This window comes from Haloferax gibbonsii ATCC 33959 (assembly GCF_000336775.1).
GTDB classification, from domain to species: domain Archaea; phylum Halobacteriota; class Halobacteria; order Halobacteriales; family Haloferacaceae; genus Haloferax; species Haloferax gibbonsii.
On record NZ_AOLJ01000022.1, the window covers coordinates 56024 to 168510 of the forward strand.

A 112487-nucleotide genomic window follows, 5' to 3' on the forward strand; every position below is an offset into this window, starting at 1 on the left:
CCGCGAGCAGTGGGAGGAGGCCATCGACAAGGCCCGCCCCATGTTCGAGCGACAGGCGGCGTGCTACCGCGAGGAGATTCGGCCGGCGCTCGCCGACGCGGGAATCCGCGTCTGCGACTACGACGAGCTGACGCCCGACCAGCGGGCGGAGATGCGCGACTACTTCGAACTCTCGGTGTTGCCGACGCTCACCCCGCTGTCGTTCGACCCGGCGCACCCCTTCCCGTTCATCTCGAACCTCTCGCTTTCGCTCGCGGTCGTCACCCGCGACGACGACGGCGACCAGACGTTCACGCGCGTGAAGATTCCGCAGAACCGCCCGCGACTCGTCGAAGTCGAGACCGACGGCGACGAGCTTCGGTACGTCCTCTTAGAGGAGGTCATCCGCGCCAACCTCGACCTCCTGTTCCCGAACGTCGAGGTCGTCGACACCGCGGTGTTCAAGCTGACCCGGAACGCCGAGGTTCGCCGGAACGAGGAGGTCGCGGAGGATCTCATCGACATGATTGAGGAGGTGCTCGAACAGCGCCGCTTCGCCACCGTCGTCCGCCTCGAAATCGAGGCCGACGCGCCCGAGGCGGCGCGGGACCTCCTCGTCGAGCAGTTGGACCTCGCCGACCGCGAGGTGTTCGAACTCCGCGGACCGCTCGACTACCGCGAGCTGATGGACCTCACGGACCTCGACCGGCCGGACCTCTCGCTGGAGTCGTGGACGCCGCAGCCGCACCCGCGGTTTTCGGACCTCGACGCGACCGACGCGGGCATCGGCTCGGGCGCGTCTCCCCCCGAGACAGCCGCCGAGGACGGCGACACCATCTTCGACGAGATTCGCCGTAAGGACGTGCTGTTGCACCACCCGTACCACTCGTTCGGCGACACCGTCCAGGAGTTCCTCGACGAGGCCGCCAACGACCCCAACGTGCTGGCCATCAAGGCCGCCATCTACCGGACGGCGTCGGACTCGAAAATCATCGAGGCGCTCATCGACGCCGCCGACAACGGCAAGCAGGTCGCGGCGATGGTCGAACTCAAAGCGCGGTTCGACGAGCAGAACAACCTCGAATGGGTCCGCCGCCTCGAAGAGGAAGGCATCCACGTCGCCTACGGCACCATCGGGCTGAAGACGCACACGAAGACCGCGCTCGTCGTCCGCGAGGAGGAAGACGGCGTCCGCCTCTACTCCCACGTCGCCACGGGGAACTACCACTCCGGGACCGCGAAGGGCTACGTCGACCTCGGCGTCCTCACCGCCGACCGCGACATCGGGCAGGACCTCGTGAAGGTGTTCAACTTCTTCACCGGCCCCTCGCTGGACGAGGAGTTCCGGAAGCTCCTCATCGCGCCCGTGACGATGCGAAACGAGTTCACGAAGTGCATCCGCCGGGAGGCCGAACACGCCCGCGCCGGCCGCGACGCCCGCATCGTCGCCAAGATGAACGCGCTCGAAGACCCCGGTATCGTCGAGGAACTGTACGAGGCCTCGATGGCCGGCGTCGACATCGACCTGCTCGTCCGCGACATCTGTCGGCTCCGCCCCGGTCTGGAGGGCGTCTCGGAGACCGTCACGGTCCGGAGCGTCGTCGACCGCTTTCTCGAACACTCCCGCATCTTCTACTTCGAGAACGCGGGCGACCCCGACTACTACATCGGCTCCGCGGACTGGATGACCCGCAACCTCGACAAGCGCGTCGAGGCCGTCGCGCCCGTCGAGGACACCGACATCCGCGAACAGTTGCGGTTCATCCTCGAACTCGGTTTCGCGGACAACCGGAAGGCGTGGGAGATGAACGCCGACGGCACCTACGACCAGCGCGACCCGGGCGACGGCCACGAGATTAGCATGCAGCGAATCCTGATGGAACAGACGCTCGGCGGGTCGAACACTCCCGGCGTCCACCGGGGTATCTCGGCGTCGCACCCCGACGTGCCCGAGACGCTCCTCGTGGAGTCCGACCCGTCCGTGATGGCTCCCCGAGACGGCGCGGCGACTGCGGATGCGGACGAGGGCGAGGATAAGGCCGAAGCCGGGGACGAGAGCGACATCGAAGCCGTCGCCGGCGCCGCCACCGAATCCGCAACCGAACCCACCGTTGAGGCGGGCACGGGCGCGCCGAAGAACGGCGACCCGCAGCACGTCCTCGACGACTTCCCCGAGAAGTGGTACGTGCCGAGCAGTCGGCACTACGAGTACGCGGTTCGGACGCCGGACGGCGACCGCGACTACCGGAAGACGGCCGAGGCGGCCGCGCGACTGGTCGAAAAGTACTACGGCGAGGAATAATCGCACCGCCCTCGCGGGCGAAGCGGTGTCCTGTTTTCGCGGCCCTGCGAGTCGCGCCGATTAGAACGTGCTGAGTTCGCCTTCGATGGTCCGACGGGTGATGTCGGTCACGTTCGCGAGTTCGCGGTCGACGATTGCGACGACCTCGTCTTCGATGTCGGCGACGGTGACGCCCTCGTCCGTGATGACTTTCGCGTCGGCGACGTGCGGCTCGTCGATGGGGCGGCCGATCTGCGAGAGCAGGCGGACCTGCAGGTCGCGGATGCCGTCGACCTCGGCGACGACCGTCTCGGCGATGTGGGTCGAAAGCAGGTTGTAAATCTTCCCGATGTGGTTGACGGGGTTCTTGCCGGAGGTCGCCTCCATGCTCATCGGGCGGTTCGGCGTGATGAGGCCGTTGGCGCGGTTGCCGCGGCCGACGGAGCCGTCGTCGCCCTGCTCGGCGGACGTGCCGGTCGTGGTGAGGTAGATGGAGCCCTCCTCGTAGTCGTCGGCGGTGTTGACCTCGACGTTGACCTCGCGGTCGGTGTAGTCGGTGGCGAGCTCGGAGACGAACTCGCGGACGTCGTCGACGGCGGCGACGTAGTCGTCGATGTCCTCGATGTGTTTGTCGACCATGGCGGCGGCGACGGTCACGTCGATGACGTCGCCCTCGCGCTTGCCCATGAGCTTGATGTCCTGTCCGAGTTCGGGGTGGTCGTCGCCGTAGGCCGCGCCGTTGAGGGCGCGCTCGGCTTCGAGGACGATCTGTTCCGTCTCGGTCAGGGGGGCGTGGCCGACGCCGAAGCTCGTGTCGTTCGCCATCGGGACCTGCTGGGTCTCCTCGCCGAACACGTCCTGGAGGTCGCCGGAGCCCTCGCCGAGCTTCACGTCGACGATGATGTCCGTGCCCACGTCGAGCCCGGGGATGTTCTCGTTGAGGTACTCGCGGGCGGCCCGGAGCGCCGTCGAATCCACGGGAATCTTCTCGCCGTCGTACTCCTTCGTGGCGCGGCCGACGATGAGGAGATAGATGGGTTCGATGACCTCGCCGCCGCCGAAGGCGGGCGCGGCCGTGCCGGCGACGAGCTGGGTCTCGTCGGTGTTGTAGTGAAGCACCTTGCCGACGCGGTCGAGATAGAGGTTCGAGAGGGCGCGGGAGACGCTCTCGGCGATACCGTCGGAGATGGAGTCAGGGTGCCCGATGCCCTTTCGCTCGACGATTTCGACCTCCTGGTCCTCGACCGCGCGCTTGTCGGCGGATTCGAGGCGGATATTTCGGTCGCTCATTGGCGGGACGTACCCGGCGGGCGGTTCTATAACTTGCGGAAACCTTTGGCCACACTCGTATTACCTGAGAGTATGCTCGGGCAGTATCTGCCGAGAGAACGGACGCCTGCGGGAGCCGACGACCCGACTACTCCTCGGGCGCGCCCAGCAGCATCCCGAGGTAGGAGGTCCGAATCTGGTCGTCGGGGTCGAGACCGAGGTCGCGGAGGACGGCGAACGCCCCCTCGCGGGCGTCGTCGACGCCGGACTCGACCTCGACTTCGACCTCCACGAACTCGCCGAGTCCCGCCACCGAATCGAGCGAGACGGTGTAGCCGTCGAGGGCGAACCGCTCGCGGTCCTTCTCGACGGTCGCGGCGGAGTCGAAACCGACGGCCTCGCAGATGGCGTCCATCGTCTCGCCGTCCTCGACGCCCGTCTCGTACTCCCGGCGGGTCTTCGACGACTCGTCGACGAGCGGTCCCTTGTAGGTGACGACGGTCTCCTCGTCGGCGAGGTCGCCGCCCTCGTAGCGCGACTCGCGCCGGAGTCGAAGCGCCTCGTCGGTCTCGGCGAAGTCCCTGTGCGGGGCGTCGTAGTAGGTGTCCGTCTGGGCGACGCGGTTGACCTGCTCGGCTTCGGTCGCGTCGAGTCGCTCCCGAACCGCGTCGTGGTCCGCGCGCACCTTGACCTCGACTTCGTACATGCTTCGACCGGCGCGTCCGGGGGGCAAAAACCTCGGTGACTCGCGCCGGCGACCCCTCAGTATCGAGGTATTTGTTACCTTTTATCATGCAAGACCGCGTAGTACGACGGGAGTATGAGCCAAGAGACGCCGAACCCGGCCACCGCAGTAGAACAGCGCGTCGGCGAGGCCGCCGACTACGAAATCACGGGTCGCGTCATCCTCACCGCGATGGCGAGCGGGTTCGTCGGGACGGTGTTGATGCTCCCCGTCCTCGTCGGCATCCCCGAACTCCTCGGCCTCTTCACGACCGGGCCGATTACGCGATTCGCCGGGATGGCGGCGTTCTTCGGCTACGAACCGACGCTCGCCCTCGGTGCGTTCCTCTTCGGCATCGGCGGGGTCATCGTCCTCCCGGTGACGTTCGTCGTCGTCGGGGCGTTCCTCCCGCCGGAGTCGCCGGAGTACCTCCGCGGCGTGTCGTTCGCGACGCTCTACTGGGTCGGGTTCGTGCCGGCGTTCTGGCCGCAGGCCGACGCGTTCGTCATCCTCTCGTTCCTCGTGTTCTCGCTTCTGGCCCACTGGGTGTACGGCCTCTCGCTCGGCTACCTGCTCGACCTGTTCGCGGGCATCCCGCAACACGAGGTCTGACCGGGCGTCGCCGGCGGTCGGGCTCTCCGTCGTCCACCGTCGCCCGCGACCCCGACCGCCGTCCGTTCTGTTCTCTTCTTTCGCCGAGCGACCGGAAACGTCCGTTCGAGGCCGGTCACCACCGACTTCTCCGAAACAATAATCATCACGAACGTTAATTATACTATTTGGGTGGTGTTATCAATGGTCACGGAACTCGTACCGGCGGCCGCGTTCCCGCTCCAGTCGGGGTTGGTCCCGCGAGGGACGCGCACGTTCGTCTTCGAAAGCATCTTCGAGGTGTTCCTGCTCTTGGGGACGCTCGTCGGGGTCGTCGTCGTGGGGTACATGCTCTACAACGCGTACAAGTATCGCTCCGGCTCCGGAAACGGTCACATCGACGACGAGGACCGCCTCGTCCTCGGGGAACTCCCGTCGGGGAGCGGCGGCGGGCGAAAGCTGTTCACTTCGTTTTTCATGAGCATGATAATCGTCGTCTCGCTGGTCTCGTGGACGTACCTGACGCTCCTGTACGTCGAGGAGGGCCCCTCCGACGCCGAGTCGCTCGACGTCGAGGTCGAGGGCTACCAGTTCGGCTGGCGCTTTACCTATCCGAACGGCCATACCACCGACGGCGTGCTCCGGGTCCCCGCTGACCGGCCCGTCCAGCTGACGATTACCACCGCGGACGTGTTCCACAACTTCGGCATCACGGAGTTACGCGTCAAGTCCGACGCCATCCCCGGCCAGGAGACCGAGACGTGGTTCACCGCCGACGAGCCCGGGACCTACACCGCCCAGTGTTACGAACTCTGCGGGGCGGGCCACTCCTACATGTCCGCCGAGGTCATCGTGATGCCGCCCGACGAGTACGAGGCGTGGTACGCGAACACGACCGCGGATAACGCGACCGCGAGCGAGTCGAGCGCCGATGAATCGGTCGCCGCGAAATCGAGTCTCCGACCGGCGGTGGTCCCATGACCGACGCGTCTCCCGGAGGGGACGCCGCGGCCGACGGGGGCCACGAGGTCGCCCGCGGCGGCGACGACCACGACTTCCCCGGCACGGGGAGCATCAAGCGCTGGTTCGTCACGACGAACCACAAGGACGTCGGCATCCTCTACATCGTCACGTCGCTTTTCTTCCTCGTGCTCGGCGGCGTCCTCGCGTGGCTGATGCGCATCCAACTGCTCGCCCCGCGGGCGCTCGGCGAGGGGATTCTCGCGCCCGTCGCGTACAACCAGGCCGTCTCGGCCCACGGGCTGTTGATGGTGTTCTGGTTCCTCTCGCCGTTCGCGTTCGGCTTCGCCAACTACGTCGTCCCGCTCCAACTCGGCGCGAAGGACCTCGCGTTCCCGCGGCTCAACGCGCTGTCGTACTGGCTCTATCTCTTTTCTGGCATCCTGTTCGGCGTCTCGTTCTTCCAAGGGGGGACGTTCTCCGGCGGGTGGACGATGTACGCCCCGCTGAACGTCCCGACGTTCACGCCGGACGTGGGGGCGTCGACGGCCGTCCTGGCGCTCGTGCTGTTCGTCGCCTCGGTCACCGTCTCGTCGGTCAACTTCCTGACGACGATGCACCGAATGCGCGCCGAGGGGCTGACGCTCCGGAACGTCCCGCTGTTTAGCTGGACGATTCTCCTGACGGCGTGGATGATGCTGTTCGCCTTCGCGGCGCTTCTGGCGGCGCTCTTGGTGCTCTCGTCGGACCGCCTGCTCGGGACGACCTACTTCGCCATGGAGTCGCCGGCGGGGGCGCTCCTGTGGACGCACCTGTTTTGGTTCTTCGGCCACCCCGAGGTGTACATCGTCTTCTTCCCGGCGCTCGGCGTCATGGCGGAGGTGTTCCAGACGTTCCCCGGCCGCCGCATCGTCGGCCGCAAGTGGTTCATCCTCGCGATGGTGCTCGTCGCCATCCAGAGCTTCGCCGTCTGGATGCACCACATGTTCCTGACGAGCATCAACCTGCAGGTGAAGACCCTGTTCATGATCACCACTATCGGAATCTCCCTGCCGTTCGACCTGATGGTGTTCGCGCTCATCTACACGATGCTGAAGGGGAAGATACGCTTCACGACGCCGTTCCTGTTCGTCTTCGGGGCGCTCCTGTTGTTCATCATCGGCGGCATCACCGGCGTCTTCCTCGGCGCGGTCGTCCTCGACTACGAGTTCCGCGGCACCTACTGGGTCGTCGCCCACTTCCACTACGTGATGGTCGGCGGAGTGACGGCCCTCGTCGGCGGCCTCTACTACTGGTTCCCGAAGATGACCGGCCGGATGTACGACGAGTTCCTCGGCAAACTCCACTTCGCCGTCTACTTCGTCGGCTTCAACCTGCTGTACTTCCCGCTTTTCGTCGCGTGGGAGACGCCCCGCCGCGTGTTCGACTACGCGCCCGAACTCGCGCCGTGGCACCAGCTCGCCACCGTCGGCGGGTTCGTCCTCGGGCTGTCGTTCCTCATCATGTTCTACAACCTGTTCAAGAGCGCCTTCGTCGGCGACCCCGCGCCCGACAACCCGTGGGAGTACGCGACCACGGCCGAGTGGGCCGTCTCGTCGCCGCCGCCGCTTGAGAACTTCGACGGGACGCCGACCTACCGCGACGGCCACCTCGAATTCATCGACGACGGCGAGGTCGCGCCGAGCGAGGAGCGTTCCGGCGGGCCGACCGGTGCGGCCGTCTCCGACGGCGGCGTCACCGCGTCGGCGACGAGAGCGGTCACCGCGGACGCGGAACTGCCGACCGCCGAAGCGACCGAAGTCGAGGGACCGAGTCACGCGAGCATCTGGCCGTTCGTCCTCTCGGCCGGCGCGTTCCTCGTCCTCCTCGGCCTCTCGCCGCTCCAAGACGCCGCGTTCCCCGAGGGGATGGTCGGGGCCGCCTACGCGACCACGGCGGTCGCGGGCGGCGTCGTCACCCTCGGGTCGCTCGTCGCCATGGGGCTCGAACCGTTCCACGGCCCGGTCTTCGAGGAGGGCGAGGCGTGGCCCTTCGCCGGCATCGACAACGGCAAGGTCGGGATGTGGATATTCCTCGCGTCCGACGTGGTGCTGTTCGGCGGCTTCCTCGGGGCCTACGTGTTCACCCGGGTCGCCTTCGGCTGGACCGGCTGGGAGCCGATTCCGTCGGACCCGATTCCCGGGCTCGTGAACACCTACATCCTGCTCACGAGCAGTTTCACGGTCGTGCTCGCGCTCGTCGCGGCCGAGAAGAAACACAAGTGGGGGCTCGTGACGAGCCTCGGGGCCACGTTCGTCCTCGGCATCGGCTTCCTCGTCAACAAGGGGCTGGAGTGGCAGCACCTGTTCCACGAGGGGCTGTGGCTCTCGACGAACGTCCGCGCCTCGACGTTCTTCCTCACGACGGGCCTCCACGCCGCTCACGTCATCGCGGGGCTCGTCGTCGCACTGTACCTGACCGCGCGCGCCTGGCGGGGCGCGTACCTCGAAGACAGCCGCTCGGTGGAGTACTTCGGCCTCTACTGGCACTTCGTCGACATCGTCTGGCTGTTCCTGTTCCCGCTGTTCTACATCCTGTGAGGTGACAGAAATGGTATCAACGAAACTCTATACGGCGATTTACGCGGTGTTGTTCGTCTCGGCGACCGTCCAGGTGCTGGTCGAGTTCGCCGGGCTGAGTTACTGGCTGGCCTTCGGCGTCATCATGGTCCTGTCGGCCGCGAAGGCGGTGCTGGTCGCGGCGTACTTCCAGCACCTCCGGTTCGAGCCGCGCTCGCTGACGTATCTGGTCGGCATCGGCCTCGTGGCCGCGCTGGCGCTCACGCTCGCGGCGTCGTACTCGCTCCTGTGACCGTGCGAGCCGACTCCCATCCCCACTGGCGCTCCCGCGAAACCCTCACTGCGGTCGGCTACGCCCTCCTGTTTTCGGTCCCCGTCGGCGTCGGCGTGACCGTCATGATGACCCGCGTCGCGCCCGGCGGACTCACCGACCCGCTCGTCGTCGGTCCCGGTCTCGTGCTCGCGGTGGCAGTCTTCGCGCTCGTCGTCGCCGCCGCGACGACCGGCGAGAACGCGGCCTGACTGGGCGCTATTCGTCTCTTTCTGTGGCTCTGTCGAACTCGTTAGAAGCTGATAGAACTGTGTGATACAGACAGGGAACACACGTATCTCCGGCGAATATACGTTCTGTCGGAGAAATAAGTCGGTATGGAACGAAACAGGGCGCTTACCGTTTACCTCATTGTTCCGTGTCTACTCTATGGTTCCGCGTTCGTTATCGTGTTAACTCAGTTTTCGGATGTAGTTGATACCAACACTCTGAGGATGTCACACACGACATTTGCGGTGGTTATGGCGATAGTGCTCCTCGTGAAAAGAGACGAACTGTCTGCCGATAACTAAGCGCCCTCTATTCAGCACGACCGCAGAAAACCATCCGTAACTGAGGGCTTCGACAGAATCTCTTTTTCCTCCTCCGCACTCGCACGTACCTTCTTTGACTCTGCCGTGGTAACACTACGCATGAATCGGACTACCGTCGCACTCGCGGCCGCCTTCGGAGCAGTCGTCCTCGGACTCGCGGTCCTCCTCGGCTCGGAGGCGGTCGGCGCAAGCGAATCGTTCGTCGTGGTCGGCGGCGTCGTCGCGCTGGCCGGCGTCGGCGTCCTCACCGGCGTCGTGATGCGCCTGCCCGACCCCGCCGAAGGTGAACACGGCGGGGACAGCGGTCACGCCTGAACTCTCCGGCCCCGTCACAGGCTGAACCCGACGACCGCGAGCAGGAACAGCGCCGTGAAGACCACTCCGAGCGCGCCAGCGACCTTCAGGTGATAGACGAACAGCTCTTCGTCCTCTGCCTCGACCGCGGCCTCGTACGCCGCGGCTTCGCCGTCACTCAGTCCCTCGTGCGCGTCGCCGACGTGGAGGTCTCGGAGTCGCTCCCGGCGGAACGGGCGGTCGCAGTAGGGACACGTCGCCGCCGCGGTCTCGCCGCCGGGGACGACGGTCTCGGGGACGACGGCCGATTTCTCGCGGTTCACCCTGCGACACCCCCGACCGTCGGCTGGGCGACGACCCAGAGGCTCGCCATCGTGTAGCCGACCGTGACGGCGACGAAGGGGTACTCGCTCCGGAGCGGTTGCAGGCGACCCGGAAAGAGGTCGAACGCGCGGGCGTGGGCGACCCACACCGAAAGCAGGTGACCGAGGACGACGAACGCCAACTGGAGGCCGCCGAACCACGCCGGAACGACCAGCACCGAGGGGTTCGCGGGCGGCGACAGCGGCGAGGCCGCGACCGCGACCAGCGCGGGCGCGAGGCCGACGACGTAGCCGAGGAAGTGCGCGAGGTGGTAGCCGGCGGCGATGGGGACCAACGCGGGCGCGAACCAACCGGCGACGAAGCCGACGGTCACGTACGTGTCGGCGGTTCCGCGGGCGACTCGCGCCGCCAGCCGGTAGCCGCCGAGGAAGACGAGAAAGCCGGCGACGATTCCGACGAGGTTCGCGAGCCACGCGGGAACCGGAGCCGCGGCGTCGAGGACGCGACCCCACGCGACGGTGACGACGAGGCCGTCGAACGTCGTCACCCAGAGGAGCGCGACGACAAAGGCCACGTCGTCGGCTCCCAGTCGCTCGCGGGCGCGCGCCAGTCCCGCGCCGGGAACCGAAACCGAGAGGCCGCTGTCGTCGCCCCGCTGGACCGGAGCGAGCAGGCCGTACAGCCGGAACACCCGAGCGACAGGGTCGGCGCGGCGGAACCACACGTCGCCGTAGACGACCGCGCCGCCGACAGTAAGCAGGCTGTACGCGACGACCACGGCCGCGAGCGCCCGCGGGTCCGCCGCGAGCGGGCTGACGACCTCCAGCCAGACGAGTCCGAGCAGGCCGGCGACGCTCGGCCACGACCCGAGCCGGTCGGGGTACGACCGCGACAGCCCCAACGTCTCCCTGAACCGACCTCGAAGCGCCGCGCCGAGCGTCCGCCACGGGTTCACGAGCGGCCACGCGTTCCCGACGAGGTAGGTGACCATCGTGAATCCGGCCCACCAGCCGACCCAGACGAGCAGGACGCCGAGGTTGGCGATGCCGACGGGCGGTCCGAACAGCCCGAAGCCGACGACGAGGACGAGCGCGGCGACGCCGAGTAGTTTGAGTGCGACCGCCGCGGTTGCGACGGCCCCGGCGAGTCCTCTGATTCGGACGCCGACCCGCTCGAAGGCGTCGAGCGTCTCGTCGTCGGTGACGAACGCCGACAGCAGGAAGGAGACGCAGACGACGCCGCCGCCGGAGACGACGACGAGCCAGAACGGGGCCGGAACCGAGCGGAGCGACCCGGCCAGCGAGCCGGCGTGCGCGAGCGCCGGAGCCGAAAAGGTGAGCGACGCGACTGCCAGCGCGACTGTCCAGACGGCACCGCGTCGAACCGCAACGCCGACCGCGGAGCCGTCGCGCTCGCTCATCGTCGCGCCCGCTCCGCAAGCGACGGTCCGAACGCGAGTAGGGCCGCGGCGACGACGAACACCAGCGTCGAGATGTCGACCGAAAGCGCCCGGAGTGCGCTCACGACGCCGGTGCCGCCGGCCGCGCCCGCGACCAGACCGCCGACGAGCGGGAAGGTACAGCCGACACACGAAACGAGCCCGAGCGCCCCCGAGAGCGCGCTCTTCGCCGCGTCGAGGACCGCGGCGTAGACGAGGTACGCGAGCGCGAGGTAGCCGGCGACGCGGTACGGGACGAACGTCCCGGAGACGACTTCGCCGGCGTAGCCGACCCGCGGACCCCACCCCGGCGCGGCGAGCGAGAACTGCCAGCCGGTCGGGTGCCGCGCGGTCGCGACGTGTCCGTGGCTCCCGCCGAGGAGCGCGGCGAAGTCAACGGACACCAACCCGGCCAGCGACGCGAGGGTCACGAAGTACGCGACGGCGACTCCCCCGGCGGCGAGTCGCGCTCGGCCGCTCGCTCGCGGCGGGTCGGTCCAGAGAACGGCCGCCGCGCCGACGGTTATCCAGACGAACGGGTAGAACAGGTACCGGAGGCTCTCGACGCGCTCCGGCGCGGCGTAGAGGTACGCCCCGACGGCGAGCGCCTCGACCCAGCAGAGCGCCGCGAGCCACCACAACCGCGGCGCGTGTCGCGGGTCGAGTCGCCCCGCGTACGAGGTCGCCATCTCAGAGGAGGCCCACCAACCTGAGGGCGACGCCGACGATGAACAGCAGGCCGAGGACCCACGACCCGAGGAGCGCCGCCTGCGACCGCGCCAGCCCGCGCCCCCGCGCGGCGTGGTACGTCCCGTAGAAGAGGTACGCGACGACGACCCCGAGCGTCCCGGCGACGAGCGCCGGTCCGGCGACGTTCGTCACGCTCTCGGGGATGGCGCTCCCGCCGACGAACAGCACCGCCATCGCGCCGAAGCCGAGCGCCGCGAGGACGAAGACGAGCGACAGCACCGTCGGGTCGTCGGCCCAGCGACGCGAGTCGCTTCCGCTTCCGCTCCCGCTCCCCGCCGAACCCCCGCCGGTCGGAGTCGGAACGCTCGTGACGGAGTAGTGTCGCCAGCCGCGGCCGGTCAGAAACACGGTGAGCGCCAGCAGTACGACGCCGAGGACGAACCCGAGGAACAAGCCAGTCTGTGCCATGTGAACACGCCTCGTTTTCTATAACTATTGACAATGATATAAGCGATTCGACCCCACAGCGGCCCTCGGGGTCGAGTTCCCGTGCGTCGGCCGCCTCGAACGCGTCGCGGCGGCGAAACGTGATTCTTAAGGGTCGCACGAGTCACGTAGCGTGTATGAGCGACGAACAGCAGGCGGAGGCCGAGCAGGTCGATGAAGAGGTCGAGTCCGGTATTCAGGACGGCGACTTCGTCCGCCTCGCGTACACGGTGCGAACGATCGAGGACGGCGACGTCGTCGACACGACGGACAAAGAAGTGGCCGAAGAGGCCGAGATCGACGTCGAGGGCTACGAGTTCGAGCCCCGCGTCGTCATCGTCGGTGCCGGCCACGTCTTCCCCGAGGTCGACGAGGCACTCATCGGCGCCGAGGCCGGCGACGAGGGGACCGTCGAGATTCCGGCGGTCGACGCCTTCGGCGAGTACGACGAGGACGACGTGCGCACGGTCAGCGCCAACAAGATCGACGAGGACGACCGCTACCCCGGTGCGCAGGTCACCATCGACGGCGAGCAGGGCCGTCTGGAGACCATCATCGGCGGTCGCGCCCGCGTCAACTTCAACCACCCCCTCGCCGGCGAGGACCTCGAATACGAGTACGAAGTGCTCGAACTCGTCGACGACCGCGAGGAGCAGGCCTCCGGCCTCCTCGGCATGTACCTCCAGCAGGCCCCCGAAGTCTGGATTCAGACGGACGAGGTCGAAGAGGAGCAGGTCGTCGAGTCCGACGACGACGAGGATGAGGACGCCGAGCCCGAGACGGAGACCGTCACCGTCGAGAAGGACACGCTCTACATCGAGGCGACGCCCCAGATGACGATGAACCAGCAGTGGATGTTCTCCAAGCAGCAGATCGCGCAGGACATCATGCAGCGGCTGGACATCGACCGCGTCATCGTCCAGGAGACCATCGAGGGCGGCATGGGCGGCATGGGCGGCCTCGGCGGTATGATGGGCGGCGCGGGCGGCGCCGACATCGAAGAGGCCATCGAGGACGTCGACATCGACGCCGACGAACTCGCCGCGGAACTCGACGCCGACGAAGAGTAAGCGAGTCCGCCGCCCTCGCCGTCTCGGCGAATCGGCGGCTTCTTGATACTCGCCTTCCGACCGCCTCGTAGCTATGGCTTCGTCAGACGACGACGCGACGGCCGAGTTCCGCGACCTCACAGACGTGAAAGTCGCACTCGTCGCCGGGCTCTGTACCGTCGCATTGACGCTCTCGCTCAAGTACGGCGCCGGAATCGAGGTGCCGTTCATCTACCGTCTCTCCCCGCTCGCACCGTACTTCGCCTACGTCTTCTCCCGCGGCGCGGCGCTGTCCGCCCGGACGTGGATGGCGCTCATCGCGGCCGTCACGCTCGGCACGTTCGGGTTCTTCGCGCTCTGAGCGGCGACTCGGCCTCGCTCAGGCGATGTCGCGGCTGGTGTCGACGGTGACGCGCTCCGCCAGCCGAAGCTTGATGGTCTCGTCGAGTGCGCGGCCCCCGCGGAACTTGGGGACTGCGAGGCGGTTGACGATTTCCGAGCCGTCTATCTTCGTGTCGAGGTCGAACACCACGTCGGCCATGTGTTCGGTCAGGTCGCGGTTGTCCGGGACCGACTCGCCTTTCAGCCCGTGGAGGACGGTCAGCCCGCGGGTGTTGACCATGTGCGTCTGCAGGTCGTTGAGGAACTTCCGGTAGCGAGCGCCCTCGCTTCGTTCGAGCACGTCAACCACGTCGATGACGAGGTTCGCGCCCTCCGGGAGGTCGCGGACCAGACTGCTCGCCGTGTCGAGCGGCGCGTCGCCGCCCACGTCGCGCACGGTGGGGTTTCCGGTCGGACCGGGGTTCCGTTCGAGCGCGTCGGTGACGGCCTCGGCCGAGCGAATCGTCGTCAGCCACAGCGTCCCCCGCGTGGTCGTCAGTTCGTGTAAGAACAGTTCGGACTGGCTGGCCGGGTCGGCGGCGAGGAGGACGATGCTCCCCGCGGGAATGCCCCCGCCGAGTTGGCGGTCGAGCACGTCGATTCCCGTCGCCAGTCGAGACATACTCCAGTGTAAGGAAGTCGCTCATATTACTTCTTCCCCGGTATCCTGTCGGCGATTCGACGGTACGCGGCCCGAACTGTCGGACGGGTGAGAACTGGCGACGACTCCTCCGGAACGGTCCCGAGCACCGGCGCGCCCACGAGGTCGGACACCGCCTCGGGAGCCATTCGTGACCGCGAGACGACACATCCGACGACGGGGGTGCCGAGCGCCCGCGCCATCGCGGCCGTCTTGGCGGCGTCGCGGAGCGCCGGCGCGCACAGCGGCGACACGACGACCACGGCGTCGGCGACGCGGAGCGGGACGGCGGCATCGGGCCCAGCGCCCGCGGGGCAGTCGACGACCGCGCGACGTTCGTCGTCCGCGGCGGTACGAAGCCACCGCTCGAAGGCGTCGTCGTCGATTCCGGCGGGTGCCGGGAGCACGGAAACGGTCGAGTCGGTCGGGTGCGACCGAACCGAAGGTTCGCACACCGATTTGCCCGAGACGGCGTCCACTCGGCGCTCAACGCCGGCCATCGCGTGGAGGTTCGGCATGTCCCTGTCGGCGTCGACGGCGAGCACCGGGCCGTCGAGCGCGCTCGCCAGTCCGAGGGTCGTGGTGGTCTTGCCGCTGCCGCCCTTACCGCCCGCGATTGCCAACATAGCCGGGGCTGGCCCCGGCTTGGTACTTGAACCTGCGGCGAAAACGGGCCGCGTCGAGTTGGCCTCAGTCGTTACAGCAGCCGCCGGCCTCGCCGCCGAAGTCGACCGCGAGCGGCTCCGAGATGGCCTCGTTAATCTTCTCCAACTCGCCGACGAGTTCGGCCTGCGCGAGGAGGTACTCCTCCATCACGGGCTCGGAGTGGAGCTCTTCTTGGGCCGCTTGGACCTTTCGGAGCCCCTCTTGGGTCGCTTCGCCCATCTGTCGGGCCACGTTGAACTCCTCGCGGAGCTGGTTGAACTCCGTGATGAGTTCCTGCACGTCGTCGTCGGCTTCGACGGCGGCCTTCGCCTCCTCGTAGGCTTCGTACTTCGGATGGTCGGCGATGGCCTCGCCGAGTTCGCGCCCGAGTTCTTCGAGCCGCGTCGTCTGCGTGCTCATAGCCGCGCGTTGGGGTGCGAGCGGTTTCAACCTGCCGAACGGGGAAGGAGAAGGGGCGAGCGGTCGACCCCGCGGAGGGCTCAGACGTGGGACTCGACGAACGCGACCACGTCCTGCAGTTCGTCCGGGCTGACGCCGTGAGGCGCGCCGTAGAGGTTCGCGGTCACGTCCGCGCCGAGTTCGCGGAGGCGGTCGGCCGCGCGTTCGACCCGCGAGGACGGGATGATTTGGTCCATCGACCCGCCGCCGACGAACACCGGCTTGCCGGCGATGCCCTCGGGTTCGAGGTCGGCGTGGGAGTCCGCGAGATACCCGTGGAGCGCGACGACCCACGCGTAGTCGTCGGGGTCGTCGAGGAGGAGCGAGAGGCTGGTAATCGCGCCCTGGCTGAACCCGAGGAGGCCGATTCGGTCGGGGTCGATGTCGTACGCCTCGACCGCTCCGGCGATAGCCTCGCGGACGAGGTTCCGCGAGCGTTCGAACTGCTCGGCGTGGGGCTGGCTCTGGTGGAGGCCGCCCTCCGAGAGGTCGAGTTCGTACCACGTGTAGCCGCCCTGCAGGCGGTCGGGCGCGCGGAGGCTCACGACGTGGACGTGGTCGGGGAACTCCTGTGCGATAGACAGGAGGTCCTGTTCGTTCGAGCCGCGGCCGTGGAGCAGGACGACGGCGGGAGCCGGCCCGTCGCCCGGTTCCGACGGTTCGACGTGGACGTGTTCGAGAGGGATGTCGGACATGGACGGCGGTAGGCCGCGGCGAGTCTTGAATCCCCGAGTGACAACGGGGCAACCGGGTGACGCCGCCGTCGACGCCGCGGTTCGCTTCGGCGTGCGTGCGGGTGTGTGACGCTCATTCGTGGGGAAGCGCGGTGGTTAAACGGCTCCGTCCGCAACGATGGGGCAATGAGTCAGGACGCCACCTCGGAGGGAGACCTTCGAAACACCGGGATGTCGCTCAAGCACGACCGGGAGTGGGACTACGAACTCGAACAGATCGTCGAAGCCATCGAGGAGCGCGACGCCAAGCGCGTCGGCCTCCAGTTCCCCGAGGGACTGAAGCGCCGCGGCCCGGCGGTCGCCGACGACCTCCGACAGCTCTGCGACGACGACGTGACGTTCATGCTCTCCGGCCAGCCGTGCTACGGCGCGTGCGACCTCGACACCTACCTCATGCGGCGGACCGACGTGTTCGTCCACTTCGGCCACTCGCCGATGAAGGAGTCGGACAAAATCATCTACGTCCCGCTGTTCTCCAACGTCGACCCCTTCCCCATCATGGAGGACGCGCTCGACGACATCGAGGGCGACGAGGTCGGTCTCGTCACCACCGCCCAGCACATGAACCGCTTCGAGGACATGTGCGACTGGCTCGAAGAGCGCGGCTACACCGTCCAGACCCGCAAGGGCGACGACCGCCTCACCTACGAGGGACAGGTCCTCGGCTGCAACTACGCCTCCGCGGACATCCCGGCGGACGACGTGCTCTACGTCGGCGGCGGCAAGTTCCACCCGCTCGGCCTCGCGATGGAACACCCCGACAAGAACGTCGTCATCGCCGACCCCGTCAACAACGTCGTCACCATCGCCGACACGCGGAAGTTCATGAAACAGCGCTACGCCTCGGTCCACAAGGCGATGGACGCCGAGAAGTGGGGCGTCATCTTCTGTACGAAAATCGGCCAGGGTCGCATGGAAATCGCCGAGAAGATTCTGGAGGACAACGAGAACGCCTACCTCATCACGATGGACGAGGTGACGCCGGACCGCCTCCGCAACTTCGACATGGACGCGTTCGTCAACACCGGCTGTCCGCGCATCACGACCGACGACGGCCCGCGGTTCCACAAGCCGATGCTGACGCCGCAGGAGTACCGCATCGCCGTCGGCGACGAGCCGCTCGACTCCCTGGAGTTCGACACGTTCCACGGCACCTGGTAGCCCGAGACTCTCGGTGAGCGCCCCGCCCCGGCGCGTGGCTCTCGCGACGCCGCCGAGGGGAGCGTCCTGTTTCGACTCTTCCGCCTCGCTTCGGACGTATCCGATTTCCTGACAGTCCATCCAGAATACCTATACGGGTCGCCATTCGACGGACACGTATGGTCCCTCCACGAACACGAACCGCCCTCCTGAGCCTGCTCGGCGTCCTCGCGCTCGCGGGAACCGCCGCCGCGCAGAACCTCGAATCCGCACAGCAACTTTCGCCGGTGTTCCGCGCCGGCGGAAGCTTCCTCATCGACCTCGTCGTCGGCGGCATCCTCGTCGCGGCGGCCCCGGCGTACACCAGAGACGCCATCGCCGAGATTCGGGACGACCCCGGCGGGTCGTTCCTCTGGGGTCTCGGCGTCGGCATCGGCGGACTCATCGTCCTCGTCCTCCTCGCAATCACCATCATCGGCCTCCTCGTGGCGATTCCGGGGTTCCTCGCGTTCATTCTCCTCAGTATCGTCGGGAGCGCGCTCGCAACCGTTCTCCTCGGGTCGCTCGTGACCGGCGTCGCCTCCGGCGGGCCGCCCTCGCTGGGCGTCTCGCTCGTCGTCGGCGCGCTCGTCGCGGCGGTCCTGTCGCTCGTCCCCATCATCGGCGGCGTCATCCTGTTCGTCGTCGACACGCTCGGGCTCGGCGTCATCGGACGCAACCTCTACCGCTCGTGGTCCTGACCCCGCGCCGACGCTTCTGACAGGCGACTCTCAGGAGCCACCACAACATTCAGGGTACCGGTAGCGAATGGGTCAGACAGATGCCGACGACCCACCTCTCCGTCCTCGGACTCGACGTGCAGCGGGTCGTCACCCCGCTCGAAGCAGGCGACGTCGATGCCGACCGGGTTCGTCTGGTCCGCGACGAGGCCGACCCCGAGCAGGGTCGCGACCCGGACGACTGCGCACCCGGCGCGCCGCGAGCGAGCGCACACGCCGCGAAAGCCGTCAGCGAACGGCTCGCCGGTCGGGGAACGCTCGACGAGGCACGGCTCCCCTTCACCGGCTCTTTCGAGGAGCTGTACGCCGCGACGACCGACCTGCTCCGCGAGGCGGCCGCGGACGGCGACGTACGGGTGAACCTCGCCGGCGCGCCCCCGCAGGTCGCCGCCGCCTTCTACGCCGCGCGAACCGCCCTCGTCGACGGCGGCGAACTCGACCGCGGGACCGTCTCGCTTCTGACCGTCCCCGCGACCGACCGTCCCGACCTCGCCGCCATCGACGACCTCCGGGCCCTCGTTTCCGACGTCGAGACCGCGTCCGACGCGTTCGCCGAGTTCCGCCGCGTCGCCGACGGCCCCGCGGCCGCCGACGTCGCCCGACAGCTCCGAATCGCCCTGTCGGACCTGCGAGACGCGCTCGCCGAGGCCAGCGGCGAATCTCGGTCACGTCCGAACTCCCGCGCCGGCCGAACCGCGGGCGCTCGCGGGGCGCGCTCCAACGGTGACTCGCCGCTCGGCGCGATGAGTTCCTACGTCGGGCGCGCCCGCGAGCAGCTCGCGGACCTCGTCGAGTCCGAGGCACCCCGCCCGGACCCCGAGGACACGCGCGACCCGAACGCGGTGCTCGATGCGCTCGACGCGTGGCTCGACGACGAGAGCCGCCTGCTCGCGTCGGTCGAGGAGAACCCCGGCGAACTGGTCGCCCGCTTCCGAACGAGCTGTGAGGCGCGCTTCGGGAAGTTCGAAGACCGGGCGACCATCGAGCTGTTCGAGTCGCTCGACCGCTTCGAGGCGCACCTCGACGCCTATCTGGACGCCCGGGCGCAGCTCTCGGCCGCCGCCGGCCCGGTCGCCGAGCGGACGACGGACCTCACCGAACGGGCCGCCGAGGCCGCGACGAGCCTCTCGGAGCTCGACGAGGCGGGCCACGCGACGGGCGAGTCACCTCTCGAACTCGACGGCCACGCGCTCTCGCCGCTGGGCGACCTCGAAGCCACGATTCTGTCCGTCCTCGCCGGCGGCCCGCCGCGCTCCCGCCAGCGGACGCGTCGCGCGGTCGCCGCCGAACTCCGCGAGCGCGCCGAACACCACGGCATCGTCGCCGGCGCGCGCGACGAGGAGACGTGGTCGGCCTTCGATTCGTTCTGCGTGGGCGTCGCTCGCGATAGCGTGACCGGCGACCGATTCGAAAAGCGGCTCTCGAACGCGCTCGCCCCGCGCCTCGACGTGGCCGTCGAGGGACTCACCGCGAACGGGTTCGTCACGACGCGCGAGCGGGAACGCGGCCGCGACGCGCTCGAACCCACGGACGCGGGTCGGCTCTGGACGTCGACGACCGACTGGGAGTCGTTCCGAGAGACCGTCGTCGACGACCTGCTCCGCGACTGCGTCGAACGCGACGAGGGCGTCGCGGACGCGTAGCGCGGCACGGTCCGATTCTCAGACCGCGCCCTCGATGAACGACACGGCATCCTCCGGTGAGTTGCACGGTTCGAACCCGTCGAGCGAGCCGACCTGCTGGGTTCTGAGCCCGGCCGCGGGGCGGTCGAAGACGTTGGCGTAGCCGATTTCCGAGAGGGTTCCGCCGCCGCCGTCGATGGCGATGACGGCGTCTCCGTTCATGGCGACGAGCGCGTTTCTCGCGTGGCCGAGACCGGTCGCGACGGCGATATCGACGTAGGGGTTCGCCTCGTCGCGGTCCTCTCCCGGGAGGACGCCGATGGTCGTGCCGCCGGCGTCTTTTGCGCCGCGGCAAGCTGCCTCCATGACGCCGCCGAGACCGCCGCAGACGACCGTGTGGCCGCGCTGAGCGAGCAGGCGGCCCACGTCTTCGGCCATAGTTTCGACCGGGTCGGGGACGACGCTGCCGCCGACGACGCTCACGCGCACGGCGAACCCTCCGCTCCGCGCTCTGCGGTGTCCGCTCGGCGCTCGCCGTGGTGACTGATTGCTGCGGGCATGGAGTATCGGACCGCGTCGAAGAAGATAAGTGCGGGGCCGCGTCGGTGTTCGGTCTCGTCAGAACTCGTCTGTTCGCCGTGCGTCGTCGTCCAGCGGGGAAACCGCTTCCCACGCACCGCACGCGCGCATCGTCCGAGCCATCGACGAGAAATCCGCCGTTTGTTTGTGAGTTCTTGACATGGTAATTGATGCCATGTGTGCCTACACTAAATATCTTGTCGGGGTACTACCTTATACACCACATACACCACCAGATTCTATTGCGTTCTACGGTATTTTCTCGTATCGTACGGAAATCGTCCGAATTCTCGGACGCGCCACCGACGAGTGTCGCCCTCGGCGGCGACTGTCGCGACGGGTCGAACGCGAGAGAGCGCAACGCTTAGTCCCCCCGCGCGAGGACACGTGTCTATGACAGTCAGCGACTGGAGCGACTGGCTCCCGCGCGCGGTCGAGTCGGCCGATCCCGAGACGGTGGCCATCTGGTATCTGGGATGCAACGGGTTCGTCATCAAGGGCAGCGAGGGCACGACGCTGTTCGTCGACCCGTACGTCGGCATCGGCGACCCGCCGCGGACGGTCCGCATGATTCCCGTCCCGTTCGACCCCGAGGACGTGACCGAGGCCGACGCGGTCCTCGCCACGCACGAGCATACTGACCACGTCCACGGCCCGAGTCAGGCACCTATCCTCGAGAACACGGGCGCGACGTTCGTCGCCCCCGACGACTCGCTCGCCGTCGCCTACGACGACGAGGCGTGGTTCGACGACTACGACCTCTCCGACGACCAGTTCGAGGAGGTCACCGAGGGCGACAGCGTCGAAATCGGCGAGTTCACGGTCCACGTCGAGCCCGCCTACGACCCCGACGCGAGCCACCCGGTCGCCTACGTCTTCGAACACGAGTCCGGCACGTTCATCCACGGCGGCGACACCAAGCCCGCCGAGGAGTTCGCCGACATCGGCGAGCGATACGACCTCGACCTCGGCATCCTCGCGTTCGGGACCATCGGCAACATCCCCGACAAGGAGACGGGCGAGCCGATTCGAACGAAGTGGTACAACGACGAGAACCAGATTATCGAGGCCGCCAGCGACCTCGACCTCGACCGCCTCGTGCCGACCCACTGGGACATGTGGAAGGGCATGACCGCCGACCCGAAGGTGCTGCACCACCACGCAAAGAGCTTCGAGGCCCCGCGCTCGCTCGACCTCGTCGAAATCGGCGACCGCGTCGACCTCTGAGGTCGCGTCCAGAACCGCGTTTCCCGCGACGGCCCTTTTAGCGACGGTCGACACAGGCGGACAGTCACCGCGTCGAAACGGTCGAATCGAGAGACCGCGGCGGGGTAGCCCCACGGCCCCCGGTTGTTTTATAATGGATGTCGGGAAAGTGGCGGCCATGAGCCGCGAGTCCGAAGGGGTTACATCGGTTTCCGACGGCGAGGTTACGGTCGAAAAGACCTTCGCCGCCGACGAGTTTCCCGTTCCCGCTATCAAGTTCGTCATCAGTTCGACGCGAGACGAGGCGACCCGAATCCGGGTCATCGACCGCATTCCGGAGTCGTTTCCCATGGAGAGCGTCGGGTTCCACCCCGAGTTCGAGAGCGACAACTGGACGGCCTACAAGGACCACCGCGTCGAGTACGAGCGGACGCTCGACCCCGGCGAGGAACTCGTGACGGTCTACGGCATCCGCATCACCGACGGCCACGACCAGACGGATTTCCTCGAAGAGCCGACGCTCGAACGCATCCCGGTCGACGGCGGTATCGACCCCGACGACATCGACGACATCCTCGGCGAGGACCGCAGTCAGCTCGTTCGAGACGTGCTCGCGGGGAACCGCGAACCGCTCCACGACGAGTCAGACGCCGACGCGGATGGCGAGGACGAAGGGGAAGTCGTCCTCGAAGAACCCGCCGCCGACGAGCCCGTTGAGGCCGAACTAGAGGCCGAACTGGAGAGCGAAGCCGAGGCGAGTTCCGCCGCGTCCGACGGTTCCGAACTCATCGACGACGAGCCGACCGACGACGACCTCGCGGCCGCCTTCGAGGGGGAAGACGACGGGGACAGCGAGGCGGGCGAGGTCAGCCAGGTCGACGCCGACGTTCTCGGCGACGACGCGGAAGTCGACGACGCGGAAACCGACGACGACACCGCCGAACCGACCGGCCCGCGCGCGGTCGCCACCGACACCGCGCCGGCCGTCACCGCGCACCTCGAACAGCCCGATGTCGATGCCGACGCCGCGGGCGACGCCGGTGCGGACGCCACCGCTGACGCGGACGCCGAACCGTCGGACAGCGAGTCGGGTGAGGTCGACGACGCGGACGCGGCCGGAAGCGCACCAGCGGCCGACGCGGACAGCCTCGTCGGGGGGCTCGCCGCCGAGATTCGGTCCGGCGCGGCCGACGAGGAGGACATCGAAGTCCTGCGCGAGGCGGTCGACGCCGAGACGCGCCGGAGCACCGACGTTCGCATCCGCCGCCTCCAGTCGCAGATGGAGGACCTCGCGGCGTACTCCGACGCGCTCGCCGAGTTCATCGACGAGGAGGGGACGGGGAGCGAACTCGTCTCCGAGTTCCGCGCCGAGATGACCGCGTTCCGCGAGGACCTCGACGCCCTCGACTCGATGGTCGACGGCGCGGTCGAGTCGGTCGACGACGCGACCTCTCGGCTCGACGCGGCCGAGGAGACCATCGCCGCGGTCGACGAGCGCTCCGACCGCGTGGCGACGCGAGTCGCGGACGCCGAAGGTCGCCTCGACGACCACGACGGCCGGCTCGAAGGCCTCGCGTCCGACCTCGAAACCGCGGACGGCACGCTCGACGACCACCACGGCTGGCTCGAATCCCACAACGAGCAGTTCGAGGCCGTCGAGGGCCGCCTCGACGACCACGACGGTCGGTTCGAGGACCACGACGAGCGGCTCGAAACCGCCTCGCGGAACATCGACGCCGGCTCCGCGCGCCTCGACAGCGTCGAGGAGACGCTCGCCAAGCGCGAGGAGGAACTCGTGACGGTCCGCGAGCGCCTCGACGACATCGCCGGTCGGTTAGACGAGACCGTCGAGCGGCTCGAAGGGACCGAAAACAGCGCCGCGGAAGCGACCGAACAGGCCTCGACGCTCCACGCCGAGGTCGGCGACATCCGCGAGGACATCGCCGAACTCGACGGAGATATCGTGGAGACGCGCGAGGCCCTCGACGACCGCCTCGCGGACGTTCAATCGCGGGTCGAAGACGCCGCGGCCGACGAGGAAATCGAGTCCCTGCGCGACGACATCCAAGAGCTAAACGACACCGTCGCCGAACTCGAAACCTTCCGCGAACGCCTCGCGGGAGCGTTCGGAACCGGCATGGGTGGCGGGCCGGCCGCCGGCGGCGACGGCGACGCGGAGTAGTCCGGTCGAGTTCCCTCCCGAGAGACGTTTTCCCGAAGCGCAACCTGTTTAGCGGGCCGTCCCGACGTTCCGATGATGACAGAGACGGTGCGCGTCGCTGTTCCGCGAAAGGGTCGCCCCCTCGAAGCGGTGCTCGAACGGTTCGCCACGACCGAGAGCATCGCCGAGGTGGCGGACGAAATCACCTCGACGCTCCGATACGAGAAGTCGGTCACGAAGGGCCATACCCAGCCGGAACGCGACGTGTACGAGCGACTCGCGGACTACAGCGACCTCTCGGACCCGGCCGCGCCGGAGTACACGCTCCTGCGCGACGACCGAGACGGCATGCCGCGGCGCATCGTCTTCGACAGCGTCGTCCTCGAAATCGACGGGGTCGACATTCACCTCGTCGGGCGCGAGGAGCCGTTCCGCGCGCTCCGGACCCACGAGTTCGGTCTCGGCTTCGACAGCGCCGACCTCGTGCTCGAAGAGGTCGTCAAGCTCCGCCCCGAGGGCCTCGGGAGCATCGAGGACGTGAACGCCCGCATCGACCCGATGGACACCGACGTTCGGGTCGTCTCCGGCCTCGGCGACACGGTCTATCACACGCTCATGGCCGACCCCGAACTCCTCCCGCCGGGCTCCGAACTCGACCGCGACTTCGTCGCGGACTACGAGGGCGAACTGTGTATCTCGCCGCGCTACGAGCGCCTCGTGGAGGCGGTCCTCGGCACGCGGTGTCTCGACGACGTGACGTTCGCGTATCCGAACGGCGCGCCCGAAGAAGAGGCCGCCATCGCGGAGACCGGTCTCGGCGTCTACCTCACGATGACCGGGTCGACCGCCCGCGAGCACGGGCTCGTCCTCGGCGAACACCTGTTCCCGAGCGAGACGGTCCTGATGGAGAACGTCGCGGAGGCGACGCCGGCCGCGGAAACCGTCAAGCGGGCCATCGCGTCGCCGGAGTTGGAGACCGAACTGAAGGTCTGACTACGTCGAACTCTCGTTTTTCGGGTCCGCGTCGCCGCAGAACATCAGCGTCGAGAGCGTCCGCGCCTCGAAGCCGCCGTCGTCGGTGAGCGAGACGGTCGTGTTCGACGCGTTGCAGTCGAACTGTGATTCTTCGACGGTGACTGCTTCGGTCGTTTCTTCGCCGGATTCGTTCCGCCGAGCGACGCGGAGCGTGACCTCGCGGGCTTCGGTCAGCGACGCGCCGACCCGCGCGCCGGGTTCGAGGCGGTAGGTGCCGCCGAAGGCGACCGCGCCCGCGGGCGTTTCGTAGGCGAATTCGACCGTCTCCGCCGCGTCGGTCGGGTTCACGACGGCGAGGCCGTGGGGCTTGGTGTCCTCGGTCGGGAGGGTTCCGTCGCCGAGCGCGACCGTGACCGCGCCGTCGGCCGCGACGGTGTGCGGCCCGCAAGCCATCCGCGTCGAGGCCCCGGAGACCGAGACACCGCCGTCGCCGGGCGAGAACGCGGTCCACGAGCGGTTACAGTCGAAGTCGGCCGGCCCGACTGACTCGGTCGCCTCGGCGTCCGAGGTGATGTCGGTAACCGTCAGTTCGTACTCCGCGGGAACGCGAAGCGAGACGTTTACCGTCGCGTCGCGGTCGAGTTCGTAGGTCTCCGTGTGGCCCGGCCCGAGCGGGCGAGAGACGTCGATGCGGGCGGTCCACGGCTCGTCGGTCGGATTTTCGAGGCGGACGTGGTGCGGTTTCAGCCGCCCGTCGTCGCTGGCGGGGCCGTCGCCGACGACTGCCGTGAGGCGCTCGCCGGTCGCGACCGAGACGGCGTCGACCGGCTCGGGCGTCGGCGTCGGGTCGGGAGTCGACTCAGTCGTCGAGTTTCCGTCGTCGTCAGCGTCGTCAGCGCCGTTGCCGGCGCTCGCGATACAGCCCGTCAGCGCCGCCGCGAGGCCGGTTCCGGCCGCGGCGAGGAGGGTTCGTCGTTGCACGTCTCTCCCAACGTGTAGGGGTCACTTCCCCCTGTGTATGGCTCAAACGCGCCTTTGAGTCCAGACCGCGCCGAGGCTCACGAGGACGGCGAGGACGACGCCGACGAGGAGAACGAGCGCGCCGGGACCGGCGAGGTAGGAGGCGACGAACTCCGCGACGCTCGGTTCGGGGGCGGCCGGAGCCGGCGCGGCGTACCGGACCTGCGGTCGCCGCGCGGTCCACAGCGCCTGCACGGCGACGCTACCGACCAGCGTGACGCCCACGCCGGCGACCAGCGTCCGGAGTCCGGAGGAGAGCTTCGACTCGGTCCGTTCCGCGCCCGCGAAGAGGACGACGGCCGAGCGGGTCGGGCCGTAGACGGCCATCTCGCGGCCCTGCGCGGACACCCACGTCGTCACGGGTTCTATCAGCTCGGCGTCGACCAGTCGCTCGACGTGGTAGCCGACGGTCTGGAGCGTCGTGTCGAGTTCGTCGGCCAGTTCCGAGGCGGGGCACGGGTTGTCGTAGACGGCGGCGAGGAGCCGTCTCGCGGTGGCCGACGAGAGCGCCGACAGAACCTCGTCCGCGTCGTCGTCGTCGAGTTCGACGAGAAGCGGGCTTAGGGACCGGTCTCGAACCGATGCTGCAGCGGGTTTCAGTGGGAGCAACGAACTCACGGTCTCGGCCGTCGTTCTCGCTCCGCGGATAAAGAGACGGGCATGAGTCAAGCGTCCGTTTGACCCTCGCCACTCGCGCGAGTACCGCTCTCCCGGAGTTAGTAGGTGCTAGCGGTACGCCGATGGCCGCTCGCGGGGTAGTACGACCGTGAACCAGAGTCGAACGAACCCAACGGAGGAACGGAGATGAACGGCGACGCGGTCCGGTACGAGAGCGACCACTTCAAGGCGACCGCCGGCTGCGGCGCCCGAAAGCAGAACCTGCAACTCGCCTTCTTCGACGCGCAGTATCCCGAACCGGAGCGGACGGCGGACGGTCTCCAGTCGGTCGAGAGCCAGACGATGAGCGCGCTCGAACGCGTCGAAGCGGCCGTCGAACGCTCGGGGCTCGAGTTAGACGACGTGCTTCGGACCACGGTCTACACGACGGACCTCGACCGAATCGATGCCATCGAGTCGGCATACGACGCCTATTTCGACGCCCGACGGCCGGCGATGACCGTCGTCGGCGTCTCCGAACTCCCGAACGACGCCACCGTCCAAATCGAGGCGACGGGCGTCAAACGATAGGTCGCGCGCCCACCAATTCAATATAGCGAGATACAGTTTACAAGTCGCGCTTCGGACAGCGATTACGCTCCTCAGCGGAGCGAGTAGATGTTCGATTCGTACGTCTCGCGCACTCTGTCGCCCCAATTGTGGGTGTACGTGTCGATGATGTCGCCAGCGACGTCGCCGCGGAGGTACTTGACGATGCCGCGGTCGCCGGTCCGGTCCCGGAGGTGGGTGGTGAAAAAGTGCCTGAAGTAGTGCGGCGTGACGTTCTCCTCGCGGTCGCCGCCCGCCCGGTACCACCCGGCGTCGGCGGCGTGAGAGGTGACGACGTGATGGACGGCGTCGGGTTCCAGTCGTTGGCCCCAGCCCGATGCGGTGCCGACGAAAAGCGGCTCCGCCGGCGACGGCGAATCCGGTCGAATCGCCAGCCAGCGCAGGAGGACGCCTTCCAACTCCTCGTCGACCGGGACCACCGTCGACCGCTTTCGCTTGTTCGAGGCGGTCCGCGCTTCGCCGTTGGTGACGCTTCCGACGCTCGGGTCGGCGGCGACGTATATCGACGGCCCGCGTCCGTCGAGGGCGGCGCGGGTCGATACACGGGACAGGGGTGTATCCACTGACAACGACACGTCTCGAAGGTCGAGATTGCACAGTTCGCCGACGCGCATCCCGGTCTTGAGGAGGGTGACCACCAGCGCGTGGTCCAGCGGATGGGCGATTTCGCGGACGAACTCCCGCATCTGGGGGACCGAAAGCTCCCGACGGGCGGGGTTGGTGTCGATGCGCTCGTCCATCTCCTCCATCACGAGGCTCATCGGATTTGAGTCGAACGCGCCGACCTGCGCCATGTAGGCGTAAAATCGGTGGAGGTAGGAGGCGTACGTCGCCACGGTGCTCGGCGCGACGTCGCGGTTTCGCAGGGTGTGTATCCACGCCATGCAGTCGCGGTGGGTCGCGTCGTCGACCGACCGAGCGGTCCCGGAGGGGTTCCGCGAGGGGTCGCCGAGGAAGGACTCGAACGCCCGGAGGACGCGCTCGTAGGCGTCGCGGGTCCGGTCGGTCTTCCCGTGGTAGGTCATATCCTGCAGGAAGTAGCCGACCGGGTCCTCCGCGTCGGTGGGGCGCTCAGCGGCCATCGCGCTCCGCCAGCGTGTAGCCGCCGTGTCGCCCGCTGTACACGACTCGGCCGCTCGATTGCAGTTCCTGCAGCGTCGATTCGAGGCGGTCTTCGATGTCGTCGGTCAGCGCCGAAACGAGGTCGTCCCACGACCGGTGAGAATCGACCGCGAGCGCCTCGACGATTCGGGCCTCGAACTGGCCGTTATTTTCACCTTCATCGTCTTGATTTGAACCTCCGTTCTGGAGCCCCGTTTCCACCCCGTCAACCCCGGGGGTTGTGGCCGTCTCATCGCCTCTCGCCGGAACGTCGAAATCGCGCCGACCGGCCTGTACCATCGTTCTGACAAATTCGCTCTGGCTCATCCCGAGTCGGTCCGCGTGGTCCTTCCAGATGGCCTTCTGGTGGGCCGGAAGGTAGGTTTGCACCGTCGCGCGGTCGGCCTCGTCGCTCATGGACGGGTTGACACGGGGGTCGATATTCAATCTACCGGCACAGTCCAGAATAAGAGAAGTTATCCTGAGTAGTACATGCGAATTTCTCGCGGTGAAATTGAGTTATCCTGAATTGTGCAATCGCATTTTCGGCGGTTTGCATGTAGTATTCGGGATATTAGAATACCTCGGAGAACGCCGATTTCGGACGTTTCGAGCGAATCTGAGACTCGACCAATTTTCCGTTGCTTTCAATAGGTCGAATTTTACACAATAGCTTCCCATTTCTGTGATGACAACCCATTTTTGGATGGCATTCCTTGCATCGTTTACCCCCGGAGTAACACATGGAAGAACCACTTACACGAGTTTCGTTATTTCACTTCTTAATTTACTGAATTATTATAGAAACGGATACCGCTGGGCTTAGACTCTCTTTTATTTCTTTACAGTAATTTATGAAATATTCTAGACATAATTTCTGACTATTTTCTAGGAAATATATTTGCGAGACGACGCACTATCTGTGTTCTCTCGAACGGGTATATTTCGACCAGAAATGACTCGATATCTTTTCGATTATATCCATTATCGAACGCTGAATATATGTCGTCGGACGGTCCTTCGTTTCGGAATAAATTCAGCTGTGATTATATTGATGTCACTACGTAGAATTCTCCCGGAGTGTTGTCTGATTCGAACACGCAACTACCGGGGTGACGCCGTTCCGAATTCGCTCGAAGACGAACCTAACCGAGGTCTTTGCCGGCCCGATTCGTTCTCTTTTGACGCCTTCACAGCCCTCGTCTTCGCGGTGAGCCAGCAACTCAGGACGTGCTCCCCATCTCAGGTGAAGCGGCGCTTGACGGCGCTGTGGCCGTTCTGACGGACTCGCGTGAATCCCGAGTTTCGGTGGCTTGCTTTCGGTCGGATTCGACGAACCACTCGCTCGGCGACGATGACCGTTCGAGCGAATCACCTCCCCGACCGCCGACTCGTCGAGCTGACCGTCTCGAATTTCGAATGCGACGCCGCACTCCGTCTGCACGACCGGACTCGCGGCCGCGTCCCCGCAACCGTTGTACTTCCGACGCGATACGAACCACCGAGCCGCGAGCGACGCGGCTGTCGCTCTGTGATGCTGACGTAGATTTCAGCACTATCGACTCTTGGAACTCAGACGTTCCACGTCAGCGTTCTCAGTCATCAACTCTCTCGATATCTCGGTCCCTCTGTCGAGTCGTCGCTTGTCCGATCCGAGACTCGTATATCGTATTTCGCTATACACAACCTCGGTTCTCGGGCTCAACCGATTTCGGAAAATTCGACGTCCTGTCGAACCCAGCCGATTCGCGTCGGAGGTGTCGGGACAGCCGTGCGCTGGCGGCTCTTCCTCGGCGTGCTACGCCTCGACTCGCTCTATCAGTTCGGGGCCGTCGTTGGCGGGGCTGTTCACCCGCGTCGAGACGGGGTAGGCCGCGAGTTCGTCGTCGGGGTAGGTGTCGAGGAGCGCCGCCGCCTCGTCGGGGTCGCCGTGGAGCCACGTCTCTTCTTCCTCGGGGTCGAGGACGACGGCCATCCGGTGATGTAGCTCGGAGATGAGGTCGTTCGGCTCGGTCGTGACGACGGTGAACGTCTCAAGCGGCTCCTGTTCGCGCGAGGGGCCGCCGCTTCCGAAGTCGCCGAGGCCGGTCTGTTTGGTCGGCGGCGTCCACCGCTCCCAGAGGCCGGCCATGGCGAACGGGCGGTCGTCATCGAAGGCGACGCGGTAGGGCTGTTTTCGCCCGCCGCGGTCGACCCACTCGTAGAAGCCGTCCGAGGGAACGAGACACCGGCGGGCCTCGTAGGCGTCGGCGAAACTCCGCTTCTCCCGGACGGTCTCCGCGCGGGCGTTGATTCGGTCGTTGCCGACGCTGGCGCTGTCGGCCCACGAGGGGACGAGCCCCCACTTGAGAAAGCGGAACTCGTCGTCCGCTTCGTTGGTCACGACCGGGAGTTCCTGGCCGGGCGCGCAGTTGTACCGCGCCGAAAGCGGGCGCGTCGGCGTCGCGTCGAACCGCGCTTCGAGTTCCTCGGGCGGGGTGAACAGCGTGTAGCGGCCGCACATACCCCCGGCTTCGGGCCCTGCGGGTAAAACGCCCGCGGCGGGAGCGTCCGGGTGCGTGCCGGGAGCGCGGCCGCCGACCCACGACGACGCATTTAGGGTCGCCGACGCCCCCCTGTCGGACATGCGAATCGAGAACAGCTTCATCCCCGTCCGCGGCGTGGGCGAGCGGACGGAGCGGAACCTCTGGCGGGCCGGGTCGACCCACTGGGACGAGTTCGACGCCTCGCTCGTCGGCGCGAAGACGGGCGACCGAATCGAGACGTTCATCGCGGACGCGTACGCCCACCTCGACGACGGCAACTCGCGGTTCTTCGACGACTGCTTCCCCTCGGGCGAGCGCTGGCGACTGTACGAGAACTTCCGCGACGAGACGTGCTTTTTCGACATCGAGACGACCGGCCTCTCGCCCGAGCGCGACTCGGTGACGACCGTCTCGTTCTATCAGGACGGCGAGACGACGACGCTCGTCAGCGGGGAGGACCTGACCGCCGACGCCCTCCGCGAGCAGTTCGCCGACGCGAAACTCATCGCGACGTTCAACGGCGCGCGCTTCGACGTGCCGTTCCTCGAGACCTCGTTCGACGTCTCCGTCGACGTGCCGCACGTCGACTTGATGTATCCGTGCCGAACGCTCGACCTCACGGGCGGACTGAAGCAAATCGAGAAAGACGTGGGTATCGACCGCGACCGCCCGGACATCTCCGGCCGCGACGCCGTCCGCCTCTGGCGCGAGTACGAGCGCGGCGACCAGTCGTCGCTCGATACGCTCGTGTCGTACAACCGCGAGGACGCGGTCAACCTCGAACGCCTCATGGAGACGGTCACCGGCCGTCTCCACGACCGCGCCTGCGAGGGACTCGACGCCGAACTCGCCTGAATCGGTCGCCGAGGCGTGTTCGCGGCCGTATTCGGTGAGGGTCGACGACCCGCGAGCGCGTGCCGGAACCCCGCGCTTTTTTCATCCCCCGAAGCGACGCGCCGCACATGACCGACGACCCCGACGCCGACGCCGAGGCGGACGACCCCGCCGATTCGACCCCGCCGTCCGAGGATGCGACCGAACCGACCGACGGCGACGAGCCGGGCGACGCGGAAGCGACCGTCGAAGCGGCGGACGGCGGCACGGACGAGCGCGACAACGGCAACGGCAACGGCGACGATACCGTCCCGCACGTCGAACTCGATCTCTACGAACTCTCCGTCCGCGTCAGCGGGCAGTCGAGCGACGAACTCGACGACGTGGAAGCGTCGGCGACCCGCCTCATGGACTACCTCGTCGACCACGCGAAAGAACTGGAAGACCAGCCTGATAGCCGCGGACTGAGCTAACACCGGCCCTTGCACGCCACGTTTTTGGCAAACCTAAAAGTTCAAGAGTGACGGTCGATAACCCCGTCCAATGACCGAGTACACCTTCGACGACCTCGCGGTCGTGATGGGGACGTACAACGAAGAACAGGCCATCGGGTCCGTTCTGGCGGACATCGACCGAATCACCGACGGGCGCGCCGAGGTCGTCTGCGTGGACGGTTCCGACGACCGAACGCCCGAAATCGCCCGCAAGATGGGCGCGCGCGTCATCGAACAGGAACCGCAGGGGTACGGCGTCGCGGTCGAGGCCGCGGTGCTCGCGCCCGACCGGCCGGTCGTCGTCACCACCGACTGCGACGACACCTATCCGATGGAGTATCTGCCGAAGTTCCTCGACCTCATCAACGACGGCTACGACGTGGTCTCCGGGGACCGAATCACGAAGGGCGCGGAGACGATGCCCCGGCTCAACCGCGCGGGGAACATCGCATTCGCCCGCCTCGCCAGCTACCTCATGGGCGCGACCGTCCACGACACGACCACCGGGATGCGGGCGTACCGCCGGGAACTCCTCCACGACATCGAGTGGACCGAGAACACGGGGTTGTCGGCCGAACTCCTCATCCGCCCCGCGATGCGCGGCTACAAAATCGCCGAGGTGCCCATCCCCTACCGCGAGCGCGCCGGCGAGACGAAACTCGACCCCTTCGCCGGCGGTGCAGCCATCGGAAAGTCCATCGTCAAGGTCTGCCTGGAAGAGCGACTTCGGCTCTGAGCGGCCGTTTCGCTCGCTTTCTCCCTTCAGGCCCGACTCCGAACTGACGACCCGCGACGGTCGTGCGCATCGATACCTAACCGCACACTTCTCATAGGCGACTCGGTCGAATATCGGGTATGGATTCGACAACGAACCGACGCCGGGTTCTCGCCGCACTCGGTGCCGGTGTCGCTCTGTCCGGCTGTCTCGGAAGCGACCCGCCGGTCGCGGACGACGACGCGGGAGTCGATGACGCGTCCGAGCCCGCCGACACATCCGATTCCACCGCGGGCGAGTACTCGGGCCCGTTCGAGCTTCCGGTCCCCGAGGACGAACTGCGCCGCGGCGCGTCGAAAGACGCTATCCCGGCCATCACCGCCCCCGTCTTCGCGGCCGACTGGAGCGGGTTCGACGAGGTGGACGCGACGCTCGACGACGGGGACGAGGTGGTCGGCGTCGAACTCGACGGCGTCGCCCGCGCCTATCCGCTCGCGGTCCTGAACTGGCACGAAATCGTCAACGACGACTTCGACGGTCGTCCCGTGGTCGTGACCTACTGTCCGCTGTGCGGGAGCGCCGTCGTCGCCGACAGGCTCGCCGGCGGCGAGCCGACGTACTTCGGCGTCTCGGGCCTGCTTTGGATGTCCGACCTCGTGATGTACGACGACCGGACGAACTCGCTGTGGAGCCAGGTGCTCGCGACCGCGATTCGCGGGGAACTGACCGGCGAGACGCTGTCGCTTCTCCCCTCGACTATCTCGACGTGGGGCGAGTGGCGGGCGGCCCACCCCGAGACCGAGGTGTTGGTTCCGCCGCCGGTCTCCGGCACGATTCGCGGGCGGCAGACCCGCCGGTACGACGTGAACCCCTACGCGAGCTATCAGCAGTCGAGCGCCATCGGCATCGGCTTCAACGACGCGGCGGACGACCGACTGCACCCGAAAACGTCGGTCGTCGGCGTCGCCGCCGATGGTGTCGCCCGTGCTTACCCGCTCGACGCGGTCGAGCGCGCGGGCGTCGTCAACGACACCGTCGGCGGCCTCCCGGTCGTCGTGGCGGCCTCCGCCGAGGGAACCCTCGTCGCCTACGTCCGCCGGGTCGACGGCGACTCCGTCGAGTTCGAACGTGACGGGCCGGTTCTCGTCGCCGCCGGGTCGCGCTGGACCCTCCTCACCGGCCGGGCGCTCGACGGCCCCCACGAGGGGTCGGTCCTGACGCGGGCCAACGACCGCTCGCCGATGTTCTGGTTCGCGTGGGCAGACTTCAACCCGGAGACGGAGATTTACGGGGTAAAGAGCGCGACCGGCGAGGAGGAGTAGTCGTTCGCGCGGCGAGCGCGCGTGGTTCGAGGGCGATACGCGGAGAAACGGAGTTTCGGTCGTTCGGACGGCGGTTACGACGAGTTCAGGATGTCGCGGACGCGCCGGGGCTCGCCGGAGAGGGAGGGCTCCTTCTCGACGATTTTCAGCACCTCGTGGTCGGTCACGTCGGGGTAGGACTTCCCGATGGCCTCCTCGATGAGGGCCTTTTCGAGACGGAACTCCGTTCCCTCGTAGACCACGTCTACGCCGTCGTCGTCGAAAGAGAGAATCGTCATACCTGTCTTTGTTTTCCGCGAGTAGTTAAATACGCGTCGTCGTCGCGAAACCGGCGGCCCCCGTCGTGTCTGACGGTCGTCTTGCGGACGGTTTATTACGGCACGGGTGTTGGTTCGGAGCGTGTCACTGGGTACGGACCCGCTCGATGCGCTCGAAATTCCCGACGGGACGACGGTCGAGGAACACGACCTCGTCACCGACGGCGACGTCGTCGTCGGCGGGCAGAGCACCGTCGAGTTCGGCGTCCGCGGGCGGAACGTCCTCGCGGGCGAGCGCGTCACCTTCGGCGGCGATATCGAGGCCGAAGCCGACTGCCGACTCGACATGCTCGACGACGTGGCCGGCAACGTGCTCGTCGGCAACGACGCCTACCTCGGCGAGCGCGTCCACATCGCCGGCCGCCTGATGGTCTCGGGCGACCTCGACATCGGCGACGACGTCGACATCGAAGAGGGGTTCGAGGCCAACGGCTGGATCGTCATCCGCAACCCGATTCCGACGCTCGTGTTCTACTTTATCGTCCTCTCGCAGCTCCTCCGACTCGGCGAGGACGAGGCGGCCGACGAACTCGCCGAAACTCTCTCGGGCGAGTCGCCGCACGACCCGCTCGTGATTCCCCGGAACGCCACCGTCTCAGACGACGCGTGGCGCGTCTCGACGCCCGCGCACGTCGGCTCCGACTGCCGAATCCACGGCAACATTCGCGCGAAGTCCATCGACCTCGCCGAGGACAACAACGTCTTCGGGAGCCTCCGCGCCCGCGACGACATCGTCGTCGGGAGCGGAACGCGCATCCACGGCGACGTCACCACCCGAAACGGCGAGGTCCGCATCCACGAGGACGCTCGCGTCCTCGGCGACGTGTCCTGTAACGACCTCGTGCTCGAAGCCGGCGCGCACGTCGACGGCACGATGCGCGCCCGGGGCGAGATGCGCATCCACCGCGATAACCTCCCCCGCGAGGCCGAGTAACCGGAACCGGGTCGCCCGAGCGACCATGCCGCCCGTGCGCCGCGATAGCAACAGTCGCCGTTTGTGCTTACCCAACGATTAATCCCTCACGTGGTGAGTGTCGTCTATGGACAATCGACTGAAACTTCTCTCGGTCGCCCTCCTCGTCCTTCTCGCCGGGTGTACCGGCGGCGCGGCTGACGGCGGTGCGGGCGGGTCGGAGAGCGTCTCGCTCGCCGCCGATACCGGTGGCTCCGCCGAGGCCGAACAGGCGGGCGGCGACGACCTCCCGCAGGTCCAACGCCGGGCGGTCATCAAGAACGGCCAGATAGAACTGACCGTCGACGAGTTCAACGAGTCGCGCGACGCGGTCGAATCGACCGCCGAATCCTACGGCGGCTACGTCAGCGACTCCAACGAGTACGTCAACCGCCGGAGCGGCGGCACCTACCGCTCGGGCCAACTCGTCGTGCGGGTCCCCTCCGAGGACTTCTCGGCGTTCATGGCCGACATGAAGGACCTCGGTGAGGTCGAGCGCGTCGAGACGAACTCGCAGGACGTGACCGACCAACTGGTCGATATCGAAGCGCGGTTGAGCAATCTCCGCGCGCAGCGCGACCGCCTCCGCGAACTCTACGAGTCGGCTAACACGACCGAAGACGTGCTCGCGGTCGAAGAGCGCCTGACGGACGTCCAGACCGAAATCGAGCGGCTCGAAGCCCAGAAGCAGTCGCTCGAAGACCGGGTCGCGCTCTCGACCGTCCGCGTCTCGCTGTCGGAGCGGCCGCCCGGCCCGGCGCAGTGGTACGACACGCCGGTCTTACAGGCGTTCTCCGAGTCGGTCAACGGCGCGTTCGTCGCCCTTCGGGCGCTCGTCGTCGCCGTCGCCTACGCGGTCCCGTACCTCGTCGTCTTCGGCGGCCTCCTCGCGATTCTCGGGAGCGGGGTGGTGCTCGCCGGCCGCGCCGCCTACAGGCGACTGACGGACTAACTGTTCGCCGGCTTCTTTTCGTCGCTCGCGCCTCCTCGCACGCGAGCGTTTTTCCGCGTCCGCGACCATCGTCGAGCCATGCTCTCTCTCGCGTTAGCCGGCAAGCCGAACGCCGGCAAATCGACGTTCTACACGGCCTCGACGCTCGCCGAGGTCGACGTGGCGAACTACCCCTTCACGACTATCGACGCGAACCGCGGCGTCACGCACGCCCGCACCCGCTGTCCCTGTCTCGACCGCGACGAGCGCTGCGGCAACTGCGAGGACGGTATCCGCTACGTCGCCGTCGAACTCGTGGACGTGGCCGGGCTCGTCCCCGGCGCGCACGAGGGCCGCGGCCTCGGCAATCAGTTCCTCGACGAACTGACGAACGCGGACGCAATCGTCAACGTCGTCGACGCCTCTGGGGGAACGAACGCCGAGGGCGAACCCGTCGAAGTCGGGAGCTTCGACCCCGTCGAGGAGGTCGACTTCATCGAGGAGGAACTCGAACAGTGGCTCGCCGGCATCGTCCACAAGAACTGGGAGTCCGTGGTCCGCAAGTCGCGGTCGCCCGACTTCGACATGGACGACGCCCTCTCGGACCTCCTGACGGGCGTCGGCGCGAGCGAGTACGACATCGCCGCCGTCCTGCGCGACCTCGACTACTCGCCGAACCCCCAAGACTGGGACGACGAGGACCGCGTGGAACTCGCCCGCGCGATTCGCCGGCGGACCAAGCCCATCGTCCTCGTGGCCAACAAGGTCGACATCGCGCCCCCGGAGAACCTCGAACGACTCGCCGAGACCGGAAAGCCCGTCATCGCCGCCACCGCGGACGGCGAACTCGCCCTTCGGCGGGCCCGCGAGGCGGGCATCATCGACTACCACCCCGGCGACGACGACTTCGAACTCGTCGGCGACGTGAGCGGCGCACAGGAGAAGGGCCTCGAACGAATCCGCGACCTGATGGGCGAACACGGCGGCACCGGCACGCAGGAGGCCATCGACACCGCGGTCTACGACGTGCTCGACCGAATCACGGTCTACCCGGTCCAAAACGAGTCGAAGTGGACCGACGGCACGGGTAACGTCCTCCCCGACGCCTTCCTCCTTCCGCGGGGGTCGACGCCGCGGGACCTCGCGTACGCGGTCCACTCCGACATCGGCGACGGCTACCTCCACGCGGTCGACGCGCGAGCGAAACGCCGCATCGCCGAAGACCACGAACTCGAAGAGGGCGACGTCATCAAAATCGTCTCGACGGCGAAGTAACTGTCACAGATTCGTCTTTTCTGCGAATTTTGTCGCTCTTCTTGGGTCAGTACCTCGTCCACCACGCTACAGATAAACTAAATAACGCTATACAGAATTGGAATTCAGCAGCTCACCGGCGTACGACAGAGACTGGGGTCGAGAGTATCGTTCACCGGGGTGTGGCGGTCGCTCGTCCGGGTTTGCGCGATAAAAACAGAAGCCGCCGGTTCCTAACCGACTTCGGCTTAGAGGTCTTTGGCGACGCGGAGTTCCGTATCGGTGACCGTCGCCACCGACTCGGCGGGGACCTCGATGTCGTCGCCGTCGGCGTCGCCGAAGCCGAGGCCCTGCACGACCGCCTCGGCGATGTCTGGGTCGGGTTCGACGTACGCGATTTGGGCGTCCGTGTCGACTTCGGTCACGATTCCGATCTGTTCGGCTTCCTCGTCCATGAGGAACTTCCCTTCGTCGGCGGTCGAGAGAACTGACATCCGCCCAATCGTTAATTCCGAATGACATAATAACCTACGGCCCCGTACGAACGCTGATAGTTCCCGCCCGCGTACGGAACGCATGACAATCGGTTCACAGGTCTCCGAGGCCGACGCTCGCCGGCTCCCGCTGTCCGAGACGCGGGTGCTTCTCGGCGTCGGACTGGCGATTGCCCTCGTCGCCGGCCTCGTCTTCCGCGTCGTCGGCCAGCTCGTGTTAGTGCCCTCTCGTCCGTTGGTCACGGCCGTGGTGTTCGCGTTGACGGTGCCCGCGATGTGGGCGCTCGCGGTCGGGGTCTTCCGGTGGCGCGGGCTCTCCGGCGGCGCGAAACGGGAGGCCGCGGCGCTGCTCGTCGTCCCGGGTATGCTCGTCGACGCGGTCTCGACGGCGCTGTTCTCGCTCGTCTACCCGAACATGGGGCTCGAAGCCGCGGGGCTCTTCGGCGGGCTGTTGCTCCTGGCGTACGCGACGGTGCTGGTCGCGGGCTTCGTCGGTCAGTGACTCGGTTCGGGCTGACGTTCCCATCGTCGAGCCGCCGCTCGGCGACGGTGCGGCTCTCCTCTCTTCTGCTCAGTCACGCGCGACGACGCGAAAAATAGGGCGCGGAGCGGCGGTCGGATTCCGACTCGTCAGTCCGACTCCGACGAGGAGCCGAAGGCGGTCGGGACGCTCACGTCGGCGTGTTGCGAGAGGTAGTACGCGAGCGCGAACAGCGCGACGACGCCGATTCCGAGGAGCGCCAGCGAGCCCACGCCGTAGCCGCTCGCGAGGAACAGCCCCGTCGCGACGGCTCCGCAGAGGACGGCGTACGGAATCTGCGTGTTCACGTGGTCGACGTGGTCCGCGCCGGCGAACATCGACGAGAGGACCGTCGTGTCGCTGATGGGCGAACAGTGGTCACCGAACAGCGAGCCGGTGAGGATAGCGCCGATGGCACCGGGGAGCGGCGCGCCGAGCTGGTAGGCAAGCGGCACCGCGACGGGGAACATGATACTCATCGTTCCCCACGACGTGCCTATCGAGAACGAGATGATGGCCGCGGCGAGGAAGACGACCGCGGGCAGGATTTCTGGCGTGATGACGCCCTCGGCGACGCTGACGACGAACGCACCGACGCCGAGCGCCTGGCTGACGCTGCCGATGGTCCACGCCAGCGAGAGGACGGCCACGGGGAACATGACCATCTTGAATCCCTCGAAGATGGCGTCGCTGACGGCTTCGAGTTCGACGCGGGCGTGGCCGACGAGGATGGCGAGCAGCAGCGCGCACGCCGAGAAGACGCCCCAGAGGATGGCGTCGGCGGTGGCCGCATCCTTCAGCGCCTCGACGGGTGCGACGCCGGGCCAGCCGCCGGAGTACAGCAGGCCGAAGCCGGTGACGGCGACGAGCGCGACGATGGGCGCGGCGAAGTACCACCAGCGCGAGTCGACGTGGTCGGGCGTGACGATGTCCTCCTCGCGCGTCTCGATGAGGGGGTCGGCGTCGTCGCCGAGGAGCTTCCCCTCTTCTTTCGCGCGGCGCTCGGCGCGCTTCATCGGCCCGAAGTCCCAGTCCATCACGACGAGGATGAACACGAGCGCGACCGCGAGCAGGCTGTAGAAGCGGAACGGAATGCTCTGGAGGAACACCACGAAGGCGCTCTGGTCGATGCCGAGCGAGGCGAACTGCTCGCGGATGAGTCCGACCTCGAAGCCGACCCACGTCGAGACGACGGCGACGCTCACCACGGGCGAGGTGGTCGAATCGAGCAGGTACGCGAGCTTCTCGCGGCTGATGTCGAACTTGTCGGTGATGGGGCGCATCACCGAGCCCGTAATCATCGTGCTCGCGTAGGAGTCGACGAAGATGAGCATCCCGAGGACGCTCGTCCCCAACGCGGCCTGTTTCCGTGTCTTGATGCGGGCGATGATGCGCTGTGCGAGCGCGTTCATCCCGCCCGAGAGGAATATCATCCCGAGCATCGCGCCCGAGAGGAAGGTAAACAGGAGGAGTTTGCTGTTGAACGACTCGGTCACGTTGTTGATGACCAACTGGAGGGAGTACGCCGCCCCGCCGATGGGGTTCCATCCCACCAGGATGGTCGCACCGATCCAGATGCCGGTGAAAAGCGAGAGGAGCACCTGCCGACTGAGCAGCGTCAGCACGATTGCGAAGAGCGCCGGCAGCAGGCTGATGACTCCCTGCGTCTCTGCGGGCATGACAAACGTTTCGTCACCGGCTCCCGAATTTAAGGGTTTTCACTTCGAACGCCGAGAATAAGACGTATCGGATGCCGTGAGTTGTCGTAGTTCGGTCGACGAATCGTCCGATAACGGCCGTGAGCGAATTTCAGACGACCGCGTCGTACGCCTCGCCCATTATCTCGATGGCCTCGCGGAGCGACTCGGTGTCGGTCGCGTACGACAGGCGGGCGTAGCCGTGGCCGTGCTCGCCGAACGCCTCGCCGGGGACGATGATCACGCCGCGGTCGATGCACTCGTCGACGAAGCCCTCGGGAACCTCGGGCATGACGTAGAACGCGCCGCCCGGCGACGGGACGGTGAGGCCGATGTCCTCCAGCCCCTCGACGACGAGGTCGCGGCGCTCGCGGAACGTCTCGGTCATCTCCTCGATTCGGTCCTGCGGGCCGCTGAGCGCGGCTTCGGCAGCGAACTGCGCCGGCGCGGAGGCGCACGCCTGCACGTACTGGTGGACTCGGAGCATGCGCTCGACCCGGCGGGTAGAGCCGTACACCCAGCCCAGTCGCCAGCCGGTCATCGAAAAGAGCTTCGAGGCCGAGTTGACGACGACGACGTTGTCGGTCTCGGCGAACTCGATGGGCGAGCGGTGTTCGCCCTCGAAGACGGTGTACTCGTACACCTCGTCGGAGATGCAGAGCACGTCGTGCTCGTCGGCGATGCGGGCGAACTCGGCGATGTCGTCGGGCGGCGACACCGCGCCCGTCGGGTTGCCGGGGCTGTTGACGACGAACGCCGCGGTGTCCTCGGTGATGGCCTCTTCGACCGCCTCGGGGTCGAGCGTCAGGTCGTCGCGGAGGGGGACCGGCACCGGTTCGCCGCCGGCGAGTTTGGTGAGCGCGTCGTAGGAGACGAAGCCGGGGTCCGGGATGATGACCTCGTCGCCCTCGTTCACGTGCGCCTCGATGGCGATGTGGAGCGCCTCGCTCCCCCCGGCCGTGGCGATGACGTCGCCGGGGTCGAGGTCGACGCCCTGGTCGCGGCGGTGCTTCTCGGCGATTGCCTCGCGCAGGCTCGGGAGTCCCTTGTTCCCCGTGTAGCCGTCCGCCTCGCCGGCCTCGATGGCCTCGACGGCCGCCCGTCGCGCGTGGTCCGGGGCCGGGAAGTCTGGCTGGCCCAACCCGAGGTTGATAGCGTCTTCGCCAGCCGCCTCGAACACCTTGCGAATGCCGCTGATGGAGATGCGCTCCACCCGGTCGGAGAAGTGCGTCATATCCTATCCCGCGTCGCGGTTCGGGATAGTTCTTCCCACGCACGGTCGCGGCCGACCCGTCGGCTCCGTGACGTGACCGACGTACAGTAACGGATTTTACTGCCGCTATCTTGGAGGGGACAATTCAGGAGAACCGACTGTTTCAACCCCGAATGCGGCCGTGAGGTGGATTTTCATCGGTTCTCGCGCGTCATCTACCGCGTCTATCGTTACCGCGTACGCGCCCGGAATAAGGCGCTGATTCGTAACGATGGCAATGACAGAGGCACCACGCTCGACTTCACTCAGCCGTAGACGATTCCTGCAGGGCTCCGGCCTCGCCGCGACCGCCGGCCTCGCGGGCTGTCTCGGCGGGTCCGGCGGGAGCGGGCTGGACGAACTCAACGTCGCCTACATGCCCATCTACCCGGACATGCAGTACTTCGTGTTGGAAGAAGAGGGGCTGTTCGACCAGCTTTCGGTCCCGGTCGCGGGCAAGAAGTTCTCCGACGGTCCGAGCATCGTGCAGGCGTCGGCGACGGGCGACTTCGACGTGATGATGTTCGGCATCGTCCCGGCGATGATCGTCATGGACAAAGGCATTCCCGCGAAGATAACCGCGGCGAACATCAAGAACGCGATGGAGATTCTCGCCACCGACGAGTTCGCCGCGCTGTGGGCGGAACACGGCAAAGACGCCTTCGCCGAGTTCGAGGCGCAGCAGGGCCGCAAGTTCACGTTCGGCACGTTCCCGCCGGGGTCGGTTCCGGACATCTTGCTCCGCTACTGGATTCAGAACACGCTCGGGCTCGACCCCGAGGAGGACGTGAACATCAAGGGTCTCGGCGGCGCGGCCGCGGTCCAGCAGGCGCTCCTCTCGAACAACATCGACGGCACGAGCATCATGGAGCCCGTTCCGACGGTCATCGAGGCCAACGACGCGCCGTTCCAGCCCATCGCGTGGGCGGGCGACTTCATGCCCGGCCAGCCCGCGGCGGTCACGCTCATGCACGACCGCCTCCGGCAGGACAACCGCGACCTCGCCACGGAGTTCGTCGAACTCCACCAGCGGGCGACGAACTTCGTCGCCGACAACCCCGACACGGCCGCCCAGCACGCGAGTTCGGTCATCGGCGAGAGCGCGCTCCCGGTCGAGACCGCTCGCGCGGCGCTCGACTCCCCCGCGTCGGACTTCATCACCGACCCCCACGATATCGAAGGCGGCGCTGAAATCTTCGCCGACTACGCCCAGACGCTCGGGAAGACGGAAGCGCAGTTGACCGTCGACGAGATGTTCGATTACGGCATCTACGACTCGCTATGAGCAACGACGAAGTCGGCAGCGGCGTCGCCCTCTCGGAGACGGAGGCGGACGAGCGACTGCTCGACCGGCTCGCGGGGTTCTCCTCTGAACAGACGGGGCTCGCGGTCGCCGGCTTCGCGGGCTTTCTCGCCGTCTGGTACGTCGCCGCGCTGTTCCAGCCGACGTATCTGCTCCCCTCGCCCGTCGAGGTGCTGGCGGCGTTCGTCGTCGAACTCACCGCGCCGGCGTCGCTTTCGATTCCCTTCACCGGCGCGGAACTCCCGGCGACTCGACTGGTGGTCAAGCTGATTCAGAGCCTCTACCACTACGTGCCGGGCCTGCTCATCGGGACCTCGATCGGCGTCTTCGCGGGCGTCGCCATGGGCTGGAACACCCGCGTCGACAGCATCTTCACGCCCGTCACGCGCCTCCTCCGGCCGATTCCGCCGCTGGCGTGGATCGGCTTCGCCGTCATCTGGCTCGGCGTCAACCACCAGGGCGCGACGTTCATCGTCGCCATCGGCTCCTTCTGGATTAACTTCTACAGCGCCTACGGCGGCGTCGAGGGGGTCTCCGAGGACCTCAAAGAGGTCGCCGCGAGCCTCGGCGTCGACGACGACTGGACGATGATTCGGAAGGTCGTCATCCCGGCGGCCAGCCCCTCGATCATGACCGGCATCCGGACGAGCATCGGCCAGTGCTGGATGATCGTCGTCGCGGCCGAACTCATCGTCGGCGTCGGCGTCGGCTACGAGATTCTCAACACGGCGCAGAACCTCGCCATGGACGTGTCGGTCGCCTACATGCTCGTCATCAGCATCGTCTTCCTCGTGAGCGACGGCCTGTTCCGCCGGGTCGAACGGCGGGCGCTGGAGTGGAGAGCATGAGCGGGGACGCGAACGCGGGAGCCGACGCGACCGCGACCGACCCCGACGAGACCGCGACGGTCCGGGTCGATTCGCTCGGCAAGACCTACGCTTCCGACCGCCGGACGGTCGAGGCGCTGTCGGACGTCGAGTTCGCGGTCGAGGACGGCGAGTTCGTCTGTATCGTCGGTCCCTCCGGCTGCGGCAAGACGACGCTGTTCCGCATCATCGCCGGCCTCGAAGACGCCACGTCGGGCGCGGTCACCCTCGACGGCTCGCCCGTCACCGGCCCCGGCACCGACCGCGGCATGGTGTTTCAGGAGTACGGGCTGTTCCCGTGGCGAACCGTCGCCGAGAACGTCGCTTTCGGCCTCGAAGAACAGGGCGTCGAGGAGCCGGCGCGCTCGGAGCGCGTGACTGAGATGCTCGAACTCGTCGGTCTCGACGGCTTCGCCGACGCCTACCCGAAGGAGCTGTCCGGCGGGATGAAACAGCGGGTCGGCATCGCCCGCGCGCTCGCGGTCGACCCCGAACTGCTCCTCATGGACGAGCCGTTCGGCGCGGTCGACGCCCAGACCCGCGACATGCTCCACGGCGAACTGCTCGACATCTGGGCGGAGACGGACAAGACGGTGCTGTTCGTCACCCACGACGTCGAAGAGGCCGTCACGCTCGCCGACCGCGTGGTCGTCATGGCCGCCAACCCGGGCCGCGTCCGCGAAATCGTCTCGGTCGATATCGACCGTCCGCGCGAGCGGACCGAAAGCGAATTTGCAGAATACGTCGAGCGGATTCGCGGGCTGATAGGCGAGTAAGCTTTTCACCCTCGATTCGGTACCTCGGTTTATGATATCTAGACGACAGGTCATCGCTGGCGCAGTCGCCGGACTCGGTGGTATTGGCCTCGTCGGAAACGCGGTGTATCAAGAACTCAGGCCGAAGCTGTTGCTCTCGGTGATGAACTTCCACGACCAACCGCACTCCTTGACCGTGCAACTCGTTCGCCGAGGCGCCGACGAGTGGAGCGAAGGACTCGCATGGATGGAGTATATCGACATCGAGGCGCAACCCGAGGACGGAGACGTTCCGAGACTGAATTTTCCGGCGGTTGCTCCCGCTCGGCCGTACATCGTCCACATCGAAGCCCGGAGCAACAATATTGGCGACCGAGAGTTCACGTACCTGCCCGACTGTTCTGGGTACGACTCACCAACCCCCGGACTGTACATCGTCATCTCCACGGAGGGGGAGATTAAACTCAAAGGGACCGGGTGTAGCGATGATTCGCTGTGGTACTGAACTACTCCCGCGCCTCTCGCAACTCGTCGATGTGCGCGTCGATGACCGACAGCGTCGCGTCGGCGTCGACGTAGCCCTTCTCGTACTCCTTCATCGCGCTGTTGTAGTCGCTGAGGAACTGTGCGACCGCGTCGTCGAGGTCGTCGCTCATACACGTCCGTAGCCCCGCCATCGGATTTGAACCTTCGGCCCGCGGACGGCGGGACCGGAAGCGCACGGGACTCCGGCACGACCGCCGCACCGCGGGACCGTCGATTTATGACCGCGCCCCGCCAACGCGCCGGTAGTGACGACCCTCCGCTTCGAGGACGGAACGATTCACCTCGCTACCGACCTCGATATCTCGATTCCCGGCGTCGAAGCCGACCCCCGAAGCGGTGGCTATCGAGCCCCAGCGATGCGGTACGCCGCCATTCGAGACGAATTAGAGCGACGGGGAACCGAGTTCGAAGACACGCTCGCCCTCGACGCCCCCCTCTCGCTTTCGACGACCTACGACCTCCGCGACTACCAGCGCGCCGCGCTCGACGCGTGGCTCGACGCGGGCGGTCGCGGCGTCGTGGAACTGCCGACCGGCGCGGGCAAGACGGTGCTCGCGGTCGCCGCGATGGTCGCCCGCTCCGTGCCGACGCTCGTCGTCGTGCCGACCATCGATTTACAGGACCAGTGGATACGCGAACTCGAAACCGAGTTCGACGTGCCGGTCGGTCGGTTCGGCGGCGGCGAACAGACCCAAGAGGCCATCACGGTCTCGACGTACGACTCGGCGTACCTCCGCGCCGACGACGTGGGCGGCGACTTCGGTCTCGTCGTCTTCGACGAGGTCCACCACCTCGGCGGCGAGGGATACCAAGACATCCCGCGCTTTCTCGCCGCACCTTCCCGCCTCGGCCTGACGGCGACGTTCGAGCGCCCCGACGGCGCACACGAGCGCGTGGCGGAACTCGTCGGCCCGCGGGTGTACCGCCTCGACGTGGACGACTTGGCGGGCGACCACCTCGCCGACTACGAGGTCCGCCGAATCGAGGTGGAACTCACGGCCGACGAGCGCGAGACGTACGACGAGGCACAGGAGACGTTCGTGAACTACCTGCGCACCTCGGGGCTGTCGATGCAGTCGGGCAGCGACTACCAGAAACTCGTGATGCGCTCCGGGAACGACCCGAGAGCGCGGGCGGCGCTCCTCGCCAAGCAGCGCGCCCGCGACGTGATGATGAACTCCGAGGCGAAGGTGGACAAACTGGCTCGGTTGCTCGCGCGACACCGCGAGGACCGCGTCATCGTCTTCACCGCCTCGACCGACCTCGTCTACCGCATCTCGCGGCGCTTCCTCGTCCCGCCGATAACCAACGAGACCGGCACGAAAGAGCGCCGCGAAATCCTCGACCGCTTCCGCGACGGCACCTACGACACCGTCGTCGCGGCCAACGTGCTCGACGAGGGCGTGGACGTGCCCGACGCGAACGTCGGCATCCTCCTTTCGGGGTCGGGGTCGGAACGCGAGTTCACCCAGCGCCTCGGTCGCATCCTCCGACCGAAGGCCGACGGCGCGACCGCGACGCTCTACGAACTCGTGAGCGTCGAGACGGCGGAAGAACGGGTCGCGGCCCGGCGTCGGTGACGCGGGTCGGCACCGGCGGGAAAGCGGTCGCCTTCGGAGTCAGGCCAGCGAGACGTTCAGGTCGCCGTTGTTGGCGAAGGCGTCGTACTCGAACTCGAACTCGATTGCGAAGTCGGCGCTCCCGGCTGCCGGGACGGCGAGCTCCTGCGACCGGGTCGACTCCTCGTCGCGGACGCTGACGCGGGCTTCGACCGTGGCGATTCGCTCCGCCCCGCTGTCGTTGACGACCGTCCCGAAGACGCGGAGGCGGCCGTCGTCGGTCGCCTCGAAGTCGACCTCGGAGATACGAACCGGCGGTACCTCCGGGGTGTCTCGGGGCTCCCCTGCCGGTGCCTCGGGCGGGTTTCGCGGACCCGTCGCGCCCGGAAGCGACCCGAGACAGCCGGACGACAGGCCGACCGCGACCAGTCCGAGGAGGCGTCGTCGCTCCATACGATGGCGTCCGCCGCGGGCGCAATGAACCTTGTCGTCCGCGCCGTCGGCCGTGTCCGCCCGCGCCGTCGGCCGGTGTCCGCCCGCGCCGTCGCTCGCTTCTTGCCCACGCCGCCCGAGTCGTTTTTGTCCCGCGGTCCCGTCGTGGCGAGCGTGCTGACGAAGGACCTGCTTCGCGTGTCGCGGGCGGGCGGCGGCTACCACCCGCAGTTCGCCGACCGGGGAGACCGCCCGCTGGCCGCGAAGGCCATCGGCGTCTTCCGGCGACACGTCGGCGACGCGCGGGCCGACCTCGACCACGCCCTCGCGGACCTCGAAGCCGAGGCCGACGACTTCAAACTCGCCCGCGGCTTCGCGTCGCTGCTCGACCGCGAGGCGGTGTTCGAGACGGCGGCTCCCCTGCCGCCCGTTCGCGCCCGCCGCGCCGCGTTCGAGGCCGCGATGGCGGTCGGTGGCGTAACGACCGACGAGGAGCGAGCCGCGGCGCTCGACCGCGCGGCGTCCTCGCTCGGGTCGTCGCCCGAGGCGGTCGACGAGTCGCTCACGGCCGACCGCGAGGTCGAACAGGTGCTTTCCGAGTTCGACCCGCGGTGGACGCCCGACGAACTGCTCGCGCAGTACAACCTTTCGCTCGCCCAGACCGCCCTGTTCGACGCGACCGAGGTTCGGGTCCGAAGCTCCGACCCGAAGGCCGTCGTCTCGGCGGTCAAGCGCCTCCGCCTCATGTACGAGGTCCGGAAGACCGACGCCGGGCGCGAGGTCGTCGTCACCGGTCCCGACGCGCTCTTTCAGCGAACCAGACGCTACNGTCTCGGCGGTCAAGCGCCTCCGCCTCATGTACGAGGTCCGGAAGACCGACGCCGGGCGCGAGGTCGTCGTCACCGGTCCCGACGCGCTCTTTCAGCGAACCAGACGCTACGGAACCGCCTTCGCCCGCCTGCTTCGGTCGGTCGCAACCGCCGGCGACTGGCGACTCGTGGCGACCATCGACGACCGCGGGACGGAACGCGAACTGACGCTCACGAGCGAGGACGTGTCGGTCCCCGGCGTCGAGCCGATGGCCGAACCCGGCTTCGACAGCGACGTGGAGGCCGACTTCGCCGCCCGCTTCCGCGGCCTCGACCTCGACTGGTCGCTCGTCCGGGAGCCGGAGCCCCTCGAAACGGGGACGAGCGTGATGATTCCGGACTTCGCGTTCGACTACGCGCACGCCGACTTCCGCGTCTTCTTCGAGATTATGGGCTTTTGGACGCCCGAGTACGTCGAAAAGAAGCTGGGCCAACTCGCCGACGTGGAGGACGTGGAACTCGTCGTCGCCGTGGACGAGTCGCTCGGCGTCGGCGAGGACATCGCCGCCCGCGACCACCGCGCGGTCCCCTACTCCGGCTCCGTGCGCGTGAAGGACGTGGTGGACGTGCTGCGCGACTACGAGTCCGACCTCGTCGCCGACGCGGCCTCGTCGCTCCCCGCCGAACTCGCGCCGGACGACGACGTGGTCACCCTGTCCGACCTCGCGACGGCCCGCGGCGTCTCCGTCGACGCGCTCGCCGACGTGGTCTTCCCGGAACACGAGCTCGTCGGGCGGACCCTGGTTCGGCCCGCCGTCCTCGACGCGCTCGCCGGGGAAGTCGAGGCGGGGATGTCGCTGTCGGCGGTCGAGTCCGTCCTCGACGACCGCGGCCTCGACGACGCGAGCGCGGTCCTCTCGCGGCTCGGCTACCGGGTCGAGTGGGAGGGTCTGACCGGCGGAACGGTCAAAGAGAAGTAGTCTCGGGGGGCGACCTCGAACCGCTCAGTCGAGTTTGACGAGTTCTTCCTGCCGACCCTTCGGGACGGTCGAGCGGAGTTCCCCGTGGAGGTAGAGCCCGACGCCGAGCGGTTCGAGTTCGCCGGCGATTTCGTGGGCTGCGGTGAGGTAGCCCCAGTCGCCCTCCCATCGGTCGAGCTGTTGGTCGTGGCCGTCGACGAACGCCTTCGCCTCGCCGGGGCTCAGTTCGATGACGTTCTTCGTCGCGTCGCCGCAGAACCGCTGGACCGCGTTGGTCGAGGGCTTCCAGTGGCGCTGGCGGGTCCGGAGGATGCGCATTCCGAGCCCCTCGACTTTGATGGGGTCGACGACCTCGCCGTGGAACGCCCAAATCTTGCCCGCGCCCTTCTCCCAGAACGTGTAGCCGTCGAAGACCGCCGGGTCGACGCCGAACCGCTCTTCCCACCAGTCGACGACCTCCTCGCGGGAGGGCCGCCCCTCGACGACGCGGTCGTCGGGCGTCGGCGGCAGGCGGTCGAACTGCTGGCCCCAGTTCTCGTCGGGGGCGGTGTCGTCGCTCATGCGTTCACCTCCAGTTTGGCGGTGAAGAAGCCGCCCGTGTCGTTGTGGTGCGGGTAGACGCGGCGGGCCTTGGTCACCGACGGGTCGTACTCGTCGCCCTCCCACTCGGTGATGCCGGGCGCGGTCTCGAAGCCGTCGGGGACGTCCCACTCGACGACCTCGCAGTCCTCCCGTTCGAGGACGAAGTCGAGGATGGCCTCGTTCTCCTCGGGCGCGAAGGTACACGTGGAGTAGACGACGGTGCCGCCGGCTTTCGTCACCTGCACGGCGCGCCGGAGGATGCCCTTCTGGATGCCGGCGACGCTTTTGACGTGGTTCATCGTCCACTCGTCGAGCACGTCGGGGTTCTTCCGGCAGGTGCCCTCGCAGGAACAGGGGGCGTCGACGAGGACGCGGTCGAACTGCTCGAACGACCCGGACTTTTCGGGGGTCCGCTCCCCGAAGGGCTTCATCGAGAAGTTGCGGGCGTCCTGATTCGACACGACGAGGTTGGTCACGCCGAGGCGCTCGGCGTTGTGGCGGAGCGCCGACAGCCGACCGAGGTTGTTGTCGTTGCCGACGAGGACGCCCTCGTCGTCCATCATGGCGGCAATCTGGGTCGTCTTCGACCCCGGCGCGGCGCAGGTGTCCCAGACGCGCTCGCCCGGTTGCGGGTCGAGTGCGATAGCCGGGAGCGCCGACACCTCCTCTTGGCCGTGGAGCCAGCCGTGGAAGTACGGCCAGTTCGTCCCCGGACTGCTGTCTTCGAGCTTCAGGATGCCGGGGTGCCAGTCGGTCGGTTCGTAGGCGACGCCCTCGTCGTCGAGCGCCTCGCGGGCGCGCGCCACCGTCGTCTTGATGGTGTTGACGCGGACGACGGAGGGAAGCGGCCGCTCGCAGGCCGCGAAAAAGGCCTCCTCGTCGTCCACGAGCGGCGCGTACCGCTGGAGCGGGTTCATGACACTCGATTCCGCGGGGGCGCGCTTGTCGGTTTCGGAGTCGTCGGGTGACGAGCTCGGAGCCGCGGGGAGGCGACGCGGGACGGTTCACGGACGCGGACCCGTCCGTCGATAGCGACGCAGTCGCCCGTCGGATTTACTTCGTCCCGGCGACCATGTTCACGTATGGCACGCATTCGCGTCCTCGCGGAGGAACTCACCGACGAACTGGAGTCGCCGACGCTGGTCGAAGGACTGCCGGGCGTCGGGTTGGTCGGCAAAATTGCGGCCGACCACCTGGTGGAGGCGTTCGACATGACCCACTACGCGGACGTGTTCTGCGAGGGCGTCCCGAAGGTTGCGGTCTACATGAAGGACGACCCGACACTCCACCCGCCGGTCAGGCTCTACGCCGACGCCGAGCGGGACCTGCTCGTCCTCCAGAGCGACATCCCCATCCGACCCGACGCGGCGACCGAACTCGCCAGCTGTCTCGGCCCGTGGTTCGAAGACCTCGACGTGCTTCCCGTGTTCCTCTCGGGCATCGCCCACGAGAAGTCCGAGGGCGTGCCCGCGCTCTACGGCGTCGGCACCGACGGCGCGACGTCGCGGCTCGAAGACGCCGGCATCGACCGTCCGACGGAGACCGGCCTCGTCTCGGGACCGACGGGCGCGCTCCTGAGCAACGCCGTCTCGGTCGGCCGCCCGGCGCTCGCGTTGGTCGTCGAGTCGGACCCGCAGTTCCCGGACCCCGAGGCGGCCCGGGTCATCATCAAACACGGTATCGAACCGCTCGTCGGCGTCGAGGTCCCCGTGGACGATCTCGTGGACAGCGCCACCGAGATACGGCAGGCGAAAGAGCAGTTGGCCCGGCGGATGCAGCAGTCCGACGAGGAGAGCACGCAGGCCCGGCCGCTCGGGATGTACCAGTAAGGCCGCTGTCGGTCGGTGACGGCGGGTATCGACCCGCGCTGCCGCCCCACGGTGAGAAGCGTTTCGGCCGGCCCGCAGTCTACACGTTTAAGCCGCGCCGGCCACTTCTCCCGCCCATGAGCGACGACCCTGCCGAGTCGGCCACGGACGCGAACGCGGAATCCGAGCCCGACGCGGCACCCGACGCAGCGGCGCAGGCGGCCGAAGACGCGGCGACGGACGCCGAGGGCGAGGCGTCGAGCGCCGAGTCGGCGGCCGAGGACCCCGACGCGACGGGCGACGGGCCGGCCGTCTCCGACCGCGTCGCCGAGTACGACGACGACCTCGCGGCCGAGGTCGCGGCGCTCGAAGCCCGCGTCGCCGACCTCGAAGCCGAGCGCGACGAGGCCGAAGCGACGGCCGAGGAACTCCAGTCCCGCCTCAAGCGCACGCAGGCGGACTTCCAGAACTACAAGAAGCGCGCGAAGAAGCGACAGGACCAGATAAAAGAGCGCGCCACCGAGGACTTCGTCGAGCGCGTCGTCACCGTCCGCGACAACCTCGTCCGCGCGCTCGACCAGGACGAGGACGCCGACATCCGCGGCGGCCTCGAATCGACGCTCAAGGAGTTCGACCGCATCCTCGAAGACGAGAACGTCGAAATCATCGCCCCCGAACCGGGGACGGACGTGGACCCCAACCGCCACGAGGTGATGATGCGCGTCGACAGCGACGAGCCCGCGGACACCGTCGCCGACGTGTTCCAGCCCGGTTACGAGATGGCCGACAAGGTCATCCGCGCCGCGCAGATCACGGTCAGTAAGGGCGAGTAGTCGCGAGCGACGCGGCTGTCTCCCCGCGGCCGGCCACGGCGGCTTGACGCGTCGCCGACCCGGGGAGGACTTTTGTTCTCACCTCGCAATCACTACGGCATGCGACTTCGTTCCCGTCGGCGGCGGCCGACCGTGCGCGTCACCCAACACGGTGACCCCGGCGACGACGACCTGCTTTTCGTCCTCGGATGGGGCAACAAGCCGGGTCACCGGAGCGTCGAGTGGCTCCTCGACCGCCTCACCTACGAGGGCTACCACGTCCACGCCGTCGAACTCCCGACGAACGGCTGGGAGTTCGAGGGCCAGTACGTGAGCCCGGTGCGGGCGTACGCGGTCGACCGCGACATCGACCTCGTCCTCAGCCACAGCACCGGCGGCCTCGTCGCCGCCCACCTCGACCTCGCGGTCCGGAACGTCTTTTTGAGCCCGTGGTGGGGGACCGCGACCGCCGGCCTCGATGGCCTGCTGCTCCCCGTCGTCAGGCGGTTGCCGACGACGCGCCCGTTCGTCCCCGCGGGCATCTCTCGTACGGACCTCGGCGAACTGAAACTCGCCGCCGAACTGGCCGACGGCCCGGACAACGCCTCGCCCGCCTTCCTCCGCATGATTCACGGCGCGCAGGAGTCGCTGCCGCCGTTCCGTCCCGACGACGTGGTCTTCGTCTCGCTGTCGGACCGGGTCGTCGACGTTCGCGCAATCGGCGACCGGACCCCCGCGTCGAACCTCGTCCCGTACGACGGCGGCCACGAGTTCTTCGCCAGCGAGGGCAGGGAGCGGACGCTCTCGGTGGTGCTCGACGCCCTCGACGGAGCGGACCCGTCGTCGCTCCGACTCGGCGGTGCGGGCGCGCCCGGCTCCGACGACTCGACCGACGGAACGGAGCGACCGCAGTCGATGGACTGAGACGCCGTCGCCATCGACATCGACTCTGCCGGACGCGACGCTGGCGACGCGGTCGGCGGTTCTACATAAATCGACCGACCTGTTTCGACGCGAGAACGCAAAATCGCAAGACAGCGTCGACCTCGGTGCGCGCCGTGTGTCGCAGTATCTAGTAACCTTTAACCGGCAAAAGACGGTATTTGCGGGCAAGATGGCGAGCAACAAGATTCTGGGTATCGACCTCGGCACCACGAACAGCGCGTTCGCGGTGATGGAGGGCGGCGACCCGGAGATTATCGTGAACGCAGAAGGCGACCGAACCACCCCCTCCGTCGTCGCGTTCACCGACGACGGTGAGCGGTTGGTCGGCAAGCCGGCGAAGAACCAGGCCATCCAGAACCCCGAGCGCACGATTCGGTCCATCAAGCGCCACATGGGCGAGGACGGCTACTCCGTCGACATCGAGGGCGAGGAGTACACGCCGGAGCAGATTTCGGCGATGATTCTCCAGAAGATCAAGCGCGACGCCGAGGACTACCTCGGCGACGAACTGAAGAAGGCCGTCATCACCGTCCCCGCGTACTTCAACGACAAGCAGCGTCAGGCGACGAAGGACGCCGGCGAAATCGCGGGTCTCGAAGTCGAGCGCATCGTCAACGAGCCGACCGCGGCCTCCATGGCCTACGGCCTCGACGACGAGTCGAACCAGACCGTGCTCGTCTACGACCTCGGCGGCGGCACCTTCGACGTGTCCGTCCTCGACCTCGGCGGCGGCGTCTACGAAGTGGTCGCCACGAACGGGGACAACGACCTCGGCGGCGACGACTGGGACGAGGCCATCATCGACTGGCTCGCCACCGAGTTCAAGAACGACCACGGCATCGACCTCCGCGAGGACCGACAGGCCCTCCAGCGCCTCAAGGACGCGGCAGAGGAGGCAAAAATCGAGCTCTCCTCGCGCAAGGAGACGACCATCAACCTCCCGTTCATCACGGCGACCGACTCCGGGCCGGTCCACCTCGAATACGACCTGACCCGCGCGAAGTTCGAGTCGCTCACCGCTGACCTCATCGACCGGACGGTCGAGCCGACCGAGCAGGCGCTCGAAGACGCCGGCTACGACAAGGGCGACATCGACGACGTCATCCTCGTCGGCGGCTCCACCCGGATGCCGCAGGTCCTCGACAAGGTCGAAGAGCTGCTCGGCTCCGAGCCGAAGAAGTCCGTCAACCCCGACGAGGCCGTCGCGCTCGGCGCGGCCATCCAGGGCGGCGTTCTCGGCGGCGAGGTCGACGACATCGTCCTCCTCGACGTGACGCCGCTGTCGCTCGGTATCGAGGTCAAAGGCGGCCTCTTCGAGCGCCTCATCGAGAAGAACACGACGATTCCGACCGAGGAGTCGAAGATATTCACCACCGCGGCCGACAACCAGACGACGGTGCAGGTCCGCGTCTTCCAGGGCGAACGCGAGATGGCCGAGGACAACGAGCTCCTCGGCGAGTTCACGCTCTCCGGCATCCCGCCGGCCCCCGCGGGCACTCCGCAGATCGAAGTCGGCTTCAACATCGACGAGAACGGCATCGTCAACGTCTCGGCCGAGGACAAGGGCTCCGGCAACGCCGAGTCCATCACCATCGAGGGCGGTGCGGGCCTCTCCGACGACGAGATCGACCGCATGCAGCAGGAGGCCGAACAGCACGCCGAAGAGGACAAAGAGCGCCGCCGCGCCGTCGAGGCCCGCAACGAGGCCGAGGGCGCGGTCCAGCGCGCCGAGACGCTCCTCGAAGAGAACGAAGAGAACGTCGACGACGAACTCCGCGCCGACATCGAGGCGGCCATCGAGGACGTCGAAGCGGTCCTCGAAGACGACGACGCCTCCACGGACGAACTCGAAGACGTGACCGAGGACCTCTCGAAGGAACTGCAGGAAATCGGCAAGCGCATGTACCAACAGCAGGCGCAGGCCGGCGGTGCCGGCGGCGCTGGCGCTGGTGCGGGCGCGGCCGGCGGCCCCGGCGGTGCGGACCCCGAGGACTTCGTCGACGCCGACGCGGACTTCGACGAGGAAGACGAGGACAACTAACGCTAACCACCTGACCGACTCTCGGGTCGCCGAGAGACCCGACGCCGGCGGTCGAATCCGGTCGGAATCCCGGATTTGACGCCGCTCGCGCTCGCCGCGATACGAGAGACGGACTTTTCAAATACCTTCACCGGCTACAAGAGAGCAACTGATGAGCGAGGACTTCTACGACGTACTCGGGGTCTCGCGGGACGCCTCGAAAGACGAGATCAAGAACGCGTACCGCAAGAAGGCCGCGAAGTACCACCCCGACGTTTCCGACGAGGACGACGCCGAGGAGAAGTTCAAGAAGGTCCAGAAGGCAAAGGAGGTGCTCACGGACGACGAGAAGCGGCAGATGTACGACCAAGTCGGCCACGAGCGCTTCCAGCAGTCCCAGAAACGCGGCGGCGGTGGCGGCGGCCGCGGGGGAGGCAATCCCTTCGGCGGCGGCGGCAACCCCTTCGGCGGGATGGGCGGCGGCGGTGGCGGCTTCGAGGACATCTTCAACAACCTCTTCAACGGCGGCGCGGGCGGCCAACAGCGCAACCGTCCCCAGCAGGGTCGCGACGTGGCCCAGCGCATCTCCATCGACCTCGAAGACGCCTACCACGGCGTCGAGCGCGACGTGACGATTCGCCGCCGCGAGGTCTGTCCCGAGTGCGACGGCGAGGGCCACCCCGAGGACGCCGACGTGAACACCTGTTCGGAGTGTAACGGCTCGGGCCAGCAGACGACGGTCCAGCAGACGCCCTTCGGCCGCGTCCAGCAGACGACGACCTGTCGCGCCTGCGGCGGCGAGGGCGAGACCTACAGCGAGGACTGCTCGGAGTGTCGCGGCAGCGGGCGCGTCCGCCGCACTCGCGACGTGACCATCACTATCCCCGCCGGCTTCCGCGACGGCCAGCGCCTCCGCTACCGCGGCGAGGGCGAACCCGGCGAGAACGGCGGCCCCAACGGCGACCTGTTCGTCGAGGTCAACGTCCGCGACCACGAGGAGTTCGAGCGGGACGGCGACGACCTCCGCTACACCCACCCCATCTCCTTCCCGCAGGCCGTCTTCGGCGCGACCGTCGAGGTGCCGACGCTCGACGGCGAGGAGGAACTGAAGGTGCCCGCGGGCACCCAAAGCGGGTCGACGTTCACCGTCTCCGGCGCGGGGATGCCCCACCTCGACGGTCGGGGTCACGGCGACCTGCACGTCGAGGTCCACGTCGTCACGCCCGAGGACCTCAACAAGGAACAGCGCGAGGCGCTCAAGGAGTTCGCCGAGGCCGGCGGCGAGGAGGTCAAAGAGGGCCTCTTCCAGAAGCTGAAGAACTCGCTGTAACGGGTTTCCGGCACCACCACGCTCTCTTGTCCGGCGGCCGTCAGTTCAGGCGATGTCCTACACGAAAGCGAACTACGAGGACGTAGACGCGGTCGGCGGCGGCCTCCATTTCCTGCGAGACGAACTCGACTGCGTCGAACTCGGCTTCAGCGTGTTAGAGACCGACCCCGACTGGTCCGGCAAGCCGCACGACCACGCCGAACAGGGCCACGAAGAAGTGTACTTCCTCGTCTCCGGCGGGGCGACGCTCGTCGTCGAAGACAAGAAAGTCGACCTCGAACCCGGCGACGCAGTACGCGTCTCGCCCGAGGACACCCGCGAACTCCGAAACGGTCCCGAAGAGAGCACGTTCGTCATCGCGGGCGCGCCCTGAGCGACGGAGCCGAGACTCAGACGTCGACGCCCGCCCCGCCGCGTTCTCGGACCGCGAGAGCGCCTCGGGGCCTTTTTTCGCGCCGACTCCCTACGACCGGCCATGGACGTTATCGGCGACCTCATGGCCCGCGACCGGCGGAGCGACCGACTCGCCCTCCGGGTCGACGGCCCCGGCCGGACCTACACGTACCACGACCTCATCACGACCTCGTACAAGGCCGGGAACGTCCTCCGCTACCTCGGCGTCCGCAAGGGCGCTCGCGTCGCGGTCGACCCGGTCTCGCTCCCCGAACCGCTGTTGACGTTCCTCGGGGCGGCCCAACTCGGCGCGGTGACCGCGTTCGACCCGGCGGTCGAGGCGCGAGCGACCGTCGTCGCCGTCGACCGCGAGACGGAGTTCGCCGACCTGCCGCCGGGGCAGAAACTCGCCGTGTTCGGTGGCCCGCCGAGTTCGCCCGCGACGACGCACTGGGAACAGGAGGTCTGGAGCGAGAACCCGGCGGTCCACCCGGAAGTCGTCGCGCCCGACGACCCGGCGCTCGTCGCCGACGACCGCGAGTTCACCCACGGCGACCTGCTGGACGCGGCCCGACGGGTGGCCGCCGACTTCGACCTCGGCGAGGACGACACGGTCGCGGTCAGGTCGTCGCTCAGCCACCCGGGAACCGTCGTCGCCGGCGTGCTCGCCCCGCTTCTCGCCGGCGGGACGATTCGAATCCCCGCGGGCGACGAGGCCGTCGAAGCGGCGCTCGCAGTCGGCGACGGGGTTCCCGAAGCGGTCGCCCTCGCGCCGGACGACGCGTACTGACGACGACGCGTGGGGTGGAGAGAAACCACCGAAGACTCCAACTATTAATTCATATTTGAGATTGAATTCTACCTCGGTGTTAAATTCAGGATTTCCACCGCTATATTCATATTCTGGCTGTATCGTTAGTGCAAACACGTTACATGTCACAGTCTAGCATTGTGTCTCTGTGGAACCGGTATCGGTCGGTCGGCATCGTCTACCGAATCGGGGTCGCGTTCGTCCTCGGGTCGCTCGTCGGCCTCGTCGTCGGTGAGCCGGCGACGGCCCTGAAACCGGTCGGCGACCTGTTCGTCCGACTGCTGAAGATGCTCATCGTTCCCATCGTGGTGTTCACGCTCCTGATGGGCGTTCGGCAGCTCTCGCCGTCGTCGCTCGGCCGCGTCGGTGCGCAGGTAGTCGGGCTGTACGCGCTCACGTCCGCGTTTGCGGTCGCCATCGGACTCGGCGTGAGCAACCTCGTGTCCCCCGGCTCTCGCGGGCTCGAAGAGCTGCTCGCCGGCGCTGAAGCCCAGAGTGCGGAGGCCCCGAACGCGGTCGAGGTCGTCCTCAACATCGTCCCGACGAACCCCGTCGGTGCGATGGCCGAGGGCAGCGTGCTCCCGACCATCTTCTTCGTCGTCGTGTTCGGTCTCGGCCTCACGCTGGCGTGGGAAGAGACGGACGACGAGCAGGTCAAACGCGGCATCGAGGCGTTCTTCGACCTCGCCGACGCGGGCGCAGAAGCGATGTACAAGGTCGTCTGGGGGGCGATGGAGTTCGGCGTCCTCGGCGTCTTCGCGCTCATGGCGAACGTCTTCGGCACCGCCGGCGTCGACGCTATCCTGCCCTTCGCGCTCCTCATCGGAACGATGCTCCTCGCGGCCGTCGTCCACATCGGGGTCGTCTACCTCGGCACGTTCGTCGTCGGGGTCGCGGGTCGGTCGCCGGTCGCGTTCCTCTCCGGCGCGCGCGACGCGATGGTGACCGCGCTGAGCATCCGGTCGTCGTCCGGAACGCTCCCGGTGACGATGTCCGACGCGGACGACAACCTCGGCATCGAAGAACGCATCTACGGCTTCACCCTTCCGCTCGGTGCGACCATCAACATGGACGGCACGGCGATGTATCAGGGCGTCGCGGCCATCTTCGCGGCGAACATCGTCGGCGTGAACCTCTCTCTGGCCGACCAGTTCGCGGTCGTCGCGGTCGCCGTGCTGGCGAGCATCGGGACTGCCGGCGTCCCCGGGTCGGGGCTCATCATGCTCACGCTCGTCTTGACGCAGTTGGGACTCCCGCTGGAAATCGTCGGTCTCGTCGCCGGCGTCGACCCCATCCTCGACCGCATCCGGACGATGGTGAACGTGACCGGCGACCTCGCGGTGACGACCGTCGTTGCCACGTGGAACGACGCGGTCGACTTCACCGCCGACGCGTGGAACGACGGTGTCGGCGCGGCGCTGTCCGACTGAACGAAGGCGGAAAAAACCGCTTCAGGACGCGTTTTCTATCTTTTCGAGCGACTCGGGGTTCTCGATACTGCTCATGTCGCCGAGGTCCTCGCCCGCGTAAATCGAGGCGATGGCGCGGCGGATGATTTTGCCCGACTGCGTCTTCGGGAACTCGTCGACGAACAGGATTTCGCGCGGGCGGAACGGCTTGCCCAACTCGTCGCCGACGACGCCGCGAAGCTCCTCGCGGAGGTCGTCGCGCTCCTCGACGCCGTCTTCGAGGACGACGTAGGCGACGACGGCGGTCCCGGTGGTGTCGTCGGGGACGCCGACGGCGGCGGCCTGATTCACCGCGTCGTGTTCGATGAGCGCGCCTTCGACCTCGGCGGGGCCGACCTTGCGGCCGGCCACGTTGAGGGCGTCGTCGGCGCGGCCGTGGAGGAACCAGAAGCCGTCTTCGTCCTTCTGCGCCCAGTCGCCGTGGTCCCAGAGGTCGTCCCACGACGACCAGTAGGTGTCGAGGTAGCGCTCGTCGCCCTCCCAGAGGCTCTTGGTCATCGACGGGCAGGAGTCGCGGGCGACGAGGAAGCCCCGTTCGTGGGTGTCGGCGATGGACGCGCCCGAGGAGTCCACGATGTCGATGTCCATCCCGAGGCCGGGGCCGCCGAGCGAGCAGGGCTTGAGCGGTTGGGTCGGCATCGGCATGAGGAAACAGCCGCAGATTTCGGTGCCGCCGGAGATGTTGATGATGGGGGCTTCGCCGCCGCCGACGCGCTCGTAGAACCACATCCACGACTCGGGGTCCCACGGCTCGCCGGTCGACCCGAGCAGGCGGAGGCTCGACAGGTCGTGTTTCTCGACCTCCTCGTCGCCGTACTTCCGCAGGGCGCGGATGGCCGTCGGCGAGATGCCGAAGGTGGTGATTCGGTGGCGCTCTATCATGTCCCAGAAGCGGTCCGGGTTCGGGTAGTCGGGCGCGCCCTCGTACATGAAGACCGTGCCGGCGAAGGTGTGGTTCCCGATGAGCGTCCACGGCCCCATCATCCAGCCGATGTCGGAGACCCAGAAGAAGCGGTCTTCGGGCTTCTGGTCGAAGCCGAAGTGAATCTCCTTGGCGGTCTGCATCTGGACGCCCGCGTGGGTGTGGACGATGCCTTTCGGCTTGCCGGTCGTCCCCGAGGAGTACAGGAGCATCGACTCGGCGTCCGACGGCAGGCGCTTGGTTTCGTACGCCGCGTCGGCCTCGCCGACGGTGTCGTCCCACCACTCGTCGCGGCCCTCGGTCCACGGCACGTCGGCGTCGCTACCCCCGCTCTCGTCCCCGAACCGCCGGTAGACGACGACGTTCTCGACACAGCCCGCTTCGTCCATCGCCTCGTCGGCGGTCGGTTTCAGTCGGACCTCCGAGCCGCGGCGGTAGAAGCCGTCGGCGGTGAAAAGCACCGAGCACTCGGGGTCTTCGAGGCGGGTCGCGGTGGCGTCGACGCCGAACCCGGAGAAGATGGGGACGGCTATCGCGCCGACCTTGAAACAGCCGTAGAGGATGGAGATGACTTCGGGGACCATCGGCATGTAGAGGCCGACGGTGTCGCCGGTCTCGACGCCGTACGATTCGAGGACGTTGGCGACGCGGTTGGCCTCGCGGTAGAGGTCGTGGTAGGTCCGCTGGACGACCTCGCCGTCTTCGCCCTCCCAGATGCAGGCGACGCGGTTCCGGTTCCCGGAGTCGACCGCGGCGTGGCGGTCGAGGGTGTTGTGGGCGACGTTGATTTCGCCGCCGGGGTACCAGCGGGAGAACTGCGGCCCCTCCGAGTCGTCGCGGACGGCGTCGTACTCCTCGTAGAAGTCGATATCGAGGTAGTCGACGAGTTCGTCCCAGAACCACTCGACGCCCGAGGCACCGACGCCCGGGACCTCGGTCGTCGTCCGCTCGATGAGTTCGTCGTAGTCCTCGATGTCGTGTTCCCGCATGAATCGGGTGACGTTGGCGTCCTCGACGAACGCCGGGTCCGGTTCGTGTACCACGGTGTCGGTGTCGGGTACGTCCATGAATCGAGGTACCGCGACCGCGACCATGAATCTTTAGTGTTCTTTCGTTGAGTTCGCCGGACGCGGCGGGAATCGTCGTACCGGCCCGAGTCGTTTTTGTCGGCCGGTGTGCTACGAGTAAGCATGTACGTCCGAGACGCGAAGAACCGAGACGAGGTCTGGTTGCTCGACTCGCTGGAGGAACTCGGACTCGACGACGGCTCCTTCCGGTCCCGCGATTACGTCATCGCGCTCGACGAGGAGTCCGGCGAGAAGGCGGGGTTCGGGCGAATCCGGGTCCACAAGACCGACGAGCCGTTCTGCGAGGTCACCTGCGTCGGCGTTTCGGAGCGGTGGCGCGGACAGGGCGTCGGCGCGCACGTCGTCGAGCGACTGGTCGACCGCGCCGCGGCCGAGGAGTTCGAGACGGTTTACGGCTTCACCTCGGACCACGGCTACTGCGCGCAGTTCGGCTTCGAGGCGGTCGACGCCGAGGACCTCCCGGCGGGACCGCGTCGGCGACTCGACCGGGTCAGAGAGGTCGACGGCGACGCCATCGCGCTCCGACTCGACCGCGAGGCGTTCTCGATGCCCGAGCGCCTCCGCGAGCGGTTCAAAGTCGCCGCGCCCGCGAGCGTCGGGGACGCCGAGCCGGAGCTGACCGCCGAGGACTTCGGCTACGACGAGGAGACGCCGACGAAGTACTCCACGAACCTGCGGCGCTGAATCTCCGGCACCGAGCCGGGACCGAGTCAGGTCCGGTCGTCGAGGAAGTCGGTGCTGAAGACGATCCAGGTCAGCACGCTACAGAACAGAATCGGCGGGAGGATGGCGAACCCCCAGAGGGGTTCGAGCCCCTGCAGGAGGATGAGCACCACGTCGGCCAGTCCGAGCGCGAGGAACGGCGCGGTCGCCAGCGCGGCGCGCTTTCGGTTCTTGCCGCCCGTGTCCTCCGGGAGCGGGCCGGGCGAGGCGTCGCCGGCCGAGGCGTCCGAGGTCGAGGTCGACGAGGGCGCGTCCATGCGGTTTCGTCGGGGCCGGACGAGCAAAAACGGTCCGCCTTTCGGTCGGAGTTCCCCGGCCGATACGCCTTCGCCGCCAGCGTCGGTAGCCGCCGTCCTATCGGGCGTTTTCGACGCGCGAGGCGTACTCGACGAGCGCGAACAGCGCGCCGAGGATGACGGCCGAGAACACCATCCCGTAGAGGCTGAACGCGAGCGGGGTCGTCGGCAGCGAGAGGAGGCCGAACAGCGATATCTCGGCGGCGACCTGGCCGCCGTTCTCGCCGATGAAGACGCCGAGGATGCCGGAGATGGCCACGACGCTCGCGCCGACGAGGAGCAGGATTCGTCGTCCGCCGGATGTGTCGTTCACGACGCCGCGTTAGGGCCGAGCCGTATAGTCGCTTGCGGGACGACGCGACGGGCGAACGACCCCGTAATCTCGCCCGTGTCGGTCCGTGTCCGTCGGCCGACACGACAGTCTCGGGGAGCCGAACGAACTAAGCCGCCCCACGCGAATGAGCGCCCAATGCCCGAAGCACTCGTCGAACGCGCCCGCGAAGCGCTCGACAACGCCTACGTTCCCTACTCGGAGTACACCGTCGGAGCGGCGCTCAGGACCGCCGACGGCGAGGTCTACGTCGGCTGCAACATCGAGAACGCGAACTACTCGAACAGCCTCCACGCCGAGGAGGTCGCCGTCGCGGAGGCGGTAAAGAACGGCCACACGGAGTTCGACCGCCTCGTCGTCACCTCGGGCGCACGCGACGGCGTGACGCCCTGCGGGATGTGCCGCCAGACCCTCGCGGAGTTCTGCGACGAGGACCTCCCGGTCGTCTGCGACCTCGGCGGCGACGACGTCGCCGAGTACGCGCTCGGCGAACTCCTCCCGAACACCATCTCGCTGGACACGCTGGAGGCCGCCGCGGCGAAGCGCGACGCCGACGCCGAGCCCGACGAATAACGTGTCCCTCGCCGTCGGCCGCGGAACCGCCGCCCTCGCGCTCGCCCTTCTCGTGGTACTCTCTGGGTGCACGTCTCTGTCGCCCGCTCCACCCGTCGTAGACGCGGCCCTCGGAGCTCCGGCCGACGCGACCGACGGCGACGACGGAGCCGTCTCGGCCGTCCGCGGCGGAACCGGCTCCGCGGCGATGCCGGAGACGCGACCCGCGGACAACCCGTGGCGTCGCGCGCCCATCGTCGTCGGCATCGACGCGCCCGCGGACGGCCGCGACTACGCCTCGCTCGTCGAATCGGCGGTCGACTACTGGCGAGCGAACGCGTCGGCGACCGCCTACGACCCGGCGTTCGTCGTGGTGCCGAACGCCTCGGCCCCGGACGTGACCGTCTCGGTCGTCGAGCGAATCGACGCCTGCGGCGACTACGACGGCACCGACGCGGTCGGCTGTGCGCCCCTCTTGGACGGCGACGACCCGACCGCGCCCAGCGAACCGGTGTCGGTGGTCGTCGCCGCCGGCTACGACGACCGGACGACCAAGACGGTCCTGCGCCACGAGTTCGGCCACCTGCTCGGGCTGACCCACGACGACGCCGGCGACTTCGCCGTGCTGTCCGAGCGCATCGAGACGACGCGACTGCCCGAACCGGACGCCGCCGACCGGGAGACGCCCTTCCGCGAGCGGACCGTCGCGGTTCACGTCGACCTCTCGAACGTCTCGCCCGACGACCGGGCGACCTACGAGGCGGAACTCGACCACGCGCTGTCGTACTACGAGGCCGGGGGCGACGGCGTCGCGCCCGCGAACCTCTCGTTCGAGCGCGTTTCCGACCCCGCGATGGCGGACGTGACGCTCTCGGTGTCGGCGTTCGGCGACGGCGACTCGGGCGTGCGCTGGCGGCGGACCGGTGTCGACGCCGACGACGACGAGGCGCTGGAGTGGTACACCGGCGGTGACCTCGTCGTCGACGCCGACCTCGACCCGTCGCTCGTCGACTGGTACGTCGGCGCGGGACTCGGCTACCTGCTGGCGGCCGACGAGCGCGCCGACCTCCCGCCGCCGTTCCGCGACGGCGACCTCTCCGACGACCCGGCGTGGCGCGGGGTCGCGGGCGAGGCGACGGTCGACGCGGCGGTCGAGAGACCGACAGGGAACGCGACGACGCCTCCGGAGAACGCAAGAATTTCCACCGCTGGCCCGCGAGTAGAGCCATGAACGATAGCGAGGACCCGAACGACGAGGTTCAGTACCACCTCGAAGTCGGTCCCGAGGACCTCGCCGACGCGGTGTTGCTCCCCGGAAATCCCGAGCGCGTGGACAAGGTGACGGCGCTGTGGGACGACCACGAGGAGAAGGCCTACCACCGGGAGTACCGGACTGCGACCGGGAACTACGACGGAACGCCGATTTCGGTCACCTCGACGGGTATCGGCAGCCCCTCGGCGGCCATCGCGGTCGAGGAACTCGCCCGCGTCGGCGCGGACACCTTCATCCGCGTCGGCTCCTGCGGCGCGATTCAGCCCGAGATGGACGTGGGCGACCTCGTCATCACCTCGGGCGCGGTCCGACAGGAGGGCACCTCCAAGGAGTACGTCCGCGAGGACTACCCCGCTGTCGCCGACCACGAGGTCGTCTCGGCGCTCGTCGCGGCCGCGGAACGCCTCGGCTACGACTACCACGTCGGCCTCACGATGAGCGCCGACTCCTTCTACGCGGGACAGGGACGCCCCGGCTTCGAGGGCTTCCGCGCCGCCGGCTCCGACTCGCTGGTCGAGGAACTCCGCGAGGCGAACGTGAAGAACATCGAGATGGAGGCCGCGGCGCTTCTGACCATCGCCAACGTCTACGGTCTCCGCGCGGGGGCCGTCTGCTCGGTCTACGCGAACCGAGTCACGGGCGAGTTCCGCACCGAAGGCGAGTCGCGCGCGGCGGAGACCGCCAGTCTCGCGGTCCACCTCCTCGCCAAGATGGACGCGGTCAAGCGAGACGCGGGCGTCGACCGCTGGCACGCGGGTCTCAGCCTCGATTAATCCGACAACCGTCGAACCCGTATTTCGACGCCCTGGGGCCGTGGAGGCCAAAATTACCACAGTCGTGGAGACGGTTTCAAAGCCCCTTTATCGGATGACTGCACAGACGACGACATGAGCACGCAGGTCGTCGTTCTCGGCTCGGGGTACGCCGGGGCCGGCGCGGTCAAAACCCTCGAAGAAGAGCTCGGTCACGACGCACAACTCACGTGGGTCGCCGAACACGACTACCACCTCGTCCTCCACGAGGTCCACCGCTGTATCCGCGACCCGAGCGTCGAGTCCAGCATCGCCATCCCCGTCGACGATGTCAAGGAGGACTCGACCGACTTCGTCAAGGGCCGCGCGACCGACGTGAACGTCGACGACCGGGTCGTCGAACTCGAAGGCGGCGACACCGTCGACTACGACTATCTGCTGGTCGCCATCGGCTCTTCGACCGCCTTCTTCGGCATCGAGGGCCTCGAGGAGTTCGCCCACCAGCTCAAGGGTCTCGACGACGCCCGCGAGATTCACCAGGACATCAAGGAGGCAGCCGCCGACGCCTCCCGCGACGACCCCGCGCAGGTCGTCATCGGCGGCGCGGGCCTCTCGGGCATCCAGACGGCCGCCGAGGTCGCCGAGTACCGCGACACGAACCGCGCGCCCATCGACATCAAACTGGTCGAGGGGATGGACGAAATCTTCCCCGGCAACGACCCCGAACTGCAGGGCGCGCTCCGGCGTCGCGTCGAAGACCTCGACATCGACATCCTCACCGGCGACTTCATCTCGAAGGTCGACGAGGAGACCGTCTTCATCGGCGGCGGCGAGGACGAAGCGCCCGAGGAACTCGCCTACGACGTGCTCGTCTGGACCGGCGGCATCACCGGCCAGCCCGAGGCGTCCGACGTCGAACTCGAACAGGACGAGCGCTCCCACCGCTTCTTCGCCGAGGAGGACTTCCAGACCAGTAACGACCGCGTCTTCGCGGTCGGCGACTGCGCCCTCGTCGAGCAGGGTCCCGACAGCGTCGCGCCGCCGACGGCGCAGGCCGCCTGGGACGCCGCGGACGTGGCCGGCGAGAACATCGCCCGCGCCATCGCCGGCAAGCCGCTCAAGCGCTGGACGTTCACCGACAAGGGGACGGTCATCTCCATCGGTCACGACGCCGTCGCCCACGGCGTGAAGTTCCCCGTCTTCGGCGAGTTCCCCGTCAACGTCTTCGGCGGCCCGCTCGCGCGGACGCTGAAGAAGGGCATCGCCGCGAACTGGATTGCGGACGTGACGTCGCCGAAGCGCGCGCTCTCCGCCTGGAACGACCTGTAACTCGGTCGCCGCGCCCGGCCGCCGGGTGACGCGACGCCCGACGCTCGCCGACTCGGTTTCGATTTCTCCGACGCCGCAATCCCCGAGTGTCGATGGCGCTCACGGAGTAAGGAACTCAACAGTGACCCCTCGTTCTGATTCGTGTGAGAAAATACGTGCTGCCGCGCAGCGGTGGTCTCTCGATGCCTCGGTGTCCTCAGAAGGGGGACGACTCAGCGGTTCGGAGATTCTCGGAGAGCCGAACCAGGGCCGTTCCAAGGAGAACGACCGCGACTCCGGTCAGTGCGACCACTGCCATCGTTTCGGGGTCTCCACCGGCCATCAAAGCGAGCGACGCCGCCCCGATAAGCAGGGTTACGGTGAAGAGAAACGCTGTCACGTCGGCGTTCAGCTCCTCCCACGTTGATGGGATGCCGAACGCGCTCTGCTGATTGTACGCCATGGGGGTACTGGTTCCTCGATTCAGATAAAACTGTTCTCAATTCTACATTAAAACTTGACATTATTGCGGTCCGAGCCCCACTGTTCGGGTTGGCCGGCGTCCGAACGCCGGACCCGTCGGTCGGAGCGCGCGGAGAGTGCCCGGAAAAAGACGAAGAGAGGAGCGTGGTTAGTGCTGGGGCTCGCCGACGGGTGCCTTCATGTCGTCGATGCGGAGGATGAGGATGTTGCTCGTGTCGTCCTTGCCGTCGAGCGTGCCGTCGATGACGAGCTTCGAGAGGGGCGTCGGACCGACGCGAATCTTGTCACCCTCGTGGAACTCACGGACCGAGCCCTGAACGTGAATCTCGGCGCGGCACAGCTCGGGGTGGTGGACGCTGGAGAGGTCGATTTCGTCCACGTTGACGCCTTCGACTTCCTCGTCGTTGTGGAACAGGGGGACGAACGCGGGCTCGTCCATCTTGTCCACGTCGAGCGCCTCGTAGGCGTTCGCGGTCGGCTTGTAGCCGCCCTTCGGACCGGGTACGCCCTCGACCAACTGGAGCGCCTTCAGGCTCTGCATCTGGTTTCGGATGGTGCCGGGGTTTCGGTTGACTTCGGTCGCGATATCCTCACCCTTCACGGCGTCCTCGGAGTCCCGATAGAGGTTGATGAGGGCGGTCAAGATAGTTTTCTGACTCGAAGTGAGCTCGATTGATGACATGGAGAGTGGTTCGCTACATACGTCCTTAAATCCGATGGATGACGCCTCGAATCTGCCGTTCGTCTACTTTGTAACCGCGGGACACTCATGAATGTTCATTTTGAACCCTAATTCGGCCTCGATGCTGTCGATAGCACTATACGGCTCACGAGAGTTTGGTAGCACATGAATGGGAAACGAGTCCTCGTCACCGGCGGTGCCGGCTTCATCGGCTCGAACCTCGCGAACCATCTCGCGGCGGAAAACGAGGTCGTCGCGGTCGACGACCTCTACCTCGGAACGCCCGATAACCTCGACGACGCGGTCGAATTCCACGACGCGAGCGTCCTCGACGACGACCTCCCGACCGAGGGCGTCGACGTGGTGTTTCACCTGGCGGCGCTGTCGTCGTACAAGATGCACGAAGAGAACCCGACGAAAGGCGCGCGCGTCAACGTCGAAGGCTTCGTGAACACGGTCGAACAGGCCCGAAACGACGGCTGCGACACCGTCGTCTACGCCTCCACCTCCTCGATTTACGGCTCTCGGACGGAGCCCTCGCCGGAGGACATGCCGGTCGAAGCGCGCACGGGTTACGAGGCGTCGAAACTCGCCCGCGAGCGCTACGCGGAGTACTTCCACCACCACTACGACATGCGGACGGCCGGGCTCCGGTTCTTCTCGGTGTATCAGGGCTTCGGCGGCGCGGAAGCACACAAAGGCGAGTTCGCCAACACGGTCGCGCAGTTCGCCGACCAGATTGCCAACGGCGAGTCGCCGGAGCTGTTCGGCGACGGCACTCAGACGCGCGACTTCACGCACGTCGACGACATCGTCCGCGGCATCGAACTCGCCGCCGACCACCGACTCCAGGGTATCTACAACCTCGGGACTGCCGAGAGCTACTCGTTCAACGAGATGGTCGGGATGATAAACGAGACCCTCGGAACCGACGTCGACCCGGTTTACATCGAAAACCCCCTCGACGTGTACGTCCACGACACGATGGCCGACTGCACGAAGATACGCGAAGAGACCGGCTGGGAGCCCCAGATTTCCTTCGAGGAGGGCGTCCGACGCGTCTGCGAACCGTACCTCGACGAGTAGCGCCTCGTTCGGTCTCCGGACGCTCGTCTCCCTTTCAGTCGGTCACGACGGCCCCGACCGACTCCGCTGTTCGAAGTTCACAGTCACGACGACGTCCTCTCCAGTCGCCTCGCGTATTCGGTCTCCGATTCGCGACGACAACTCCGGGTACTGACGACCGACCGGGTGTTGGACCGCGACCGTCACCCGTCGCGGGCCGTCGTCGAGCCCGGCGGTTCCGAACTCGACGCCGACCGACAGCAGTTCGAGCGAGTCGTACTCCGAGTCGTCGAGGACGGTTTGGACGCCCCCGGTCGCACGGTTCTCGAACGCGATTTGCGAGGCGAGAAGCGACCCCGGGCCGAGCACGGTGAGCCCGAGGAGGACGAGCGCCACCCACGTCGCTCTGGTCCCGAAGAACGAGCGAAGCCGCCGTCTCGTCGACCCCGGCGAGTCCCAGTAACTCGGCCGGTATCCGAGGTACCAGAGCGCGAGCGTCCCCGCGAGGACGATGCTCGCCACGTTGACCGCGAGGAGCGTGAGCGCGCCGACGGCGACCGCCGGAATCGCCCAGGCGACGCCGATACCGACGGCCGCGGCCGCGGGGACGGTCGCGGCCGCGACCGCGACGCCGACGATTGAGACGGGGAGTTCAGTCGCCAAGCCGACGCCTCCGGCCGCGCCCGCACAGAGCGCGACGACGAGCGTCAACAGCCCCGGCGACGACCGACTGGCAATCTGCTGGACCGTGGTCACGTTCAGCGCCGACGGCACGAACTGCGCCGTCTTGAGTCCCCATCCCAGCGCCGCGGCGGCGACGATGGCCACGGCGAGGCCGACGACCGTCGAGCGAACCCCGCCCGTGAACATGTCGTCCTCGCCGAGCGCCGCGCCGACGCTGGCCATGAGCGCCGCGCCGATCTGCGGGGCGATGACCATCGACCCGACGACGAGCGCGGGCGAGTCGAGCAACAGCCCCGCCGTGGCGACGAGCGCGCTCAGCACCGTCATCCCGTAGTACGCCGTCGGCTGGGGGTTGAGGTCGTGCGCCTTCGTCAGAATCTCCTCGTTCGAGACGCGCTCTTCTTCCTCGTCGCCCTCGACGTACCGCTCGACGAGTCGGTCGTAGTGCGGCGTCGTCGCCGACTCGATGTTACCGATGACGAGGTAGCGTTCCTCGAACCCCGCCTCGGAGAGCGTCTCTCTGATTCTGTCGACCGCCTCCGTCGGCAGCGGGAACTCGATAAGGTACGAGCGAGCGTCGGCGTCGGACTCGCCGACCGGGAGGACGACCGGGTCGACGTCCTCGCCTCGGAGCGCATCGACGACCGCGTCGAGTTCCCCCGCCTCGACGCGAATCTGCAAGTGCCGCATGGCACTCGATACGACGCGGTCGCGGAAAAGCGAGACGGGCCTTGCGACCGGCCGGAGCCCATTTCGCCACGCGGCGACCTCCCAGAAGGCGACGGGCGGCATTATCGATAAGGGTGTTTTTCCGATGCCACTAAACGCCCCGAACGAGTGGGTGAACTATGGAACGGAACGTCAGGATTCTCGGTGCACCGACGGACTACGGTGCCAATCGACGCGGGGTGGACATGGGGCCCTCCGCGATTCGATACGCCGGACTCGCGGGGCAACTCGAGTCCGCCGGCGTCTCGCCGACGGACGCGGGCGACCTCGCGGTCCCGCACCACGCGACGCGGGACGCGGACGCCGGGCCGGCGAACGCGAAACACGTCCAGGAGGTCGAAGAAGTGACGACGAGCCTCGCAGACGCCGTCTCGACCGCGCTCGCGGAGGAGACGACCCCGCTCGCGCTCGGCGGCGACCACTCCATCGCCATCGGCTCGCTGGTCGGGAGCGCCCGCGACGCCGACATCGGCGTCATCTGGTTCGACGCCCACGGCGACTTCAACACGCCGAGCACCTCACCGTCCGGAAACGTCCACGGTATGCCGCTGGCCGCCGCGCTCGGCATCGGCGACTTCGAGGGCGCCGAGTGGGCGAACGCCGCCGGTCTCGAAGCGGAGAACGTCGCCATCGTCGGCCTGCGCTCCGTCGACGGCCCGGAGGCCGAGGCGATTCGCGACACCGACGTCACGGTCTACACGATGTCGGACATCGACGAGCGCGGCATCACCGACGTGACGAACGACGCCCTCGACGTGGCGACCGACGGCACCGACGGCGTCCACATCAGCCTCGACCTCGACTGGCTCGACCCCCGCGAGGCCCCCGGGGTCGGGACGCCCGTCCGCGGCGGCGTGACCTACCGCGAGGCCCACGCGGCGATGGAGCTCGTCGCCCGCTCGGAGGCCATGCGCTCGTTCGAACTCGTGGAGGTCAACCCCATCCTCGACGAGCACAACGAGACCGCGACGCTCGCGACCGAACTCGCCGCAAGCGCCTTCGGCAAGCGCATCCTCTGATGTCGACGCCGAGAGAAGCCCCCGCTCCGCACGACCTGGCCGCCGGCGTCGTCGTCCTACAGGAGAACTCGGTGCTCGCGGTCTACGAGAAGGATCGCTGGGGGCTGCCGAAAGGCGGCTCCGAACCCGGCGAGTTCTTCTTCGAGACCGCCGCCCGCGAGGCCGCAGAGGAGACCGGCGTCGAAGTCGAAATCCAGTCGCTGGCCTTCACGAGCGAGATTCGCGCGCCAGACCACCGCATCTATCTCCAGCGGTTCTATCACGCGACGCCCGTCGCCGACGACCCGACCCCGTCGCCGAGCGACCCCGACGACGAAATCGAGGCCGCGAAGTTCCTCCCGCTCACCGCGCTCGGGTCGACGCTCACCTACCGGCCGCGGGTCGAACCGCTCCGCGACTGGCTCCGGGACCGCAAGCCGCGACACTACACCTACGACCTGACGAGAGAGCCGTCGGACGTGGAGAAATAGAAGCTACGACGCGCTGTCGCTGGTTTTTCTCGCTCTCACGACTCGAACGACGTACCCGACACCCGCTCCGAGACCGCCGAGCGCGAGTGAAAGCACCGCGCCGGCGACGAGCGGATACCCGAGCCACAGCGGCGACTCCATCGTCGATACCGGGGCGAACAGGTTGACCGCGAACGCGAAACACGGACCGAAGGCGAGCACGATACCCTCGCCGGCCCGTTCACCGACGCGCTCGCCTCGGGCGACGTGAGACGCGACGCCGGCGACGACGAGCACCGCGCCCGCGTCGACGACGAGCGACTGCACGTGCGTCGGCGGTTCGAGGTTCCACGCCCGAAGCGCGGTCAGGCCGCCGAGAACGACGACGAATGCGAGCGCCGAGACGCCGACGATTCTCGACCGGGGTCGCACTCTCATACCGAGACGACCCGTCGGCCGGGGTAAATGCCTTCGGGGAGTGACGTTCAGCGCGGTCGCTCACCGGTGGGAATCCGTACAAAGAAATCCGCCGTCGCGAGGAGACGGCCTACTCGTCGTCCGCGTCGGCTTCCACGTCGTCCGAATCGGCTTCCACGTCGTCCAGTTCTTCGTCTTCGGTCGTCATCGCGGCCGGAATCACGTCGACGGAGGCCACGTCGTCGCCGTCGTCGAGGTCCATCACGATGACGCCCATCGTGTTGCGGCCGACCGTCGAGATGTCCTCGACGGGCGTCCGGAGAATCTGTCCCTCGTCGGACATGACGACGAGGTGGTCGCCCTCGCCGACGGTGTTGATGGCGCAGACCGGACCGTTCCGCTCGTTGGTCTTGATGTCGATGAGTCCCTTGCCGTTTCTGGACTGCTTGCGGTAGGCGTCGAGGTCCGTGCGCTTCCCGTAGCCGTTCTCGGTGACGGTGAGAATCCAGCTGTGGTGGTCCTCGTCGATGGCGGCCACGCCGGCGACCACGTCGTCACCGGTCAGTTTGACGCCGCGGACGCCGCGGGCCGAGCGGCCCATCGCGCGCACCTCGTCCTCGTCGAAGCGGATGGACATGCCCTGTTCGGTGCCGATGACGAGGTCGCTTTCGCCGTCTGTGACCTCCACGTCGACGAGTTCGTCGCCCTCGTCGAGTTTGGTGGCGATGATGCCCGTCGAGAGGATGTTCTGGAACCGGTCGGTGCCGGTCCGCTTGATGTAGCCGTTCTGGGTCACCATCGTCAGGTAGCCCTCGATATCTTCGAGGTCGTCGCAGTTGACGACGGCCGTAATCTCCTCGCCGTCGTCGAAGTCGAGCAGATTGACCGCCGACTTCCCGCGGGCGGTCCGCGACATCTCGGGAACCTGGTAGGCCTTCAGTTGGTAGACCTGTCCGTGGTTAGTGAAACAGAGCAGGTCGTCGTGGGTGTTCGTGACGAACACCGACGAGACGTTGTCGCCCTCCTTGAGGTCCGTGCCGATGATGCCCTTGCCGCCGCGGTGCTGGGCGCGGAACCGGGAGACCGGCATCCGCTTGATGTAGTCGTCCTCGCTGACGACGACGACCACGTCCTCCTCGGGGATGAGGTCGGCACGGGTGACCTCGCCGGTGTTGGCGACGAACGAGGTCCGCCGGTCGTCGGCGTACTCGTCTTTGATGTCGAGCAGTTCGGACTCGATGACCGCGTCGAGTTCCGAGCGGTCCCCGAGGATGGTTTCGAGGCGCTCGATGGTCGCCTGCACGTCCTCGTACTCGTCTTCGATTTCGGCCGCCTCCATCGAGGTGAGCGAGCCGAGCTGCATCGAGACGATGTGGTTGGCCTGCTCTTCGGAGAAGTCGAACGTCGGCAGCGGTTCGCCGTCGACTTCGACTTCGACCTCGCCGCGGAGCGCGGCCTTCGCGTCGTCGCGGCTCTCGGAGTTCCGGATGGTCTCGACCACGTCGTCGATGTTGTCGAGGGCCTTCAGGCGGCCTTCGAGGATGTGCGCGCGGTCTTCGGCCTCGGCGAGTTCGTACTCGGAGCGCCGGCGGACCACGTCGCGGCGGTGGTCGAGGTAGTGTTCGAGCGTCTCCTTGAGCGTCAGCACCTGCGGCTGACCGTCGACGAGCGCGAGGTTGATGACGCCGAACGTGGATTCGAGGTGGTTGTCGAGCAGTTGGTTCTTGACGACCTCGGCCATCGCGCCGCGCTTGAGTTCGATGACGACGCGGATGCCGTCGCGGTCGGACTCGTCGCGGATGTCGCGGATGCCCTCGATTTTCCCCTCGTTCACGTCGTCGGCGATGCGCTCGATGAGGCGGGCCTTGTTCTCCTGATACGGGAGTTCGTTGATGACGATGCGGCCTTCCTCTTCGAACACGTCGTAGTCGGCGCGGACGCGGACGCGGCCGCGCCCCGTCTTGTACGCCTTGTGGACCGCGTTGCGGCCGACGATGTTCGCGCCGGTCGGGAAGTCCGGGCCCTTGACGTGTTCCATCAGGTCCGGGATGGTCGCCTCGGGGTTCTCGATGAGTTCGACCGTGGCGTCGATGACCTCGCCGAGGTTGTGCGGCGGGATGTTCGTGGACATCCCGACCGCGATGCCGGACGACCCGTTGACGAGCAGGTTCGGGAACGACGACGGGAGGACCGTCGGCTCCTGCTTGCGGTCGTCGTAGTTCGACTGGAAGTCGACGGTGTCCTTGTCGATGTCGTCGAGGAGTTCCTCGGCGATGGGAGACATCCGGGCCTCCGTGTAGCGCATCGCGGCCGGCGGGTCGCCGTCGACGGAGCCGAAGTTCCCCTGGCCGTCGACGAGCGGGTAGCGCATGGAGAAGTCCTGCGCCATGCGCGCGAGGGTGTCGTAGATGGCGGAGTCGCCGTGGGGGTGGTAGTCACCCATCGTCTCGCCCACGATGGACGAGGACTTGCGGTGCGACGAGTTGGAGGTCACGCCGGCCTGATGCATCGCGTAGAGGATGCGCCGGTGGACCGGCTTGAGGCCGTCGCGCACGTCGGGCAGCGCCCGCCCCGCGATGACCGACATCGCGTAGTCGATGTACGACTGCTCCATCTCGTCTTCGATGCGCGCGTTCTTGACTTCGGCCGCGATACCCGCGCCCGGTTCGAAGGAATCTGGTGCGTCAGAACTCATGTTAGATGTCCACCCACTCGGCGTCGTTCGCGTGGTCCTTGATGAACTGCTTTCGCGGCCCGACGGCGTCGCCCATCAGGATGTTGAACATCCGGTCGGCGGCGGCGGCGTCCTCGACGGTGATGCGCTTGAGGACGCGGTTCTCGGGGTTCATCGTCGTGTCCCACAGCTGGTCGGGGTTCATCTCGCCGAGTCCCTTGAACCGCTGGACCTGCGTGGGGTTGCCGTTGCACTCTTCTTCGATGATGCGGTCCCGCTCGGCCTCGTCCATCGCGTCGTAGGTGTTGCCGCGGTAGCGAACGCGGTACAGCGGCGGTTGGGCCGCATAGACGTAGCCGGCCTCGATGAGCGGGCGCATGTGGCGGTACAGGAGCGTGAGAAGCAGCGTCCGGATGTGCGCGCCGTCGACGTCGGCGTCGGTCATCAGGATGAGCCGCTGGTAGCGCGCCTTCTCGATGTCGAACTCGTCGCCGACGCCGCCGCCGATGGCGGTGATGAGCGCCCGTATCTCGTCGTTTTCGAGGATGCGGTCGAGACGGTGTTTCTCGACGTTCAGAATCTTCCCCTTGAGGGGTAAAATCGCCTGGAACTTGCGGTCGCGGCCCTGCTTGGCCGAGCCGCCCGCGGAGTCGCCCTCCACGACGAACAGTTCGGACTTCGAGGGGTCGCGGCTCTGACAGTCCGCGAGCTTCCCCGGTAGCGAGGTGGATTCGAGCGCGGACTTGCGGCGGGTGAGCTCCTCGGCCTGCTTCGCGGCCTTGCGGGCGCGGGCGGCCTCGACGGCCTTCGAGATGATGGCCGTCGCGGTGTCCGGGTTCTCCTCGAAGAACGTCCCGAGCTGCTGGTGCGTGACGCTCTCGACGATACCGCGGACCTCGGAGTTACCGAGCTTCGTCTTCGTCTGGCCCTCGAACTGCGGGTCGGGGTGCTTGACGGAGATGACGGCGGTGAGCCCCTCGCGGACGTCCTCGCCGCGGAGGTTGTCGCCGTCGAGGTCGTCCAGCATGTCGTGGGTGTTCGCGTAGTCGTTGACGACGCGGGTGAGCGCCGTCTTGAACCCGGTCAGGTGCGTGCCGCCCTCGCGCGTGTTGATGTTGTTGGCGAAGGCGTGAATCGACCCCTGCAGTTCGTCGGTCGCCTGCATGGCGATTTCGACCTCGATTCCCTCCGACTCGTCGTCGTAGTAGATGATGTCGTCGTGGAGGGCCGTCTTGGTCTCGTTGAGGTACTCGACGAACTCACGGATGCCGCCCTCGAAGAGGAACGTGCTCGACTCGCCGGTCCGCTCGTCGCCGAGCGAAATCTCGACGCCGGAGTTGAGGAACGCGAGTTCGCGCAGGCGGTTTTCGAGCGTCTTGAAGTCGAACTCGGTCGTCTCGAAGATACCGTCGTCCGGCCAAAACCGGATGGTCGTCCCGGTGTCCTCGTCGGGTTCGAGGTCGCGCACGCGCTCGAACTGGTCGACCTGCGGCTCGCCGAACTCGAAGCGGTGTGTCCACACTGCGCCGTCGCGTTTGACCTCGACTTCGAGTTCGCTCGACAGCGCGTTGACCACGGAGACGCCGACGCCGTGGAGGCCGCCGGAGACCTGGTAGGACTTGTTGTCGAACTTCCCGCCGGCGTGGAGGACGGTCATGATGACCTCCAGCGCGGGTCGGTCGTACTGTTCGTGCGTATCTACCGGAATCCCGCGGCCGTTGTCGGTGACGCTGACAGAGCCGTCCTCGTGGAGGGCGACCTCGATGGCGTCGCAGTGGCCCGCGAGCGCCTCGTCGATGGAGTTGTCGACGACTTCGTAGACGAGGTGGTGGAGTCCGCGAGAATCGGTGGACCCGATGTACATCGCCGGACGCTTTCGAACGGCTTCGAGCCCTTCGAGGACCTGAATCTGTCCGGCCCCGTACTCGTTATCCTGTGACATCTGAACTGGCCTAGGATAGCCCGTCCCTTAAAGGCTCGCACGCGCGGGCGCGTACTACTTACTGGAGCCCCGCGTAGCGGTTTCCGCGCTCGCCGAGTTCGACTGGCCGGCGCGAACGTCGTGGGTGACTCTGTATAACACGATTCGAGTCTTCGTCGCGAGCGGGCCTCGAAGCGCGTCAACGTCGGAATTTCACTTTCACTCCGTTGCCGGTGAGTACTTAACGCGGGACTGGGTAGATGCGCATCAGGAAATGACCTCGTTCCAGTCGACACTCGGTGACGAGCCGGGGATCGCAGAGGAGCTGGCGAAGGGCCAGCGGGAGATCTCCATCGCCGAGTTCTTCGAGAAGAACAAGCACATGTTGGGCTTCGACAGCGGAGCCCGCGGGTTGGTCACCGCCGTCAAGGAGGCGGTGGACAACGCGCTCGACGCCACGGAGGAGGCGGGCATCCAGCCCGACATCTACGTGGAAATCGCCGAGGCGGGCGACTACTACCGCCTCGTCATCGAGGACAACGGGCCGGGCATCACGAAAGAGCAGGTGCCCAAAGTGTTCGGGAAGCTCCTCTACGGCTCTCGCTTCCACGCGCGCGAACAGTCCCGCGGCCAGCAGGGTATCGGTATCTCCGCGGCGGTCCTCTACTCGCAGCTGACGAGCGGGAAGCCCGCCAAGGTGACGAGCCGGACGCAGGGCTCGGAGGACGCCGAGTACTTCGAACTCGTCATCAACACGGACCAGAACGAACCCGAGATTCGCACCGAGAAGACGACCTCGTGGGACCGCCCCCACGGCACGCGCATCGAGTTGGAGATGGAAGCCAACATGCGCGCCCGCCAGCAGCTCCACGACTACATCCTCCACACGGCGGTCGTCAACCCCCACGCCCGCATCGAACTCCGGGAACCCGGCCTCGACGAGCCGATGAAGTTCGAGCGGGCGACCGACCAGCTTCCGAAACAGACGAAGGAGATTCGTCCCCATCCCCACGGCGTCGAACTCGGGACGCTCCTGAAGATGCTCGCGGCGACCGAGTCGTACTCCGTCTCCGGCTTCCTCCAAGAGGAGTTCACCCGCGTGGGCGCGAAGACATCCGACAAGATTCACGACGCCTTCCGCGACCGGCACTTCGGCCGCGAGATGACGTGGCGGACGCCCGACGCGACCGAGGCGGACGAACTCGTCGCCGTCGTCGAGGACGCCGTCGCCAACAAGGGCAAGGAGGCGACCGCGGCGTTCGCGGACGAACTGGTCGATATCGTCGTCGGCAAGGACCGCATCGCCCACGGCGAACTCGTCACCATCGTCGAAAACGTCGCCGAGACGGTCGGCGAGGAGACCGACACCTCGTTCGGCGAGACGGTTCGGGAGAACGTCGTCGAGGCGCTGTGGCCCGTCCTCACCGACGACCGCGAGGGCGACGTGTACGCCATCGTCGACGACGTGACGACCACGCAGAAAGACGACGCCGGCAAGGTGTCGATGGCGCGCTCCATCGCCACGCAGTTCGCCGAGACGACCGGCCCGGCCGACCGCGCCACCCGCGACGACGTGGCCGAGTTCGTCGCGTGGGCCGCCGAGCGAACCAAAGAACGCGAGGACGAGACCTACGGCGAGACGGCACAGGAGAACGTCGCCGACGCCATCTGGTCGCGGATGCGCACCGTTTCCGACGAGGTGCCGAAGGTCCGCGAGATCGCCGACGACCGCGACGTGGCCCGCGACCTGCTCGACGCGATGCGCCAGACGGACATCCTCGCGCCGCCGACCGACTGTCTCTCTCCCATCTCCGCGGACCTCGTGGAAGCCGGCCTGAAAAAGGAGTTCGACGCCGACTTCTACGCCGCGGCGACCCGCGACGCCGAGGTCCACGGCGGCGACCCGTTCATCGTCGAGGCCGGCATCGCCTACGGCGGCGAACTGCGGTCCGAGGGGAAAATCGACCTGCTCCGCTTCGCCAACCGCGTCCCGCTCGTCTACCAGCAGGGCGCGTGTACCATCACCCACGTCGTCAAGGACATCGGCTGGCGGAACTACGGCCTCGACCAACCGGGCGGCAGCGGCATGCCGAACGGCCCCGCCGTCCTCATGGTCCACGTCGCCTCCACGAACGTCCCCTTTACGAGCGAGTCGAAGGACGCGCTCGCGGACGTGCCGGCGATTCAAGACGAGGTCGAACTCGCCATCCGCGAGGCGGCCCGCGAACTCAAGTCCTACCTCTCGAAGCGGCGGTCGCTCCAGAAGCGCCGCAAGAAACAGGACGTGCTCGGCCGCATCCTCCCGCAGATGGCGACGAAGCTCTCGGAGGTCACCGGGCGACCCGAGCCCAACATCGACGGCGCGCTCGGCCGCATCATGAACAACCTGACCGTCGAGCGGGCCGTCGAAGACGGCGAGGTGACGCTCACGGTGAAGAACTACTCCAACACGAACGAGTCGCCGGACATCACGGACATCGTCTCGGCGGAGCCGGCCGGCCTCGACGGCGAGGCGACGGTCGTCGACCTCGACGGGGAGTGGTTCGTCAAGTGGAACCCCGAGGTGTCGTCCGGTGAGACGGCGACGCTCACGTACTCGGTCGCACAGGACGCGTCGTTCGACATCAACGTCGACGGCGTCGAGACGGAGAAACTCACGGTGAACGTATAATGGCTCCAGAACCGAACACATCCGAGGAACGCGCCCGCGAGCGTCTCATCGACCTCGCGGCGGAGTTCTACGACCAGTTCGACGCGGGGGAGATTCCGCACATGACGCTCCCGACGCGGACGAAAAGCAACATCGAGTACGACGAGAACTCGAACGTCTGGGTGTACGGCGACCGGACCTCGACGCGCTCTGCGAACAGCGTCCGGGGGGCGCGAAAGCTCCTGAAGGCCGCCTACACCATCGAGTTCCTCGCGCGGCAGTTAGAGGAGGACCGCTCGTCCACCCTGCGTGAGCTGTACTACATCTCCGAGTCGTGGGACGCCGAAGAGGCGCACTTCTCCGACCAGGACGAGTCGAACCAGCTCATCGAGGACCTCGAAATCGTCTCCGAGGTCACCCGCGAGGACTTCCACATGCGGCCCGAGGAGTCGGGGGCGACCCTCATGGGCCCGCTCGAACTCCGCGAGCAGACCCGCCGCGGCGAGCGCGACATCCACTGCCAACTCGACGTGGGCGAGGGCGGCTACCAGATTCCGAACAACCCCGACACCATCGAGTTCCTCGACCACGACATCGACTTCGTCCTCTGCGTGGAGACCGGTGGGATGCGCGACCGCCTCGTCGAAAACGGCTTCGACGACGAGTACAACGTGCTCATCGTCCACCTGAAGGGCCAGCCCGCGCGGGCGACCCGGCGCATCACGAAGCGCCTGCACAACGAACTCGACCTGCCGGTCGTGGTCTTCACCGACGGCGACCCGTGGTCCTACCGCATCTTCGGCTCCGTCGCTTACGGCTCCATCAAGTCCGCGCACCTCTCGGAACACCTCGCGACGCCGGAAGCCAGGTTCGTCGGCATCCAGCCGCAGGACATCGTGGACTACGACCTCCCGACCGACCCGCTCGCGGACTCCGACATCAACGCGCTCCAGTCCGAACTGGAGGACCCGCGGTTCATGAGCGACTACTGGACCGAACAGATAGAACTGCAGCTCGACATCGGCAAGAAGGCCGAACAGCAGGCGCTCGCCTCCCGCGGTCTCGACTTCGTGACCGACGAGTACCTGCCGACGCGGCTCGACGAGATGGGCGTCATCTAACTCGGGCACCCCGGTCGCCGCTTTTCTAGGTCCCGGACCGATTGAACAGCGCCACGATAGTGTAGCCGCCGTAGAAGCCGAGGGTGTGAATCGTTACTTCGGTCGCGAACTCGGCGGCGGTTCGGACTGCTTGGACGTGGAAGAACAGCGCGTCGGTCGTCACGACGACGAGCGTGACGACGAAACAGACGAGGAGCCGACGGCCGCTGAAAAGCGGGCTCGACCGGAGGGCGTCGCGCATGGCGGTTCGACGGCCGCCCGGCGTATGAGTCTGGTGCCGCGAGTGGTTTCGGGGTGTTACCCCTCCCGGTGCGAACTCACGGATAGAGCCCGTCGCCGCGGAACCCGTCGAAGTAGCGCCTGACGACGCCGTTCAGCGTTCGCGGCTCGCCGGTCGCGAGGTTGTGACCCGCTCCGGAGAACAGCGCGAGCGTCGCGTCCGCGACGCCGTCTTTGAGTTCTCGAATCCGCGGTTCGGGAAAGAGTCGGTCGGCCTTCCCGGCGGCGACGAGCGTCGGCGCGTCGATGTCGGCGAGTATCTCCCGGGAGTCGTGTTCGAGACAGGCCGTACAGGAGACGACGGCGTCGGCGGGAACGGCGGGCCGAAAGTCGACGACTCGGCCGGCCGCCTCGATGAGCGGCGGGGCGACGGTCGCTTCGAGGCCCGTCGCCGCCTCTCGCTCCGCGTCGGCGGCGACCTCGGCCCACCGTCCCTTGCCCGCCAACGAGCGCCAGCGCGTCACGACGTTCTCGCCGTGGCCGCCGAGTCGGGTCCCGGCGGAGACGACGGCCAGCGAGTCCACGTAGTCGCCGTAGTCGGCGGCGAGATACTGGGCGGCGAGGCCGCCCATCGAGACGCCGATAACGTCGGCCGGCCAGAGGTCCTGTTCGTCGATGACGCCGGCGTAGCCCGCGGCGATGTCGCGCGTGGTCGACCCGACCGGGAGGTGTCGCGGTCGGCCGACCACCCACACGTCGCGGTCGTCGAACTCGCGGAACAGGCCGGCGAGCGCCGCCGCGGTCGCGCGGTTCGGGTCGGTGCGCTGGAAGGCGTCCGAGAGGCCGGGAAGCACCACGAGCGGGTCGGCGTCGGCGTCGCCGAAGCGGTAGTAGGGCCGCCGGCCGCCGAGCATGCCGTAGTCGAGGTCCATACGCGAACGGACGGCCCGGCGCGGCAAAATCGTTCTGTCCGTCTGTCCGTCTGTCCGTCTGTCCGCCTCGCCGTCTCAGACTTGGTCGGGGTCGTCGAGGACGACCGGGATGCCGCGGTTCGCCACGTCGACGACGAAGGCGTCCGGGTCGGTTTCGAGAAGCGGAATCGTGTTGTAGTGAATCGGGAGCACGAGGTCGGGGTCGAGCGTCTCCGCGAGGTCGGCGGCCTCGTGGCGGTCCATCACGACCGAACCGCCGATGTTGGCGAGAAACAGCGAGACCTCGAGGTGTTTGTGGCCTTCGAGCACGTCGGAGTCGCCGGGCCAGAAGACGGTCCGGTCGGCGATCGAGATGTGGTAGCCGCAGCCGAAGCCCTGCGGGTGGACGATATCGCCGTCGCGGAGATGCGGCCCGTCGGGGTCGTTGAACGCCGGGAGCGACCACACGTCGACTTCGCCGACGGTGAGGTGGTCCTCCTCGCCGACGCGGACCGTCTCGTAGGGGAGTTCCTCGACCGGCACCACGTCGCGGTCGATGGTCGCGGCGTCGACCCCCTCGAAGGCGACGACCGTCGCGTCGGCGTCGGCGACCTGCTCGATGGCGTCGGAGTCGTAGTGGTGGTTGTGCGTGACCAAAATCAGGTCGCCGTCGCGGGCGTAGTAGTCGTCGAGGACGCCGTAGCGGCCGGGGTCGAAGTAGACGACGAAGCCGTCGGGCGACTCGATTCTGACGGTCGCGTAGCCGAGCCACGACACGTCGAGGCCGTCGTGTTTGATGGTCATACGCGACACCTCGAACCGAGGGGTAAAAAGCGCGGCTCTCGGGGCGAGGCGGTCGATGCGGACGGAGACGAGTGTCGGGCGGCGGGTGCGCGACCCCCGACTCAGACGAGCGTGTCGCGCAGGACGCCGAACACGACGAGGCTCCACAGGAACAACCCGGCCCCGTAGAACAGGAGGGTGAGGCGGAGCGAGGTGTCCGTCTCCACGGGCGACCACAGCCCCGCGTTCGAGACGACTCTGTTCGTCCCGCCCTTCTCGCCCGCGTGTTCGACGTTACTTGGGCCCATCTGTCCCACGGCCCCGCCGCCGAGTACGACGAGGAGTACGCCGGCTCCCGTCAACCCGAGTATGTACAATCCCGAGTGCGTCGCGAGATACACCGCGCCGACCGTGAGCAGACCGAGGAGGCCGGTGTAGAGGACGACCGGCTTCCAGAGGGCGTCAAGATTCATGGAGGACCACCGTCCGAAGCTGTCGGCACACAGATACTATATCTCTTTGGGCGACCCGCGGCGAGCGCCGGTCACTGCGAGTCGGCCAGTCGCTCGACGCGCTCCAGCGAGTCGGCCGTCTCGGCGGTCTTGTCCTCGCGGACGGTGACGAACCGCGGGAACCGGAGCGCGTAGCCCGAGGAGTACGTCGGCGACGCCTGAATCTCCTCGTAGCCGACCTCGAAGACGACCGAGGGGCGGATGTCGACTTCCTTGCCGGACTCCCGTTCGATTTCGGGTTCGAGGAGGTCGGTCAACTCGACTAACTCCTCGTCCGTGATGCCCGTGGCGACCTTGCCGATGGTCTCGAAGGCGTCGTCGCCGGACTCGGCTTCGACGCGGGCCGAAAGCAGGAACGTCCCGAGGAACTCCGCGCGGCGGCCCTCGCCCCACTCCGCGCCGGTGACGACGAGGTCCAGCGTCTCCACGTCGGGCTTGCGTTTCAGCCAGTTCTTCCCGCGGTCGCCCGGCGAGTAGGGCGCGTCGGGGTTCTTCAGCATGATTCCCTCGTGGCCGGCGTCGAGGGCGTCGGCCTCGTAGGCGGCGATTTCGTCGGCGTCGTCGGTCAGGAGGAGGTCGGAGACGGCCGCCGAGTCGTCGCCGAGGACCGCGGCCAGTCGGTCGTGCCGGTCGGACAGCGGGTCGGTCAGGAGGTCGTCGCCGCCGGCGTGCAGGCAGTCGAACGCCCGGAGTTCGACCCGGACCTCCTCGCGCATCCGGCCCACGTCGTGCTTGCGGCGGAAGCGCCGGAGAATCTCCTGAAACGGGAGGGGCTCGCCGTCGTCGTCCATCGCCACGACCTCGCCGTCGAGGATGACCGACTCGTCGACCGCGTCCGCGACGAACTCGACCACCTCGGGGAGCGCGCCGGTCACGTCCTCCATGTTGCGCGAGAACAGCGAGACCTCGCCGTCGGCGTCGCGGTGGACCTGCACGCGCGCGCCGTCGAACTTGGTCTCGACCGCGGCGGCGTCCCACTCGTCGAGCGCGTCGGCGGCGGTGCCGGCCTGCGCCAGCATCGCCTGTACGGGGCGGCCGACTTCGAGGCGGACCCCGTCGAGGCCGGCTTCGCCCTCGTCGCGGGCGAGTTCGGCGACCATGCCGTAGTCGTTCGACACCTGTAGGGCGCGGGCGACGGCGGCGACGGCCTCGTTCCGGCGGTCGCGGGCGGCGGCTTCGGTCTCCGCGTCGGCGTCGTCGTCGCGGATGGCGGCGGCGTCCGCGGGGTCGACCAAGAACGCCTCCGCGACGGCGTCGCGGACGGCCCCTTCGCCGACGCCGATGCGCATCTCGGAGAGGACGAGCCGTGCGAGGATGCGCGCCTCGTCGGGGTCGGTCCGATTGAACAGGCCGTAGAGCGTCTTGAGCTTCGTTTCTTCGCTCCCCGAGCCGGAAGCGGCCGCGAGCGCCCGGAGTTCTGAATCGACTTCGGCGACGGTTAGGCCGTCTTGACCACCCGAGCCGAAGGCGGCGAGGCCGCGCTGGCCGCCGAAGTCGTAGCTCGCGGCGACCGCGCCGATTTCGCCGCGGTCGGCGAGGCGGTCTTCCACGTCGTCGGCCGAGACGTTCGGGCCGGCGGCGCGGGCGATGGCCTCGTGGCAGAGCCGCGGGCCGATGTCGAGCGTGGTCGAGTCCCACGCCGGGAAGACGCGGCCTTGGACGAACCGGGCGACCGTCGGGAGGTCGTCGCCGGCGTCCGAAAAGAGGTCGGAGAGGAGCGAGACGACCGCGAGGTCCGCTGGCTCGGCTTCTATCTCGGCGGCGCGGGCGGCGAACTCGGCGAACTGCATCGTCCGTGGGTATCGCCGCGCGGGGCAAAAGCGTCTCGACAGTCGTCGGGGATGTGATTCGCTGCCGAACGACCGCGGTGCCGGGAAGTTGAAGGCGTTCGACGCCGGAACGCCGGGTATGAGCGACGACCTCGCAGAGCGCGTCGAAGACGTGCTCGCGGTCGACGCGGCCGAGTTCGAAGCGCAAGCGAAAGCCGACGCCGAGGTACTCAAGCGCGAACTGCGCGAGGGGACCTTCGACAACCACCAGTCCATCGTCGGCTTGGAGTACGAGTTCTACGCCGTCTCCGACGGTCGCTGGTCCGCGAGCGAAGACGACGTGCACGCGCTCATGCGGGTCCCGCGCCGGCTGCTCGGGCTCATGGGCTTCGAGAAGGAACTCGGGCTCCACAACGCCGAGATGACCACGAGCCCCCAGCCGCTGAACCCCCACGGGCTCCGCGCGCAGGAGTCCGAGGTCCGCGCCCGACTCGACGCCGCGCTCGACTGCGCCGCCGCCGAGGGGATGCGCCTCGTCTCCGACGGGATGTGGAGTATCCCGCCGGCCGGCGAGAGCGCCCGCGAGTACCTGACAGACTCCGTCACCGACGGTGGCGTCCGCCTCGCGACGAACATGAGCAACTCCGTGCGGTACCACGCGATGGCCAACGGGCCGACCGCCCCGGAGTCGTTCACGCTCGACGCGCCGCACGTCTCGCTCGAAGCGGACACCGTGATGCCCGAGGCGCTCATCACGTCCATCCAGCCGCACTATCAGGTCCCGCACGCGGCCGACCTGCCGTACCACTTCAACTACGCGCTGCGGGTCGCCGGGCCGCTTCTCGCGCTCGGCGTCAACTCGCCGTTTTTCCCCGCCGACCTCTACGACGAGGGCGTGACGGCCGACGAGATTCTCGCCGACGGCTGGGACGAAAACCGCATCGCGGTGTTCGAGTCGGTGCTCAACTCCGGCGACCACGAGAAGGTCGCCTTCCCCGGCGACCTCGACACCGTCGAAGACGCCGTCGACCGCGTCGTCGAGGACTCCACGATGGTTCCCATGTCGGTCGAACGCGGCGACCGCTTCGACGACGACTTCGCCACGCTCCGCCGCAAACACGGCACCTACTGGCGGTGGGTCCGTCCGGTGTTCGACGGCGCGTCCCGCTCGTCGGCCAACGCACGCATCGAGTTCCGCCCCATCGCGGGCCAGCCAACCGTCCGCGACTCCGTGGCGTTCCAGGCCGCCTTCGCGGGACTCATGGAGCGACTCCCCCGACTGGACCACCCCGTCATCGACCTCGACTGGGAGACCGCGGAGGAGAACTTCTACACCGCGATGCGCGAGGGCCCCCACGGCGACCTGCGCTGGATAGACGTCGACGGCGACGAGGTGACCGGCGCGGACCTCTACGAGGACCTGCTCGTCCACGCCCGCGACGGGCTTCGGCTCGCGGGCTGTTCCGAGGAGGAGGCCAACTACTACCTCGAACCCCTTCGCAAGCGCGTCGAGACGGGCGTCACGCCGGCCGACTGGAAGCGCGCTCGCGTCCGCGACGCCCTCGACGACGCCGACGACTTCGAGACGGCGCTCCGCGAGATGCAACGCGAGTACGTCGAGCGCCAGTCCGACTCGCTGCTCGAAGGCGCGTTCGCCGACTGGTTCTGAGCCGGCGGGCGCACTCGGCTCCGCGCGCCTCGACGACGGCGAGGCGGTCTCGGCTTCACGCACTTTTGTCGGAGAAATAACTATTATCGCGCCGCTCGAACGCCGCGTATGGTCTCCCGCCGGACGAAAGCCGTCGCCGAATTCGGTCTCGCGCTTCTCACCGCGCTCTGGATGGTGTCGATGCGCCGTCTGCTCCGCTCCAGCGACGACGAGTCGTACGAGCCGACGCCGCTCTCGCCGGGCGGACTCGCCGTCGGCGGGGCGTGGGGAGCCGGGCAGGTGTGGGCGTACGACCGCGATAGCTGGAAGGTTCGCACACGCCGACGTCGCGCGCTGGTCGTCAGCTTCCTCGGTATCGCGGTCGAGCGCCGACTGCTCCCCCGAACCGAGTCGTTCCGGTACAGCCTCGGACTCGGGCGCGTTCTCGGCGTGCTCGGCTACCGGGCGTGGTACGGGCTCCTGCGGCCGCTTCCGGGCGACGAGTGAGCGGATTCTCCGCGGGGGTTCGGTCGCGGGAGTCCGACCAGTCCAGCCGGTCGCGACTCGTTAAAACGAAGAGAAACCGCCGACTGCGGGCGACTTATTCGAGGCCTTCGAAGTTCTGGTGGCGCTGGATGTCGACGCCGTCCTCGGTGACGACGGCGATGTTGATGCCGTTACCCGAGGCGAGGTCGCGCTCGACCGCCGAGCGGATGGCCTTCGTGGCGACCTGCTTCGCCTCGTCGATGCTGAGGCCGTCTTCGAACTCCTGTTCGAGCACACCGAGGGCGTACTGGCTGCCGGAGCCGGTGACGGTGTACTCCTCTTCGAGGATGGAGCCGGCGGGGTCGATGCTGTAGATGTGGGGGCCGGTCTCGTCGACGCCGCCGAGGATGGGCTGGACGACGTAGAACCCGCCCGAGCGGAGGAAGTTGCCGACGAGCGTCGACAGCGCCTGCATGCTCATGTCCTCGCCGCGGCGGGCCTCGTAGAGGCGGACCTCCGCGCGGAGGGAGCTGATGAGCGACTGGGCGGCCGAGACGGAGCCGGCGATGGTCAGCGCGCCCGTCGGGTGAATCTCTTCGACCTTCTGGACGTCCTTCGAGGAGACCATGTAGCCCATGCTCGCGCGCATGTCGGTCGCGAGGACGACGCCGTCTTCGGTCTTGATACCGACGGTGGTCGTTCCGGTCTTCGTCTCCTTGTCTCCGAGCGAGTCGGCGCGACGCTCGGCGTGTGGGAACTCGCCGAGCTCGGGACCGAACACGTTCGAGCGGTCGCCGTTCAGCGAGTCGAGACGGCCGGAGAACTCGTCGTGAGTCGGGGTACGCATTGTCAGCGATTGCACTTCGGCGCTGATAAATGCAACCCTTCACCTCGCCGTTGCCGGTGCCAAAGCGTCAGACGCGCGTCGGCGGCGGCCGCGCGGTGCGGTCGCTCGCGGGAAGTACCGTCGGGAGGAGGGAGGGCGCGCGAGTCGGCTTAGCGAGCCGCGGCGCGTTCGTAGGCGGTTCCGGTCGTTTCCACGAGCCGGCGAATCGGGAGGGTCACACCCATCCGGCGAGCGGCGAGCGCGACGGGGAGCAGCGCGATGCCCATCGCGACCGATAGCTGGTAGGCGGCGAACAGGACGTACTTCGTTAGGCGGGGTATCATCACCGTGTCCTCAGTCGAGGCTCGGGAGGTGTCGGTATATAAATCTTCTCTCAGCCGGCCGCGCGATACCCCGACGCTGTCTATCGATTAAAGTACACTTGTCTCTACACCAACTAGACCGACTATTCGGCGTGAGACGCGCGTGACCCGCGGAGCGCTTTTCCATAAGTTATAGCGATAATCCCCGTGGCATGCGCGGGTCGTGCGCGCTCCGGTCGGTGGACGGGAGTGTCGTGGATTCGGACGCGTCGCGGTCGGTTCGCGGCCCGGGTGTGTGAATCCCACGCGCCCCGGCGCTCGAACCACAAGACACGAAACCCCACCGGCGCGTAACGTGTGTATGAGCAACTATCTCGTCGCGATGGAGGCGGCCTGGTTGGTCCGGGACGTAGAAGACATCGACGACGCCATCGGCGTCGCGGTCAGCGAGGCCGGCAAGCGACTCAACCAGAAGGACAAGGAGTACGTCGAGGTCGAAGTCGGCGCGACGCCCTGTCCCGCCTGTGGCGAACCGTTCGACTCCGCGTTCATCGCGGCCAACACCGCCCTCGTCGGCCTGCTCCTCGAAATCAAGATTTTCAACGCGGACGGCGAGAAGCACGCCTCCCGCATCGCCAAAAGCGAGGTCGGCGGCGCGCTCCGCGACGTCCCCCTCGACGTCATCGACATCCGCGAGTTCGACTCCGACGAAGACCAGTAACCCCGCGCCGTCGCGCCCGGCCGCGTCGGGTCGTGCCAAACCGCACCGACCGGTGTACTTGGGGCGACCGCCCGACACGAGCGAGCGATTTTCGCGGCGCCTGCGAACCCCTGCCCCGATGAGCGACCGGAACACTTTTTCATAACTACGGGTTATCACTCCGGCATGGAACTCCCCACGCCGCAGGACCTCAGGGAACGGCGGAACTCCCTGGAGTTGACGCAGAGCAAACTCGCCGACATGGCCGGGGTCTCCCAGCCGCTCATCGCCCGCATCGAAGGCGGCGACGTCGACCCGCGCCTCTCGACGCTCCGGCGCATCGTCGAGGCGCTGGACGAGGCCGAGGGTCGCATCGTGCGCGCGGAGGACATCATGAACACGACCGTCCGGAGCGTCGCTCCCGACAACTCAGTCCGCGAGGCGCGCGACATCATGCTCGACGCCGGGTTCTCCCAACTGCCAGTCATCGAGAACGGCCGCCCGCTCGGCATCATCTCGAACGCGGACATCCGCCACGTCCAGGAGGACGACGTGACCGACCGCCCGGTCAACGAGGTCATGTCCGAGGGCGTCACGACCGTCGAACCCGAGACGACGCTGGACGAAATCGGCGTCTACCTCGACCACAACTCGGCTATCATCGTCGTCGAGGGCGGCGAGACGGTCGGCATCATCACCGAGGCCGACATCGCGGCCCACATCTGAGGTCGAGTCCGGCGACCGGCGAGACGCCGGAGGCGGTCCGCCGTCCGAAACTGCGAAACTGCGAAACACCGGCACTCCCACGGGACAGACTCAGCGCCGACGGACGACGAGCGGCGTTTCGCCCTTCGGTTGGGTCGTCATCTCGGGCGTGATTTCTAACTCTCCGTCGCCGCCCCAGCCGAGGTCGAAGTCGCGGAGGACGGTCGCGAGCACGATTTTCGCCTCCGTGAGCGCGAACGCCCGCCCGAGACAGCTCCGCGGCCCGGCCCCGAAGGGGAGGTAGGCGTAGGCGGGGCGGTCGGTCTCTCCGTCCCAGCGCTCGGGTCGGAACGCGAGCGGGTCGTCGTACCACCGGTCGTCGCGGTGGATGCGGATGACAGAGAGGTGGATGTCCGCGCCCGCCGGAACGGCCCGGTCGCCGGTCGGAAACGGCTTCGCCGTCTCCCGCGGGAGCGTGTGAACCGGCGGGTAGAGCCTGAGCGTCTCCTTGATGACGCGTTCGAGCACCGGGAGTTCCCCGGTCGCCTCGGCGGTCACGGGGCCGTCGCCGACGACGCGGTCGACCTCGTCGGCGGCGCGCTCGCGGACATCGGGGTGCGTCGCGAGCAGGTACAGCGCGTAGGTGAGCGCGAGCGCCGTCGTCTCGTGGCCGGCGAAAATCAGGCCCACGAGCTGGTTCTCCAGCGACTCGACGGTCGCCGGGTAGTCGGCGTCGGTCCCGAGCGCGTCGGCGAGTCGGCGCGTCAGGCTCTCCTCGTCGGCGGTCTCGACCAGCGTTCTGACCTCCTCGCGGAGGACTCGGTCGGCCCGGTCGAACCGACACCTGCTCGGCGTCGGGACCCACGACGGCAACACCCACGAGGCGGGCGCGAAGCGGCCGTTGAGGCCGTCGGCGGCCGAGCGAACTCGGCGGTCGCCGTCGAGGTCGAGTTCCCGCCCGAGGATGGTGGCGAAGATGATGTCCAGTGTGACGGACTTCATCTCGGCTTCGAGCGACAGCGTCCCCGAGTCGGGCCACGTCCACAGGCGGCGCTCGACCTGCCGGCGCATCACGGACGCGTACTCGTCGACCCGCTCCCAGCGGAAGAACGGCTCTAGCTCGTCGCGCTGTCGCCGCCACTCGTCCCCCTCGGCGGCGATGACGGCGTCGCCGAAGGCGGCCTCGAACTCGCCGCCCTTGACGATGGTATCGCGGTCGGTCACGAACGCCCGCTCGAAGTGGTCGGGGTGGGCGAGGACGTACAGGTCGCCCATACCGACCACGTCGAGTCCGACCGCGTCCTCGACGCCGTGGTCCGCGAGGAGGTCGGCGACGAAGCCGAACGGGTCGGCCGCGAAGCCGACGGTGTGGCCCACGAGCGGGAGGCCGTTCGGTGTCGGTGGCGGTGAAGTCACACCTCCACTATGGCGAACATCGATAAAATAGTGCTTCTAATCGAACAGTTCGATTTGGCAAGCTATCCGCGCTCAGAGGTCGAGGCCGCGAATCGAGACGCCGTCGCCCGCTTCGACGCGGCCGATGACGCGGCCGTCGGTCGCCTCGACCAGCGCCTCGGCGTTCGCCTCGGGGACGGCCGCGACGAAGCCGGTGCCCATGTTGAACGTCGTGTGCATCTCCTCGTCGGAGACGCCGCCGCGCTCCTGGACGAACTCGAACACCGGCTGGGGGTCGAAGGCGTCGTCGACGACGTAGCGGAACTCGCCCATGCGTTCGAGGTTGGTCCAGCCGCCGCCGGTGACGTGGGCCGCGGCGTTGGTCTCGGCGGCGCGCAGGTCGTCCAGCAGGTAGGTGTAGAGCCGCGTCGGTTCGAGGAGCGCCTCGCCGACGGTGTCGTAGTCGTCGCCGTCCCACGCGTCGTCGTAGTCGCCGTCGGCCGTGGCGGCCTTGCGGGCGAGCGTGAGTCCGTTCGAGTGGATACCCGACGACGGGAAGCCGACGAGCGCGTCGCCCTCCTCGGCCTCCCCGGGGAAGATAGCGTCCTTCTTCGCCAGTCCGGCGCAGGTGCCCGCGAGGTCGAGACCGTTGATGACCTCGGGCATGACCGCCGTCTCGCCGCCGACGAGTTCGATGTCCGCCTCCTCGGCACCCGCGGCGAGGCCCTGTCCGACCTGCTCGGCGAACGTCTCGTCGGGCGCGTCGACCGCGAGGTAGTCCACGAACGCGACGGGCCGGACGCCGGCCGCGACGAGGTCGTTGGCGTTCATGGCGATGCAGTCGATGCCGACCGTCGAGTAGTCGCCGAGCGCCTCGGCGACGAGCAGTTTGGTGCCGACGCCGTCGGTGGCGAGCCCGAGGTAGCGGTCGCCGATGTCGAGCAGGCCGGCGTAGTCGCCCGACCCGCCGCCGACCTGCGCGACGAGCGCGGCGGTCGCGGCCTCGCTCGCCTCGATGTCGACGCCCGCGTCGGCGTAGGTCATCCCTTCGGAGTCGTCGTTCGTCATGTTCGTGTACGAGATAGGCCGAAATATAAAATCACAGGGTACGAATCATACACGTTCTCGCATAAGTGAGCGTTCGCCGCCGGTCGGTCGTCGGTCGTACCGGGGGTCGCTCCTCCGGTTGTTCACATCCTGCCGGTCGCGCGCACGCTCTGACGACCCCGCTACGACCCTCCTAATCGACGCTCTCCGAGCCGATTATATTGAATAATCTATAACTTTTGCAATATTTGCGAAAAAGCACCAGAGGGCAGTATAAAATTTCTCGGCGCTTCTGGTGCCTTCATAAAACGTTACGAAAGAAGAATGTTCGCCCTAAGCCGGGTCTGAACAGTCGAAAAAGAAGCGAATTCACGGTAACGCTCGACCCCTTATATGATGGTCCCCGTCGTATGCAGGAGTGACGATGTCCGGAATCCCCTCCACGACCGACTCGATCGCGCTCGACTTCGCATCGACCATCGGCCGCCTCGCGTACGCCCCCCTCGAGACCGTCGCGTTCTGGTCGGCAGTCGCGCTGCCCCTCGCGTACCTGCCCGTCCTCAGCGGCGGTCTCTCAGCCGGCGAACTCCCCCTCTTCGCCGGGCTCATCGCCGTCCACGCCGTCGCGCTCGTTCTCGGGCGCGACCACGGCCAGCAGTAACCGCGACCCCGACGCGTACGACCAACCCGGATTCGTCTCGGTTCCCCGCCGACGCTTTCCCCTCCCCACGGCGCGCGTCAGCACCCCCTGCCCGACCGCGAACCGCCCGCAAACCAGCCCACCTGACACTGGCCCAACCCAACCCAACCCAACCTGACTCCGACGCCGACTCCAACCTCGACGGCCCGACCTGTTCCCGTCGCACTCGCGCGGTCCCCTCTTCTCTCCGTTCGTTCCCGAAGACCCCGTCCCCCGCCGGGTCGTTCCCCCTCGTCTGTTTCATCCGTTGAACCCGTACGCCTCGGCAGTCCCTTCCGGTCTCCCGCTTTCGCCGCTTCGGTGAACCGGGGCCGCCGCCCGCGTGACGCCGCAGCTATCAGTTGTCGCTTCGGGGGTGGCGGAGAAGTCGAAGCCGGACGGACCAGCAACCGAATTTCGGAGCCGTCCCGAATCTCGGGACCACCCCGAATCCCCGTCAGTGGGTCAGAACCCGACGAACAGGAACAGACCGACCGTGAGGAGAACCGACAGGACGAGGACGCCGGCGAACGCCGGCGTGCTCCACGCCTTGACCGTCTTGCCGTCGAGCGACCCGAAGGGAAGCATGTTGAACGCCGCGAGGAAGGCGTTGATGATGAGCCCGCGAGAGCCGACGAGTTGGACCACGTCGGAGCCGACGAGGACGCCGACGACGAGCACCGGCGCGAAGGCGACGAGGAGCAGCAGGTTCGTCACCGGGCCCGCGAGGGCGATGAGGCCGTGTTCGCGCTCGGTGAGCACGCCGCGGTGGTAGACCGCTCCGGGCGCGGCGAAGATGAACCCGACGAGCGCGCTCATGATGGCGACTGCGAGCATGCCGTAGTCGGCGCGGAACTCGGCGACCTGATTGAACCTGACGGCGACGACCTTGTGTGCGACCTCGTGGAGGAGGAAGCCCACGCCGGCAGTCAGCAGGCTCACGACGAGCGCGAGGCCGAACGACCCGCTCGTCAGCAGTTGGATGGTTCGGTTGCCGCCGCCGGCGAAGAAGATGGCGAAGGCGAGGCCGAGCGCGACCCACGCGACGAGCAGGTCGCGGAGTTCGCGCGAGGAAAAGGAGACGTTCACGTCAGGGACCTCCAGATGAGGTCGGCGCTGTTACGCGCGCCCTCGAACATCAGGTTCGCCACGCCCGCGACGCCGCCGAGGTCGGAGGCGATGACGGGGATGACGTAGGTGACGAAGAGGAAGCTCGCGATGATGCTCCCGATGTTCGTCATGGCGACGACCATGATGAGCTTGAACAGCGGCACGTCGAACATCTGGCCGACGAGTTCGACGATGGGCGTCTCCTCGTCGGAGAGCAGTTCGTTCAGTTTGCCGATGTCGCCGACGTTGACCGGCGTGTGTCGGAGTTCGACGTAGCCGGTGAACCAGCCGGGCGCGAGAAGCGGGTTGATGGAGGTCATCCACGCGACGAGGCCGCCGACGAGGGCGGAGGTCCACCGCGCGCCGGCGACCTTGGCGAGCGCGGCGGCGAACACGCCGTTGATGAGGAACCACGCGCCGAAGATGGTCAAGAGCCGCTCGTTGCCGACGCCGGCCATCGCCAGGAGGACGAAGAAGGCGATGAACACGGCGGTGACGCCGAAGCCGAGCAGTTTCCCCCACGGGAAGCCGTCCTTCTCCGCGACGCCGACGAGCGACTCCATCGGCGGGAGCGTCTCGGGGTGTGCGAGGTAGTTCTCGATGCCCTCGCGGTGGCCCGCGCCGACGATGGCGACGACGTGCCGACCGGACTGCCGGAGCGCGACGAGTTGGTGGGCGATGTAGGCGTCGCGCTCGTCGATGAGCGCCTCCGCGCCGCCGGGGCTGAACCGACGGAACTCCTCCATCATCGCCGAGACCACGTCGCCGTCGGTCAGTTCGGCCATGTCGAACTCCTCGTAGTCGGCGTCGCCCTCGGCGGGCACGAACAGGCCGAAGGCGTTCAGGACCGCGCCGGCGGTGACGCCCACGACGACGCCCGCGAGGACGCCGATGACGAGGCTCCCGACGATGGCGGTGCCGAGGCTCCCGAGGATTCCGGAGACGAGGCCGGTGCCGAGTCCGAGGCCGAAGCCGGCGACGATACCGATTGCCGCGCCGCCGCCGAGCCCCGCGAGAACCGCGTCGTCGCCGTCGAGGGAGAACGAGGCGGCGGTGTAGAGCAGGTACGCGGACGCGGCCCCGAGGACCGCGGCGGTCGCGGTGCGCGTCAACAGGAGGTCGGTGACGCCGACCGCGCCCCCGAACAGGCCGACGAGCGGCCCGAGGAAGACGCCGACGGCGATGCCCAACACCGCGCCGACCCCGCGGGCGTCGGCGACGCCGAACAGGAGGTCACCGGCCATGCGCACCTTTTCGAGCGTGCCCATCCGCCGCCAGAAGCGCTGGATGGTGACTTGGATGTCGCGGTCGACGAGCGCCACGTCGAGGCCCTCGTCTTCGGCGGTCTCGACCGCCGCGAGCATGTCCGCGCCGGGCTTTACGTCGAACTTGTCTCCCATCCGCGACTGGACGTACGAGAGCATCCAGTAGGCGATAAACTGGAAGACGGTGTTGCCGCGAAGCAGGTCGCGCGCTTCGATGTCGTCGGGCGTTCCGCCCTTCATCTGCCGGTAGCGACCCTCGTCGAGTTCGACCGCGACGACGTCGGGACGCTCTTCCCTGACGGTCTCTTCGACCTCTCTGACGCTGTCGGCCGAGACGTGGGCCGTGCCGACGACGCGGACGTGACCCTCGCCGGGCGACGAATCGTTCATCGCCGGGTTTACCGCCCCACGGTTTTTATCCGTGTCGGCATCTCCCACGAACTATGCAGGATTTCGACGCGCACACCCCGACGCCCGCCCACGAGACGGCCATCGACTGCCTGCAGGCCGGCGTCGAGGCCGTCCTCCCCGACCGCGTCGTCCGCGAGTCGGTGTCGCTCGACGGCGACACCCTGACCGTCGCGGACGAGACCTACGACCTGACCGCCTACGACCGCATCCTCGTCGTCGGCGGGGGCAAAGCCGGCGACGGCGTCGCAGACGCCCTCGAAGCCGTCCTCGGCGACCGCATCGACGACGGTGTCGTCGTGACGCCCGACCCGACGCCGAGCCCCGACGGGCGCATCGAGCGACTCCCCGGCGACCACCCGGTCCCCTCCGCGCGCGGCGTCGAGAGCACCCGGCGGCTCGTTGACCTCATCTCCGACCTCGACGACCGCACGCTCGTCCTCGCCGCCATCACGGGCGGTGCGAGCGCGGTTCTCCCGTCACCCGCCGAGGGCATCTCGCTCGCCGAGTTGCAGGAGACGACCGACAGGCTGCTCGAAAGCGGCGCGGAGATTCACGACCTCAACGCGGTCAGAAAGCACGTTTCGACGCTGAAAGGCGGCGGCCTCGCACGGCTCGCCGCCCCCGCGACGGTCGTCGGCCTCGTCCTCTCGGACGTGGTCGGAAACGACCTCGGCGTCATCGCCTCCGGCCCGACCGCGCCCGACGAGACGACCTACGACGACGCCCTCGACGTGCTGGACCGCTTCGACCTCGACGTGCCGAAATCGGTCCGCACGCGCCTCGCCCGCGGCTCCGCCGGCGACATCCCGGAGACGCCGAAACCCGGCGACTCGGTGTTCGACCGGGTGACGAACCACGTTCTCGCGGACACGTTCACCGCGCTCGACGCCGCTCGCGAGGTGGCCGACGAACGGGGGTACGACCCGCTCGTCCTCTCCTCTCGCGTGCGCGGCGAGGCGCGCGAGGCCGCGAAGACCCACGTCGCCGTCGCGGAGGAGTCGCTCGCGACCGGGAACCCGATTGCCGCGCCCGCCGTGGTCCTCTCGGGCGGCGAGTGTACCGTGACGGTCCGCGGGGACGGCGACGGCGGGCCGAACCTCGAATTCTGCCTCGCGGCCGCCGCCGAACTCCCCGAGGAGACCGTCCTCGCCAGCATCGACAGCGACGGGAAAGACGGCGGGACGGAGGTCGCGGGCGCGGTCGTGGACTCGTCGACCGTCGACGCCGGGGACGCCCACGACGCGCTGGCGAGAAACGACGCGCTCCCGGTGCTTCGGGAGGCCGGCGCGCTCGTCGAGTCCGGCGCGACGGGGACGAACGTCAACGACCTGCGCGTCGTCGTGGTCGGCGAGGGCGTCTGAGCGCCGACAGTTCCGCGGGCGACGGACAACAGGTTTGTATCCTCCGGCGGAGTACTCACCCCCATGGCCGGTTTGTTGCCCTCCACTCCCGACACCTCCGCCGCGGACGAATCCTCCCCGCGGGTCATCGGACTCGACGACGACGAGGCGTCGGACCTCCTCTCGGCGCTCTCGTCGGAGACGGCCCGCCGCGTGCTCGCCGCGCTCCACGACAAGCCGACGAACGCCGCGGACCTCGCGGAACGCGTCGACACGTCGCTTCAGAACGTCCAGTACCACCTCCGAAAGCTCGACGACGCGGGCCTCGTCGAGGTGGTCGACACCGTCTACTCCGAGAAGGGCCGCGAGATGAAGGTGTACGCGCCCGCCGACAGGCCGCTGGTCGTCGTCGCCGCCGGCGAGGAGACGCGGACGGGGCTGGCGTCCATGCTGACGAGCCTGCTCGGCGGCGTCGCCGTCTTGGGCCTGCTCTCGGCGTTCGTCCAGTGGGTCGCGTCGCGGGGCCTCGGCGTTCTCGGCGGTGCCGGCGGTGCCGCGGAGTCCGCCGACGCCGGGACGGTCTCGACGATGGCCGCGGAGGCCGCGCCCGCGGCGGCGCAGGGAATCCCGCCGGGGCTCGCCTTCTTCGCCGGCGGCCTCGCCATCCTGCTCGTCATCGCGGCCGTTCAGTTCGCCCGACGCTGAGCGCTCACGGGGAGCGACGGCGACCGGGTCGGCGACTCGTTCTGGGGTAACTATTCGTACTCCGGCCAACTACAGCATAGCATGAAACACCGTGCCGTGGTCCGCGGTATCGGGGTCGGCGTCGGCGAAGACGGCTCGAACGTGCCGGCGGTGGTCCTCGAAGCGCGCGACGAGTTCCTGCCCATCGTCATCACGTCGGACCAGGCTCAGGCCATCCAGCTCGGGCTCTCCGGCGAGCAGTTCGAGCGCCCGCTGACCCACGACCTCCTGGTCGAGATGGTGACCGAGTTCGGCGGGGCCATCGACAGCATCCGCATCGACGACCTCTCGAACGGCACGTTCCTCGCCAAGGTCGACGCCGAGCGGTACCACGACGGCGAGGCGCGGACGTTCGTCTTCGACGCCCGCCCGAGCGACGCCATCGCCCTCGCCATCCGCGTGGACTGTCCGATTCTCATCTCCGACGAGGTGCTCGACGCCGCCGGGCAGTCGCCCGAGGCGTTCGACGCCGACTTCGAGGAGTGAACCGGGGCCGTCGCCGCCGCGCCCCACGATTTCAAGCCCCCTCGGCGCGACCCTGCTCGCATGAGCGAATCCACCGCGACGCTCGACGAGTCGCGCACCGAGATGACCGAACTCCTCCTGCCGAACGACACCAACAACCTCGGGCGAGCCCTCGGTGGGGCGGTCCTCCACTGGATGGACATCTGCGGGGCCATCGCGGCGATGCGCTTTTCGAACCGCCAGTGCGTCACCGCGTCGATGGACCACGTCGACTTCATCAGCCCCATCGACCTCGGCGAAGTCGCCGTGATGGAGGCGTACGTGTTCAACGTCGGCCGAACCAGCGTGGACGTGAAAGTCGACGTGCACGCCGAGAACCCGAAGACCGACGAACTCCGGAAGACGACCACCTCGTTCCTGACGTTCGTCGCGCTCGACGACGACGGGAAGCCGACGCCGGTCCCCCGACTCGTCTGCGAGACCGACGAGGAAGCGGAGCTCCGCGCCGAGGCGGTCGCCGCCCGCGCCGAACAGCTCGAATCCGTCATCGAGCGCATGGAGAACTGAGGAAACTGGCGTCAGCGCCGAACCCTTTTCCCGGACGGCGACCGACTGGCGACCATGCTCGACGTTCCCGTTCCGGACCCGCCGTCGCTCCCGACCGTCGACCCGAACCAGTACGACGACGCGCAGGTGGCGGCCGACGCCGACTTCAAGCGCGCCGAGTTGGAGGACTTCCTCGAAGCCGGCGCGTGGGCCGACGCCTTCGAGGCGTGGGCCGCGGAGACGCCCGTCACCGAGGCGCAGTGGGAAATCGTCCTCGACCTCGACCTCCTCTCCCACTTCGACTTCTTCTGGGACGACTTCGCCGACCGCGTCGGCTACCACGCGCCGGGCATCCCCGAGGACTGGAAAGAGCGCGAACTCCACCCCGAACTGACCTCGTGGGGCGAGGTGTCGTCTATCAACGCCGGCCTCACCGAACTCGGACAGGACGTGTGCGACGTGCTCAAAGACGACTACATCGACTGGGAGTCCGAGTACGAAGCGCCCGACGACCTGCCCGACTTCTGAGGGCGGTCGCCCCTCCCTTCGTTGGCTTCCGTGCGGACTCCGACGCCGCTTGGAACCCGGTTCCGAACATTCACAAAATAATGGCGTTATATGTTGACATTCGCGTAGGAAAGACATATTTCTGGAAGCATTGTGGCTGAATTTGGGAAAACGGTGATATTCCAATCGCCGCTCTCATCTCTCGTCACTATGACGAACATGAAACGCCGCGACGTACTCCGTGGATTCGGTGGCGTCGCCATCGCGGGCGGGCTCGCTGGTTGTATGGGCGGCGGCGGGACCGACGACGAGACGGAGACGACCACGACGGCGACTCCGACTCCCACCCCGACACCGACGCCGGAACCCGAGACGGCGATGCTCCGCGTCGCCCACCTCTCTCCCGACGCGCCGAACGTCGACGTGTACGTCGACGGCTCGGTAGCCCTCTCTGACGTGCCGTTCGGCGCGGTCAGCGACTACCTCTCGGTTCCCGTCGGGACCCGGACGGTGAAAGTCACCGCCGCCGGCGACGAGTCCACGGTCGCTTTCGAGGGCGACCTCGACGTCGCCGAGGCGACCTACACCGTCGCCGCGGTCGGCGAGCTCACCGAGGAGACGTTCGAACCGCTCGTCCTCGAAGACGACGTGTCGCTCCCGGACGACGACACGGCCCGGGTCCGCGTGGTCCACGCTTCGCCCGATGCCCCCGCGGTCGACGTGACCGCCGGCGACACGGTGCTCTTCGACGGCGTGTCGTTCACCCAGTCCGGCAGCGTCGAGGTGCCGGCCGACACCTACGCGCTCCAGGTCAGGGGCGACACGGAGTCGAACGACGGCGACGCGGTCGCGGAGTTCGACGTGGAACTCGCCGGCGGCACCGTCTACACGGTGTTCGCGGCGGGCTACCTGACGCCCGACGACGAGCCGACCGACGAGGCGTTCCGGCCCGTCGCGGTCGTCGACGCCGGGTCCGGCGGCGGCGGGCTCGTCCAGCGCGACGTGTCCCTCCGCGCCGCGCACCTCTCGCCGGACGCGCCGAACGTCGACGTGCTCGTCGACGGCGCGGTCGCGCTCTCGGACGTGCCGTTCGGCGCGGTCAGCGACTACCTCGCGCTGACCGCCGGGTCCCACCAGGTGACGATTCGCGCGACCGACGCGCCCGACACGGTCGTCTTCGACGAGACGCTCGACCTCGCGGCCGGCGCGTACACCGCCGCGGCGCTCGGTGAACTCGACTCGGCGGCCGAGAACGGCTTCGCCGTCTCCCTCCTCGAAGACGACCGCTCGGCCCCCGCTGACGACGCGGCCCGCGTCCGGGTGCTACACGCCTCGCCGGACGCGCCCGCGGTCGACGTGACCGTCGCGGGCTCCGGGGACGCTCTCGTCGACGGCGCGGCCTTCGGCGACGCCGCGACCGTCGAGGTCCCCGCCGGGGAGTACACGCTCCAGATTCGGGGCGACACGGAGTCGAACGACGGCGACGTGGTCGCCGAGTTCGACGTCACCGTCGAGGGCGGTCGCGCGTACACCGCCATCGCGCTCGGCTACCTGACGCCCGACGACGAGCCGGCGGACGCCGCGTTCGACCTCAGCGTCGTCGCGGACAACTGACCCGGAGCGAGCCGCCCACCTGCCCTGCCGTCGTCCCCGCTCCGACGCCGGTTTCGAGCGAACCACCTCCCGAACGAATGACACCGATGCGAACCCGACGACGTGAACCGCCTCGCGCCCAGCGGCGGCCATGAGCGTCTTGGTCGACGCCGCGCGGTTCGCGCTCGGCGCGAGCGCGGTGTTCCTCGTCGTCCTGCTCGGAATCTGGGGGCGGAACTACCTGCTGTTCCGGTCGAAACACGCGCTCGGCCTCGTCGTCTTCGGCGTCTTTCTGCTCGCGCAGAACCTCTTCGCGCTGTACTACTACCTCGTGGACCCGACGCTGTCGGTCTGGTTCGCCACCGCCGTTCCCGCCGCGGCGTGGCGGGTGCTGATGGGCGTCCACGTCCTCCAGGCGGTGGCGCTGGCGGTCCTCCTGTGGATTACGTGGGATTAAACCGATAGCCGCCGTCAGCGTCGGACATGCACCGCCGAGCCCTCCTTTCGAGCGCTGCCGCGCTCTCGCTGGCGGGCCTCTCGGGCTGTCTCGCCGACGCCCGACGGACCGCGAGCGGTCGAATCCGCGCCGACACCGGCCACTCGAAACTCCACCCGGCAGACGAGCAGTACGTGAACGGGTCGTTCCCCGACGACGCCGACTTCCGCGGGTGGCTGTTCGGCGACCCGCCGGACGACCAGACGGACGTGTTCACCGACCGCGCGATGCAGGGCGAGTACTCGAACGACCTGCTGTGGGCCGAGGGCGATTCGTTCGTCCTCCTGTTCGAGGTCCGGATGGCACGCGAGGACGCCGCGTTCTACAACGTCGCGCAGTCCCCGTCGTGGACCGGGTGGCGCGACGCCGACCTCCCGATTCGGCGGTCGCCGCCGTCAGACCTCGAACCGTTCGACGCGGACACGCTCGTCTGCACTCACCTCTCGAAGTTCGACGTGGCGAGGGGTGCCGCGCCGACGAACGCCACGCTCCGGATGTTCGAGCGCGACGACGAGTCCGGGACCACGCACGGGTCGGCGGTCGAGTCGGTCGTCGCGACCCACCGCGTCGGTCGATGGTCGGACCGATAGCGTCGATGACGGCGTCGATGTCGGTGTCGTCGCCGGAGTAAGCGTTATGCCGCTTCCGAGACTTCGTTCGGATAGCATGCGACGACACCGGAGCCTCTCTCGCTCACCCGCGGTCGGCCAGTCCCGACCGTCGGTCGTCGCTCCGTCGCTCATTATTGCGGGGCAGTAGCCTCGCATATCCCTCATCCTCGACACCCGTCCGTATCGACCTCCGAGCGACTGCAGTCTCTTCCGGTGTGACACACCGGAACCCCCCATGGAGCGACACACGCACCACACCCGACAGGCGTATCGACAGCGACCAACAGACCGCCGACAGCGGAGGGTCTCCCGTGTCTGAGTCGGACCCGACGGAACGCCCGACCGACGCGGACCAGACCCGCCGTTTTGATATATATCCGCGAGAAGGACGGGGTATGGAAGACATCGCAGACCAGTACACGCCGTCGGACGTGGAGTCCGTCGTCGGCGAGTACTGGGACGAGAACGACGCGTACGAGGCGACGAAGGAGGCACACGCCGACGACCCGTCGTTCTTCTTCGTCGACGGCCCGCCGTACACGTCCGGCCAGATGCACCTCGGCACGGCGTGGAACAAGACGCTGAAGGACGCCGTCATTCGGCACAAGCGCATGACGGGACATCAGGTCACGGACCGCCCCGGCTACGACATGCACGGCCTCCCCATCGAGGTCAAAGTCGAAGAGGAACTCGGCTTCACCTCGAAGCGCGACATCGAGGAGTTCGGCATGGAGCAGTTCATCCAGAAGTGCAAGGAGTTCGCCGTCCGCAACCGCGAGGCGATGGACGAGGACTTCCAGTCCATCGGCGCGTGGATGGACTGGGACAACCCCTATCAGACGCTCTCGCCCGAGTACATGGAGTCCGCGTGGTGGGCCTTCTCGAAGGTCGCCGAGAACGGGCTGGTCGAACAGGGCAAGCGCAGCGTCAACTACTGCCCGCGCTGTCAGACCGCCATCGCGGCAAACGAGGTCGAGTACGACGAAATCACCTCGCCCTCTATCTACGTCAAGTTCCCGCTGAAGGGCCGCGAGGGCAACCTCGTCATCTGGACGACGACGCCGTGGACCATCCCCGCCAACACGTTCGTCGCCGTCGACGGCGAGATGACGTACCAGGAGGTCCGCGCCGAGAAGGACGGCGAGAGCGAGGTGCTCTACCTCGCCGAGCCCTGCGTCGAGGAGGTCCTGAAGAAGGGCCGCTACGAGGACTACGAGGTCCTCTCGGAGGTCACGGGCGAGGAGATGGTCGGCTGGGAGTACGACCACCCGCTCGACGGCGTGGTCGCCGAGTACGCCGACTTCGAGGGCGCGGGACAGGTGTACACCGCCGAATACGTCGAGGCCGACCGAACCGGACTCGTCCACTCCGCGCCCGGTCACGGGCAGGAGGACTTCGCCCGCGGGCAGGAACTCGGCTTGGACGTGTTCGTCCCCGTCGACGACAAAGGCGAGTTCACGGAGCAGGGCGGCGACTACGCGGGCACCTTCGTCCGCGACGCCAACCCCGAAGTCATCGAGGACCTCGACGAGCTCGGCCACCTGCTCCACGCCGGCGAGCACGACCACCGCTACGGCCACTGTTGGCGCTGTGACACGGACATCATCTTCCTCGCCACCGACCAGTGGTTCATCACGGTCACGGACGTGAAAGAACAGCTTCTCGACAACATCGAGGAGTCCGAGTGGCACCCGCAGTGGGCCCGCGACAACCGCTTCCGCGACTTCGTGAGCGACGCGCCCGACTGGAACGTCTCCCGACAGCGCTACTGGGGCATCCCGCTTCCCATCTGGGTCCCGCAGGACGCCGACGCCGAGGGCGCACAGGAGATGATTGTCGTCGGCACCCGCGAGGAACTCGCAGAGCGCGCCGACCAAGATGTCGACCCCGAGACGGTGGACCTCCACCGGCCCTCGGTGGACCCCATCACCATCACCGAAGACGGCGTGACCTACGAGCGCGTCCCCGACGTGTTCGACGTGTGGATAGACTCCTCGGTCGCCACGTGGGGAACGCTCGACTTCCCCGGCGAGACCGAGGCCTACGACGAGCTGTGGCCCGCCGACCTCATCATCGAGGCGCACGACCAGACCCGCGGGTGGTTCTGGTCGCAACTCGGCATGGGCACCGCCGCGACCGGCGAGTCGCCGTACAAGGAGGTCATCATGCACGGCTTCGCCAACGACAAGGACGGCCGCAAGATGTCGAAGTCCGTCGGCAACATCGTGACGCCCGAGGAGGCCATCGACCGCGCCGGCCGCGACCCGCTTCGCGCCTATCTCCTCAGCCACGACCAGCAGGGCGTGGACCTCTCGTTCGAGTGGGACGGCCTCGCCGACACCCAGTCGACGCTCAACATCTTCTGGAACGTCTTCCGGTTCCCGCTTCCGTACATGGACCTCGACGGCTACGACCCCGCCGAGGCCGACCTCTCGGAGGGCGAACTCACCGTCGTCGACGAGTGGGTGCTCTCGCGGCTCCAGACCGTCGAAGCCGAGATGGCGGACGCGTGGGACGACTACGAGGTCTCCACCGCGCTCAACACGCTTCTGGACTTCATCACGCAGGACGTCTCGCGCTTCTACGTGAAGGCCATCCGCGAGCGCATGTGGGACGAGGAGGACTCGGCGTCGAAGCTCGGCGCGTACGCCACGCTCTCGACGGTGCTCTCGGAGTCCATCCGGCTCATCGCGCCCTACGCGCCCTACATGGCCGAACGGATGTACCAGCGGCTCGACGGCTCGGAGACGACCGTCCACATGCTGTCGTACCCCGAGGCCGACGAGGAGCGCCGCGACGAGGAACTCGAAGCCAACATGGCCGTCCTCCGCGACGTGGAGGAGGCCGCGGCGCACGCCCGCCAGCTCGGCGGTCGCAAGCTCCGCTGGCCCGTCTCGCGCATCGTCGTCGAGTCCGAGGACGCCGAGGTCGCCGACGCGGTCGAAGCCCTCTCGGACCTCCTCGCGGAGCGCGTGAACACCCGCGACGTGCAGGTCGTCGAGGGCTTCGACGAGCTCGTCGAGACCGCGGAGCCGCAGATGAGCGTCATCGGGCCGGAGTTCGGCGCTGACGCCCAGAAAATCATGGAGGCCGTCGAGGGCCTCTCGCGCGCCGAAGTCGAGTCGGGCGTCGAGGTCGACGGCGAGACGTACGACCTCACAGACGAGATGGTCTCGTACCGCGCCGAACCCCCGGAACACGTCACCGGAGCCGACTTCGAGGGCGGCACGGTCTACGTCGACACCGAACTCACCGACGACATCGAGTCCGAGGGCTACGCCCGCGACGTCATCCGCCGCATCCAGGAGATGCGCAAACAGCTCGACCTCGACGTCGAGGCCGAAATCGACGTGTCGCTCGCGGTCGACGACGACCGCGTCGCCGGCTTCGTCGAGGAGAACCGCGACCTCATCGCCGAGGAGGTCCGCGCCCGCGAACTCGACCTCGGAAGCGCCGACGGCGAGACGGTCGAGACGTGGGACGTCGAGGACGTGTCCGTGACCATCGCGGTCACGCAGCTCGACTGAGGCGGCCCCGCGCGGTCCCCGGTCGCTGGCGGCGGTCGGCCGTCACTCGGTCGCCGCGCCCACCTCCCGCAAAATAGCGGGTGACGTGCCTCGATTTTCGCAGACGACGCCGGCTTCGACTTCCGGCTGACCAACACTTTTGGCCTCATCGACCGTGATGGACTGTGAGTCATGAAGAAACTCATCAACGAACCCGGAGCGGTCGTAGACGAGATGCTCGACGGGATGGTGGCGGCGCACCCCGAACTCCGCCGGCTCGACGGCACGAACGTCCTCGTCCGCGGCGACGCGCCGGTCGATGGGAAGGTCGCGGTCGTCTCCGGCGGCGGGTCGGGCCACGAGCCGACGCACGCGGGCTATCTCGGCGAGGGGATGCTCGACGGCGCGGCGGCGGGTGAGGTGTTCACCTCGCCGACGGCCGACCAGTTGAACGAGATGATTCAGGCCACGGACGCGGGCGAGGGCGTCCTCTGCGTCGTCAAGAACTACGAGGGGGACGTGATGAACTTCGACACCGCGGCCGAGATGGCCGCCATGGAGGGCGTCGAGGTCGAGCAGGTCGTCGTCAACGACGACGTGGCCGTCGAGGACTCGCTGTACACGTCCGGTCGTCGCGGCGTCGCGGGCACCATCTTCGTCCACAAGTGCGCGGGCGCGAAGGCCGCCGCGGGCGGCGACCTCGAAGCGGTCACAGCCGTCGCCGAGAAGGTCGTCGACAACGTGCGCACGATGGGGATGGCGCTCACCTCCTGTGTCACGCCGGAGAAGGGCGAACCGACGTTCGACCTCGGCGAGGACGAAATCGAACTCGGCATCGGCATCCACGGCGAGCCGGGCACCGAGCGCGCCGACATCATGAGCGCCGACGAGATAACCGAACACCTGACCGAGAACGTCCTCGACGACCTCGAACTCGACGAGGGCGAGGAGGTCGTGACGATGGTCAACGGCATGGGCGGCACGCCGCTGTCGGAGCTGTACATCGTCAACCGCAAGCTCCAGTCCATCCTCGACGACCGCGGCATCGAGACGTGGGACGCGTGGGTCGGCGACTACATGACCTCGCTCGACATGATGGGCTGTTCGGTCTCCGTACTCCGCGTCGACGACGAGCTGAAGGAACTGCTCGGCGCGCCCGCGGAGACGCCCGGCCTGACCGTCACCGAGTAAGCGGCGACGCTCGCCGAGCACGTTCGGGGGCGACTCCCGACGCGTCCACCGATTTTTCGCGGCAGAACAGTCCCGCGGGACAAGGGATTAACGACAGGCCGACGAAGGACAGCCATGGCTGACGCAGAGACACAACGCGAAGCGGTGCTGGACGCGCTCGACAACGTCGCCGAGCGCCTCGCCGAGGAGAAGGAGTACCTCACGGACCTCGACTCCGCCATCGGCGACGCCGACCACGGCGCGAACATGGAGCGCGGCTTCGGCAAGGCCGCCGACAAGCGCGAGGAGTTCGCCGAGATGGAGCCGAACGAGGTCGTCAAGAACGTCGGGACGACGCTCATCTCGAACGTCGGCGGGGCCTCCGGTCCCCTCTACGGCGGCTCTATCATGTTCGCCAGTCAGGAACTCGAAGGCGGCATCACCGCCGAGACGTCGGTGGCGTTCGCCGAGGCGTACCTCGACAAGGTCAAGGACCGCGGCGGCGCGCAGGTCGGCGCGAAGACGATGGTCGACGCGCTCGTCCCCGCCGTCCACACCTACAAGAAGTCCATCGAGCAGGACGACCTCCCGCCGCTCGAAGCCCTCGCCAAAGCCGTCGACGCGGCCGAGCGCGGCGTCGCCTTCACGGTCCCCATCAAGGCGCTGAAGGGCCGCGCGTCGTTCCTCGACTGGCGCTCGGTCGGCCATCAGGACCCCGGCGCGACGAGTACGCTGTTCATCCTCGAAGAGCTACTGGAGACGGCCGAGGAGTACCTCGACGGCGAGGTCGACCGCGACGCTCGGGCCGAAGACGCTGTCGGGAGAGCGGAATGATTGGCCTCGTCGTCGTCTCGCACAGCGCGAAGGCCGCCGAGGGAATCGCCGAGGTCGCCGCGCAGATGGGCGGCGGCAACGCCCGCATCGTTCCCGCCGGCGGCGACGAGGACGGCATCGGAACCTCGCCGGACCGCATCCGCGAGGGCATCGAGGAGGCCGACGACGGCGACGGCGTCGTCGTCCTCGTGGACCTCGGCAGCGCCGTGATGAACGCGGAACTCGCCATCGAGATGGCGACGGATTCCGAGGCGGTCATCGCCGACGCGCCGATTCTGGAGGGGACGCTCAACGCGGCCGTCGAGACGACGAGCAAGAAGGCGACGCTCGACTCGGTCGTCGAGCGCGCCGAGGACGCCCGCGACTACCGAAAGCTGAACTGAGCGACCGGCTGGCGACCCGGCCGCAGTCGGCGACGCGTGCCGAGAAGAGACACCGCCGTGGGGCGCGGCGGACCCGGACCGGGGTTTCCTATTCTTCGTCGCCGGCTTCGGGCGTCGAGAGCACTGCTTCGAGGGCGTCGAGCGCCGCTTCCGCGTCGTCGCCCTCCGCGACGAGGCGAATCTCCTCGCCGTGTCCGACGCCGAGGCCGGTGACGGCGAGCATGCTGGCGGCGGGGACGAGGTCGTCCTCGTCGGCGCGGCCGAGTTGCACGTCGGCGTCGAAGGAGTTCGCGGTCTCGACGAACTGCGAGGCGGGACGAGCGTGGAGGCCGTCTTTCGGGACGACAGCGACGATGCGTTCCATACGTTCGGTATCGACCGGGGAGCGTTATCGCTACCGGTTGCGGAACGCGGCGAAGAAAAATCGTGAACGACGTGTGCGGGGCCGGAGGCGTCCGGGCTGTTAGGGACCGAGTCCGAGGTACGCCGAGTTGGGGATAGCCCCGAGCAGGAACAGCACGCCGATGATGAGCGAGTAGATGGTAATCGACATCGCCGGCGGGTCCACGTGGGTCCCGGAGTGGGCGTACGCGACACGCTGGGTGACTTCGCCGAGCAGCGCGCCGATGAGACCACCGACCGCGGCGGCGACGATGATGAGCGGTTCGCTCCCGCCGACCATCGGCGCGGCGACGGCTCCGAACGCCGACCCACCGAGGGTGATGTGGTGGGTGACGGGAATCTTCTCGACGCCGAGGTTCAAGAACAGCAGGCTGGCCGCGGAGATACCGTAGGCGAGGAAGAAGCTCTCCGTGATGAGCCACGTCCAGCCGCCGAGGATACCGGCTCCGAGACCGATGACGACGATGTTGACCCACTTGTACTGGTGGGGAAGCCACGGTTCGGTCGCGGGCCGACCGCTGCCGTCGCCGCGCATCGTTCCCTTCTCGAACGGCGACATGTCGAGGAGGCCGCTACCGGCGGGCGAGCCGATGAGCGGGTAGCCGAAGGCGATGCGCGCGATGAACGCCGTCGTCATGACGGACAGCGCGACGCTGTCGAGCGGGAGGCCGATACCGCCGGCGACGCGGGAGATGAGGAGCCCGAGGACGCCGAACAGACCCCCGACGGCGAGGATGTCAGGCTGCGTGCCGAACGCGTACGTGATGTCCTTACCGAAGTGGTAGCCGCCCTCGCTGGGGTTCATGTCCGCGTACCGCTTGCCCGCGTAGGCGCTGGCGGCGACGCCGCCGGCGAAGGCGATGTGCGGGCCGACGAACGGGCCGAACCCGATGCTGCCGGTGATACCCGTGCCGAGTTCGCCGGCGGTGATGAGGTCGGCACCTTCGAACTGTCGGATGACGATGCCAGCCGTCTCGCCGAGCAGCACGACGAAGCCGGTAAAGATGAACGACGGCAGTGCGCCGATGGCCGCGCCGAACATCCCGCCCGCGAACGCCGCGAGCAGGAGGACGACGAACCGCTCGGCGCTGACGCCGATGACCGGAATCTGGAGTGCGAATGCTTCGAACACGAGTTACTCCTCCCGTGCCCAGTCGAGCGAGCGGTCGACGGCCTCTTTCCAGCGGCCGTAGCGCGCTTCGACGTTCTGTGGGTCTTTCGGGGCGAACTCGCGGTCGACCTGCCAGTTCTCGCGGAGTTCGTCGAGCGTCTCCCAGTAGCCGACGGCGAGGCCGGCGGCGTACGCCGACCCGAGGGCGGTCGTCTCGTCGACCTCCGGCCGGGCGATGTCCGTCTGGATGATGTCGGACNTGGTCGACGGCCTCTTTCCAGCGGCCGTAGCGCGCTTCGACGTTCTGTGGGTCTTTCGGGGCGAACTCGCGGTCGACCTGCCAGTTCTCGCGGAGTTCGTCGAGCGTCTCCCAGTAGCCGACGGCGAGGCCGGCGGCGTAGGCCGCGCCCAGCGCGGTCGTCTCGTCGACCTGTGGGCGGACGATCTCCGTGTCGAGGATGTTCGACTGGAGCTGGCAGAGGAAGTTGTTCTTGACCGCGCCGCCGTCGACGCGGAGGCTGGAGAGGTCGATGTCGCTGTCGGACTCCATCGCCTCGGCCACGTCGCGCGTCTGGAACGCGATGGACTCGAGCGTCGCGCGGACGATGTGCTCGCGGCGGGTGCCGCGGGTCATACCGACGATGGTGCCGCGGGCGCGCTGGTCCCAGTGGGGAGCGCCGAGGCCCGTGAACGCGGGGACGAAGTAGACGCCGTCGGTGGACTCGACCGACCGAGCGAGCTTCTCGGACTCGGCGGCGTTGTCGATGAGCGTCATGTCTTCGAGCCACTCGATCGCCGCGCCGGTGATGAAGATGGAGCCTTCGAGGGCGTACTGGACCGGTTCACCGGAGCGCTGGAAGCCGACGGTGGTGAGGAGGCCGTGTTCGGACATGACGGCCTCGTCGCCGGTGTTCATCAGCATGAACGAGCCGGTGCCGTAGGTGTTCTTCGCGTCGCCGGCGTCGAAACAGGTCTGGCCGAACAGCGCGGCCTGCTGGTCGCCGAGCGCGCCGGCGACGGGGACTTCCGCGCCGAGGAAGCCGTCCGCGTCGGTCTCGCCGTAGTGGTCGTCGTCGGACGACGGGCGGACCTCGGGGAGGAGTTCGCGGGGGACGTTGAACTCGTCGAGGAGTTCGTCGTCCCACTCCATGTCGTGGATGTTGAACAGCATGGTCCGCGACGCGTTCGTCACGTCCGTGATGTGGTTCCCCGTCAGATTGTAGATGAGCCACGTGTCGATGGTCCCGAAGGCGAGTTCGCCGTCGGCAGCGCGGTCTCGGATATCTTCGGGTCGGGAGCGCTGGAGCTTGATGGGGTCGGAGTTGTCCAGCAGCCACTCGGCTTTCGTCGCGGAGAAGTACGCGTCGGGTTCGAGACCCGTCTTCGCGCGCACGTCGTCGGTCTTGCCGTCCGCCTCGAGCGTCTCGATGCGGTCGGTCGTTCGACGGTCCTGCCAGACGATGGCGTTGTGAATCGGCTGTCCGGTCTCACGGTCCCAGATGAGCGTCGTCTCGCGCTGGTTCGTGATACCGATGGCTTCCAACTGCTCGGCGTCGAGTCCGGCGCTTCCGAGCGCCTCGTCGATGACCTTCTTCGTGTTGTCCCAAATCTCGTTCGCGTCGTGTTCGACCCAACCGGGCTCTGGGTAGATCTGTTCGTGCTTCTCGTAGGCGTTGGCGACCACCTTGCCGTCGTGGTCGAACACCATGAACCGCGTGCCTGTGGTACCCTGGTCGATGGCACCGACGTAAGTTTCTCCTGACATTTCTAACCAACCTCGATACGAACTCTCGGTGTGAGAGTCCTACCACTACAAACGTGTACAAATTATATGATAAATGTTTCTTTACTACTGCCTCGCATATTGTGGAGAGCAAAATCACTCTATAGGGACTGAAACGCCAGAATACGGCGTCTACTATTTCACACGGGCACTATTTCACCCGTTTTAATCGAGGACAGAATCGGGCGGACAAAACGGACGATTCGGTCGAACGACGGACAAATCCGGCGATTAATGAGCAACAATCACCGGAAAGTCGCCGTCGAATCGTCGCGCGCGCCGAGCGCGACGGCGTTCGAGTGGTCCGGCGCTCGAACGAAGTCGTTCGTCAACCGTGCGCGCGTGTCAGACCAGCGCCTCTTCGAGGAGCTGGAGCGGGTGTTTGATGTCGTAGCCCGTTCCGTGCTCCATCTGCATCGAACAGGTGGGACATTCGGTCATGCCGACGTCCCCCTGGGCGTGCTCCATGTGGTCGAACATGTCCGCGCCGATCTGCATCGACTTGTCGTACTTCTCTTCCTTCCAGCCGTAGGTGCCGGAGATGCCGGAACAGGAGTCGCCCACGTCCTCGATGTCGACGCCGTCGAGCTGGCGGAACAGCTCGACCGCCTGCCGGTCGAGCCCCTGATTGCGGCCGTGACACGGCGCGTGGTACGCGAACGACTGGTCCTCGACGGACGCTTCTCGAACCTCACTTTCGAGGTCCTCGTGGATGCGCAGGTACTCGAGCGCCTCGTAGGTGTGCGCCGAGAGGTCCTCGATGCCGTCGATGTCGAACAGTTCGGGGTACTCCTGGCGGAGCGACATCGAACAGGAGGTACACGACGCGATGATGTCGTAGCCCTCGGGGATGAGCCCCGCGAAGTTCTCGACGTTGATGCCGGCGGCGCGCTTTGCGTCGTCGAGCATGCCGTTCGCGAACATCGGCGTCCCCGAACAGCGCTGTTTGGGGACGACGACCTCGTAGCCGAACGACTCGAAGAGGCGGACCATCGCCTTGCCCACCTCGGGCGTGTTGTAGTTGGAGTAACAGCCGTGGAAGTAGGCGACGCGCTTCTCCTCGGAGCGGACCTGCGGGCCGCCGCGTTCGTTCCACCACTCGCGGAACGTCTGGGTGGCGAACTCGGGGAAGTCGCGCTCGGCCGTGATGCCGAGCACCTTCTCGTTTATCCGCTGGACGACCGAGTTGCCCATGACGGCGTTCGCCAGCCGGGGGAACATGCTGCCCAACTGGGCGAGCGTGCCGTAGTTGGCGAGGATGCGGTTGCGGATGTACTCCCGCGAGAGCTTGTCCATCTCCTCGTCGACGTACTCGCCGCGGGCCGTGTTGTGCATCTGGCTGAGCGGGACGCCCGAGGGACAGGCGTCGTCACAGCGCATGCAGTTCGAACACGACATGATGGAGTCGTCGACGGCCTCGTCTTCCTTGCGCTTGAGCCGCCACTGCTCCGGGCCCTGGAACTTCGGCCCGGGGAACTCGTCGTCGACTTCCGCGACCGGGCAGGACACGTCGCAGGCGGTGCACTTGTAGCAGTTGTCCGCGCCCGGTCGGAGGTCCATGTCGGTGCTGTCGGGGAACACCTCGACGGCCTCGAAGTCGTCTGTCTGTGCGTCGGGAGTCAGCGTCGGGTTGCCTGGGGATTCTGCGTCACTCATCTGGTTGCCTCCTCGCCCGCGAGTCGGCCGGCGACGGCACCCGTCGCCAAGGAGACGCCGCTCGCGGATTTCTCGCGCGCCACGTCGGCACCGCCGACGACGCCGCCCGCGGCGCGCAGGTTCTCGAAGTGCGGTTCGCCGTCTTCGCCGGTCGGTCGGAGTTCGTCGTCGGGGACGACGCCGAAGCGCGCGAACGCGTGGTCGCCGAACGCCTCGGGTTCGGACCAGTCGTAGCGGTCCTCGGGGTGCGGGACGTGACAGCCGAAGACGGGCTCAGTGACCGATTCTCGGTCGGAGTCGAGGCCCTTGCCGACGAGGCCGCCCGTCGCGAGAACGACCTGGTCGGCCGAGTAGGGCGTCGGTCGGCTCTTCTGGTCGACGACGACCGTCTCGACGCGGCCGTCTTCGGCCTCGAAGTCGACCGCCGGGTTGCCCGCCGAGATTCGGACGCCCGCCTCGTCGAGCGCGTCGAACAGCATGTCTTCGAGCTTGAGCCCGAGCAGGCTCGG

General features: G+C 67.5%; 113 protein-coding genes and 3 pseudogenes (2 of these 116 running past the window's edge). 66 read left to right on the forward strand and 50 right to left on the reverse strand.

The features are described from left to right. Positions 1-2281, forward strand: partial view of a polyphosphate kinase 1 gene (gene ppk1 / locus C454_RS14145; RefSeq protein ID WP_004976679.1) — the 3' portion only. Its footprint begins 254 nt before the window's first position; only the last 2281 of its 2535 coding nucleotides appear in the window; the start codon falls outside the window, past its left edge; the stop codon is at positions 2279-2281. Between the two features lie 60 nt (positions 2282-2341). Here the strand turns inward: ppk1 and C454_RS14150 are convergent, their stop codons facing one another. Together C454_RS14150 and cyaB are read right to left on the reverse strand one after the other, a co-directional pair. Beyond that, entirely contained in the window at positions 2342-3550 is a 1209-nt protein-coding gene (locus tag C454_RS14150) for a methionine adenosyltransferase (RefSeq protein ID WP_004976683.1), read from the reverse strand. Positions 3551-3677: 127 nt separating this feature from the next. Continuing rightward, a complete protein-coding gene (gene cyaB, locus C454_RS14155; protein WP_004976687.1) occupies positions 3678-4235 on the reverse strand; it encodes a class IV adenylate cyclase in 558 nt (185 codons plus the stop codon). A gap of 114 nt (positions 4236-4349) precedes the next feature. On the opposite strand from cyaB, the gene C454_RS14160 reads away from it, so the two are divergent. The 6 genes from C454_RS14160 (at position 4350) to C454_RS14190 (ending at position 9541) form a co-directional block, all read left to right on the forward strand. After that, complete coding sequence (locus tag C454_RS14160) at positions 4350-4865, forward strand: DUF6789 family protein (RefSeq protein WP_004976689.1); 516 nt, start codon at positions 4350-4352, stop codon at positions 4863-4865. A 183-nt stretch (positions 4866-5048) separates the two neighbouring features. Then, positions 5049-5825, forward strand: coding sequence for a cytochrome c oxidase subunit II (gene coxB / locus C454_RS14165; RefSeq protein ID WP_004976692.1), 777 nt, complete (start codon positions 5049-5051; stop codon positions 5823-5825). After that, entirely contained in the window at positions 5822-8383 is a 2562-nt protein-coding gene (locus C454_RS14170) for a cbb3-type cytochrome c oxidase subunit I (RefSeq protein ID WP_004976700.1), read from the forward strand. Before coxB ends, C454_RS14170 begins: the two co-directional genes overlap by 4 nt. Positions 8384-8393: 10 nt before the next feature. Further along, positions 8394-8654, forward strand: coding sequence for a cytochrome C oxidase subunit IV family protein (locus C454_RS14175; RefSeq protein ID WP_004976702.1), 261 nt, complete (start codon positions 8394-8396; stop codon positions 8652-8654). Next, positions 8651-8884 (forward strand): hypothetical protein, encoded by a 234-nt coding sequence (locus tag C454_RS14180; protein WP_004976704.1) that lies wholly within the window; start codon positions 8651-8653, stop codon positions 8882-8884. Before C454_RS14175 ends, C454_RS14180 begins: the two co-directional genes overlap by 4 nt. 441 nt (positions 8885-9325) lie before the next feature. Continuing rightward, on the forward strand, positions 9326-9541 hold the full coding sequence (locus tag C454_RS14190; protein ID WP_004976708.1) for a hypothetical protein: 216 nt from the start codon (positions 9326-9328) through the stop codon (positions 9539-9541). Positions 9542-9555: 14 nt separating this feature from the next. Here the strand turns inward: C454_RS14190 and C454_RS14195 are convergent, their stop codons facing one another. The 4 genes from C454_RS14195 to C454_RS14210 are packed head-to-tail and all read right to left on the reverse strand — an operon-like array spanning position 9556 to position 12440. Further along, positions 9556-9843, reverse strand: a complete 288-nt coding sequence (locus tag C454_RS14195) for a DUF7410 domain-containing protein (protein WP_004976710.1) — start codon at positions 9841-9843, stop codon at positions 9556-9558. After that, positions 9840-11264, reverse strand: a complete 1425-nt coding sequence (locus tag C454_RS14200) for a hypothetical protein (protein ID WP_004976713.1) — start codon at positions 11262-11264, stop codon at positions 9840-9842. The genes C454_RS14195 and C454_RS14200 overlap by 4 nt, the downstream gene beginning before the upstream one ends. Then, entirely contained in the window at positions 11261-11971 is a 711-nt protein-coding gene (locus C454_RS14205; protein WP_004976714.1) for a DUF7546 family protein, read from the reverse strand. Before C454_RS14205 ends, C454_RS14200 begins: the two co-directional genes overlap by 4 nt. Position 11972: 1 nt before the next feature. Continuing rightward, positions 11973-12440 (reverse strand): hypothetical protein, encoded by a 468-nt coding sequence (locus C454_RS14210; RefSeq protein WP_004976716.1) that lies wholly within the window; start codon positions 12438-12440, stop codon positions 11973-11975. Positions 12441-12595: 155 nt separating this feature from the next. On the opposite strand from C454_RS14210, the gene C454_RS14215 reads away from it, so the two are divergent. Together C454_RS14215 and C454_RS14220 are read left to right on the forward strand one after the other, a co-directional pair. After that, positions 12596-13528 carry an FKBP-type peptidyl-prolyl cis-trans isomerase gene (locus tag C454_RS14215; RefSeq protein ID WP_004976719.1) on the forward strand — a complete coding sequence of 311 codons (933 nt, stop codon included), beginning with the start codon at positions 12596-12598 and terminating at the stop codon, positions 13526-13528. A 73-nt stretch (positions 13529-13601) separates the two neighbouring features. Then, positions 13602-13868 (forward strand): hypothetical protein, encoded by a 267-nt coding sequence (locus tag C454_RS14220; RefSeq protein WP_004976721.1) that lies wholly within the window; start codon positions 13602-13604, stop codon positions 13866-13868. Between the two features lie 18 nt (positions 13869-13886). On the opposite strand, the gene C454_RS14225 is transcribed toward C454_RS14220, so the two are convergent. The 4 genes from C454_RS14225 to C454_RS14240 form a co-directional block, all read right to left on the reverse strand. Continuing rightward, entirely contained in the window at positions 13887-14510 is a 624-nt protein-coding gene (locus C454_RS14225; protein ID WP_004976723.1) for an RAD55 family ATPase, read from the reverse strand. A gap of 26 nt (positions 14511-14536) precedes the next feature. Further along, positions 14537-15154, reverse strand: a complete 618-nt coding sequence (locus C454_RS14230; protein WP_004976727.1) for a MinD/ParA family ATP-binding protein — start codon at positions 15152-15154, stop codon at positions 14537-14539. A gap of 64 nt (positions 15155-15218) precedes the next feature. Continuing rightward, complete coding sequence (locus C454_RS14235) at positions 15219-15593, reverse strand: YlbF family regulator (RefSeq protein ID WP_004976728.1); 375 nt, start codon at positions 15591-15593, stop codon at positions 15219-15221. An 80-nt stretch (positions 15594-15673) separates the two neighbouring features. Further along, positions 15674-16327: an alpha/beta hydrolase gene (locus tag C454_RS14240; protein ID WP_004976730.1), complete on the reverse strand. Its 654-nt coding sequence runs from the start codon at positions 16325-16327 to the stop codon at positions 15674-15676. Between the two features lie 165 nt (positions 16328-16492). Between C454_RS14240 and dph2 the strand changes: the two genes are divergently transcribed. The 3 genes from dph2 to C454_RS14255 all read left to right on the forward strand — a co-directional run bounded on the left by dph2 (position 16493) and on the right by C454_RS14255 (position 19928). Continuing rightward, on the forward strand, positions 16493-17527 hold the full coding sequence (gene dph2 / locus C454_RS14245) for a diphthamide biosynthesis enzyme Dph2 (protein ID WP_004976731.1): 1035 nt from the start codon (positions 16493-16495) through the stop codon (positions 17525-17527). Positions 17528-17685: 158 nt separating this feature from the next. Next, a complete protein-coding gene (locus tag C454_RS14250) occupies positions 17686-18246 on the forward strand; it encodes a hypothetical protein (protein WP_004976733.1) in 561 nt (186 codons plus the stop codon). A gap of 80 nt (positions 18247-18326) precedes the next feature. After that, positions 18327-19928 (forward strand): hypothetical protein, encoded by a 1602-nt coding sequence (locus C454_RS14255; RefSeq protein WP_004976736.1) that lies wholly within the window; start codon positions 18327-18329, stop codon positions 19926-19928. Positions 19929-19946: 18 nt separating this feature from the next. Here the strand turns inward: C454_RS14255 and C454_RS14260 are convergent, their stop codons facing one another. Continuing rightward, entirely contained in the window at positions 19947-20396 is a 450-nt protein-coding gene (locus C454_RS14260; RefSeq protein WP_049905193.1) for a TIGR00725 family protein, read from the reverse strand. A 483-nt stretch (positions 20397-20879) separates the two neighbouring features. On the opposite strand from C454_RS14260, the gene C454_RS14270 reads away from it, so the two are divergent. The 3 genes from C454_RS14270 (at position 20880) to C454_RS14280 (ending at position 24846) form a co-directional block, all read left to right on the forward strand. Continuing rightward, a complete protein-coding gene (locus tag C454_RS14270; protein ID WP_004976740.1) occupies positions 20880-21713 on the forward strand; it encodes an MBL fold metallo-hydrolase in 834 nt (277 codons plus the stop codon). Between the two features lie 157 nt (positions 21714-21870). Then, positions 21871-23874, forward strand: a complete 2004-nt coding sequence (locus C454_RS14275) for a hypothetical protein (protein WP_049905194.1) — start codon at positions 21871-21873, stop codon at positions 23872-23874. Positions 23875-23949: 75 nt separating this feature from the next. Continuing rightward, positions 23950-24846, forward strand: a complete 897-nt coding sequence (locus C454_RS14280; RefSeq protein WP_004976743.1) for a hypothetical protein — start codon at positions 23950-23952, stop codon at positions 24844-24846. Here the strand turns inward: C454_RS14280 and C454_RS14285 are convergent, their stop codons facing one another. Both C454_RS14285 and C454_RS14290 read right to left on the reverse strand, forming a co-directional pair. Further along, positions 24847-25809, reverse strand: a complete 963-nt coding sequence (locus C454_RS14285; protein WP_004976745.1) for a hypothetical protein — start codon at positions 25807-25809, stop codon at positions 24847-24849. A gap of 42 nt (positions 25810-25851) precedes the next feature. Beyond that, a complete protein-coding gene (locus C454_RS14290; protein WP_004976746.1) occupies positions 25852-26466 on the reverse strand; it encodes an ArsR/SmtB family transcription factor in 615 nt (204 codons plus the stop codon). A 186-nt stretch (positions 26467-26652) separates the two neighbouring features. Here C454_RS14290 and C454_RS14295 point away from each other — a divergent pair, with 186 nt between their 5' ends. Then, positions 26653-27036, forward strand: coding sequence for a RidA family protein (locus C454_RS14295; RefSeq protein WP_004976748.1), 384 nt, complete (start codon positions 26653-26655; stop codon positions 27034-27036). Positions 27037-27107: 71 nt separating this feature from the next. On the opposite strand, the gene C454_RS14300 is transcribed toward C454_RS14295, so the two are convergent. The 3 genes from C454_RS14300 to C454_RS14310 all read right to left on the reverse strand — a co-directional run bounded on the left by C454_RS14300 (position 27108) and on the right by C454_RS14310 (position 30679). Further along, positions 27108-28157 (reverse strand): tyrosine-type recombinase/integrase, encoded by a 1050-nt coding sequence (locus tag C454_RS14300; protein WP_004976750.1) that lies wholly within the window; start codon positions 28155-28157, stop codon positions 27108-27110. Then, positions 28147-28593 carry a DUF5805 domain-containing protein gene (locus C454_RS14305; RefSeq protein WP_004976752.1) on the reverse strand — a complete coding sequence of 149 codons (447 nt, stop codon included), beginning with the start codon at positions 28591-28593 and terminating at the stop codon, positions 28147-28149. The genes C454_RS14300 and C454_RS14305 overlap by 11 nt, the downstream gene beginning before the upstream one ends. A gap of 1381 nt (positions 28594-29974) precedes the next feature. Beyond that, the gene (locus tag C454_RS14310) at positions 29975-30679 is read right to left on the reverse strand and encodes an SOS response-associated peptidase (RefSeq protein ID WP_004976762.1); all 705 of its coding nucleotides are present in this window, start codon (positions 30677-30679) and stop codon (positions 29975-29977) included. A 121-nt stretch (positions 30680-30800) separates the two neighbouring features. Between C454_RS14310 and C454_RS14315 the strand changes: the two genes are divergently transcribed. The 4 genes from C454_RS14315 to C454_RS14330 all read left to right on the forward strand — a co-directional run bounded on the left by C454_RS14315 (position 30801) and on the right by C454_RS14330 (position 34066). Beyond that, positions 30801-31556 (forward strand): ribonuclease H-like domain-containing protein, encoded by a 756-nt coding sequence (locus C454_RS14315; protein WP_004976764.1) that lies wholly within the window; start codon positions 30801-30803, stop codon positions 31554-31556. Between the two features lie 107 nt (positions 31557-31663). After that, a complete protein-coding gene (locus tag C454_RS14320) occupies positions 31664-32008 on the forward strand; it encodes a hypothetical protein (protein ID WP_004976768.1) in 345 nt (114 codons plus the stop codon). A 70-nt stretch (positions 32009-32078) separates the two neighbouring features. Continuing rightward, positions 32079-32765, forward strand: coding sequence for a dolichyl-phosphate hexose transferase (locus C454_RS14325; RefSeq protein ID WP_004976770.1), 687 nt, complete (start codon positions 32079-32081; stop codon positions 32763-32765). A 119-nt stretch (positions 32766-32884) separates the two neighbouring features. Next, positions 32885-34066 carry a DUF3179 domain-containing protein gene (locus C454_RS14330; RefSeq protein WP_004976772.1) on the forward strand — a complete coding sequence of 394 codons (1182 nt, stop codon included), beginning with the start codon at positions 32885-32887 and terminating at the stop codon, positions 34064-34066. A 74-nt stretch (positions 34067-34140) separates the two neighbouring features. On the opposite strand, the gene C454_RS14335 is transcribed toward C454_RS14330, so the two are convergent. Continuing rightward, positions 34141-34344: a DUF5800 family protein gene (locus C454_RS14335; RefSeq protein ID WP_004976775.1), complete on the reverse strand. Its 204-nt coding sequence runs from the start codon at positions 34342-34344 to the stop codon at positions 34141-34143. 121 nt (positions 34345-34465) lie between these two features. On the opposite strand from C454_RS14335, the gene C454_RS14340 reads away from it, so the two are divergent. The 3 genes from C454_RS14340 (at position 34466) to C454_RS14350 (ending at position 37541) form a co-directional block, all read left to right on the forward strand. Continuing rightward, positions 34466-35317: a polymer-forming cytoskeletal protein gene (locus C454_RS14340; protein WP_004976778.1), complete on the forward strand. Its 852-nt coding sequence runs from the start codon at positions 34466-34468 to the stop codon at positions 35315-35317. 106 nt (positions 35318-35423) lie between these two features. Next, positions 35424-36287, forward strand: coding sequence for a DUF4349 domain-containing protein (locus C454_RS14345; RefSeq protein ID WP_004976781.1), 864 nt, complete (start codon positions 35424-35426; stop codon positions 36285-36287). Between the two features lie 78 nt (positions 36288-36365). Beyond that, positions 36366-37541 carry a redox-regulated ATPase YchF gene (locus C454_RS14350; protein ID WP_004976783.1) on the forward strand — a complete coding sequence of 392 codons (1176 nt, stop codon included), beginning with the start codon at positions 36366-36368 and terminating at the stop codon, positions 37539-37541. Positions 37542-37768: 227 nt separating this feature from the next. On the opposite strand, the gene C454_RS14355 is transcribed toward C454_RS14350, so the two are convergent. Continuing rightward, positions 37769-38014 (reverse strand): hypothetical protein, encoded by a 246-nt coding sequence (locus tag C454_RS14355; protein ID WP_004976785.1) that lies wholly within the window; start codon positions 38012-38014, stop codon positions 37769-37771. Between the two features lie 82 nt (positions 38015-38096). On the opposite strand from C454_RS14355, the gene C454_RS14360 reads away from it, so the two are divergent. Then, positions 38097-38516 (forward strand): DUF5367 family protein, encoded by a 420-nt coding sequence (locus tag C454_RS14360; protein ID WP_004976788.1) that lies wholly within the window; start codon positions 38097-38099, stop codon positions 38514-38516. A gap of 128 nt (positions 38517-38644) precedes the next feature. Here C454_RS14360 and C454_RS14365 read toward each other — a convergent pair whose 3' ends face one another. Beyond that, positions 38645-40213 (reverse strand): Na+/H+ antiporter NhaC family protein, encoded by a 1569-nt coding sequence (locus C454_RS14365; protein WP_004976792.1) that lies wholly within the window; start codon positions 40211-40213, stop codon positions 38645-38647. Between the two features lie 130 nt (positions 40214-40343). Then, positions 40344-41465 carry a pyridoxal phosphate-dependent aminotransferase gene (locus tag C454_RS14370; protein WP_004976796.1) on the reverse strand — a complete coding sequence of 374 codons (1122 nt, stop codon included), beginning with the start codon at positions 41463-41465 and terminating at the stop codon, positions 40344-40346. Positions 41466-41721: 256 nt separating this feature from the next. Between C454_RS14370 and C454_RS14375 the strand changes: the two genes are divergently transcribed. From C454_RS14375 to C454_RS14390, 4 genes are read left to right on the forward strand one after another with little or no spacing between them, the layout of a single operon-like run. Beyond that, the gene (locus tag C454_RS14375; RefSeq protein ID WP_004976798.1) at positions 41722-42768 is read left to right on the forward strand and encodes an ABC transporter substrate-binding protein; all 1047 of its coding nucleotides are present in this window, start codon (positions 41722-41724) and stop codon (positions 42766-42768) included. Continuing rightward, on the forward strand, positions 42765-43634 hold the full coding sequence (locus tag C454_RS14380; RefSeq protein WP_004976801.1) for an ABC transporter permease: 870 nt from the start codon (positions 42765-42767) through the stop codon (positions 43632-43634). The genes C454_RS14375 and C454_RS14380 overlap by 4 nt, the downstream gene beginning before the upstream one ends. Next, the gene (locus C454_RS14385) at positions 43622-44428 is read left to right on the forward strand and encodes an ABC transporter ATP-binding protein (RefSeq protein WP_004976803.1); all 807 of its coding nucleotides are present in this window, start codon (positions 43622-43624) and stop codon (positions 44426-44428) included. The genes C454_RS14380 and C454_RS14385 overlap by 13 nt, the downstream gene beginning before the upstream one ends. A 31-nt stretch (positions 44429-44459) precedes the next feature. After that, complete coding sequence (locus tag C454_RS14390) at positions 44460-44912, forward strand: hypothetical protein (RefSeq protein WP_004976806.1); 453 nt, start codon at positions 44460-44462, stop codon at positions 44910-44912. A gap of 1 nt (position 44913) precedes the next feature. Here C454_RS14390 and C454_RS20810 read toward each other — a convergent pair whose 3' ends face one another. After that, positions 44914-45063, reverse strand: coding sequence for a hypothetical protein (locus C454_RS20810; RefSeq protein WP_004970650.1), 150 nt, complete (start codon positions 45061-45063; stop codon positions 44914-44916). Between the two features lie 135 nt (positions 45064-45198). Between C454_RS20810 and C454_RS14395 the strand changes: the two genes are divergently transcribed. After that, complete coding sequence (locus C454_RS14395) at positions 45199-46533, forward strand: DEAD/DEAH box helicase (protein ID WP_004976807.1); 1335 nt, start codon at positions 45199-45201, stop codon at positions 46531-46533. A 39-nt stretch (positions 46534-46572) separates the two neighbouring features. Here C454_RS14395 and C454_RS14400 read toward each other — a convergent pair whose 3' ends face one another. Then, entirely contained in the window at positions 46573-46965 is a 393-nt protein-coding gene (locus C454_RS14400) for a hypothetical protein (RefSeq protein ID WP_049905210.1), read from the reverse strand. Between the two features lie 153 nt (positions 46966-47118). Here C454_RS14400 and C454_RS21265 point away from each other — a divergent pair. Then, positions 47119-47760 (forward strand): annotated as a pseudogene (locus tag C454_RS21265) (DUF790 family protein); the annotation flags it as partial. Positions 47761-47800: 40 nt separating this feature from the next. Next, positions 47801-48733 (forward strand): DUF790 family protein, encoded by a 933-nt coding sequence (locus C454_RS21125; RefSeq protein WP_394324756.1) that lies wholly within the window; start codon positions 47801-47803, stop codon positions 48731-48733. A gap of 24 nt (positions 48734-48757) precedes the next feature. Here the strand turns inward: C454_RS21125 and C454_RS14410 are convergent, their stop codons facing one another. Further along, positions 48758-49294: a DUF7122 family protein gene (locus C454_RS14410; RefSeq protein ID WP_004976811.1), complete on the reverse strand. Its 537-nt coding sequence runs from the start codon at positions 49292-49294 to the stop codon at positions 48758-48760. Continuing rightward, a complete protein-coding gene (locus tag C454_RS14415; protein WP_004976813.1) occupies positions 49291-50232 on the reverse strand; it encodes an RsmB/NOP family class I SAM-dependent RNA methyltransferase in 942 nt (313 codons plus the stop codon). The genes C454_RS14410 and C454_RS14415 overlap by 4 nt, the downstream gene beginning before the upstream one ends. A gap of 165 nt (positions 50233-50397) precedes the next feature. Here C454_RS14415 and C454_RS14420 point away from each other — a divergent pair, with 165 nt between their 5' ends. The 8 genes from C454_RS14420 to C454_RS14455 all read left to right on the forward strand — a co-directional run bounded on the left by C454_RS14420 (position 50398) and on the right by C454_RS14455 (position 58864). Beyond that, on the forward strand, positions 50398-51144 hold the full coding sequence (locus C454_RS14420; RefSeq protein ID WP_004976815.1) for a proteasome assembly chaperone family protein: 747 nt from the start codon (positions 50398-50400) through the stop codon (positions 51142-51144). A 116-nt stretch (positions 51145-51260) separates the two neighbouring features. Then, positions 51261-51956 carry a nucleotide exchange factor GrpE gene (locus C454_RS14425; protein WP_004976816.1) on the forward strand — a complete coding sequence of 232 codons (696 nt, stop codon included), beginning with the start codon at positions 51261-51263 and terminating at the stop codon, positions 51954-51956. A gap of 132 nt (positions 51957-52088) precedes the next feature. Next, positions 52089-52859: an alpha/beta hydrolase gene (locus C454_RS14430; protein ID WP_004976818.1), complete on the forward strand. Its 771-nt coding sequence runs from the start codon at positions 52089-52091 to the stop codon at positions 52857-52859. Between the two features lie 190 nt (positions 52860-53049). Next, on the forward strand, positions 53050-54921 hold the full coding sequence (gene dnaK / locus C454_RS14435) for a molecular chaperone DnaK (RefSeq protein ID WP_004976822.1): 1872 nt from the start codon (positions 53050-53052) through the stop codon (positions 54919-54921). 151 nt (positions 54922-55072) lie between these two features. Continuing rightward, positions 55073-56230 (forward strand): molecular chaperone DnaJ, encoded by a 1158-nt coding sequence (gene dnaJ, locus C454_RS14440; protein ID WP_004976824.1) that lies wholly within the window; start codon positions 55073-55075, stop codon positions 56228-56230. Positions 56231-56282: 52 nt separating this feature from the next. After that, positions 56283-56603: a cupin domain-containing protein gene (locus tag C454_RS14445; RefSeq protein WP_004976826.1), complete on the forward strand. Its 321-nt coding sequence runs from the start codon at positions 56283-56285 to the stop codon at positions 56601-56603. Positions 56604-56705: 102 nt separating this feature from the next. Further along, positions 56706-57413 (forward strand): AMP-binding protein, encoded by a 708-nt coding sequence (locus tag C454_RS14450; protein WP_004976828.1) that lies wholly within the window; start codon positions 56706-56708, stop codon positions 57411-57413. Between the two features lie 143 nt (positions 57414-57556). Then, positions 57557-58864, forward strand: a complete 1308-nt coding sequence (locus C454_RS14455; RefSeq protein WP_049905196.1) for a dicarboxylate/amino acid:cation symporter — start codon at positions 57557-57559, stop codon at positions 58862-58864. Between the two features lie 21 nt (positions 58865-58885). On the opposite strand, the gene C454_RS14460 is transcribed toward C454_RS14455, so the two are convergent. Further along, positions 58886-60892, reverse strand: a complete 2007-nt coding sequence (locus tag C454_RS14460) for an AMP-binding protein (protein WP_049905197.1) — start codon at positions 60890-60892, stop codon at positions 58886-58888. A gap of 123 nt (positions 60893-61015) precedes the next feature. Between C454_RS14460 and C454_RS14465 the strand changes: the two genes are divergently transcribed. Next, the gene (locus tag C454_RS14465; protein WP_004976834.1) at positions 61016-61597 is read left to right on the forward strand and encodes a GNAT family N-acetyltransferase; all 582 of its coding nucleotides are present in this window, start codon (positions 61016-61018) and stop codon (positions 61595-61597) included. Positions 61598-61623: 26 nt separating this feature from the next. Here the strand turns inward: C454_RS14465 and C454_RS14470 are convergent, their stop codons facing one another. Continuing rightward, positions 61624-61893, reverse strand: coding sequence for a hypothetical protein (locus C454_RS14470; RefSeq protein ID WP_004976836.1), 270 nt, complete (start codon positions 61891-61893; stop codon positions 61624-61626). Between the two features lie 97 nt (positions 61894-61990). Continuing rightward, on the reverse strand, positions 61991-62245 hold the full coding sequence (locus C454_RS14475) for a DUF7520 family protein (RefSeq protein WP_004976838.1): 255 nt from the start codon (positions 62243-62245) through the stop codon (positions 61991-61993). A 156-nt stretch (positions 62246-62401) separates the two neighbouring features. Between C454_RS14475 and cdd the strand changes: the two genes are divergently transcribed. From cdd to C454_RS14495, 4 genes are all read left to right on the forward strand, one after another. Next, a complete protein-coding gene (cdd, locus tag C454_RS14480; RefSeq protein ID WP_004976840.1) occupies positions 62402-62836 on the forward strand; it encodes a cytidine deaminase in 435 nt (144 codons plus the stop codon). Position 62837: 1 nt separating this feature from the next. Further along, positions 62838-64046: a zinc metalloprotease gene (locus C454_RS14485; protein ID WP_004976841.1), complete on the forward strand. Its 1209-nt coding sequence runs from the start codon at positions 62838-62840 to the stop codon at positions 64044-64046. After that, the gene (locus tag C454_RS14490) at positions 64043-64861 is read left to right on the forward strand and encodes a nucleoside phosphorylase (protein ID WP_004976843.1); all 819 of its coding nucleotides are present in this window, start codon (positions 64043-64045) and stop codon (positions 64859-64861) included. The genes C454_RS14485 and C454_RS14490 overlap by 4 nt, the downstream gene beginning before the upstream one ends. A 114-nt stretch (positions 64862-64975) precedes the next feature. Next, positions 64976-66169, forward strand: coding sequence for an NAD(P)/FAD-dependent oxidoreductase (locus C454_RS14495; protein ID WP_004976845.1), 1194 nt, complete (start codon positions 64976-64978; stop codon positions 66167-66169). A 196-nt stretch (positions 66170-66365) separates the two neighbouring features. Here C454_RS14495 and C454_RS14500 read toward each other — a convergent pair whose 3' ends face one another. Together C454_RS14500 and C454_RS14505 are read right to left on the reverse strand one after the other, a co-directional pair. Further along, the gene (locus tag C454_RS14500) at positions 66366-66611 is read right to left on the reverse strand and encodes a hypothetical protein (RefSeq protein ID WP_004976847.1); all 246 of its coding nucleotides are present in this window, start codon (positions 66609-66611) and stop codon (positions 66366-66368) included. A gap of 168 nt (positions 66612-66779) precedes the next feature. Then, on the reverse strand, positions 66780-67313 hold the full coding sequence (locus C454_RS14505) for an Rrf2 family transcriptional regulator (RefSeq protein WP_004976849.1): 534 nt from the start codon (positions 67311-67313) through the stop codon (positions 66780-66782). A 165-nt stretch (positions 67314-67478) separates the two neighbouring features. On the opposite strand from C454_RS14505, the gene C454_RS14510 reads away from it, so the two are divergent. Beyond that, the gene (locus tag C454_RS14510; RefSeq protein WP_004976851.1) at positions 67479-68399 is read left to right on the forward strand and encodes an NAD-dependent epimerase/dehydratase family protein; all 921 of its coding nucleotides are present in this window, start codon (positions 67479-67481) and stop codon (positions 68397-68399) included. A gap of 42 nt (positions 68400-68441) precedes the next feature. Here the strand turns inward: C454_RS14510 and C454_RS14515 are convergent, their stop codons facing one another. Beyond that, positions 68442-69752 carry a DUF389 domain-containing protein gene (locus C454_RS14515; protein WP_081605237.1) on the reverse strand — a complete coding sequence of 437 codons (1311 nt, stop codon included), beginning with the start codon at positions 69750-69752 and terminating at the stop codon, positions 68442-68444. 158 nt (positions 69753-69910) lie between these two features. Between C454_RS14515 and rocF the strand changes: the two genes are divergently transcribed. Together rocF and C454_RS14525 are read left to right on the forward strand one after the other, a co-directional pair. Continuing rightward, positions 69911-70810, forward strand: coding sequence for an arginase (rocF, locus tag C454_RS14520; protein ID WP_049905198.1), 900 nt, complete (start codon positions 69911-69913; stop codon positions 70808-70810). Continuing rightward, positions 70810-71280 carry an NUDIX domain-containing protein gene (locus C454_RS14525; protein ID WP_004976857.1) on the forward strand — a complete coding sequence of 157 codons (471 nt, stop codon included), beginning with the start codon at positions 70810-70812 and terminating at the stop codon, positions 71278-71280. The genes rocF and C454_RS14525 overlap by 1 nt, the downstream gene beginning before the upstream one ends. 3 nt (positions 71281-71283) lie before the next feature. On the opposite strand, the gene C454_RS14530 is transcribed toward C454_RS14525, so the two are convergent. From C454_RS14530 to gyrB, 3 genes are all read right to left on the reverse strand, one after another. Continuing rightward, positions 71284-71697: a hypothetical protein gene (locus tag C454_RS14530; protein ID WP_049905199.1), complete on the reverse strand. Its 414-nt coding sequence runs from the start codon at positions 71695-71697 to the stop codon at positions 71284-71286. Positions 71698-71806: 109 nt separating this feature from the next. Beyond that, the gene (gene gyrA, locus C454_RS14535) at positions 71807-74371 is read right to left on the reverse strand and encodes a DNA gyrase subunit A (protein WP_004976860.1); all 2565 of its coding nucleotides are present in this window, start codon (positions 74369-74371) and stop codon (positions 71807-71809) included. 1 nt (position 74372) lies between these two features. Further along, on the reverse strand, positions 74373-76292 hold the full coding sequence (gyrB, locus tag C454_RS14540; protein ID WP_004976862.1) for a DNA topoisomerase (ATP-hydrolyzing) subunit B: 1920 nt from the start codon (positions 76290-76292) through the stop codon (positions 74373-74375). Between the two features lie 253 nt (positions 76293-76545). Between gyrB and C454_RS14545 the strand changes: the two genes are divergently transcribed. Together C454_RS14545 and C454_RS14550 are read left to right on the forward strand one after the other, a co-directional pair. After that, positions 76546-78942, forward strand: a complete 2397-nt coding sequence (locus C454_RS14545) for a DNA topoisomerase VI subunit B (protein ID WP_004976864.1) — start codon at positions 76546-76548, stop codon at positions 78940-78942. Continuing rightward, positions 78942-80042 carry a DNA topoisomerase IV subunit A gene (locus tag C454_RS14550; RefSeq protein WP_004976866.1) on the forward strand — a complete coding sequence of 367 codons (1101 nt, stop codon included), beginning with the start codon at positions 78942-78944 and terminating at the stop codon, positions 80040-80042. The genes C454_RS14545 and C454_RS14550 overlap by 1 nt, the downstream gene beginning before the upstream one ends. Positions 80043-80067: 25 nt before the next feature. Here the strand turns inward: C454_RS14550 and C454_RS14555 are convergent, their stop codons facing one another. The 5 genes from C454_RS14555 to ligA all read right to left on the reverse strand — a co-directional run bounded on the left by C454_RS14555 (position 80068) and on the right by ligA (position 84257). Next, positions 80068-80283 (reverse strand): hypothetical protein, encoded by a 216-nt coding sequence (locus tag C454_RS14555; RefSeq protein ID WP_004976868.1) that lies wholly within the window; start codon positions 80281-80283, stop codon positions 80068-80070. A gap of 76 nt (positions 80284-80359) precedes the next feature. Beyond that, positions 80360-81193, reverse strand: coding sequence for an alpha/beta fold hydrolase (locus C454_RS14560; protein ID WP_004976870.1), 834 nt, complete (start codon positions 81191-81193; stop codon positions 80360-80362). Between the two features lie 75 nt (positions 81194-81268). After that, the gene (locus tag C454_RS14565; protein WP_004976872.1) at positions 81269-81976 is read right to left on the reverse strand and encodes an MBL fold metallo-hydrolase; all 708 of its coding nucleotides are present in this window, start codon (positions 81974-81976) and stop codon (positions 81269-81271) included. Positions 81977-82077: 101 nt separating this feature from the next. Further along, positions 82078-82428 carry a hypothetical protein gene (locus tag C454_RS14570; protein WP_004976874.1) on the reverse strand — a complete coding sequence of 117 codons (351 nt, stop codon included), beginning with the start codon at positions 82426-82428 and terminating at the stop codon, positions 82078-82080. Positions 82429-82499: 71 nt separating this feature from the next. After that, positions 82500-84257, reverse strand: a complete 1758-nt coding sequence (ligA, locus tag C454_RS14575; RefSeq protein WP_004976876.1) for an ATP-dependent DNA ligase LigA — start codon at positions 84255-84257, stop codon at positions 82500-82502. Between the two features lie 118 nt (positions 84258-84375). Here ligA and C454_RS14580 point away from each other — a divergent pair, with 118 nt between their 5' ends. After that, the gene (locus C454_RS14580; protein WP_049905211.1) at positions 84376-85905 is read left to right on the forward strand and encodes a hypothetical protein; all 1530 of its coding nucleotides are present in this window, start codon (positions 84376-84378) and stop codon (positions 85903-85905) included. A gap of 108 nt (positions 85906-86013) precedes the next feature. Continuing rightward, complete coding sequence (locus tag C454_RS14585) at positions 86014-86391, forward strand: hypothetical protein (RefSeq protein ID WP_004976880.1); 378 nt, start codon at positions 86014-86016, stop codon at positions 86389-86391. Between the two features lie 94 nt (positions 86392-86485). Here C454_RS14585 and psmB read toward each other — a convergent pair whose 3' ends face one another. Together psmB and C454_RS20815 are read right to left on the reverse strand one after the other, a co-directional pair. Further along, positions 86486-87217 carry a proteasome endopeptidase complex subunit beta gene (gene psmB, locus C454_RS14590; protein WP_004976882.1) on the reverse strand — a complete coding sequence of 244 codons (732 nt, stop codon included), beginning with the start codon at positions 87215-87217 and terminating at the stop codon, positions 86486-86488. Positions 87218-87366: 149 nt separating this feature from the next. Beyond that, complete coding sequence (locus tag C454_RS20815) at positions 87367-87540, reverse strand: hypothetical protein (protein WP_004063248.1); 174 nt, start codon at positions 87538-87540, stop codon at positions 87367-87369. A 340-nt stretch (positions 87541-87880) separates the two neighbouring features. Between C454_RS20815 and C454_RS14595 the strand changes: the two genes are divergently transcribed. Together C454_RS14595 and C454_RS14600 are read left to right on the forward strand one after the other, a co-directional pair. Next, entirely contained in the window at positions 87881-88240 is a 360-nt protein-coding gene (locus C454_RS14595) for a DUF555 domain-containing protein (RefSeq protein WP_004970698.1), read from the forward strand. Between the two features lie 165 nt (positions 88241-88405). Then, positions 88406-88945 carry a CBS domain-containing protein gene (locus tag C454_RS14600; protein WP_004976886.1) on the forward strand — a complete coding sequence of 180 codons (540 nt, stop codon included), beginning with the start codon at positions 88406-88408 and terminating at the stop codon, positions 88943-88945. A gap of 90 nt (positions 88946-89035) precedes the next feature. Here the strand turns inward: C454_RS14600 and C454_RS14605 are convergent, their stop codons facing one another. Continuing rightward, on the reverse strand, positions 89036-90340 hold the full coding sequence (locus C454_RS14605) for a cytochrome P450 (RefSeq protein WP_081605238.1): 1305 nt from the start codon (positions 90338-90340) through the stop codon (positions 89036-89038). A gap of 72 nt (positions 90341-90412) precedes the next feature. After that, a complete protein-coding gene (gene purM, locus C454_RS14610) occupies positions 90413-91387 on the reverse strand; it encodes a phosphoribosylformylglycinamidine cyclo-ligase (protein WP_004976889.1) in 975 nt (324 codons plus the stop codon). 403 nt (positions 91388-91790) lie between these two features. Between purM and C454_RS14615 the strand changes: the two genes are divergently transcribed. After that, complete coding sequence (locus C454_RS14615) at positions 91791-92027, forward strand: hypothetical protein (RefSeq protein ID WP_004976891.1); 237 nt, start codon at positions 91791-91793, stop codon at positions 92025-92027. Positions 92028-92510: 483 nt separating this feature from the next. Here the strand turns inward: C454_RS14615 and C454_RS14620 are convergent, their stop codons facing one another. Next, positions 92511-93134: a zinc metalloprotease gene (locus tag C454_RS14620; protein WP_004976894.1), complete on the reverse strand. Its 624-nt coding sequence runs from the start codon at positions 93132-93134 to the stop codon at positions 92511-92513. Then, entirely contained in the window at positions 93131-94810 is a 1680-nt protein-coding gene (locus C454_RS14625) for a TraB/GumN family protein (RefSeq protein ID WP_004976898.1), read from the reverse strand. The genes C454_RS14620 and C454_RS14625 overlap by 4 nt, the downstream gene beginning before the upstream one ends. Positions 94811-94863: 53 nt before the next feature. Between C454_RS14625 and C454_RS14630 the strand changes: the two genes are divergently transcribed. From C454_RS14630 to dhaM, 12 genes are all read left to right on the forward strand, one after another. Beyond that, the gene (locus C454_RS14630; RefSeq protein WP_004976900.1) at positions 94864-96192 is read left to right on the forward strand and encodes a glycerate kinase type-2 family protein; all 1329 of its coding nucleotides are present in this window, start codon (positions 94864-94866) and stop codon (positions 96190-96192) included. 63 nt (positions 96193-96255) lie between these two features. Next, on the forward strand, positions 96256-96876 hold the full coding sequence (locus tag C454_RS14635; RefSeq protein WP_004976902.1) for an ArsR/SmtB family transcription factor: 621 nt from the start codon (positions 96256-96258) through the stop codon (positions 96874-96876). A gap of 81 nt (positions 96877-96957) precedes the next feature. Further along, positions 96958-97401: a bifunctional nuclease family protein gene (locus C454_RS14640; protein ID WP_004976905.1), complete on the forward strand. Its 444-nt coding sequence runs from the start codon at positions 96958-96960 to the stop codon at positions 97399-97401. 60 nt (positions 97402-97461) lie between these two features. Beyond that, positions 97462-97947: an acyl-CoA thioesterase gene (locus C454_RS14645; protein WP_004976908.1), complete on the forward strand. Its 486-nt coding sequence runs from the start codon at positions 97462-97464 to the stop codon at positions 97945-97947. 54 nt (positions 97948-98001) lie between these two features. Further along, a complete protein-coding gene (locus tag C454_RS14650) occupies positions 98002-98454 on the forward strand; it encodes a hypothetical protein (protein ID WP_004976910.1) in 453 nt (150 codons plus the stop codon). Positions 98455-98643: 189 nt separating this feature from the next. Then, on the forward strand, positions 98644-100047 hold the full coding sequence (locus C454_RS14655) for a DUF4397 domain-containing protein (RefSeq protein WP_004976911.1): 1404 nt from the start codon (positions 98644-98646) through the stop codon (positions 100045-100047). Between the two features lie 130 nt (positions 100048-100177). After that, positions 100178-100483 carry a hypothetical protein gene (locus C454_RS14660; protein ID WP_004976912.1) on the forward strand — a complete coding sequence of 102 codons (306 nt, stop codon included), beginning with the start codon at positions 100178-100180 and terminating at the stop codon, positions 100481-100483. 26 nt (positions 100484-100509) lie between these two features. Then, positions 100510-101112, forward strand: a complete 603-nt coding sequence (locus C454_RS14665; RefSeq protein ID WP_004976914.1) for a hypothetical protein — start codon at positions 100510-100512, stop codon at positions 101110-101112. 416 nt (positions 101113-101528) lie between these two features. Further along, positions 101529-104660: an isoleucine--tRNA ligase gene (gene ileS, locus C454_RS14670; RefSeq protein WP_004976915.1), complete on the forward strand. Its 3132-nt coding sequence runs from the start codon at positions 101529-101531 to the stop codon at positions 104658-104660. Between the two features lie 171 nt (positions 104661-104831). Next, positions 104832-105830 carry a dihydroxyacetone kinase subunit DhaK gene (dhaK, locus tag C454_RS14675; RefSeq protein WP_004976917.1) on the forward strand — a complete coding sequence of 333 codons (999 nt, stop codon included), beginning with the start codon at positions 104832-104834 and terminating at the stop codon, positions 105828-105830. Positions 105831-105944: 114 nt separating this feature from the next. Continuing rightward, positions 105945-106643, forward strand: coding sequence for a dihydroxyacetone kinase subunit DhaL (dhaL, locus tag C454_RS14680; protein WP_004976919.1), 699 nt, complete (start codon positions 105945-105947; stop codon positions 106641-106643). Continuing rightward, positions 106640-107026 carry a dihydroxyacetone kinase phosphoryl donor subunit DhaM gene (dhaM, locus tag C454_RS14685; RefSeq protein WP_004976921.1) on the forward strand — a complete coding sequence of 129 codons (387 nt, stop codon included), beginning with the start codon at positions 106640-106642 and terminating at the stop codon, positions 107024-107026. Before dhaL ends, dhaM begins: the two co-directional genes overlap by 4 nt. An 88-nt stretch (positions 107027-107114) precedes the next feature. Here the strand turns inward: dhaM and ptsH1 are convergent, their stop codons facing one another. The 6 genes and pseudogenes from ptsH1 to glpB all read right to left on the reverse strand — a co-directional run. Further along, on the reverse strand, positions 107115-107390 hold the full coding sequence (gene ptsH1, locus C454_RS14690; RefSeq protein ID WP_004976923.1) for a phosphocarrier protein HPr: 276 nt from the start codon (positions 107388-107390) through the stop codon (positions 107115-107117). 99 nt (positions 107391-107489) lie between these two features. Next, positions 107490-108560 (reverse strand): hypothetical protein, encoded by a 1071-nt coding sequence (locus tag C454_RS14695; protein ID WP_049905200.1) that lies wholly within the window; start codon positions 108558-108560, stop codon positions 107490-107492. Between the two features lie 3 nt (positions 108561-108563). Continuing rightward, positions 108564-108797 (reverse strand): annotated as a pseudogene (locus C454_RS21050) (glycerol kinase); the annotation flags it as partial. A 4-nt stretch (positions 108798-108801) separates the two neighbouring features. Continuing rightward, positions 108802-110304, reverse strand: a pseudogene (gene glpK / locus C454_RS14700) (glycerol kinase GlpK); the annotation flags it as partial. Between the two features lie 363 nt (positions 110305-110667). After that, positions 110668-111978, reverse strand: a complete 1311-nt coding sequence (locus tag C454_RS14705; protein ID WP_004976926.1) for an anaerobic glycerol-3-phosphate dehydrogenase subunit C — start codon at positions 111976-111978, stop codon at positions 110668-110670. Then, positions 111975-112487, reverse strand: partial view of a glycerol-3-phosphate dehydrogenase subunit GlpB gene (gene glpB / locus C454_RS14710; RefSeq protein ID WP_004976929.1) — the 3' portion only. 756 nt of this gene lie beyond the right edge of the window; only the last 513 of its 1269 coding nucleotides appear in the window; its start codon lies off the right edge, out of view; it ends in the stop codon at positions 111975-111977. The genes C454_RS14705 and glpB overlap by 4 nt, the downstream gene beginning before the upstream one ends.

Excerpts from the sequence above, each read along its gene's own strand:
- C454_RS14170 (WP_004976700.1), top strand. The coding sequence starts at position 5,822 with ATGACCGACGCGTCTCCCGGAGGGGACGCCGCGGCCGACGGGGGCCAC.
- dnaK (WP_004976822.1), top strand. The coding sequence starts at position 53,050 with ATGGCGAGCAACAAGATTCTGGGTATCGACCTCGGCACCACGAACAGC.
- C454_RS14425 (WP_004976816.1), top strand. The coding sequence starts at position 51,261 with ATGAGCGACGACCCTGCCGAGTCGGCCACGGACGCGAACGCGGAATCC.
- C454_RS14625 (WP_004976898.1), bottom strand. The coding sequence starts at position 94,810 with ATGAACGATTCGTCGCCCGGCGAGGGTCACGTCCGCGTCGTCGGCACG.
- C454_RS14300 (WP_004976750.1), bottom strand. The coding sequence starts at position 28,157 with ATGGCCGCTGAGCGCCCCACCGACGCGGAGGACCCGGTCGGCTACTTC.
- C454_RS14545 (WP_004976864.1), top strand. The coding sequence starts at position 76,546 with ATGACCTCGTTCCAGTCGACACTCGGTGACGAGCCGGGGATCGCAGAG.
- rocF (WP_049905198.1), top strand. The coding sequence starts at position 69,911 with ATGGAACGGAACGTCAGGATTCTCGGTGCACCGACGGACTACGGTGCC.
- C454_RS14460 (WP_049905197.1), bottom strand. The coding sequence starts at position 60,892 with ATGGACGTACCCGACACCGACACCGTGGTACACGAACCGGACCCGGCG.
- C454_RS14640 (WP_004976905.1), top strand. The coding sequence starts at position 96,958 with ATGAAACACCGTGCCGTGGTCCGCGGTATCGGGGTCGGCGTCGGCGAA.
- C454_RS14175 (WP_004976702.1), top strand. The coding sequence starts at position 8,394 with ATGGTATCAACGAAACTCTATACGGCGATTTACGCGGTGTTGTTCGTC.
- C454_RS14220 (WP_004976721.1), top strand. The coding sequence starts at position 13,602 with ATGGCTTCGTCAGACGACGACGCGACGGCCGAGTTCCGCGACCTCACA.
- dhaK (WP_004976917.1), top strand. The coding sequence starts at position 104,832 with ATGAAGAAACTCATCAACGAACCCGGAGCGGTCGTAGACGAGATGCTC.
- C454_RS14240 (WP_004976730.1), bottom strand. The coding sequence starts at position 16,327 with ATGTCCGACATCCCTCTCGAACACGTCCACGTCGAACCGTCGGAACCG.
- C454_RS14490 (WP_004976843.1), top strand. The coding sequence starts at position 64,043 with ATGAACGATAGCGAGGACCCGAACGACGAGGTTCAGTACCACCTCGAA.
- coxB (WP_004976692.1), top strand. The coding sequence starts at position 5,049 with ATGGTCACGGAACTCGTACCGGCGGCCGCGTTCCCGCTCCAGTCGGGG.
- C454_RS14380 (WP_004976801.1), top strand. The coding sequence starts at position 42,765 with ATGAGCAACGACGAAGTCGGCAGCGGCGTCGCCCTCTCGGAGACGGAG.
- C454_RS14230 (WP_004976727.1), bottom strand. The coding sequence starts at position 15,154 with ATGTTGGCAATCGCGGGCGGTAAGGGCGGCAGCGGCAAGACCACCACG.
- dhaM (WP_004976921.1), top strand. The coding sequence starts at position 106,640 with ATGATTGGCCTCGTCGTCGTCTCGCACAGCGCGAAGGCCGCCGAGGGA.
- C454_RS21125 (WP_394324756.1), top strand. The coding sequence starts at position 47,801 with ATGTACGAGGTCCGGAAGACCGACGCCGGGCGCGAGGTCGTCGTCACC.
- C454_RS14595 (WP_004970698.1), top strand. The coding sequence starts at position 87,881 with ATGAGCAACTATCTCGTCGCGATGGAGGCGGCCTGGTTGGTCCGGGAC.
- C454_RS14360 (WP_004976788.1), top strand. The coding sequence starts at position 38,097 with ATGACAATCGGTTCACAGGTCTCCGAGGCCGACGCTCGCCGGCTCCCG.
- ileS (WP_004976915.1), top strand. The coding sequence starts at position 101,529 with ATGGAAGACATCGCAGACCAGTACACGCCGTCGGACGTGGAGTCCGTC.
- gyrB (WP_004976862.1), bottom strand. The coding sequence starts at position 76,292 with ATGTCACAGGATAACGAGTACGGGGCCGGACAGATTCAGGTCCTCGAA.
- purM (WP_004976889.1), bottom strand. The coding sequence starts at position 91,387 with ATGACGAACGACGACTCCGAAGGGATGACCTACGCCGACGCGGGCGTC.
- C454_RS14635 (WP_004976902.1), top strand. The coding sequence starts at position 96,256 with ATGGCCGGTTTGTTGCCCTCCACTCCCGACACCTCCGCCGCGGACGAA.
- C454_RS14150 (WP_004976683.1), bottom strand. The coding sequence starts at position 3,550 with ATGAGCGACCGAAATATCCGCCTCGAATCCGCCGACAAGCGCGCGGTC.
- C454_RS14190 (WP_004976708.1), top strand. The coding sequence starts at position 9,326 with ATGAATCGGACTACCGTCGCACTCGCGGCCGCCTTCGGAGCAGTCGTC.
- cdd (WP_004976840.1), top strand. The coding sequence starts at position 62,402 with ATGCCCGAAGCACTCGTCGAACGCGCCCGCGAAGCGCTCGACAACGCC.
- C454_RS14390 (WP_004976806.1), top strand. The coding sequence starts at position 44,460 with ATGATATCTAGACGACAGGTCATCGCTGGCGCAGTCGCCGGACTCGGT.
- C454_RS14160 (WP_004976689.1), top strand. The coding sequence starts at position 4,350 with ATGAGCCAAGAGACGCCGAACCCGGCCACCGCAGTAGAACAGCGCGTC.
- C454_RS14500 (WP_004976847.1), bottom strand. The coding sequence starts at position 66,611 with ATGGCGTACAATCAGCAGAGCGCGTTCGGCATCCCATCAACGTGGGAG.
- C454_RS14465 (WP_004976834.1), top strand. The coding sequence starts at position 61,016 with ATGTACGTCCGAGACGCGAAGAACCGAGACGAGGTCTGGTTGCTCGAC.
- C454_RS14210 (WP_004976716.1), bottom strand. The coding sequence starts at position 12,440 with ATGGCACAGACTGGCTTGTTCCTCGGGTTCGTCCTCGGCGTCGTACTG.
- C454_RS14370 (WP_004976796.1), bottom strand. The coding sequence starts at position 41,465 with ATGACGCACTTCTCCGACCGGGTGGAGCGCATCTCCATCAGCGGCATT.
- C454_RS14510 (WP_004976851.1), top strand. The coding sequence starts at position 67,479 with ATGAATGGGAAACGAGTCCTCGTCACCGGCGGTGCCGGCTTCATCGGC.
- C454_RS20810 (WP_004970650.1), bottom strand. The coding sequence starts at position 45,063 with ATGAGCGACGACCTCGACGACGCGGTCGCACAGTTCCTCAGCGACTAC.
- C454_RS14565 (WP_004976872.1), bottom strand. The coding sequence starts at position 81,976 with ATGACCATCAAACACGACGGCCTCGACGTGTCGTGGCTCGGCTACGCG.
- C454_RS14410 (WP_004976811.1), bottom strand. The coding sequence starts at position 49,294 with ATGAGCGACGACACCGCCCCCGACGAGAACTGGGGCCAGCAGTTCGAC.
- C454_RS14365 (WP_004976792.1), bottom strand. The coding sequence starts at position 40,213 with ATGCCCGCAGAGACGCAGGGAGTCATCAGCCTGCTGCCGGCGCTCTTC.
- C454_RS14215 (WP_004976719.1), top strand. The coding sequence starts at position 12,596 with ATGAGCGACGAACAGCAGGCGGAGGCCGAGCAGGTCGATGAAGAGGTC.
- C454_RS14235 (WP_004976728.1), bottom strand. The coding sequence starts at position 15,593 with ATGAGCACGCAGACGACGCGGCTCGAAGAACTCGGGCGCGAACTCGGC.
- C454_RS14665 (WP_004976914.1), top strand. The coding sequence starts at position 100,510 with ATGCACCGCCGAGCCCTCCTTTCGAGCGCTGCCGCGCTCTCGCTGGCG.
- C454_RS14355 (WP_004976785.1), bottom strand. The coding sequence starts at position 38,014 with ATGTCAGTTCTCTCGACCGCCGACGAAGGGAAGTTCCTCATGGACGAG.
- C454_RS14280 (WP_004976743.1), top strand. The coding sequence starts at position 23,950 with ATGACAGAGACGGTGCGCGTCGCTGTTCCGCGAAAGGGTCGCCCCCTC.
- C454_RS14345 (WP_004976781.1), top strand. The coding sequence starts at position 35,424 with ATGGACAATCGACTGAAACTTCTCTCGGTCGCCCTCCTCGTCCTTCTC.
- C454_RS14310 (WP_004976762.1), bottom strand. The coding sequence starts at position 30,679 with ATGTGCGGCCGCTACACGCTGTTCACCCCGCCCGAGGAACTCGAAGCG.
- C454_RS14525 (WP_004976857.1), top strand. The coding sequence starts at position 70,810 with ATGTCGACGCCGAGAGAAGCCCCCGCTCCGCACGACCTGGCCGCCGGC.
- C454_RS14375 (WP_004976798.1), top strand. The coding sequence starts at position 41,722 with ATGACAGAGGCACCACGCTCGACTTCACTCAGCCGTAGACGATTCCTG.
- C454_RS14295 (WP_004976748.1), top strand. The coding sequence starts at position 26,653 with ATGAACGGCGACGCGGTCCGGTACGAGAGCGACCACTTCAAGGCGACC.
- C454_RS14600 (WP_004976886.1), top strand. The coding sequence starts at position 88,406 with ATGGAACTCCCCACGCCGCAGGACCTCAGGGAACGGCGGAACTCCCTG.
- C454_RS14420 (WP_004976815.1), top strand. The coding sequence starts at position 50,398 with ATGGCACGCATTCGCGTCCTCGCGGAGGAACTCACCGACGAACTGGAG.
- C454_RS14495 (WP_004976845.1), top strand. The coding sequence starts at position 64,976 with ATGAGCACGCAGGTCGTCGTTCTCGGCTCGGGGTACGCCGGGGCCGGC.
- ligA (WP_004976876.1), bottom strand. The coding sequence starts at position 84,257 with ATGCAGTTCGCCGAGTTCGCCGCCCGCGCCGCCGAGATAGAAGCCGAG.
- dhaL (WP_004976919.1), top strand. The coding sequence starts at position 105,945 with ATGGCTGACGCAGAGACACAACGCGAAGCGGTGCTGGACGCGCTCGAC.
- C454_RS14580 (WP_049905211.1), top strand. The coding sequence starts at position 84,376 with ATGAGCGACGACCTCGCAGAGCGCGTCGAAGACGTGCTCGCGGTCGAC.
- C454_RS14270 (WP_004976740.1), top strand. The coding sequence starts at position 20,880 with ATGACAGTCAGCGACTGGAGCGACTGGCTCCCGCGCGCGGTCGAGTCG.
- C454_RS14630 (WP_004976900.1), top strand. The coding sequence starts at position 94,864 with ATGCAGGATTTCGACGCGCACACCCCGACGCCCGCCCACGAGACGGCC.
- C454_RS14515 (WP_081605237.1), bottom strand. The coding sequence starts at position 69,752 with ATGCGGCACTTGCAGATTCGCGTCGAGGCGGGGGAACTCGACGCGGTC.
- C454_RS14555 (WP_004976868.1), bottom strand. The coding sequence starts at position 80,283 with ATGCGCGACGCCCTCCGGTCGAGCCCGCTTTTCAGCGGCCGTCGGCTC.
- C454_RS14205 (WP_004976714.1), bottom strand. The coding sequence starts at position 11,971 with ATGGCGACCTCGTACGCGGGGCGACTCGACCCGCGACACGCGCCGCGG.
- C454_RS14325 (WP_004976770.1), top strand. The coding sequence starts at position 32,079 with ATGACCGAGTACACCTTCGACGACCTCGCGGTCGTGATGGGGACGTAC.
- C454_RS14660 (WP_004976912.1), top strand. The coding sequence starts at position 100,178 with ATGAGCGTCTTGGTCGACGCCGCGCGGTTCGCGCTCGGCGCGAGCGCG.
- C454_RS14335 (WP_004976775.1), bottom strand. The coding sequence starts at position 34,344 with ATGACGATTCTCTCTTTCGACGACGACGGCGTAGACGTGGTCTACGAG.
- dph2 (WP_004976731.1), top strand. The coding sequence starts at position 16,493 with ATGAGTCAGGACGCCACCTCGGAGGGAGACCTTCGAAACACCGGGATG.
- C454_RS14330 (WP_004976772.1), top strand. The coding sequence starts at position 32,885 with ATGGATTCGACAACGAACCGACGCCGGGTTCTCGCCGCACTCGGTGCC.
- C454_RS14550 (WP_004976866.1), top strand. The coding sequence starts at position 78,942 with ATGGCTCCAGAACCGAACACATCCGAGGAACGCGCCCGCGAGCGTCTC.
- C454_RS14615 (WP_004976891.1), top strand. The coding sequence starts at position 91,791 with ATGTCCGGAATCCCCTCCACGACCGACTCGATCGCGCTCGACTTCGCA.
- C454_RS14275 (WP_049905194.1), top strand. The coding sequence starts at position 21,871 with ATGAGCCGCGAGTCCGAAGGGGTTACATCGGTTTCCGACGGCGAGGTT.
- psmB (WP_004976882.1), bottom strand. The coding sequence starts at position 87,217 with ATGCGTACCCCGACTCACGACGAGTTCTCCGGCCGTCTCGACTCGCTG.
- C454_RS14585 (WP_004976880.1), top strand. The coding sequence starts at position 86,014 with ATGGTCTCCCGCCGGACGAAAGCCGTCGCCGAATTCGGTCTCGCGCTT.
- C454_RS14450 (WP_004976828.1), top strand. The coding sequence starts at position 56,706 with ATGGACGTTATCGGCGACCTCATGGCCCGCGACCGGCGGAGCGACCGA.
- C454_RS14455 (WP_049905196.1), top strand. The coding sequence starts at position 57,557 with ATGTCACAGTCTAGCATTGTGTCTCTGTGGAACCGGTATCGGTCGGTC.
- cyaB (WP_004976687.1), bottom strand. The coding sequence starts at position 4,235 with ATGTACGAAGTCGAGGTCAAGGTGCGCGCGGACCACGACGCGGTTCGG.
- C454_RS14570 (WP_004976874.1), bottom strand. The coding sequence starts at position 82,428 with ATGAATCTTGACGCCCTCTGGAAGCCGGTCGTCCTCTACACCGGCCTC.
- C454_RS14560 (WP_004976870.1), bottom strand. The coding sequence starts at position 81,193 with ATGGACCTCGACTACGGCATGCTCGGCGGCCGGCGGCCCTACTACCGC.
- C454_RS14445 (WP_004976826.1), top strand. The coding sequence starts at position 56,283 with ATGTCCTACACGAAAGCGAACTACGAGGACGTAGACGCGGTCGGCGGC.
- C454_RS14705 (WP_004976926.1), bottom strand. The coding sequence starts at position 111,978 with ATGAGTGACGCAGAATCCCCAGGCAACCCGACGCTGACTCCCGACGCA.
- C454_RS14320 (WP_004976768.1), top strand. The coding sequence starts at position 31,664 with ATGACCGACGACCCCGACGCCGACGCCGAGGCGGACGACCCCGCCGAT.
- C454_RS14645 (WP_004976908.1), top strand. The coding sequence starts at position 97,462 with ATGAGCGAATCCACCGCGACGCTCGACGAGTCGCGCACCGAGATGACC.
- C454_RS14350 (WP_004976783.1), top strand. The coding sequence starts at position 36,366 with ATGCTCTCTCTCGCGTTAGCCGGCAAGCCGAACGCCGGCAAATCGACG.
- dnaJ (WP_004976824.1), top strand. The coding sequence starts at position 55,073 with ATGAGCGAGGACTTCTACGACGTACTCGGGGTCTCGCGGGACGCCTCG.
- C454_RS14225 (WP_004976723.1), bottom strand. The coding sequence starts at position 14,510 with ATGTCTCGACTGGCGACGGGAATCGACGTGCTCGACCGCCAACTCGGC.
- C454_RS14200 (WP_004976713.1), bottom strand. The coding sequence starts at position 11,264 with ATGAGCGAGCGCGACGGCTCCGCGGTCGGCGTTGCGGTTCGACGCGGT.
- C454_RS14400 (WP_049905210.1), bottom strand. The coding sequence starts at position 46,965 with ATGGAGCGACGACGCCTCCTCGGACTGGTCGCGGTCGGCCTGTCGTCC.
- C454_RS14250 (WP_004976733.1), top strand. The coding sequence starts at position 17,686 with ATGGTCCCTCCACGAACACGAACCGCCCTCCTGAGCCTGCTCGGCGTC.
- C454_RS14530 (WP_049905199.1), bottom strand. The coding sequence starts at position 71,697 with ATGAGAGTGCGACCCCGGTCGAGAATCGTCGGCGTCTCGGCGCTCGCA.
- C454_RS14255 (WP_004976736.1), top strand. The coding sequence starts at position 18,327 with ATGCCGACGACCCACCTCTCCGTCCTCGGACTCGACGTGCAGCGGGTC.
- C454_RS20815 (WP_004063248.1), bottom strand. The coding sequence starts at position 87,540 with ATGATACCCCGCCTAACGAAGTACGTCCTGTTCGCCGCCTACCAGCTA.
- gyrA (WP_004976860.1), bottom strand. The coding sequence starts at position 74,371 with ATGAGTTCTGACGCACCAGATTCCTTCGAACCGGGCGCGGGTATCGCG.
- C454_RS14650 (WP_004976910.1), top strand. The coding sequence starts at position 98,002 with ATGCTCGACGTTCCCGTTCCGGACCCGCCGTCGCTCCCGACCGTCGAC.
- C454_RS14655 (WP_004976911.1), top strand. The coding sequence starts at position 98,644 with ATGACGAACATGAAACGCCGCGACGTACTCCGTGGATTCGGTGGCGTC.
- ptsH1 (WP_004976923.1), bottom strand. The coding sequence starts at position 107,390 with ATGGAACGCATCGTCGCTGTCGTCCCGAAAGACGGCCTCCACGCTCGT.
- C454_RS14415 (WP_004976813.1), bottom strand. The coding sequence starts at position 50,232 with ATGAACCCGCTCCAGCGGTACGCGCCGCTCGTGGACGACGAGGAGGCC.
- C454_RS14305 (WP_004976752.1), bottom strand. The coding sequence starts at position 28,593 with ATGAGCGACGAGGCCGACCGCGCGACGGTGCAAACCTACCTTCCGGCC.
- C454_RS14315 (WP_004976764.1), top strand. The coding sequence starts at position 30,801 with ATGCGAATCGAGAACAGCTTCATCCCCGTCCGCGGCGTGGGCGAGCGG.
- C454_RS14505 (WP_004976849.1), bottom strand. The coding sequence starts at position 67,313 with ATGTCATCAATCGAGCTCACTTCGAGTCAGAAAACTATCTTGACCGCC.
- C454_RS14470 (WP_004976836.1), bottom strand. The coding sequence starts at position 61,893 with ATGGACGCGCCCTCGTCGACCTCGACCTCGGACGCCTCGGCCGGCGAC.